83 protein-coding genes and 1 pseudogene are annotated in these 95,883 nt (G+C 67.8%); 40 read left to right on the forward strand and 44 right to left on the reverse strand.

Annotated elements, in window-relative coordinates; all coding sequences use genetic code 11:
* Positions 1-71 precede the first annotated feature (71 nt).
* Together VFQ64_RS00630 and VFQ64_RS00635 are read left to right on the forward strand one after the other, a co-directional pair.
* Entirely contained in the window at positions 72-731 is a 660-nt protein-coding gene (locus tag VFQ64_RS00630; protein ID WP_325101365.1) for a GNAT family N-acetyltransferase, read from the forward strand.
* A gap of 67 nt (positions 732-798) precedes the next feature.
* On the forward strand, positions 799-1,131 hold the full coding sequence (locus VFQ64_RS00635) for a hypothetical protein (RefSeq protein WP_325101366.1): 333 nt from the start codon (positions 799-801) through the stop codon (positions 1,129-1,131).
* On the opposite strand, the gene VFQ64_RS00640 is transcribed toward VFQ64_RS00635, so the two are convergent.
* Positions 1,128-1,853 (reverse strand): dienelactone hydrolase family protein, encoded by a 726-nt coding sequence (locus VFQ64_RS00640; RefSeq protein ID WP_325101367.1) that lies wholly within the window; start codon positions 1,851-1,853, stop codon positions 1,128-1,130. The two genes, VFQ64_RS00635 and VFQ64_RS00640, sit on opposite strands and share 4 nt — an antisense overlap.
* An 80-nt stretch (positions 1,854-1,933) precedes the next feature.
* On the opposite strand from VFQ64_RS00640, the gene gpmA reads away from it, so the two are divergent.
* Positions 1,934-2,623 carry a 2,3-diphosphoglycerate-dependent phosphoglycerate mutase gene (gene gpmA, locus VFQ64_RS00645; protein WP_325101368.1) on the forward strand — a complete coding sequence of 230 codons (690 nt, stop codon included), beginning with the start codon at positions 1,934-1,936 and terminating at the stop codon, positions 2,621-2,623.
* On the forward strand, positions 2,620-3,285 hold the full coding sequence (locus tag VFQ64_RS00650; protein ID WP_325101369.1) for a hypothetical protein: 666 nt from the start codon (positions 2,620-2,622) through the stop codon (positions 3,283-3,285). Before gpmA ends, VFQ64_RS00650 begins: the two co-directional genes overlap by 4 nt.
* A gap of 127 nt (positions 3,286-3,412) precedes the next feature.
* Here VFQ64_RS00650 and VFQ64_RS00655 read toward each other — a convergent pair whose 3' ends face one another.
* Positions 3,413-4,177 (reverse strand): tryptophan 2,3-dioxygenase, encoded by a 765-nt coding sequence (locus VFQ64_RS00655; RefSeq protein ID WP_325101370.1) that lies wholly within the window; start codon positions 4,175-4,177, stop codon positions 3,413-3,415.
* A 48-nt stretch (positions 4,178-4,225) separates the two neighbouring features.
* Here VFQ64_RS00655 and purE point away from each other — a divergent pair.
* From purE to VFQ64_RS00670, 3 genes and pseudogenes are all read left to right on the forward strand, one after another.
* Positions 4,226-4,702: pseudogene (gene purE / locus VFQ64_RS00660) on the forward strand (5-(carboxyamino)imidazole ribonucleotide mutase); the annotation flags it as partial.
* Between the two features lie 110 nt (positions 4,703-4,812).
* A complete protein-coding gene (locus tag VFQ64_RS00665) occupies positions 4,813-5,919 on the forward strand; it encodes a 5-(carboxyamino)imidazole ribonucleotide synthase (protein ID WP_325101438.1) in 1,107 nt (368 codons plus the stop codon).
* Entirely contained in the window at positions 5,916-6,200 is a 285-nt protein-coding gene (locus tag VFQ64_RS00670; protein ID WP_325101371.1) for a hypothetical protein, read from the forward strand. Before VFQ64_RS00665 ends, VFQ64_RS00670 begins: the two co-directional genes overlap by 4 nt.
* Positions 6,201-6,219: 19 nt before the next feature.
* On the opposite strand, the gene VFQ64_RS00675 is transcribed toward VFQ64_RS00670, so the two are convergent.
* The 4 genes from VFQ64_RS00675 to VFQ64_RS00690 all read right to left on the reverse strand — a co-directional run bounded on the left by VFQ64_RS00675 (position 6,220) and on the right by VFQ64_RS00690 (position 13,709).
* The gene (locus VFQ64_RS00675) at positions 6,220-8,025 is read right to left on the reverse strand and encodes a DUF885 domain-containing protein (RefSeq protein ID WP_325101372.1); all 1,806 of its coding nucleotides are present in this window, start codon (positions 8,023-8,025) and stop codon (positions 6,220-6,222) included.
* 294 nt (positions 8,026-8,319) lie between these two features.
* Positions 8,320-8,622, reverse strand: coding sequence for a hypothetical protein (locus VFQ64_RS00680; protein ID WP_325101373.1), 303 nt, complete (start codon positions 8,620-8,622; stop codon positions 8,320-8,322).
* A 15-nt stretch (positions 8,623-8,637) separates the two neighbouring features.
* Positions 8,638-11,475, reverse strand: a complete 2,838-nt coding sequence (locus VFQ64_RS00685) for a pitrilysin family protein (RefSeq protein WP_325101374.1) — start codon at positions 11,473-11,475, stop codon at positions 8,638-8,640.
* Between the two features lie 107 nt (positions 11,476-11,582).
* Complete coding sequence (locus VFQ64_RS00690; protein ID WP_414712845.1) at positions 11,583-13,709, reverse strand: penicillin acylase family protein; 2,127 nt, start codon at positions 13,707-13,709, stop codon at positions 11,583-11,585.
* Positions 13,710-13,920: 211 nt separating this feature from the next.
* Here VFQ64_RS00690 and clpB point away from each other — a divergent pair, with 211 nt between their 5' ends.
* Complete coding sequence (clpB, locus tag VFQ64_RS00695) at positions 13,921-16,497, forward strand: ATP-dependent chaperone ClpB (RefSeq protein WP_325101376.1); 2,577 nt, start codon at positions 13,921-13,923, stop codon at positions 16,495-16,497.
* Between the two features lie 3 nt (positions 16,498-16,500).
* On the opposite strand, the gene VFQ64_RS00700 is transcribed toward clpB, so the two are convergent.
* Entirely contained in the window at positions 16,501-16,761 is a 261-nt protein-coding gene (locus VFQ64_RS00700) for a hypothetical protein (protein ID WP_325101377.1), read from the reverse strand.
* 103 nt (positions 16,762-16,864) lie between these two features.
* Between VFQ64_RS00700 and VFQ64_RS00705 the strand changes: the two genes are divergently transcribed.
* The gene (locus VFQ64_RS00705; protein ID WP_325101378.1) at positions 16,865-18,316 is read left to right on the forward strand and encodes a sulfotransferase; all 1,452 of its coding nucleotides are present in this window, start codon (positions 16,865-16,867) and stop codon (positions 18,314-18,316) included.
* Here the strand turns inward: VFQ64_RS00705 and VFQ64_RS00710 are convergent.
* The gene (locus VFQ64_RS00710; protein ID WP_325101379.1) at positions 18,313-19,584 is read right to left on the reverse strand and encodes an aspartyl/asparaginyl beta-hydroxylase domain-containing protein; all 1,272 of its coding nucleotides are present in this window, start codon (positions 19,582-19,584) and stop codon (positions 18,313-18,315) included. The two genes, VFQ64_RS00705 and VFQ64_RS00710, sit on opposite strands and share 4 nt — an antisense overlap.
* An 83-nt stretch (positions 19,585-19,667) precedes the next feature.
* On the opposite strand from VFQ64_RS00710, the gene VFQ64_RS00715 reads away from it, so the two are divergent.
* Entirely contained in the window at positions 19,668-20,675 is a 1,008-nt protein-coding gene (locus VFQ64_RS00715; RefSeq protein ID WP_325101380.1) for a hypothetical protein, read from the forward strand.
* A 64-nt stretch (positions 20,676-20,739) separates the two neighbouring features.
* Here VFQ64_RS00715 and VFQ64_RS00720 read toward each other — a convergent pair whose 3' ends face one another.
* The 4 genes from VFQ64_RS00720 to xseA form a co-directional block, all read right to left on the reverse strand.
* Positions 20,740-23,751: a TonB-dependent receptor domain-containing protein gene (locus tag VFQ64_RS00720; RefSeq protein WP_325101381.1), complete on the reverse strand. Its 3,012-nt coding sequence runs from the start codon at positions 23,749-23,751 to the stop codon at positions 20,740-20,742.
* A 186-nt stretch (positions 23,752-23,937) separates the two neighbouring features.
* Positions 23,938-24,744: a M23 family metallopeptidase gene (locus VFQ64_RS00725; protein ID WP_414712847.1), complete on the reverse strand. Its 807-nt coding sequence runs from the start codon at positions 24,742-24,744 to the stop codon at positions 23,938-23,940.
* A 55-nt stretch (positions 24,745-24,799) separates the two neighbouring features.
* Entirely contained in the window at positions 24,800-25,000 is a 201-nt protein-coding gene (locus tag VFQ64_RS00730; protein WP_325101383.1) for a DUF2093 domain-containing protein, read from the reverse strand.
* Positions 25,001-25,011: 11 nt separating this feature from the next.
* Complete coding sequence (gene xseA / locus VFQ64_RS00735; RefSeq protein WP_349256029.1) at positions 25,012-26,388, reverse strand: exodeoxyribonuclease VII large subunit; 1,377 nt, start codon at positions 26,386-26,388, stop codon at positions 25,012-25,014.
* Positions 26,389-26,520: 132 nt separating this feature from the next.
* Between xseA and purD the strand changes: the two genes are divergently transcribed.
* From purD to VFQ64_RS00750, 3 genes are all read left to right on the forward strand, one after another.
* Entirely contained in the window at positions 26,521-27,774 is a 1,254-nt protein-coding gene (gene purD, locus VFQ64_RS00740) for a phosphoribosylamine--glycine ligase (protein WP_325101384.1), read from the forward strand.
* A 126-nt stretch (positions 27,775-27,900) separates the two neighbouring features.
* Entirely contained in the window at positions 27,901-29,667 is a 1,767-nt protein-coding gene (locus tag VFQ64_RS00745; protein WP_325101385.1) for a VWA domain-containing protein, read from the forward strand.
* 192 nt (positions 29,668-29,859) lie between these two features.
* The gene (locus VFQ64_RS00750; RefSeq protein WP_325101386.1) at positions 29,860-30,513 is read left to right on the forward strand and encodes a hypothetical protein; all 654 of its coding nucleotides are present in this window, start codon (positions 29,860-29,862) and stop codon (positions 30,511-30,513) included.
* 128 nt (positions 30,514-30,641) lie between these two features.
* On the opposite strand, the gene VFQ64_RS00755 is transcribed toward VFQ64_RS00750, so the two are convergent.
* The 4 genes from VFQ64_RS00755 to VFQ64_RS00770 form a co-directional block, all read right to left on the reverse strand.
* A complete protein-coding gene (locus VFQ64_RS00755) occupies positions 30,642-30,839 on the reverse strand; it encodes a hypothetical protein (RefSeq protein WP_325101387.1) in 198 nt (65 codons plus the stop codon).
* A 185-nt stretch (positions 30,840-31,024) separates the two neighbouring features.
* Positions 31,025-32,323, reverse strand: a complete 1,299-nt coding sequence (locus tag VFQ64_RS00760) for a hemolysin family protein (protein ID WP_325101388.1) — start codon at positions 32,321-32,323, stop codon at positions 31,025-31,027.
* A gap of 90 nt (positions 32,324-32,413) precedes the next feature.
* Entirely contained in the window at positions 32,414-32,842 is a 429-nt protein-coding gene (locus VFQ64_RS00765) for a nucleoside deaminase (RefSeq protein WP_325101440.1), read from the reverse strand.
* A gap of 58 nt (positions 32,843-32,900) precedes the next feature.
* A complete protein-coding gene (locus VFQ64_RS00770) occupies positions 32,901-33,116 on the reverse strand; it encodes a hypothetical protein (protein ID WP_325101389.1) in 216 nt (71 codons plus the stop codon).
* Positions 33,117-33,324: 208 nt separating this feature from the next.
* Here VFQ64_RS00770 and rpmB point away from each other — a divergent pair, with 208 nt between their 5' ends.
* Positions 33,325-33,624, forward strand: coding sequence for a 50S ribosomal protein L28 (gene rpmB, locus VFQ64_RS00775; protein ID WP_325101390.1), 300 nt, complete (start codon positions 33,325-33,327; stop codon positions 33,622-33,624).
* 111 nt (positions 33,625-33,735) lie between these two features.
* On the opposite strand, the gene VFQ64_RS00780 is transcribed toward rpmB, so the two are convergent.
* Positions 33,736-34,713, reverse strand: a complete 978-nt coding sequence (locus tag VFQ64_RS00780) for an esterase-like activity of phytase family protein (protein ID WP_325101391.1) — start codon at positions 34,711-34,713, stop codon at positions 33,736-33,738.
* Positions 34,714-34,867: 154 nt separating this feature from the next.
* On the opposite strand from VFQ64_RS00780, the gene VFQ64_RS00785 reads away from it, so the two are divergent.
* The gene (locus VFQ64_RS00785) at positions 34,868-35,215 is read left to right on the forward strand and encodes a glycine zipper 2TM domain-containing protein (protein ID WP_325101392.1); all 348 of its coding nucleotides are present in this window, start codon (positions 34,868-34,870) and stop codon (positions 35,213-35,215) included.
* Positions 35,216-35,458: 243 nt separating this feature from the next.
* Here VFQ64_RS00785 and VFQ64_RS00790 read toward each other — a convergent pair whose 3' ends face one another.
* From VFQ64_RS00790 to VFQ64_RS00825, 8 genes are all read right to left on the reverse strand, one after another.
* Positions 35,459-37,633, reverse strand: a complete 2,175-nt coding sequence (locus tag VFQ64_RS00790; RefSeq protein ID WP_325101393.1) for a family 1 glycosylhydrolase — start codon at positions 37,631-37,633, stop codon at positions 35,459-35,461.
* A 146-nt stretch (positions 37,634-37,779) separates the two neighbouring features.
* Entirely contained in the window at positions 37,780-38,655 is an 876-nt protein-coding gene (locus tag VFQ64_RS00795) for a YsnF/AvaK domain-containing protein (RefSeq protein WP_325101394.1), read from the reverse strand.
* A gap of 37 nt (positions 38,656-38,692) precedes the next feature.
* A complete protein-coding gene (locus tag VFQ64_RS00800) occupies positions 38,693-39,358 on the reverse strand; it encodes an OmpA family protein (RefSeq protein ID WP_325101395.1) in 666 nt (221 codons plus the stop codon).
* Complete coding sequence (locus tag VFQ64_RS00805; RefSeq protein WP_325101396.1) at positions 39,358-39,744, reverse strand: YsnF/AvaK domain-containing protein; 387 nt, start codon at positions 39,742-39,744, stop codon at positions 39,358-39,360. Before VFQ64_RS00805 ends, VFQ64_RS00800 begins: the two co-directional genes overlap by 1 nt.
* Before the next feature lie 253 nt (positions 39,745-39,997).
* Positions 39,998-40,720, reverse strand: coding sequence for an acetoacetyl-CoA reductase (gene phbB, locus VFQ64_RS00810; protein WP_325101397.1), 723 nt, complete (start codon positions 40,718-40,720; stop codon positions 39,998-40,000).
* Between the two features lie 173 nt (positions 40,721-40,893).
* Positions 40,894-41,901, reverse strand: coding sequence for a ferrochelatase (hemH, locus tag VFQ64_RS00815; protein ID WP_325101398.1), 1,008 nt, complete (start codon positions 41,899-41,901; stop codon positions 40,894-40,896).
* Positions 41,898-44,063 (reverse strand): xanthine dehydrogenase family protein molybdopterin-binding subunit, encoded by a 2,166-nt coding sequence (locus tag VFQ64_RS00820; protein ID WP_325101399.1) that lies wholly within the window; start codon positions 44,061-44,063, stop codon positions 41,898-41,900. Before VFQ64_RS00820 ends, hemH begins: the two co-directional genes overlap by 4 nt.
* Before the next feature lie 167 nt (positions 44,064-44,230).
* On the reverse strand, positions 44,231-45,922 hold the full coding sequence (locus VFQ64_RS00825; RefSeq protein WP_325101400.1) for a class I adenylate-forming enzyme family protein: 1,692 nt from the start codon (positions 45,920-45,922) through the stop codon (positions 44,231-44,233).
* 65 nt (positions 45,923-45,987) lie between these two features.
* On the opposite strand from VFQ64_RS00825, the gene lgt reads away from it, so the two are divergent.
* The 10 genes from lgt (at position 45,988) to VFQ64_RS00875 (ending at position 55,818) form a co-directional block, all read left to right on the forward strand.
* Entirely contained in the window at positions 45,988-46,893 is a 906-nt protein-coding gene (gene lgt / locus VFQ64_RS00830) for a prolipoprotein diacylglyceryl transferase (RefSeq protein WP_325101441.1), read from the forward strand.
* An 83-nt stretch (positions 46,894-46,976) separates the two neighbouring features.
* A complete protein-coding gene (locus tag VFQ64_RS00835) occupies positions 46,977-47,723 on the forward strand; it encodes a hypothetical protein (protein ID WP_325101401.1) in 747 nt (248 codons plus the stop codon).
* A 117-nt stretch (positions 47,724-47,840) separates the two neighbouring features.
* Positions 47,841-48,836, forward strand: a complete 996-nt coding sequence (locus tag VFQ64_RS00840) for a class I SAM-dependent methyltransferase (protein ID WP_325101442.1) — start codon at positions 47,841-47,843, stop codon at positions 48,834-48,836.
* A gap of 12 nt (positions 48,837-48,848) precedes the next feature.
* On the forward strand, positions 48,849-49,358 hold the full coding sequence (locus VFQ64_RS00845; RefSeq protein ID WP_325101402.1) for a GNAT family N-acetyltransferase: 510 nt from the start codon (positions 48,849-48,851) through the stop codon (positions 49,356-49,358).
* Between the two features lie 120 nt (positions 49,359-49,478).
* Positions 49,479-50,249: a peptidoglycan editing factor PgeF gene (gene pgeF / locus VFQ64_RS00850; RefSeq protein ID WP_325101403.1), complete on the forward strand. Its 771-nt coding sequence runs from the start codon at positions 49,479-49,481 to the stop codon at positions 50,247-50,249.
* Between the two features lie 249 nt (positions 50,250-50,498).
* Positions 50,499-51,842 carry a cystathionine gamma-synthase family protein gene (locus VFQ64_RS00855; RefSeq protein WP_325101404.1) on the forward strand — a complete coding sequence of 448 codons (1,344 nt, stop codon included), beginning with the start codon at positions 50,499-50,501 and terminating at the stop codon, positions 51,840-51,842.
* Between the two features lie 115 nt (positions 51,843-51,957).
* The gene (locus tag VFQ64_RS00860) at positions 51,958-53,742 is read left to right on the forward strand and encodes an autotransporter domain-containing protein (protein ID WP_325101405.1); all 1,785 of its coding nucleotides are present in this window, start codon (positions 51,958-51,960) and stop codon (positions 53,740-53,742) included.
* 155 nt (positions 53,743-53,897) lie between these two features.
* Positions 53,898-54,272: a hypothetical protein gene (locus tag VFQ64_RS00865; protein ID WP_325101406.1), complete on the forward strand. Its 375-nt coding sequence runs from the start codon at positions 53,898-53,900 to the stop codon at positions 54,270-54,272.
* A gap of 14 nt (positions 54,273-54,286) precedes the next feature.
* Positions 54,287-55,300 carry an adenosine deaminase gene (locus VFQ64_RS00870; RefSeq protein ID WP_325101443.1) on the forward strand — a complete coding sequence of 338 codons (1,014 nt, stop codon included), beginning with the start codon at positions 54,287-54,289 and terminating at the stop codon, positions 55,298-55,300.
* Positions 55,297-55,818, forward strand: a complete 522-nt coding sequence (locus VFQ64_RS00875; RefSeq protein ID WP_325101407.1) for a phosphoribosyltransferase — start codon at positions 55,297-55,299, stop codon at positions 55,816-55,818. Before VFQ64_RS00870 ends, VFQ64_RS00875 begins: the two co-directional genes overlap by 4 nt.
* Before the next feature lie 610 nt (positions 55,819-56,428).
* Here VFQ64_RS00875 and murA read toward each other — a convergent pair.
* Genes murA through pgi form a run of 3 tightly spaced genes read right to left on the reverse strand, consistent with a single transcriptional unit; the run spans position 56,429 to position 60,607 of the window.
* Complete coding sequence (gene murA / locus VFQ64_RS00880) at positions 56,429-57,712, reverse strand: UDP-N-acetylglucosamine 1-carboxyvinyltransferase (protein WP_325101408.1); 1,284 nt, start codon at positions 57,710-57,712, stop codon at positions 56,429-56,431.
* A gap of 52 nt (positions 57,713-57,764) precedes the next feature.
* Positions 57,765-59,108 carry a glutathione-disulfide reductase gene (gene gorA / locus VFQ64_RS00885; RefSeq protein ID WP_325101444.1) on the reverse strand — a complete coding sequence of 448 codons (1,344 nt, stop codon included), beginning with the start codon at positions 59,106-59,108 and terminating at the stop codon, positions 57,765-57,767.
* Positions 59,105-60,607, reverse strand: coding sequence for a glucose-6-phosphate isomerase (gene pgi / locus VFQ64_RS00890; RefSeq protein ID WP_325101409.1), 1,503 nt, complete (start codon positions 60,605-60,607; stop codon positions 59,105-59,107). The genes gorA and pgi overlap by 4 nt, the downstream gene beginning before the upstream one ends.
* A gap of 103 nt (positions 60,608-60,710) precedes the next feature.
* Between pgi and lepB the strand changes: the two genes are divergently transcribed.
* Genes lepB through era form a run of 3 tightly spaced genes read left to right on the forward strand, consistent with a single transcriptional unit; the run spans position 60,711 to position 63,162 of the window.
* The gene (gene lepB / locus VFQ64_RS00895) at positions 60,711-61,529 is read left to right on the forward strand and encodes a signal peptidase I (protein ID WP_325101445.1); all 819 of its coding nucleotides are present in this window, start codon (positions 60,711-60,713) and stop codon (positions 61,527-61,529) included.
* A gap of 17 nt (positions 61,530-61,546) precedes the next feature.
* Positions 61,547-62,272 carry a ribonuclease III gene (rnc, locus tag VFQ64_RS00900; RefSeq protein WP_325101410.1) on the forward strand — a complete coding sequence of 242 codons (726 nt, stop codon included), beginning with the start codon at positions 61,547-61,549 and terminating at the stop codon, positions 62,270-62,272.
* Positions 62,269-63,162, forward strand: a complete 894-nt coding sequence (era, locus tag VFQ64_RS00905) for a GTPase Era (RefSeq protein ID WP_325101411.1) — start codon at positions 62,269-62,271, stop codon at positions 63,160-63,162. The genes rnc and era overlap by 4 nt, the downstream gene beginning before the upstream one ends.
* Here era and VFQ64_RS00910 read toward each other — a convergent pair.
* The 4 genes from VFQ64_RS00910 to VFQ64_RS00925 all read right to left on the reverse strand — a co-directional run bounded on the left by VFQ64_RS00910 (position 63,159) and on the right by VFQ64_RS00925 (position 65,501).
* Positions 63,159-63,461 (reverse strand): type II toxin-antitoxin system RelE/ParE family toxin, encoded by a 303-nt coding sequence (locus VFQ64_RS00910; protein ID WP_325101412.1) that lies wholly within the window; start codon positions 63,459-63,461, stop codon positions 63,159-63,161. The genes era and VFQ64_RS00910 overlap by 4 nt on opposite strands.
* Positions 63,442-63,699 carry a ribbon-helix-helix domain-containing protein gene (locus tag VFQ64_RS00915; protein ID WP_325101413.1) on the reverse strand — a complete coding sequence of 86 codons (258 nt, stop codon included), beginning with the start codon at positions 63,697-63,699 and terminating at the stop codon, positions 63,442-63,444. The genes VFQ64_RS00910 and VFQ64_RS00915 overlap by 20 nt, the downstream gene beginning before the upstream one ends.
* 130 nt (positions 63,700-63,829) lie before the next feature.
* Positions 63,830-64,717, reverse strand: a complete 888-nt coding sequence (locus VFQ64_RS00920) for a manganese catalase family protein (RefSeq protein ID WP_325101414.1) — start codon at positions 64,715-64,717, stop codon at positions 63,830-63,832.
* Positions 64,718-64,811: 94 nt separating this feature from the next.
* Positions 64,812-65,501 carry an NAD-dependent deacylase gene (locus VFQ64_RS00925; protein ID WP_325101415.1) on the reverse strand — a complete coding sequence of 230 codons (690 nt, stop codon included), beginning with the start codon at positions 65,499-65,501 and terminating at the stop codon, positions 64,812-64,814.
* Positions 65,502-65,712: 211 nt separating this feature from the next.
* Here VFQ64_RS00925 and VFQ64_RS00930 point away from each other — a divergent pair, with 211 nt between their 5' ends.
* Together VFQ64_RS00930 and VFQ64_RS00935 are read left to right on the forward strand one after the other, a co-directional pair.
* Positions 65,713-66,558, forward strand: a complete 846-nt coding sequence (locus VFQ64_RS00930) for an oxygenase MpaB family protein (protein WP_325101416.1) — start codon at positions 65,713-65,715, stop codon at positions 66,556-66,558.
* On the forward strand, positions 66,555-66,806 hold the full coding sequence (locus tag VFQ64_RS00935; protein WP_325101417.1) for a hypothetical protein: 252 nt from the start codon (positions 66,555-66,557) through the stop codon (positions 66,804-66,806). The genes VFQ64_RS00930 and VFQ64_RS00935 overlap by 4 nt, the downstream gene beginning before the upstream one ends.
* 55 nt (positions 66,807-66,861) lie before the next feature.
* Here the strand turns inward: VFQ64_RS00935 and VFQ64_RS00940 are convergent, their stop codons facing one another.
* The 3 genes from VFQ64_RS00940 to VFQ64_RS00950 are packed head-to-tail and all read right to left on the reverse strand — an operon-like array spanning position 66,862 to position 69,598.
* Positions 66,862-67,383 (reverse strand): MucR family transcriptional regulator, encoded by a 522-nt coding sequence (locus VFQ64_RS00940; RefSeq protein ID WP_325101418.1) that lies wholly within the window; start codon positions 67,381-67,383, stop codon positions 66,862-66,864.
* Positions 67,384-67,431: 48 nt separating this feature from the next.
* The gene (locus VFQ64_RS00945; protein WP_325101419.1) at positions 67,432-67,890 is read right to left on the reverse strand and encodes a YaiI/YqxD family protein; all 459 of its coding nucleotides are present in this window, start codon (positions 67,888-67,890) and stop codon (positions 67,432-67,434) included.
* A 10-nt stretch (positions 67,891-67,900) separates the two neighbouring features.
* The gene (locus VFQ64_RS00950; RefSeq protein WP_325101420.1) at positions 67,901-69,598 is read right to left on the reverse strand and encodes a DEAD/DEAH box helicase; all 1,698 of its coding nucleotides are present in this window, start codon (positions 69,596-69,598) and stop codon (positions 67,901-67,903) included.
* A 434-nt stretch (positions 69,599-70,032) separates the two neighbouring features.
* Here VFQ64_RS00950 and VFQ64_RS00955 point away from each other — a divergent pair, with 434 nt between their 5' ends.
* Together VFQ64_RS00955 and VFQ64_RS00960 are read left to right on the forward strand one after the other, a co-directional pair.
* Complete coding sequence (locus VFQ64_RS00955) at positions 70,033-70,908, forward strand: hypothetical protein (protein ID WP_325101421.1); 876 nt, start codon at positions 70,033-70,035, stop codon at positions 70,906-70,908.
* Entirely contained in the window at positions 70,905-71,195 is a 291-nt protein-coding gene (locus VFQ64_RS00960) for a hypothetical protein (protein ID WP_325101422.1), read from the forward strand. Before VFQ64_RS00955 ends, VFQ64_RS00960 begins: the two co-directional genes overlap by 4 nt.
* 70 nt (positions 71,196-71,265) lie before the next feature.
* On the opposite strand, the gene VFQ64_RS00965 is transcribed toward VFQ64_RS00960, so the two are convergent.
* Positions 71,266-72,804: a hypothetical protein gene (locus VFQ64_RS00965; protein ID WP_325101423.1), complete on the reverse strand. Its 1,539-nt coding sequence runs from the start codon at positions 72,802-72,804 to the stop codon at positions 71,266-71,268.
* A 1-nt stretch (position 72,805) separates the two neighbouring features.
* Positions 72,806-75,370 (reverse strand): TonB-dependent receptor, encoded by a 2,565-nt coding sequence (locus tag VFQ64_RS00970; RefSeq protein ID WP_325101424.1) that lies wholly within the window; start codon positions 75,368-75,370, stop codon positions 72,806-72,808.
* Here VFQ64_RS00970 and VFQ64_RS00975 point away from each other — a divergent pair.
* The gene (locus tag VFQ64_RS00975) at positions 75,297-76,196 is read left to right on the forward strand and encodes a LysR family transcriptional regulator (RefSeq protein WP_325101425.1); all 900 of its coding nucleotides are present in this window, start codon (positions 75,297-75,299) and stop codon (positions 76,194-76,196) included. The two genes, VFQ64_RS00970 and VFQ64_RS00975, sit on opposite strands and share 74 nt — an antisense overlap.
* Positions 76,197-76,244: 48 nt before the next feature.
* On the opposite strand, the gene VFQ64_RS00980 is transcribed toward VFQ64_RS00975, so the two are convergent.
* The 3 genes from VFQ64_RS00980 to VFQ64_RS00990 are packed head-to-tail and all read right to left on the reverse strand — an operon-like array spanning position 76,245 to position 81,900.
* Positions 76,245-77,318, reverse strand: coding sequence for an efflux RND transporter periplasmic adaptor subunit (locus VFQ64_RS00980; RefSeq protein ID WP_325101426.1), 1,074 nt, complete (start codon positions 77,316-77,318; stop codon positions 76,245-76,247).
* Positions 77,318-78,811, reverse strand: coding sequence for a TolC family protein (locus VFQ64_RS00985; RefSeq protein ID WP_325101427.1), 1,494 nt, complete (start codon positions 78,809-78,811; stop codon positions 77,318-77,320). The genes VFQ64_RS00980 and VFQ64_RS00985 overlap by 1 nt, the downstream gene beginning before the upstream one ends.
* Positions 78,808-81,900, reverse strand: coding sequence for an efflux RND transporter permease subunit (locus tag VFQ64_RS00990; RefSeq protein ID WP_325101428.1), 3,093 nt, complete (start codon positions 81,898-81,900; stop codon positions 78,808-78,810). Before VFQ64_RS00990 ends, VFQ64_RS00985 begins: the two co-directional genes overlap by 4 nt.
* Positions 81,901-81,992: 92 nt before the next feature.
* Between VFQ64_RS00990 and VFQ64_RS00995 the strand changes: the two genes are divergently transcribed.
* The 7 genes from VFQ64_RS00995 (at position 81,993) to VFQ64_RS01020 (ending at position 89,524) form a co-directional block, all read left to right on the forward strand.
* A complete protein-coding gene (locus tag VFQ64_RS00995; protein WP_325101429.1) occupies positions 81,993-82,649 on the forward strand; it encodes a TetR/AcrR family transcriptional regulator in 657 nt (218 codons plus the stop codon).
* A gap of 213 nt (positions 82,650-82,862) precedes the next feature.
* On the forward strand, positions 82,863-83,279 hold the full coding sequence (locus tag VFQ64_RS01000; RefSeq protein ID WP_325101430.1) for a MarR family winged helix-turn-helix transcriptional regulator: 417 nt from the start codon (positions 82,863-82,865) through the stop codon (positions 83,277-83,279).
* Positions 83,276-84,820, forward strand: a complete 1,545-nt coding sequence (locus VFQ64_RS01005) for a TonB-dependent receptor (RefSeq protein WP_325101431.1) — start codon at positions 83,276-83,278, stop codon at positions 84,818-84,820. The genes VFQ64_RS01000 and VFQ64_RS01005 overlap by 4 nt, the downstream gene beginning before the upstream one ends.
* Complete coding sequence (locus tag VFQ64_RS01010) at positions 84,817-85,581, forward strand: TonB-dependent receptor (protein ID WP_325101432.1); 765 nt, start codon at positions 84,817-84,819, stop codon at positions 85,579-85,581. Before VFQ64_RS01005 ends, VFQ64_RS01010 begins: the two co-directional genes overlap by 4 nt.
* A 27-nt stretch (positions 85,582-85,608) precedes the next feature.
* A complete protein-coding gene (locus VFQ64_RS01015) occupies positions 85,609-86,937 on the forward strand; it encodes an MFS transporter (protein ID WP_325101433.1) in 1,329 nt (442 codons plus the stop codon).
* Between the two features lie 1,167 nt (positions 86,938-88,104).
* A complete protein-coding gene (locus tag VFQ64_RS15570; protein ID WP_414712848.1) occupies positions 88,105-88,284 on the forward strand; it encodes a helix-turn-helix domain-containing protein in 180 nt (59 codons plus the stop codon).
* A gap of 130 nt (positions 88,285-88,414) precedes the next feature.
* Positions 88,415-89,524, forward strand: a complete 1,110-nt coding sequence (locus tag VFQ64_RS01020) for a hypothetical protein (RefSeq protein ID WP_325101434.1) — start codon at positions 88,415-88,417, stop codon at positions 89,522-89,524.
* On the opposite strand, the gene VFQ64_RS15575 is transcribed toward VFQ64_RS01020, so the two are convergent.
* The 4 genes from VFQ64_RS15575 to VFQ64_RS01035 form a co-directional block, all read right to left on the reverse strand.
* Positions 89,521-89,853, reverse strand: a complete 333-nt coding sequence (locus VFQ64_RS15575) for a DNA translocase FtsK (protein WP_414712846.1) — start codon at positions 89,851-89,853, stop codon at positions 89,521-89,523. The genes VFQ64_RS01020 and VFQ64_RS15575 overlap by 4 nt on opposite strands.
* Positions 89,854-90,261: 408 nt before the next feature.
* On the reverse strand, positions 90,262-92,700 hold the full coding sequence (locus VFQ64_RS01025; RefSeq protein WP_325101435.1) for a PAS domain S-box protein: 2,439 nt from the start codon (positions 92,698-92,700) through the stop codon (positions 90,262-90,264).
* A 333-nt stretch (positions 92,701-93,033) separates the two neighbouring features.
* The gene (locus VFQ64_RS01030; protein WP_325101436.1) at positions 93,034-94,284 is read right to left on the reverse strand and encodes a hypothetical protein; all 1,251 of its coding nucleotides are present in this window, start codon (positions 94,282-94,284) and stop codon (positions 93,034-93,036) included.
* Positions 94,285-94,500: 216 nt separating this feature from the next.
* Entirely contained in the window at positions 94,501-95,484 is a 984-nt protein-coding gene (locus VFQ64_RS01035; RefSeq protein WP_325101437.1) for an NADP-dependent oxidoreductase, read from the reverse strand.
* Positions 95,485-95,883 lie beyond the last annotated feature (399 nt).

A 95,883-nucleotide genomic window follows, 5' to 3' on the forward strand; every position in this document is an offset into this window, starting at 1 on the left:
TATGTCATGGCTGCAGCCCGAGATTGTAGAGTGGGGTTGTCCTGACACCACTCCTCGAAAGGTGACCCGTGGTGACCAAGTCCGTCGCACCACCGCAAGCCGCCCATCCGGCCAATCAAGGCCTTGTCGACCTGCTCGCAAGTTGGGAGCCGATCGATGAAGAGGTCGGGCCGATCGAGGACTTGCCCCCAGAGCCAGTCACCTGCTTCGACGATTGGACGGATGACGACGATGTGATCGGCCTGGCCGAGCATCGCTCGTCGGCAGCTGAAGTGACGATCGCGCGCGACGACCCGACCCGCGCCGACGTCGCGGCGCTGATCGCGCTGCACACGCGCGAGGCGCAGGCGTCGTCGCCGCGGGAGAACGCCCACGCGCTCGACGCGGCGGCGCTGGCGGGCGCGCGCGTGTCCTTCTTCACCGCGCGCGACGCGGACGGCGCGCTCGCGGGCATGGCGGCGCTGGCGGAGGTCGCGCCGCGGCATGTGGAGGTGAAGTCGATGCGCACCGCGCCGGACCAGCTCCGCCGCGGCGTCGCCCGCGCGCTGCTCGCGCACCTGCTCGCCGAGGCGCGCGTACGAGGTGCAACGCGCGTCAGCCTGGAAACTGGTACCGCGCCGATGTTCGACGCCGCCAACCGGCTGTACGAGGCGGCGGGCTTCGTCGACGGACCGGCGTTCGGCGGCTATCCCGAGAGCGCGCACAACCGGTTCATGACGATGGCGCTCTGACCCGGGCTCGCTTGCGCGCCCCTTTTGCTCCGCCTAGCCTGCCCACGAAACGAAAGGACTCACGCCCATGTCGCTCCTGATCTTCGTTCTGACACTAGCAGTTCAGGGAGCGCCAGTGGCAGACGACCCGAAACTGCTTGCGCAGGCACAGGACCGCTGCATGACGACCTATGCCGTGCGGCAGGCGGGCAGCGGCAGGGCCGACGACGCCATCTACACGGAGGCAGAAGGCGGCTGCGCCTCGCTGAACGCGCAGCTCTTCGCCGCTCTCGCTGTCAAGCTGCCGCCGGCCGACGCTGCCGCGATCACGAAGGAGCTGCGGGACACGGCCAAGCCGCGCTTCGTGGCGCTGCTCGCGCGCATCCGCGCCGACCGCGCGGCGCGCGCCGCCCAGCCCTAGACGAACAGCTCGCGCAAGAACCCCTGCATCGCCGCCCAGCTGCGCCGGTCGGCGCGTTCCTCATAGCCGAAGCCCGGTCGGCCACTGTCCTTCGCGCTCTCGTCGGTGAAGGCGTGGCCGGCGTGGCCGTAGGCGTGGAGCTGCCAGTCGGCACCCGCTTCCGTCAGCTCCGCCGCCAGCGCGACCACCGCTTGCGGAGGCCCGAGCGGATCGTCCCAGCCGTGGGCGACGAGCAGCTTGGCGGCGATCGGCTCCACATTCGCGTAGTCGGGGCGACCGTAGACGCCGTGGAAGCTGACGCCGCCCAGGATCGCCTGGCCCGAGCGCGCGAGATCGAGGACGCACAGGCCGCCGAAGCAATAGCCGATCGCCGCGACCTTGGCGGGCGCGACGCGGCTCATGCCGGTCAGCACGCCGAGGCTGGCGGCGAGCCGATCGCGGAGCTGCGCGCGGTCGGCAAGCATCTCGTTCATGTAGCGCGCCATGTCGGCGTCCTCACGCCGCGCGCGCCGGCCCTGGCCGAACACGTCGCAGGCGAAGGCGACGTAGCCGAGCGCCGCTAGCTTCTCGGCCGTGACGTTGTCCGCCTCCTTCTGGCCGAGCACATTGGGGCAGATCAGCACGCCCGGCCGCGCGGTCTCGACCTCGTCGTCATAGGCGACCACGCCCTCGAACGGCCCGCCCGGCCCGTCATACACCAGTGTCTCGCGCACGATCGCCATGATTTCAGCTCCCAATTCCGAAACTTGCCGCTTGTCCCGCAATCGCTAGAGCGGCCAGCGATACCGAACAAGGAGCGCCGATGCCCACTCTCGTCCTGATCCGCCACGGCCAGTCCACCTGGAACCTGGAGAACCGCTTCACCGGCTGGTGGGACGTCGACGTGACGGAGAAGGGCGCGACCGAGGCGCGCGCGGCGGGCGAGCTGATGGCGGCGAAGGGGCTCGATTTCGACCTCACCTTCACGAGCCTGCAGCTGCGCGCGATCAAGACGCTCAACCTGGCGCTGGAGGCGATGGGGCGGCTGTGGCTGCCGACGGAAAAGCACTGGCGGCTGAACGAGCGGCATTATGGCGGGCTGACCGGGCTGGACAAGGCGGAGACCGCGGCCAAGCACGGCGATGCGCAGGTCAAGATATGGCGCCGCAGCTTCGACATTCCGCCGCCGCCGCAGGAGGCGGGTAGCGCCTATGACATGACGAACGACCGCCGGTACGCCGGCATCGCGGTGCCCGGCGCCGAGAGCCTGAAGGACACGATCGCCCGCGTCCTGCCCTATTGGGAGGGCCGCATCGCACCGGCGCTGAAGGACGGGCAGCGGGTGCTGATCTCCGCCCACGGCAATTCGCTGCGCGCGCTGGTCAAGCACCTGTCGAACATCCCCGACGACGAGATCACCCATTTGGAGATCCCGACCGGCCAGCCGATCGTCTACGAGCTGGACGACAATTTGGCTGCGCTCGACCGCTATTATCTGAGCGAACGTCGATGAAAGCATTTGCCGCCGCCGCGCTGCTGCTGGCCGGCCCCGCACTGGCCGATCCGCTGCAGGATCAGGTGCTTGCGGGCATGCGCCGGGTGGATACCAGCGATGTCGCGTTCACCGCCAGCACGCGCATCCAGCAGTCCGGCAAGCCGGCCAAGGAGGTCGTCACCCGCCACGACCCGCGTGCGCCGGCTGGCCGCCGCTGGAGCGTGGTGTCGGTCGACGGCAAGCCCGCCACGCCCAAGGAGGCAGCGCAGATCGTCAAGGCGGCAAACGGTGCGCCGCCGCCGAGCTACGCGCGCCTCGCCCGCTGGTTCGGCAGCCCGGCGACGCGGGTCGCGCAGGCGCCGGGCTCGGTCACCTACCGTTTCGCACGACTGCCGGCCGGGATCGCCAAGCTCGGCAACCGCGACATGTCCGCCGACACGATGGCGGAAGCGACCGTGGACACGAGCGGGCGGGTGCCGTTCGTGGAGCGCATCCGCTTCAGCTCGACCAAGGGTTTCCGCATGATGCTAGTGGCGAAGGTCGACCGCTATGTCGCCACCTCGACCTACGCGCCGCTGCCCGACGGCCGGATCTTCCCCGCCGCGACACAGGTCGAGATGGTCGGTTCGATGATGGGCAAGGGCGGGACGCTGACGACGGCGACGCGGTACGCGCAGTAATCGCCGGGCGGACCTCCCTACCTTCCCCGGCGCAAGCCGGGGCCCAGAAAGCGATTATCCGATATAGCTCGGTGCTTGTGTCCGGCACGGCCGACTGGGCCCCGGCGTCCGCCAGGGAGGGCAGAAGCTAAAGCCGCGTCCGCAGGCTCCACAGCTCCGGGAACGCCCGCTTGGGCACCGTCGCTTCCAGATACGCGACGCCCGCCGTGCCGCCGGTGCCGCGCTTGCCGCCGATGATGCGGCTGACGGTCAGGACGTGCTTGTGCCGCCAGGTCGCCATCGCGTCGTCGATGTCAACCAGCTTCTCGGCGAGCTGGTAGAGCGCCCACCAGCGGTCGGGATCGGCATAGACCTGCGCCCAGGCGAGCTCGACGCCCTCGCTGGGCCGGTACGGCTCGGCCCAGGCGCGGTGCAGCGCGGCGGCCGGCACCGGGAACCCCGCCGCCGCCAGCGCGGCATTGGCGTCGTCCCACAGGCTTGGCTCGGCCGCGAACCCCGCCGTCAACGCGCCGCCCGCCACCCCGCCGCGCAGGCCGAGCAGCACCTCCACCGCCCTGAACTGGTCCGACTGGAAGCCGGAACTGCCGCCCAGCACGTCGCGGAACTGCGTGTAATCGGCCGGTGTCATCGTCGCGAGCACGTCCCACGAGAGCGTCATCACCGCCTGGATGCGGCTCACCCGTGCCAGGTTCTTGTACGCCTCGGTCAGCCGCCCGGCGCGGATCAGCGCCTTGGCGGGCGTGAGCTCGGCGATGATCTGCTTGAGCCACAGCTCCTTGGTCTGGTGGATGATGATGAACAGCAGCTCGTCATGCCGCTCCGACAGCGGGTGCTGGGCATCGAGCAACCGGTCGAGCGCGAGATAGCTGCCATAGGTCATGGGTTCGGTCATGCCGCGAAGTGTAGCATTGCGCGGCGGCAAGCGTTACCCGTGCCCCGCATGGGGGACGCGCTGGTCGGCATCATCATGGGCTCACAGTCGGACTGGGGGACGATGCGCCATGCCGCCGACGTGCTGGCAACGCTCGACGTCCCGCACGAGACGCGGGTCGTGTCGGCGCATCGGACGCCCAAGCGGTTGTATGACTATGCCCAGAGCGCGGCCGGGCGTGGGCTGAAGGTGATCGTCGCGGGCGCGGGCGGCGCCGCGCACCTGCCCGGCATGGCGGCGGCGATAACGCACCTGCCGGTGCTGGGCGTACCGGTCGAGTCCAAGGCCTTGAGCGGCATGGATAGCCTGCTCTCGATCGTCCAGATGCCCGGCGGCATTCCCGTCGGCTGCCTGGCAATCGGCAAGCCCGGCGCGATCAACGCCGGCCTGCTCGCGGCAGCCATTCTCGCGACGGGAGACGCGGCGCTGGCGGAGAGGCTGCAGGCGTGGCGGGCGGCGCAGACGGACGGTGTGGCGGAGGAGCCGGTCACCGCTCCCCTCCCTGCAAGGGAGGGGTTGGGGGTGGGTGCTGAGTCTCACTCCGGGGCCGCCAGGATCCCACCCACCCCCGGCCCCTCCCTTGCAGGGAGGGGAGAATAGTCCCCCCCGGCGCCACCATCGGCATCCTCGGCGGCGGCCAGCTCGGGCGGATGCTCGGCCTCGCCGCGGCGCAGCTCGGATACCGCGTCCACGTTTTCGCGCCCGAAGCCAGCGGCCCCGCCACGGAGGTCGCGGCAGAATGGACGCAGGCGCGGTTCGAGGACGGCGACGCGATGCGCGCCTTCGCCGCCAGGATCGACGTCGCGACTTATGAGTTCGAGAATGTCGATCCGCACGCCGTCAGCTATCTGGCCGGCCGGGTGCAGGTGCATCCCTCCGCCCGGTCGCTCGACGTCTCGCGTTATCGCCCGCACGAAAAGGCGCTAGTGGCGGAGCTGGGCGGCCGCACCGCGGCCTGGGCACCGGTCGACGACCTCGACGCGCTCCACGCCGCTGCCGCGCAGGTCGGCACGCCGGCGATCCTGAAGACGACGCTGTTCGGTTACGATGGCAAGGGCCAGGCGCGGATCGACACGCCCGAGGACGCTGCGGCAGCCTGGGACGCGATCGGCCGCCCGCCCCGTCCTCCGGCAGGCCACGCCGCGATCCTGGAGGCACGGGTCGATTTCGCGGCGGAGTTCTCCGTGCTCCTCGCCCGCGGCGCCGACGGCACCACCGCGGTGTGGGACGTGCCGGAGAACGTCCATGTCGATGGCGTCCTCGCCACCTCCATTGTCCCCGCCTCACCGCTGGTGCGCGAACAGGCCGACGAGGCGATCGCGCTGGCGAAGCGCATCGCCGAGGCGCTCGGCCATGTCGGCGTGCTCGCCTGCGAGTTCTTCGCCACCGCCGATGGCCCGGTGTTCAACGAGATGGCGCCGCGCGTCCACAATAGCGGCCATTGGACGATCGAGGGCGCGGTCACCTCGCAGTTCGAGAACCACATCCGCGCGGTGTGCGGCCTGCCGCTCGGCGCGACGGCGCTGACCGGCGCGGGGGCGACGATGGAGAACCTGCTCGGCGAAGAGGCGGACCGCTGGCCCACGCTGCTCGCCGAGCCGGGTGCGCACCTGCACCTTTATGGCAAGACCATGCGCGAGGGCCGCAAGATGGGGCATGTGACCCGGGTGGGCGGCCCGGGCACCGCAGGAGCGATGCCGTGAACCTCACTCCGGGCGCGACGGCCCGCGCCTTCTGGATCGCATTTTGCCTCGACGTCGCGCTGATCTTGCTGATCGACCGGCTCGATCGCGCCCGCCCGTTCGCAACCGACAGCTACGCAATGGGTGCCGGCGCCTTGCTGCCCTATGCGATCGCGTTGCTGATGGTGCTGGCCGCGCTGCTGTTCGCATTCGTGCGCTGGCGGCCGTTGCGCCTTACGCTGCTCGTCGCCGCCGGAGCCGCGGCGGCATTCCTATTGTTGGCGGTCACCTGGTTCCTTTGAACATGCGGTAGGCCCGCGCTCAGGTGGCCATCCACCGGTTCCCCACCTCGCGCAGCACATCCAGCGGCAGCCGTCCGAAGCGCAGCACGGCCGAGTGGTACGCTTTCAGGTCGAACCCCGCGCCCATCTTGGCCCTGGCACGCTCGCGGATGTCGACGAACACCGAATGGCCGAGCTTGTACGAGCACGCCTGCCCGGGGTTGACGCAATAACGGTCGATCTCGCGCGCCGCGTCGCCCGGCGTGTCGCCCTGCGCGTCGATGAAGTATTGCACGGCGCGCTCGCGGGTCCAGCGATACTGATGCAGGCCGGTGTCAACCACGCAGCGGTTGGCGCGGAACAGCTGTGCCTTCAGATAGCCGATGCGGCCGAGCGGATCGTCTGCATACATGCCGATCTCGTCGGCGAGCTGCTCCGAATACAGCGCCCAACCCTCGCCATAGCCGGAGAAGCCCGCGATCTTGCGGATCAGCGGCAGCCGCGTGTTCGAGAGCGCGAGGCCACCCTCCATCTGATGGCCCGGCAGGCCCTCATGGAAGGTTGTGGTGGTGAGGTCGAACTTCGGCCAGTCGGCGGTGTCGCGCAGGTTGAAATAGACCAGCCCGGGCCGCTTGCCGTCAAGCGAGGGCGATTGCGCGAAGGCGCCGGCGGCGCCGGCCTCCGTCTGTGGCGGCACCCGGCGCACCTCGAAGCTGTAGGGCGGCATTCGCTCGAACACCGCCGGCAGCCGCGTGGTGATCGCCGCCTGTCGTTCGTTGCAATGCGCGATAGCGGCGAGCTTGCCCGCCTCGGTATTGGGGAACAGGTGCCTGGGATCGCGCGCCAGCGCCGCCAGCCGTGCGCCGACGCTGCCCTTCGTATAGCCCTGCGCCTTCAACAGCGCATCGAGCCGCGCATTCAGCGCCTTCGCCTGATCGAGCCCGAAGCGGTGCACCTCGGCCGCCGACAGGCTGAGCGTCGTGTTGCTTCGCAGCGACGCGGCATAGAACGCATCGCCCTGCGGCAGCCGCCAGATGCCCGCGTCATGCGTGGCCTGGCGCCGGTACTCCCGCATCAGTGCGAGCTGCCGTTGCAGCGCCGGCAGCACCTCGGCGGTGTAGATCGCCGCCGCCTGCTCGGCATGGCGGGGTCCGAGCCCCTTGGCCGCCGCGCGCGTCGCCAGCGATCGCACCACCAGCGCGTCCGCCGCGGGCACCGCCAGCTTCTCCATCTGCGTGATCGCGAGATCGGCGATGAAGTCGGGCGGCGTCACGCCCAGTCCTGCGTCGCGCCGCATCCGCTCCGTCTGGTCATCGAGTTGGCGCGCGAACGCCCGCAGGCGTTGCAGATAGGCGTCGGCGTCGCCGGCGCTGTCGATCTTGTGCTTGGTGTCGAGGAAGTCGGGGACGGACTGGTACGCGCCCGACTGCTGCGACACGACATAGGGGCTGGGGCCATAGGCGGAGCCGCCATAGGGCAGCGCCTGCACCGCCACCGCCGAGCGCCGCGTGTAGAGCACCGCCGCCAGATCGACGCGCTCTTCTTCGGAAAGCGTGCGTGGGTCGACCGCCTCGAGCCGCTTGAGCTCCGCCAGGGTCGCCGCCTTGTTGCGGCCGATGGCGGCGAGCGACTGGTCGGACAGCTTCGCGCGCAGATCGGCATTGGTGCCGGTGTCGAGGCCGAGGTTGGTCGCCGCTTCGGGCGAGCGGCGGAGCTGCGCCTGGACAAGGTCGTCGAACAGCGGGGTGAGCTTGCTCGGGGCTTGGGCGGGCGCTGCGGCGGGCAGCAGCGCCGTCACGCCGATGGCGGCCGTACCGCCGAGGAACTCACGCTTGGTCGTAATCATCGCCAAACTCCGTCATGCCGGCCCTGAGCCCGCATCCAACTGTCTACGAGCGCATCGCTCTCGTTCTCGAGCGAGCAGCCTGGCGCACGATGGACGCCGGCTCAAGCCTGTCCTGAGCGTCTGCCTTGCAGGCAGTCGAAGGGGCGGGGGTGGACGCTGAACGGAGAAACGGCCTGCTCCCTCGCAGAGAGCAGGCCGTCCTTATTCTCGGCAGCCGTCACGGGATTGAATCCCGTGACGTCGAACGGGTTCGCTAAAGCCACCCGCCGGCCGGCTTCGCGGGAGTCCGCGGCGCTACGCGCCCGTGCGGCTCCCGCTCAGCGGGAAGCTCCCGAACGCGCCCGCGCCCACGGTCCCCGTCAGCGTGTCGCCCTCGGCGGTCGCCTGGCAGTCGAGCGTCATCGGCATCGGCACCGTCATCTGCTGCTTCCAGCTGATCGTGTTGCCGTTCGCCTCGCCCGAGATGTCGCTGGCGCCCATCGCGCCCGAGACGTTGCCCGACCAGGTCGCGCCGTCGGTCTTGACCGTCACCGTCATCTTCTGGTCGCCGAGCGGCGACTTCACCGTGCAGTCCCAGCTGCCGTCCACATCCGCCATGTTTTCGCTCTCCGTTCAGTTGCCCGCCGTGGCCGGGGCACCGGCCGGGGCCCCCGCGACCGACGCCGCGCTGACGACCTCCACGGGCAGGCCCAGCGAGTCAAGCTGCGGCCGCACGGTCTTGGCGTCGCCGACCACCACCCACACCGTGTTCGCCGGGTTGAGCGCGCCGCCGATGGCGGAGCGCAGCTGCGGCAGCGTATAGCCGCGATACCGCTGCGTCAGCGTCGACTGATAGTCGTCGGGACGCTTGTACAGGTCGTTGCTCTGCATCGCCGCGAGCACCGCGTCCGAGGTCTCATAGGTGCCCGGCAGCGCGTTGACCGCGCCGTTGATCGCCCGGTCGAACTCAACCTGCGTCATCGGCTCCTTGGTGAAGAACGCGGCCACCACGTCGCGCGCAGCCGCCAAGGACGGGCCGGTCTTGTCCGCTTGCACCGGCGCGGTGATGACATAGGGCGCCGCTTCCGCTGCCGTCTGCAAGCGGCCGCTGGCACCATAGGACCAGCCGCGCTTCTCGCGCAGGTCCATGTTGATCCGCCCAAGGAAGCCGCCGCCCAGCGCGTCGTTCGCGGTCTGGATCGGCACCAGATCCTGCGTTCCGCGCAGGCCTGTCGGCATCGCGCCGACGATCACCGATTGCGGGCTGTCGGGCCGGTCGATCAGCACGATCTTGGGCTTGGCAGGCGTCGGGGCGGCAAAGGCCTTCACGCCTGCCGGCCCGGTTGCGGTCCAGTCGCCGAACTCCGCGTCCAGTGCTGCCTTGACCTCGCCCAGCGGCCGGTCGCTGACCACAAAGAACTTCGCCTTGTCGGGCCGCAGCCACGCCTGCTGGAAGGCGATCAGGTCGGCGCGGGTCAGCGATGCCACCGCGCGCGGATCGCCCGCCCCTTGCGCCTTGGCGTAGGGGTGGCTGGCGCCGAAGATCAGCTTGGGCGTGACCCGGCCGATCAGTCCCTGCGGGTTGGTCAGCTCCTGCGCGATGCCGGCGAGCTGCTGCTGCTTGACGCGGCTCAGCTCGGTCTCGTCGAACGCCGGCTCGCGCGCAACATCGGCGAACAGGTCGAGCGCGGGGCGCAGATTGGCGCTCGGCACGTCGAGCGACACGGTGGTGCGGTCGGAGCTGGAGCCGGTGCCGATCGACGCGCCCAGCCGCTCCTTGGCCTCGGCCAGCTGGATCGAGTTGAAGCGCTTGGTGCCCTCGTCGAGCATCGACAGCGTCAGCACCTGTGTCCCCAGCTTGTTGGGCACGTCGGCGGCAACGCCGGCGTCGAACGACAGCGCGACCTGCGTCACCGGCACCGCGTTACGCTGTGCGTAGACGAGCTCGATGCCGTTCCTCAGCCGGGTGCGCTGCACCGCCGGAAAGGTCAGGCCGGTGATCGCGCCGACCGGCGGCAGCGGCCCGCGCGTACCCTTGACCGGAGTCTCCGCGGCCGGCTTTACCGCGACCGCCGCAACGCCCTTGGCCTCCTCGTACTTGTCGCGCTCGCCACGCTCGACGGTGAGCTGATAGACCGGGCGCGTCAGCCACTTGTTGGCGGCCGCGCGCACCGTCGCCGGCGTCTGGGCGGCGAGCAGCGCCAGCCGCTTCTTGTAGAAGCTGGGGTCGTTGTAGAACAGCTCGCCCTGCGCCAGGGCCACCGCCTTGCCGCCGAAGCCGCCGACCGACTCCAGCCCCTGGATGGTGCCCGCCGCGCGCGTCGTGACGACGCGGTTGACCTCGTCCACGGTCGGGCCGTTCTTCAGGAAATCCGCCAGGATCGCGTCGATGCGCGCGTTCACGGCCGCCGCATCGGCACCGGGGCGGACCACCGCCTGGATGCGAAAGGTGCCGACCTGCGATCCGCCGCCGGCAAAGGCGGACACCTGCACCGCCAGCTTGTCCTGCTTGACCAACGCGTTGTCGAGGCGGCTGGAGGCGAGCCCGCCCAGCACCGAGGCGGCGACGTCGAGCGCGGTCGAATCGGCATCGGCGCTGCCGGGGATCGCCCAGTTGCGCGTGATCAGCGTCGCCGCGACGCGGTCCTTGATGACCTCCGCCTTGGGTGCCGCCAGCGTCGGCACCGGCGCGGGCCGGGTCACCGACCGCTTGCCGCGCGGAATCGCGCCGAAATACTGGGTCACGAGGCGACGCGCGGTCGGCAGGTCGACATCGCCCGCCAGCACCAGCACGGCGTTGTTGGGCCCGTAGTTATCGCGGAACCAGTTCTTGACCGTCTCCAGGCTGGCGGCGTCCAGGTCGGCCATCGAGCCGATGGTGGAGTGGCCATAGGGATGGTCGGGCGAAAACAGCCCTTCGGTAATCTTGTACTGGATCAGGCCATAGGGCTGGTTATCGCCCTGCCGCTTCTCGTTCTGGACGACGCCGCGCTGCTCGTCGAGCTTGCCTTGCGTGATCGCGCCGAGCAGATAGCCCATGCGGTCGCTTTCGAGGAACAGCGCGCGCTCGAGCGCCGCGGTCGGCACCGTTTCGAAATAATTGGTGCGGTCGAGGTTGGTGGTGCCGTTGAAATCGGTCGCGCCGACCTGCTTCAGCGGCTCGAAGAAGTCGTCGGGCGCGTTCTCGGAACCGTTGAACATCAGATGCTCGAACAGATGCGCGAAGCCGGTGGAGCCCTTGGGCTCGTGCTTGGCGCCGACATCGTACCAGACGCTGACCGCGACGATCGGCGCCTTGCGATCGGTGTGGACGATGACGCGCAGGCCGTTGGGCAGCGTGAACTGCTGATAAGGGATGTCGACCTGACGGACGAGCTGGGCCGCGGGAACGGGCTTTGCCGTCTGCGCGAAGGCCGGCGAGACCAGCACGAAGGTAGCCGCGCCGGCTAGCGCGAAACTCTTGAAAGTCATGATGTTGCGATCCCCAACGGTGCTTTGCCGCTGTATAGGGGTAAGGCGGCCTACCGCCAAGGGGCAAGCGGTCGATCATCGATCCTCCCTCGCTTCGGCGGGAGGATCTAAGGCCGGTACACCCGCTCCACATTCCCCCGCAGCGCGGCGGGCGAGAACCATACCGGCTTGGTCTGCTTGCGCACGAACAGCGCCGCCTGGTCGGCATAATGCGGCGACCCCGGCCGCGTCGTCGCCGCGCCGAAGGGCTGAATCGAGCGCGAGCGCACTCGCCCCTGTCGATCCCAGGCCATGAACATCAGAAAGCTGTCGCCATGCTTCACCGCCAGCCGCCCATCCTTGCCGACATCCCATAGCGGCATCGCGCGCAGCACGTCCGGCCCGCCGTCGAGCGGCAGGTCGACCTTGCCTTGCCGCAAGCGCAGCACGTCGCCCAAGGGCGGATCGATGCGCCCGAAATGCTTTTGGAGGTGTTCCATCGCGTCGCGCAGCGCCTCCACCGGCGGCGTGCGCGCTTGCCGGCGATAGTGCCAGGCGTTCCCCGTCCGCATCACCATCAACGCCAGCGCGTCGGCCGGTCCGCGTCCGTCGAAGTTCCAGTCCCACTGCCGCAGCAGCACCTGGCCCGGCGACGTGGTCTCATCGTGGCGTGCCGCTTCGATCTCCGCGAACCAGTCGCCCGCCCAGCTCGCCTTGGACACGGCGCTGTCGTACTTGATCGCCTCCAGCTCCGCCTGGCTGATCGACCGGTCCGCGCTCAACAACTCCACCGCCCGCGTGCCGCGATTGGTGGTATCGCGCTCGACGCCGAGCAGCGGCGGCTGCTCCGGCAGTTCCGAACCCGCCCCGGCGGCGAGGTAGGGTGAATTGTTGGCGTTCTGCAGAAAACCCGACGCAGGGTCGACATTCTTCGGCACCGCGTCCCAGGCTAGTGTCCCCGGCGAGAAGAACAGGCTCGAGTCGCCCGGCAGCACGCCCGCATAGTTCGCTCCCGTCCGCCGGTTCGGGAACATCGCGTTATAGACCAGCGCGATCCGCCCCGTCCGGTCGGCATAGACGAAGTTCGTCGCGGGGATGCCCTGCAGCTGCATCGCGCCGTCCCACTGTGCCCAGTCGCGTGCGCGCGTGAGCCGGTAATATTGCTCCACCATCCGCAGCTGATCGGCGCCAGCATAGCGGATCGCGAACGCACCCGCCTTGTTCTCGATCACCGGCCCCTGCATCGCCCGGGCGACCGTCCGCGGCACCGGCAGCACGAACGGTCCCCATATCCTGACCGGCAGCCACACGCGCCGCCGCTCGATCGTGCGCCACTGACCGTCATAGCGATACCGGTCGCCCCCATCTCCTTTGGCGGTGACGAGCTTGTAGAGGTCGATCAGGTCGGGCCGATTGACCGTGTTAGTCCACCCCAACGTCTCGTTATGCCCCAGCAGCGGATAAGGCGCGCCGGGAAAGGTCGCGCCCGCGAAATTCCAGCCGGTGCCCGAATGCACCACCAGCTCGTACCAGGCGACGCCGCCGCGCCATGGCTGATGCGAGTTGCTGACCAGCCGCGTCCAACCGTCCGCTGACCGCTTCGGCGCCACCGCAAACGCATTGGAGCCGTTCTCCCGCGCGTCCGGCCCGACCGGCGTCGTCGCGGGCGCCGCTCGCTCGACAGGCAGCGGCTTGTCGCCCACCAGGCTCGCGAGCACGCCGTCCAGCCCGAAGAAGAAGGGTGAGCGCACCACGAATCCGGTCGCCACATCCTGCCCGTTGACCGGGAACAGCTTCGCCAGCTTCACCTCGCCCGGATGCCGCCGCGCGTATGCGTTGAGCCCCGAGGCATAGCCGTCGAGCAACGCCCGTACGTCGGCGGGCTGTGCCATGTAGTCGCGGTCGATCGTCGCCCGTGCGCCCAGCAGATGGACGACGTAATCCGTTTTGGCCCCCTCCTGCCCGGATATCGCGCCAAGCCGCCCGCGCGTCATCGCCAGCACCTCCTGCAGCGTGTCGAAGTCGTCCTCAGCATGGGCATAGCCGATGCCGTATGCGGTGTCGGGATCCGTCCGCCCGAAGATGTGCGGCACGCCGAAGCGGTCGCGCGCGATGACGCTGTCGTACTTGCGCGCAGGCGGCGGCGCGGCACTCTCGGCCAGCAGCGGCTCCCAGGTCGCGAGCAAAACTGCGATCAGCGCCGCGAGTGCGAGCAGTCCGTACAGGCCCTTGCGCAGCATTATACCTCCCAGCATCTTTCACGCTGTCCTACATGAGCCCTGCGCGACTACCATCGTTGCCATGGTACCGAACGTCCCTTCCGTGTCGCGCGCAAGCCTGTGACGAGCAGCGGCTGATCGATGCGCTTCTGCAACAGACGCATCGTGAGGTTCGTGAACTTCCGGGCTTGTTGTTGCCGAAATACCACACCACATGACCGCTGAAGACGAACAACAGGGGACAGCCATGAACCTCGAGAAATTCACCGATCGCGCCAAGGGCTTCCTCCAGTCGGCGCAGACCGTCGCGATCCGCAACAACCATCAGCAGATCGCGCCGGAGCATATCCTGAAGGCGCTGCTCGAGGACCAGCAGGGCATGGCCGCGGGCCTGATCGCCGCGGCCGGCGGCGACGCCCGGCGCGCGACGGCGGAGGTCGACGCGGCACTGGCGAAGCTGCCGGCCGTCACCGGCTCGGGCGCGCAGAGCTCGCCGGGCCTTGCCAACGACACGGTGCGCGTGCTCGACCAGGCGGAGCAGGTCGCCACCAAGGCGGGCGACAGCTTCGTCACCGTCGAGCGCCTGCTGCTCGCGCTGGCGCTGTCGAACACCAACGCCGGCAAGGCCCTGAAGTCGGCAGGCCTCACCGCGGAAGGTCTCAACGCCGCTATCAACCAGCTCCGCCAGGGCCGCGCCGCCGACACCGCCGGCGCCGAGGACCGTTACGACGCGCTCAAGAAGTTCGCCCGCGACCTCACCCAAGCCGCGCGCGACGGCAAGCTCGACCCCGTGATCGGGCGCGACGAGGAGATCCGCCGCACCATCCAGGTGCTGGCGCGCCGCACCAAGAACAACCCCGTGCTGATCGGCGAGCCCGGCGTCGGCAAGACCGCGATCGCCGAGGGTCTCGCGCTGCGCATCGCCAATGGCGACGTGCCGGACACGCTCAAGGATCGCCGCCTGATGGCGCTCGACATGGGCGCGCTGATCGCCGGCGCCAAATATCGCGGCGAGTTCGAGGAGCGGCTCAAGGGCGTGATCGACGAGGTCAAGGCCGGCGAGGGCGACATCATCCTGTTCATCGACGAGATGCACCAGCTGATCGGCGCGGGCAAATCCGAAGGCGCGATGGACGCGGGCAACCTCTTGAAGCCGGCGCTCGCGCGCGGCGAGCTGCACTGCGTCGGCGCGACCACGCTCGACGAGTACCGCAAGCATGTCGAGAAGGACCCGGCGCTGCAGCGCCGCTTCCAGCCCGTCTTCGTCGGCGAGCCGACGGTGGAGGACACCGTCTCCATCCTGCGGGGGCTGAAGGAGAAGTACGAGCTGCACCATGGCGTGCGCATCACCGACGGCGCGCTGGTGGCCGCGGCGACGCTTTCCAACCGCTACATCACCGACCGCTTCCTGCCCGACAAGGCGATCGACCTGATGGACGAGGCCGCCAGCCGGCTGCGCATGGAGGTGGAGAGCAAGCCCGAGGAGATCGAGAGCCTCGACCGCCGCATCATCCAGCTCAAGATCGAACGCGAGGCGCTGAAGAAGGAGACCGATCGCGCCTCCAAGGACCGTCTGGTCACGCTCGAGAACGAATTGGCCCAACTGGACGAGCAATCCGCGGCACTGACGGTCCGCTGGCAGGCCGACAAGGAAAAGATCGCGGCCGGTGCCAAGCTGACCGAGCAGCTCGACGCCGCGCGGCTCCAGCTCGAACAGGCGCAACGCGGGGGCGATCTCGCCCGTGCGGGCGAGCTATCCTACGGCACCATCCCCTCGCTCGAAAAGCAGATCGCCGAAGCCGACGAGGCGCAGGCGGGCGCGATGCTGCGCGAGGAAGTGACGGCCGAGGACATCGCCGGCGTCGTCGCGCGCTGGACCGGCATCCCCGTCGAGCGGATGCTCGCCGGCGAGCGCGACAAGCTGCTGCGCATGGAGGAGACCATCGGCAAGCGCGTGATCGGCCAGGCCGACGCGGTGCGCGCGGTCGCCACCGCCGTCCGTCGCGCGCGCGCTGGGCTGCAGGATCCGAACCGACCGCTGGGCTCGTTCCTGTTCCTGGGGCCGACGGGTGTCGGCAAGACCGAGCTGACCAAGGCGCTCGCCGGTTTTCTGTTCGAAGACGATTCGGCAATGGTGCGGATCGACATGAGCGAGTTCATGGAGAAGCACGCCGTTGCGCGCCTGATCGGCGCGCCGCCGGGTTACGTCGGCTATGAGGAAGGCGGTGTGCTGACCGAAGCCGTCCGTCGCCGGCCCTACCAGGTCGTGCTCTTCGACGAGGTCGAGAAGGCCCATGGCGACGTGTTCAACGTGCTGTTGCAGGTACTCGACGACGGCCGCCTCACCGACGGCCAGGGCCGCACGGTGGATTTCTCGAACACGCTGATCATCCTCACCTCCAACCTGGGATCGCAGTATCTGGCGAACCTCGAGGAAGGGCAGGACGTGGAAAGCGTGGAACCACAGGTGATGGACATCGTCCGCGCGCACTTCCGCCCGGAGTTCCTCAACCGGCTGGACGAGATCATCCTCTTCCACCGGCTTGCGGCCGCGCACATGGCGCCGATCGTCGACATCCAGGTCGCGCGGCTCGGCAAGCTGCTCACCGACCGCAAGATCGCGTTGCACCTGACCGATGCCGCCCGCGCGTGGCTAGGCCGGGTCGGCTATGATCCTGTTTATGGCGCCCGCCCGCTCAAGCGCGCAGTGCAGCGCCACCTGCAAGACCCGCTCGCCGACCTGATCCTGCGCGGCGAGGTGACGGACGGCGCAACGGTGAACGTGGACGAAGGCGATGGCAAACTGGCGCTGGCGGTTGGGTAACGCTCAGCAGCCGCCCAGCACCTGCGCGGCGCATGATGTAATGGCGCCGTGGTCCTGCGCGGTCTCCGCGGATGCCCGGGCGGCCTCGCTTTCCGCGCGGAGTTGCGCCCGCGTCCTGCAAATGCGCCGGCCCTGGACAAGCGACCCGGTGACGGGCGGCCGGCGGCAGACGAGCGCATTGGGATCATCGCGACGCGACTTGGCCGCCGGCGGCGGATCGGCGGGCAGCGCGGCGGCGACCAGGACGAACAAGGCGAAAGACATGGTGGCGGCTCCTGCAGTGGAGCGCAGGAGGCTAAATGCCAGTGAGCCCGCGCGCAACGGACATCGACCGCACCCCTCGCGTTCACCGGCCAGGGCCTAGCCCGTGCCCGACTCCCGCGTCCCCGAGCTGCTGAGGCAAGCGGAGCAAGGGCTGCGCGACGGCCGCACGGCGGCCGCGGCGGCGGCGTACCGCAAAGCGCTGGCATTGGAGCCCGGCCTTGCCGACGCGTGGTTCAACCTCGCCTGGCTGCATCGCGCCGAGCGGGATTTTAGCGCCGCGCTGGACGCCTACGGTCATGCGATCGCCGCCGGGGTCGATCGCCCCGAGGACGCGCATGTCAACCGTGCGGCGATCCTGTCCGATCACCTCTATCGCTCCGACGAAGCTGAAGCCGAACTGCGTGCCGCGCTGGCGCTGAACGAATGCCATCTGCCCGCCTGGCTTGGCCTTGGCACCTTGTTCGAGGACCTGGGCCGTCGCGAAGACGCGCGGGCGGCCTATACGGCGGCGCTGCGATGGCACCCGGGCAATGGCCGCGCGCTGGCGCGGCTGGCGACGCTCGACACCTTGTCCGGGCACGCTGCGCTGGCGGCGGCGTCGCTGCACCGGGCGTTGCCGGGGGCTACGGCCGCGGAGGATCGGGCCGATCTGCTGTTTGCGCTCGGCGGCGCCCTGGACGCCGCCGCCGATTATGACACGGCATGGCAGGCGTATGAGGCGGCCAACCATTATGGCCGTTCGGTCGCGACGGTCCGTTACGACCGCGCGGCGCAACAGACGCTGGTCGATCGCCTGATCGCCACGCTACCCGAGCCCCGCAAGGGCGCGCCCGCGGCGGACGGCCCGACACCGATCTTCATCTGCGGCATGTTTCGCTCCGGCTCGACCTTGGCGGAACAGATCCTGGGCCGCCACCCCGCGATCGAGGCACACGGTGAGATCGAGGCGGTGCCCGCCATCGCCGCACGGCTCCAGCCTTACCCGGAGGCATTGCTTGCCCTCACACCTGCACGGTCGGCACTGCTGCGGGACGAGTATCTGGCCGAGCTCGGCCCGGTGGCCCCGACGGCCCACGCGTTCACCGACAAAAGGTGCGACAACGTCCTGCATGTCGGGCTGATCAAGGCATTGTTCCCGGACGCCCGCATCGTCGAGACCATTAGGGAGCCGCTCGACAATCTGCTGTCCGCCTGGTTTCTGCGCTTCGGCGACGCCGTCACCTATGCGCACGATCTCGGCGACCTGACGCACTACTATCTGCAGCAGCGGCGGCTGATGGCACATTGGCGCAGGCTGTACCCTGCGGAGATCCGCGCCTTTGACTATGACGCCGCAGTCCGCGACCCTCGGACCGAAGTGGGCGGATTGCTCGCCTGGCTGGGGCTGCCGTGGGACGAGGCGTGCCTCGCTCAGGGCGCGGCGGCCGGGGTGGTCCGTACCGCCAGCGCCTGGCAGGTCCGCCAGCCGCTGCATCCACGCTCGTCGGGACGCTGGCGCCACTACCGGGATCACCTCGTTCAGGTGAAAGCTGCGCTCGACGCCGCCGGTGTTTAGGCCTTTGCCGACACGATCCCGCGATCGGCGACCGCGAACACCTTGACCAGATTGTCCTGCTCGACCGCGCTCAGATGCGGGTTCCAGACGTCGAAGATGAGCACGATCCGCTGCTGATCGCTGGTGTTCCACGCCTCGTGCTCGATCGTGTCGTCAAATGCGAACGCCTCTCCCTCGCGCCATGCGCGCGTCTCGCCGCCCACCCGAAATCCACAGCCGTGGGGCACGACCAGCGGCAGGTGCACGATGGCGCGGGTATTGGTGACGCCGGTGTGCGGCGGAATGCGACCGCCGGGCCGCAGGATGGAAAAGAAGGCCGATGGCGCCTTGCCCGGAACACGGTTCTGGGGTGCCTCGGCCAGCGCGGCGACGGTCTCCGGGCAACGCGCGCATACCGCCGCGTTCGGCTCGCCATACTCCCACAGGAAACAGGCGCTCCATTCTAGCGACTGATCAAGCGGAGACCATTTGTTTTGCGGGGTGCCCGGCTCCAGCCGGACATAGGGACGGATCGCCTCGCCGCCTCCGGCCAACAGCGCCAGCGCCTCCGCGCGGATCGCGGCGGTCCGCGCCTCCAGCCGCTCGAACCAAGGGAAATGCGCGCGTTCGAAGAACTCGTCGGCGGGCAGGAACGGGTAGTAGATGCCGGCGCACTCATTGCGAAACACGCGCCGGCGGCCCAGCATGTGGTCGACGCAGGCGTTGAAGCGGCGCATCGACCCATCCCGCGGCACGTCGCCTAGTTCGCGCTGCAGCGACGCCGCGAAAATCGCGTTGTGCTCGGCCAGGAAACGCTGTCCGCGTGTCACCGCCTCCCGCACGGCAGGCGGCGCATCCGCGACGCCGGCGCCGAGCTGCACCACCGCACCCCAATGTTTCGCCGCCAGCGACATCTGCCCCTGCCGCTCCAGCAGCTCGGCCATCCGAAGCTGCGCCACGAATTGCAGCTGGTCGATGTCGAGCGCCTGTTGCAGACTGCGCCGCTCGCCTTGCGCGTCGCCTAGCGCGCGGAACGCCGTCGCCAGATTGATCCTCAGCGCGGGCTCGCCCGGATCGGCGTCCGCCGCGCGCGTGAAATGCTCCACCGCCGTCGCAAAGTCGCGGTCGGCGAGCGCCCGCATGCCGCGCGCGTTGTTCGCTTGCGGATCATATGGGTGCAGCGCAACGGCCCGGTCGAGCATGCTGAGTTCGTCGCCGGTGACGCCGCGCTGCCGCGCCTGCGCCGCATCTCGGAGCAATCGAGCGATCGGTTCTGGTGGCTGGGTCATGCATGAAAGGTAACCGCACGGGGGCAGCCCGCGCAAGGCGAGGTGCTTGATCGGCGCATCGGGCGGGCGCAGGGTTTGAGACGATGAACCAGCCCGCGCTCCCCGCCGAGTTCCTCGCGCACCGCTATGACCCCGGTCACGATGCCGTGCACTTTGTCAGCGCCCCGCGTGCATTGCGCCGCAGCGTACCCTTTCTGACCGACGAGAACTTGCCGTCCTCCGCGCAGCCAATCGTAATTCTTCGTGCCGACGCGCTCGCTAGCGCTGTCCCGCCGGTTCGGCTGAACTTCATTTTCCACTCAGCCTATTGCTGCTCGACCCTGCTCGCCAACGCCTATGACCGGCCGGGCGCCGCCTTCAGCCTGAAGGAGCCGGTGCTGCTGAACGACATGGTCGGCTGGCGGCATCGCGGCGCCGCGCCCACAGCGTTGAGCGCGGTTCTGGGCGATGCCTTGCGGCTTCTCGCTCGTCCGTTCGACCCCGGCGAGATCGGAGTGATCAAGCCCTCCAATGTGGTCAACGGGCTGATCCCAGCCATTGCGGCAGCGCGCCCGGAAGCCGGCATCTTGCTCCTGCACGCACCACTGAAGGTCTATCTGGGCTCAATCGCCAGCAAGGGACTGTGGGGACGTCGCTGGGTGCGCGACCTGCTCGCAAAGCAGCTGGCCGACGACATCGTTCAGCTCGGTTTCGACCAACCCGATTACTTCCTGCAAACGGATCTGCAGGTCGCGGCGATCGGGTGGCTCGCACAACATGCGCTGTTCGTCCAGATCGCGCGGCGCTGGCCAGACCGGGTGCGCACCTTGGACAGCGAGACGCTGCTCGCCGATCCACCTTCCGCGCTGGCGGCGCTCGACCAGCTGTTCGGCGCGGAGGCAACGCCGGCGATGCGCGAGGCGATCGTCGCGGAGGTGTTTCGCCGCCACGCCAAGTCCGGCTCGGATTTCTCCGTCGCCCATCGCGCGGCTGGGCAGGAGAGCGCTGCCGCGCTGCACGGCGAGGAAATCGATTTGGTGCTGCGCTGGATCCAAGCCGTCGCGGACGGCGCGGGCATCGGCATGGAACTTCCGGCGCCCCTGCTCGGCTAAGCTTGCTCAAATAGAAAGGGCGGCCTCGCGGCCGCCCTTTCGTATCGTCAGGACTGATCCTGCTTTAGAAGTTCAGGCGCACCGTCGCCGCGAACGTACGGCCCAACGGGTCATAGGTCGACGGGAAGGTGTTACCGCTGTTCGCCCCGGTCGAACCGGCCTGCGCACCCGTGATCGGCGGATCCTTGTCGAGCAGGTTGAGCACACCGAGCGTCAGCTGGAAGTTCCGCATAACCTCGAACTGAGCGGTCAGATCGAAATAGTGGTACACCGGGATGCGGTTGAAGTTCACGTTCCGCCCGGCGACGGTCGAATTGGCGCCCGCGGCGTTGGTGATAGTGCCGTTGAACAGGTTCCTGTTCGTTGCCAGGAACCCGCGCGCCGCGAAGTCTGGCGCCTGACCCTCATATTGCACCGAGTCGAGGAAGCGCCACAGCAGCGACAGGCTCGCTCCGCCGACTTCCACCGTGGTGCGCTGCTGGAACGAGAACTCCGGCTGAATCTGACCCAGGCTCGGCCCGCAATTGGCGCTGAAGTAGCCCACGCACTCGCGATCCACCGACGAAGGGGAAGCGCGGAAGCGAAGCTCGTTGGTCCAATTGCCGACGAAGTTGAAGTTGAAGCCCACGTCGCCGAACTGACGGTTGTAGTTGAACGTCACGTCGACACCGCTGGTCTTCAGTCGGCCGTTGTTGGTCAGCGGCGAAGGGAGACCAAAGGTGGTCGCCGAGGGGCCGCTGAGCCGTCCGTTAGCCGGGTTGCGACGGATGCCGGTGCAGGCCGCCGAGGTCGCCGACGCCGCCGTGATGCTGCCGAAGCAAGCGGCAATGATATCGCCCGGCGTGGCGTTGGTGATCGCATCGTTCACCGTGATATTATAGTAGTCGACCGACATCGTCAGACCCGAGATGAACGCACGGGGCGTGATCACAGCGCCGACGGTGAACGTATCCGCCTTTTCGGGCTGGATGTTGATGTTGCTGATGAACGTTGCGTTCGCCTGACCTGCAGACGGTGCCTGGATGGCCCCAATCGAAGCCGCCGGCGCACCCTGTGCGATACACACCGCGCGAAGAGCTGCATTGGTCGTCGGCGCCGCGCCGACGCACGGCTCGGTCTGCAGGTTGGTCAAAGCGGTCACCGTCGGCGAGAACAGCTCGCCGATGTTCGGCGCGCGAACCGCACGCTGATAATTGCCTCGGAAGCGCAAGCCGTCGAACACGTCGAAGGTCGCCCCGCCCTTATAAGTGAAGGTGTCAAACCCGGACGCCCCGTCGATCTTGTACGACGAGTAGCGCGCGCCACCCTCGACCGTCAGACCGGCGAAGATCGGCGCAATCACCTCGCCGAACGCCTCCTTGACGTTGTACCCGCCCGAGAACGGCGCAATTGCGCCGCCGGCTCCGCCGAGTTCGGACGGATCCTGAGCACGGGCGTCTGGGATGCGCTCGTAATCATACTTGCGGTACTCGCCGCCCAGCGCGAAGCCGACCGGCTCCGCTCCGTCGGAGAAGGCGAACCCGAGGTCGCCCGACAGAAGGCCGCGCACCTGGGTCAATTCCGTGTTGATCCGAATGCTGCTGCTGCCGTTGATAAAGGCGACCTGCGCAGGTGCGATGCTGCCTGCGGGACCGAACAGGTTCAACGGAACGCAACCGCCCGTGGTGACGGTGCAGCTGGTGGTATTGGTCGAATTGAGCGCCTGCTGGACGCGCGAATTGAGCACATAGCCCGACTGCGTCTGAGTCTGCTCGCTGCGGCCGTAGCTGCCCGCCAGGTCGAACTTGAGCGTCTCAGTCAGCCCGAGCCGAACGCCGGCGCGAACGTCGTACACGTTGTTCTCGTACTCGCTGATGCGCGGCCCGAGCTCGACGAGACGCCGATAAACGCCGGGCAACGGCAGCGCCGGGTTCGCGGTGCAAGCCGCGCTCGCCGGATCAATGCCCTGGTTCGAGCAGATCTGGTTGCGGATGCCAGGGGTAAGGAACGGGTTGTTTGACGGGATCGTCAGCGGCAGGCCGAAGATGCCCGATGGCGCGATAATTGAGCTGATCGTGTTCTGCGCAAATAGGCCGCGCGCATAGACCTCGATGTTGTCGGCGACCTCGTAGTTTGCCGAGCCGTAGATGCTCTTGCGCTCCAGCGGGGTCTGAAAGATGTTGAAGGGGTTGAAGTTGAAGCCCTGATACTGCGGGACGAGCGCAGTGCTTCCCGGGTTCAGCTGCAGGTCGGCCGCGTCGAACGAGATGGTGGTCGGCACGGACGTGAAAGACGAGCCTGAAGCGACGCCGTTTGCGCTGCCGATACCAAAAGCCGCGAAGTCGCGGATCTGATAGACTGGGTCGAGCTTGGTGTAGCCCAGGCTCAGCACCGCGTTGCCGCGATCGTCGGCGAAGTTGCCGCCGACCGTCAGATCGGCACGGAACGAAGCGCCATCACCACGCTCGGTGATGCGATAGCCGGCGCGCAGGTCGACACCGGAGAAGTCCGAACGCGTGATGAAGTTCACCACGCCGGACACCGCGTCGGCGCCATAGGTGGTCGAAGCGCCACCGGTCAGCACGTCGACGCGCTGGATCAGCGCGACCGGGATCAGGTTGAGGTCGGTCGCGCCGTTGGCGAGCGACGGCACGATGCGATTGCCGTCGAGCAGCACCAGGTTGCGCTGCTGACCCAAGCCGCGAAGGTCGACGGTGTTCGTGCCGGTGGAACCGTTGTTGGTCTGGGTACCGACGCCGGGAACGACACCGGGGAGGCTGCGCAGCAGCTCTTCGGCGTTGTTCGGGGCGCGCTTGATGATCTCGGCATCGTTGACGACGTTGACCGGCGAGGACGAGACCAGGTTCGGGTTGCGGATCAGCGTACCGGTGACGACGACCTCACCCTCGGCACTCTGCGCACCGCCCTGTGCGTCCTGCGGCTGAATGCCGGGATCGGTTGCACCCGCGCCGGCGGCCGGCGCGGTCGGATCGGATTGCGGGGGCCGCGCATCCTGCGCCATGGCCGGCGTGGTTAGCGCGGCCATGCCGACGAGGAGCGTGCTGGCGAGCAGCCGATTGCGGAAACGGTTCGTCATAACCCTGATCCCCTTTGGGTTTGTATTACCCCGTGGCGCCGGTGCTCCGCCGTGTTCGGCGCAGGCACGACATGCCACGAATGCGTCCTGCTAATCGCGGGGGGGCTGGTTCCACAATGGGGTAGGTACGCACGGAACACGATTGGGACCGGAGTGTCGCCCAACTGCAACATGCCGACACGACTCTCACCGCACTGGCATGGCTCCGGCCACCAGCAGCGGATCGAGCTTCGCGCCACGCCACTGGACGCCCCAATGGAGATGCGGGCCGGTAGCGCGACCGGTCGCTCCGACCGCGCCGATCCGCTGGCCTTGGCGCACCGCCTCGCCTTCGCGCACGTCGATGCGCGACAGGTGCAGGAACGCGCTCGACAGCCCGGCGCCGTGATCGAGCATCAACAGGCGGCCCTCGAGCGTGAACGGCGCCGCCGCCGCCAGCACCACCACGCCATCCGCCGGCGCGGTCACCGGCGCACCGGTGGGCAGCGCGACATCGGCGCCGCCATGATAGCCGCCCGGCTGGCCGCGATAGATGCGCTGCGCCCCAAACAGTCCCGACAGCCGTCCGGTGGCGGGCCAGCGGAACGCCTGCCGCCAGCCCTGCGCATCAGTGGCGACCGCGCGCGCGGCGGCGATCCGCTCCAGCTCCGCCGGCCGCCGCACGTCGAAGCCGGGCGGGCGGTACGCGGCGTCGACCTGCTCCAGCCGCCAGGCGCGCGGCGCGACGCGCAGCCGCCGCTCGTCGGTCATCGACAGCCCCGCGCGCGCCGATCTGACCTTGAGGATGGCGATCGCGGGCGCGTCGCGATCGAAGCCGAGCACGAAGCTGCCGTCCGCCGCCAGCGTCACTGGCTGGTCGTCGAGGATCAGCGCCGTCACCGGCGGCGAGGCGCGCCCACGCACGAGCGCGCCCTGGGTCGGCATACCGTCCAACCGCACTTCGGCCTGGAACGCCGGCGCGGGCTCCACCTGTCGCTGGGCGGCAAGCGTCATCCCGGCGACGCTCAGCGCCACCGCCGCCGCGAGGAGCGCCTTCACCCCAGAGTCCTCACTGCGGCGCCATCGCCTCGCTGGCGATCTGCGCCGTGGCATAGGCCTGCTGCCGCGCAACGTTCCAATAGCGCAAAGACTCGAGCGGAATGCGCGCATTCGATACGCCGCAGAGGACATGGTCTCCCGGGCTCAGCACCCGAAAGCCGTTGGCCGAATAATGGAGCCGCGCGGGGCGGTCGGTGTTGGACATCAGCATGGGCGTTTCCGTCAGAACAAGGTGGGTTGGCCGGGAGTCGGCGGCTTGGCCAGTTTGGGTCGCAGATAAGGCTGCGGCGCGGCTCCCTCAACCACCACGTCCACCGACTGCTTGTCGCGGAAGCGGACGGTAAGCGCCACCGCCGCCCGTGCCGCCTCCGCGTCCATCATGGTGCGACCGTCGCGTGTCTCGACCCGGGCGTAACCGCGTTGCAGCACCCGATCGGGATCGAGCGAGCCGAGCACCCGCTCCAAACCCTGCAATCGCTCCCGCCCGCGCGCGAGCTGGCGTTCCAGCATCGCCGGCCGCAGCACCGCGCCCGCCCGGTCAAGCTGCGTCCGCGCCCGCGCCGCCCGCCGCTCCAACGCCAGCCCGAGCCGTTGCGCCGCGTCATCGGCACGCTGACGCTGGGGGCCGAGCAGCTGGTCGCGCTTGGGGAGCAGCCGCGCGAGCCCTTCGGCACGCTCGCGTCCGCGTTCGACATAGCGCCGCGCGCACCGCTCGGTCCGCTGACCATGACTCTCGATCGTCAGCCGCAGCTCGGCGAGCACCGGCACCGCCAGCTCCGCCGCCGCGGTCGGCGTCGGCGCGCGCAGGTCGGCGGCGTGGTCGCACAGGCTGGTGTCCGTCTCGTGGCCCACCGCCGAGATGATCGGAATGCGGCATTCCGCCACCGCGCGCACCACGACCTCCTCGTTGAACGCCCACAGATCCTCGATCGAGCCGCCGCCGCGCGCGACGATCACCAGGTCGGGCCGGATTGCTTCGGGCATCGCATCGAAGCCGCGCACCGCCGCCGCCACCTCCTCCGCCGCGCCGTCTCCCTGCACCTTGACCGGCCAGACCAGGACGTGGGTCGGGCAGCGGTCCTCCAACCGGTGCAGGATGTCGCGGATCACCGCGCCGGTGGGCGAGGTGACGACGCCGATCGTGCGGGGCAGGAACGGCAGCCGCTGCTTGCGCGCCGGATTGAACAACCCTTCGGCGGCCAGCGCCGCCTTGCGCTTCTCCAGCAGCGCCATCAGCGCGCCGGCGCCCGCCAGCTCCATGCGATCGACGACGATCTGGTATTTGGAGCGGCCGGGATAGGTGGTCAGCCGCCCGGTCGCGATCACCTCCGCGCCGTCCTCCGGCCGGAAAGCGAGCGCGCCCGCAGCACCACGCCAGATCACCGCGTCGATCACCGCGTCCTCGTCCTTGAGGCACAGATAGCAATGGCCGGACGCGACGCGCTTGAACCCGGAAATCTCGCCACGCAGCCGGACATGGCCGAACTCACCCTCGACCATCCGCTTGAGCTTGCCCGACAGCTCGCTGACCGACAGCGCCAGCGCGTTGTCGCCGGGGATCGGCTCGGCTACCAGCTTGCCGGGTTCTATCGTGTTCACGAGGCAGGTGCCTCCTCTTCCGTTCGTGCTGAGGAGCCGCTGAGCGAAGTCGAAGCGGCGTCTCGAAGCACCATGCCCCTCGAGACGGCATTTCGACAAGCTCAATGCCTCCTCAGGGCGAACGGAGGGAAGATGAAAGTCCTGCTGATCGGCGGCGGCGGGCGCGAGCACGCTCTTGCGTGGAAGCTCGCTCAGTCTCCCGGCCTCGACAAGCTCTATGCCGCGCCGGGCAACCCCGGCATCGCGCGCCATGCTCGCTGCGTCGATCTGGCGCTGACCGATCACGCCGCGGTGATCGCCTTCGTGCGCGAGCATGCGGTCGGGCTGGTCGTGATCGGGCCGGAGGCGCCGCTGGTCGACGGACTCGGTGACTCGCTGAGAGCAGCCCACGTGCCGGTGTTCGGGCCATCGCGGGCGGCGGCACAGCTGGAGGGATCGAAGGGTTTCACCAAGGACCTGTGCGCCCGCGGCGGCATCCCCACCGCCGCTTACGCGCGTGTCCGTGGCCGCGCGGAGGCCGATACGGCCGTGGCAAGCTTCGGCCTGCCGGTCGTGCTCAAGGCGGACGGGCTCGCGGCGGGCAAGGGCGTGACGATCGCCACCACCCGCGCCGAGACCGATGCGGCACTCGACGCGCTGTTCGCGGATGGGGACGCGGAGGTGGTGATCGAAGCCTTCCTGTCCGGCGAGGAGGCGAGCCTGTTCGTCCTCACCGATGGCGAGACGCTGGTCCCGTTCGGCTCGGCGCAGGACCACAAGCGCGTGGGCGAGGGCGACACCGGCCCCAACACCGGCGGCATGGGCGCCTACAGCCCCGCCCCGGTCCTCACGCCTGAGCTGGAATGTCGCGCGCTCGACGAGATCGTCGCGCCGACGGTGAGGGCGATGGCGGACGCAGGCACTCCCTTCTCGGGTGTGCTCTATGCGGGCCTGATGCTGACCCCGACCGGGCCGCAGCTGATCGAGTATAATGCGCGGTTCGGCGATCCTGAATGCCAGGTGCTGATGGCGCGGTTCCGCGGCGATCTGCTGGAAACCTTGCTGGCAGTGGCGCAGGATCGGCTGGCGGAGTTGCCGCCGCCCGCCTTCTCCCCCGGCACCGCGCTGACCGTGGTGGTGGCAGCGCGCGGTTACCCAGGAACGCCGCGCGCCGGGGGGCAGATCGGCGGGATCGAGCCCGCGGAGGCGACCGGCGCGACCGTGTTCCAGGCGGGAACGCGGCTAGACGGCGACCGGCTGGTGGCGAGCGGCGGGCGCGTCCTCGCCGTCACCGCCACCGCTGCGGATGTGGGGACGGCACAGGCCGCCGCCTATCGCGCGGTCGACCGGATCGACTTCCCCGACGGCTTCTGTCGGCGCGACATCGGCTGGCGGGCGCTCTGCTGATTGCTCGCCCCTCCACCTGGCGGAGGGCCCGGATGCGGTCATCCTAAACGAGGTCCGACTTCAAGAATTCAGCTTCCATTCACCGGCCCATGTGACATCATCACGTCAATAAACGGGAGGATCATCATGCGTCGTGCCGTGTTCGCCGTCGTCGCCGTCGGACTGCTGACCTCCGCCACACCGCCCCCGCAACGGCTGTCGCGGGCACCTATCGTCCTGCCGCCGGCCACCTCGCCCGTACGATGCCGGGCCGGCGAGTCGAACCGCCCGACCTTCCGCTCAGCACCCGTGGTGGTCACTGGCGCCCGCGCGAACCAAGTGCCTCAGGCCGAGATGGCCTATGCACCGCCGCCTCCACCGCCTCCACCGCCGCTGGTCGCCCCTGCGGCGCGCGGCATCGTCGCCCAGTCTGCGCCCAAAAGCTTCCGGGCCGGGGGCGCCACACCGCCCTATGGCTCGCGATGGAACACCGAACGCTATGACGGTCGTGCGGTCGCCGCGATCCAGGACACCAGCGCGGCGCCCGTCTCCACCTTTTCGGTCGATGTCGACACCGGCGCCTACGCCAATGTCCGCCGCTTCCTCAACAGGGGCGCGCCCGTTCCCGCCGAGGCGGTGCGCACCGAGGAGATGATCAACTATTTCCGTTACCACTATCCCCGGCCGGCCTCTACCGCCGAGCCCTTCTCCATCACCACCGATGTCGCGCGGACGCCCTGGAACCCAAACACCCGCCTGCTCCGCATCGGCCTGCGCGCCTATGACGTGCAGACCGCGACACGACCGCGCGCCAATCTGGTCTTCCTGGTCGATACCTCCGGCTCGATGCAGCCCGAGGACCGCCTGCCGCTGGTCAAGCGCGCGCTGGAGGGGCTGGCCGATCAGCTCCGCCCCGACGACCGCGTCTCGATCGTCGCCTATGCGGGCAGCGCCGGCATCGTGCTCGAGCCCACCGCGAACAGGAACTATGTGAAGGCAGCACTCGCCTGCCTCGACGCCGGCGGTTCGACCGCCGGCGGCGCCGGCATCGAGCTCGCCTATGCAACGGCCCGCGCCGCATTCGTGCCCGGCGGCGTCAATCGCATTTTCCTCGCGACCGACGGCGACTTCAACGTCGGCATCAGCGACAAGGGCGCGCTTGAGGCACTGGTCAAGCGCAACCGCGACGACGGCATCACCTTGACCACGCTCGGCTTCGGCCAGGGCAATCTGAACGACGCGATGATGGAGCGCATCGCCGATGTCGGCAACGGCAACTACAGCTACATCGACAGTGCGTCCGAAGCGCGCAAGGTGCTGGAGGAGGAGCTGTCGGCGACGATGGTGACGGTCGCCAAGGACGTGAAGGTGCAGGTCGAGTTCAACCCTGCGCAGGTCACGCAATACCGGCTGATCGGCTATGAGAACCGCGCCCTCGCCGAGGAGGACTTCACCAACGACGGGGTCGATGCCGGTGACATGGGTGCAGGCCACCAGGTCACCGCCTTGTACGAGGTCGCGCCCGCCGGCGGCTTCGCCTGGACGCCGACGCGCCGCTATCCGGGCAACCGGCCACCTGCCGTCGTGCAACGCGGCGCCGAGCTTGCCTTTGTCAAACTGCGTTACAAGCTGCCCTACGGCGACACGTCGAGCGAGCTGTCGCGTCCCGTTCCGGCGGCAATGATGACCTCCGCGCGGGCGCCGCAGGGCGACATGGCCTTCGCGACCGCCGTGGCGGCGTTCGGGCAGAAGCTGCGTGGCGACAAATATCTCGGGAGCTATGGCTATGCCGACATCCGCGCGCTCGCGGGCGATCCGCGCGGGTTGTGGCGGCAGCAGTTCGTCGAGTTGACCCACCTCGCCGATCGCGGCGGCGGTGCGGCGGCCGGCGGGGCTCGGTCCGGGGTGCGCTGACCCACACCTTCCCCGGCGAGAGCCGGGGCCCAGATGCGGTAGTCCGACAACGCGCAGTTTTCGTGTCCGGCGCAGCCGACTGGACCCCGGCTTCCGCCGGGGCGGGTAGCGGCTAGGAGCCGGCAGCGCTTAATTATGCGTCGAAGTGTGCCTGACCCTTCCCGCCTCGCCAAACTGCGCTACGTTGCACCCATGTCCGCCGCACCCACCACCGCCTCGACACCGGGCGCCAGCCTGATCCCCGAGAGCACCGACCTGTTCACCGCCGGCAGCTTTGCGGTGATCGCGGTGCTGGCGCTGCTGGCGATTCTCGGCATCATCTACGGCGCCCGCCAGCGCCGCCGCCGCCGCGAGGGCGAGCGCGAAATCGCGGCCCACAATGCGGAGATCCTCAAACAGGCCGCGCCGCCACCGGTCGAGCGCGAAGCCGCGCCCCGCTACGTTCCGCCTGCCGCGCCCGTGCCGCCGCCGCTGGACGATGGGCTGGTGGTCGACACACCCGCGCGCGAGCCGCTGCAGGACGAGTCGATCGCCGCCGCGACGCCCGCGCTCGCCGAGAACCCCGCCGCCGCCGCCGCTCCGCTCGCGCCCAGCGGGCCCTCGCCGGCCGACGGCCCGATCACCCAGCTCAAGGGCCTCGGCCCCAAGGTGGCGGCGCTGCTCGCCCAGCACGGCATCACCACCGTCGGCCAGATGGCCGCGCTAACAGACGACGAAGCGCAGTCGCTCGACGCCCATTTGGGGCCGTTCACGGGGCGAATGGGCCGCGATCGGTGGCAGGAGCAGGCCCGGTTCCTGGCGGCAGGCGACCGGGCAGGGTTCGAGGCGGTGTTCGGACGACTGTAGGGGCGGCCACGCCGCGCCGGTGCCGGCGAGCGCAGCAAGCCGGCAACAGCCGGCCCGGCCGGCGGCGCCCAGCGCCGTCCCACGACGCGGGATTTACTCCCGCGTCGGGCCACATCCGGTGGTGGTGGTTAGCTGCCCTTCCGTGGCCTGCGCAGGGAGGCATACATCTCGGGTGTCGCTTGTGAGTGGTAGCGCCCTCCCGGCCGGTAGGGTGGCAGGAGGTCAACCAGCCAAAACAGCGCCCGGCTTACCAAGCGATAGAGAAGGAAGTCTGCTACGAGCAGCGCGAGGAGAACGGCTGCGCCAATCACGATCTCGACCGTCATGCTCAACACTGCTCTCCCGGTAGGAGCCCCAATATGCCGTCAGATGGTAAGGTCCGCAATCGGATCTCACCGCGCCGACGGCAAAGCCGTCGTCACGTCGAACGGGTTCGCTGACGCGACCCGCCGGCCGGTTCGGCCGTGAGACGGCAGCTTTGCCGTCCCATCGGCGCGGGCATGGCCGCGCCTCAGACCGAACTCACCAACAATTTATCGATCCGCCGTCCGTCCAGATCGACCACCTCGAACCGCCACCCCTGTTCGACGAAGCTCTCCCCCTCGCCCGGCAGGTGCTTGAAGATCGCCAGCGCCAGTCCGGCGACCGTCGCGTAATCGCGGTCCTCCGGCAGGTCCATGCCGAGCCGGTCCGCGAGCGAATCGGCCGCCATCGTCCCCGCCACCAGCAGCGAGCCGTCCTCGCGCTCCACCAGCGAGGGCGCCTCGTCCGGGTCGGCGTCCGAGGCGAATTCGCCCGCGATCGCGGCGAGCAGGTCGGCGGGCGTGACGATGCCTTCGAAATGGCCGTATTCGTCGTGGATCAGCGCCATCGGCACCTCCGCGCCGCGCAAGGCGGTGAGCGCGTCCATCGCGTCGATCTGGTCGATCACCACCGGCGCCTTGCGCATCAGGCGGCGCAGCTCGAGCGGCTCGTGGCGGAACAGCGCGCCGGCGATGTCGCGCGCCTGCACGACGCCGATCACCGCGTCTATCGAGCCCTCCGCGACCAGCAGCCGCGAATGCTGCGTACCGAGCAGCGCGTCGCGGATGCCGTCGGCGTCGAGGTCGGCGTCGACCCAGTCGAGGTCGGTGCGCGGCGTCATCACCTCGCGCACCGGGCGATCGGCGAGGCGGACGACGCCCGAGATGATCGAACGCTCGTGCTCCTCGATCACGCCCGACTTGCTCGCCTCCGCGACGATCAGGTGCAGCTCCTCGGCCGTCACATTGTCCTCGCTCTCGCGATCGAGGCGCAGCAGGTGGAAGATCAGCGCGCTGGTCTTGTCGAGCAGCCACACCAGCGGGGCGGTGAGGATCGCCAGCCAGCGCATCGGCGCCGCGATCACCACCGCGATCCCCTCGGGCTTGCGCAATGCGAATTGCTTGGGAACGAGCTCGCCGACGATCAGCGAGGCATAGGTGGTCAGCCCGATGACCAGCACCAGCGCCACCGTCCGCGCCGTCTCCGGCGACAGGCCCAGCCCCTGCAGTCGCATCGCGACGGGTGTGCCCAGGCTTGACCCCGAATAGGCGCCCGCGACGATGCCGATCAGCGTGATGCCGATCTGGACGGTGGAGAGGAACTTGCTGGGGTCGCTCTGCAGCACCAGCGCCGCGCGCGCGCCATGCTTGCCGCTGCGCGCCATCGCCTCCAGCCGCGCCTTGCGCGCGGACACGATCGCCAGCTCGCTCATCGCGAACACGCCGTTGAGCGCGATCAGCGCCAGGATGATGAAGACATCCAGCCAAGGGAAGGAGGGGAGCGCCATCGGCTTGACCGGCTATGTGGCGGATTGCGGAGTGTGGGACAAGCGAGATCACCTGCTGCTCCACCGCAACGCGGGAAGGAGCACGAGAAGTTACCGCCGCTCCGCGAAAAACCCCCGCAGCAACGCCGCCGCCTCCGCCTCCCCGATGCCGCCATAGACTTCCGGCCGGTGGTGGCAGGTCGGCTGCGCGAAGAAGCGGGGACCATGCTCCACCGCCCCGCCCTTGGGATCGGGGGCACCGTAATAGAGCCGCGCGATGCGGGCATGTGCGATCGCGCCCGCGCACATAGCGCAGGGCTCCAGCGTCACCCACAGGTCGCAATCCTCCAGCCGGTCGCGTCCCAGCCGCCGTGCGCCGTCACGGATCACCCGCATCTCGGCATGCGCGGTGGGGTCGTGGAGCGTGCGCGGCGCATTCGCCGCCAAGGCGATCACCGCGCCGTCACGGACCAGCGCGGCGCCGACCGGCACCTCACCCTCGGCACCGGCGGTCCGCGCCGCGGCGAGCGCCTGGAGCATCGGTTGCGGCAGCGGGAACATGCCCCCGCCTGCCGCCCCGGTTGCGTCCGGTCCAGCCCTATTGCGCGTTGGCAGGCCGCTCGACCTCGAGCGTCGGCACCGTTACCGTCCGGTTCTCCGTACCGACACCGACCCGGCCGACATCGGCCTCGAACTTCGGCGCCTGCACTTGAACAGAACCGGAGCGGGTCTGCTCGATTTGGATCAGCCCGAAATACAGCAGCGCCGCCGCCACCAGCGCGGCGAGGGCGAGAAGAACGAGGAGCGCGCGCATGGAAGCCCTTTCGAGAAAACGGTTCGTTCCCGTAACAACGGTGTGAGCGGCCTGTGGTTGCGTAGCAAGCACAGGACTCGCTGCGGCGGGCAGCGAGGGCGGCGTAGCCGTCCTCGTCTGACGGCGCAGCGCCGGCGCGGTTGACGCCCGGCCCTCACCTCGTTAAGCGCCCGGCCTTTCCGAGCTTCGGCAATCAGGACTTTAGATCATGTCGCGCATCTGCGAGCTGACCGGCAAGGGCCGGCAGGTGGGGAACAACGTTTCCCACGCCAACAACAAGACCAAGCGCACCTTTCTGCCCAATCTGCAGAATGTGACGCTGCTTTCCGATTCGCTGGAGCGTTCGGTGCGCCTGCGCGTCTCGACGCACGGCCTGCGCTCGGTCGAGCATAATGGCGGGCTGGACAACTGGCTGGTCAAGGCCGGCGACGACCAGCTGTCGCTGCGCTGCCGCCGCCTCAAGCGCGACATCAAGAAGAAGCTGACCGCGACCGACGCCGTCGCGTAAGCGACGCTCGCGCGGAGCCGATGGGCCTGCCGTCCGGGTGACGGCGGGCCTTTCTGCGTTGCGTCGCCCCCGCCTTGAACCCAGGGCGACGAGAAGGTCAGGCTGCCGGTCTCAATCCAACCGGAACTTCAACAACAGCGTCCGCTCGAACCGCGTCTGGTTGTCGTCGCTGACCAGCCACACGACCGTGCGGCCCTGCTCGACGCTGACCGCGACGCCCTCGAAATTGTCGTGGATCAGCGGCGCCGCGAGGCGGGCGATCTCGCGCCCGCGCACCGTCGCGCCGGGGCGGATCGCATCGCGCTCGACCACCGAGAGGATGCTCGCGAAGCGCAGCGGCACACCGAACCAGCGTTGCAGCACCAGCAACCTGCCGTCGGGCAGCTCGACCGCGTCCGCCGGATCGTACCCGGCTGGCGGCTGGTAGCGGAACGCGAAGGCGGCGCGCGGTGCCACGGTCGGGTCGCGCCGCCACACCAGCCCCTCGCGCCACCGCCGCCGACCCGGCCGCTCTTCCTCGATCGCGAGAAAACTGCCGTCGCGCCGCCGTACCAGAGTCTCTGCGCCACCGTTGCTGGCCCAGCGCCGCATCGCGGGCGGTCGGGCGAATGCCTCCGAGCGCGTCAGGTCCGGGCTGTAGCGCCAGACCTCGTTCGCCCGCTCGAACCCCACCCACATCGTGCCATGCGCCGGATCCACCGCCAGCGCCTCGCTGTCGCGGTCGCGCTTGCGCCAGCCCGTGCCCGGCCCACCCGGCAGCGCCGCGAACTGCGCTTCGCTCACACGGCCGTCCGCATGCAGCCGGAACCGCATCAGATTGCCGCCGTCGTTGAGCAACGTCACCCGGTCGCCCGCGACCGCAAGCGCGGAGAAGCCGCCGAACGCCGGGTCCGTCCCGGTCAGGTGGACGCCGCCCATGAAGGTCAGCCGCCCCAGCCGCCGGCGCGCCGGGTCGCGCGGGTCGAGCGCGACGCGGGTCGAGCCGACAGCGGGCCGGTCCCCCCACAGCTCCAGCCGCGTGTCTCCCGTCCATCCCGGCACCGCGACGCACATCGCTAGGATCACGAACAGGAGGGTGCGCAGGCGCATTGCGCGGGGCTGTAGAGCACCGGCGGCGCCGCGCCCAACCCTGAACGGCGGCTAACGGGCACATTCAGGGACGGCTCAATGCGAATCGGCGATAAGTCCTTGCATCGGGAAGGCAATCGCTTCCCCGCAAACGAGTTCAAGAGGAGTAGCAGCGATGATCAAGAAGCTTAGCCTCGTCGGTGCGACCGTGGCGATGACCGCGTCGGCGCTCCTGCCGGCCACCGCCGCCGACGCCCAGCGCAACCGCCGCTACTATGACGACCGCGGTGCCTATGCCCGCGAGTATCGTGGCGACGACAATTACAACCGCTACCGAGCGCGCCAGAAGTGCAAGGACGGCGACGGCGGCACCATCATCGGCGCGATCGCCGGTGGTCTGCTGGGCAACACCATCGCCGGTCGCGGCGACAGGACGGTCGGCGCGATCCTGGGTGCCGCCGGTGGCGCGCTCGCGGGCCGGGCGATCGATCGCTCGGATCGGCCGAACTACTGCCGCCGCTGAGGTAAGGGTCCGGGGCGCCCGGCGCCCGGGACTACCGGTTCAAGTTTCAGTTTCGCGTAGCGTATCGAGTTCCCCGCGTAGCGTACCGGGGGCGTGGGGGTCGGCTGTCGAAAGGCGGCCGACCCCCTAGTTTTGCGCAGGCGCCGAGCGGCGACGCCGCGCCGCAGCGCCAGGCACGGGCGGCGGATGCGCCAGCAGTCCGTCCGACGGCGGCTTCGCCCCCGGCGCCGCTAGTCCCCAAATTCAAGCCGCCCGCTGCGCCAACCCCCGTGTCGCGAAATCCGCCAGCCGCACATCGGCATGGCGGCGGATGGCGTCGTCCAGCGTCGGCAACAGCTGCCCCCGCTCGCTCGCCAGCGCCGCCGATGCTGGCCGCGCCGCCCGCCACCCCAGCTCGCCCTGCTCCGCCTCGACCACCAACGCCGGATCGAGGTCCAGCGCCGCCGCGATCCGCCGCGCGAAGCCCGCCCAGCTCACCGGCTCGCCATTCGCCAGATGCCAGATGCCACCTTCGCCATCGATGATGAGATCGAGACAGGACGCGACCAGGTCGGGGACGAAGGTCGGCGTGACCACGGTGTCCGACGCCAGGAAGCGTCGTCCGTCGCGCAACGTCCGCTCCACCGCCATCGCGAAATTATGCACGTCGTGCGGTGCGAAGAACGCCGCCGTGCGCACCACCAGTGTCGCTGGCCAGTTCGCCAGCACCTCCAGTTCCATCACCGCCTTGCTGCGGCCATAGGCGTTGAGCGGCGATGGCGGGTCGCTCTCGACATAGCCTGCGCCCTTGCGCCCGTCGAACACCAGGTCCGACGAGAACAGGGTGCAGTGGATGGCGCGGTCGGCGCAGGCGCCGGCCAGGTTGATCGCGCCTTGGGCATTCGCCTCCAGGCACGCCGCCTCTTCGACTTCCGCATCGTCGACCCGCACCCAACCGGCGGCGTTGATCACCGCCCAGGGCTGCAGCCGGTCGAGCACCGCCGCGATCGCGTCGGGATCGTCGAGCGGCAGCTCGGCACGGGTCAGCAGCCGATGCTCCAGCCCGCGCAGTCGGCACGCACTCGCGATCGCCTGCCCCAGCGTTCCCGTCGCGCCCGCGATCAGCAGCGGTCGCGCCTGCTCGCGCACCGCGCCGATCACCGGCACCGGATCGCCCCAGGCAAAGGCGGAATGTTCAAAGCGCACCTCGCGGCGCCACCAGCCGCTGCCCGCCACCACCGGATGGCTCGGCCGCTCGCCTGCCGCCAGCTGGCGCAGCAGACCCGCCAGCGCGGTCGGCCGCGGCTCGGGTCCACGCACATCGAACACGCCCTGCTCGTAATGGTTGCGCTCCTCGGCCAGCAGGCAGCTCCAGTCGACATTGCCGAGCAGCGCCCAGGCGGTCAGCGCGCGCAGGTCGACCCCCTCATCCCGCAACGCCTCGCAATCCTGCCAGGACTGCTGCACCCAGCGCATCTGCTCTTCGCGGGTGCAGCCCAGATGCGACTCCGTCACCGCCAACGGCAGGCCGTATCGCACCCAGGTCTGTCGCAGCGCATGGGTGAGCCCCGGCGGCGGCGGATCCAGCACCCGCGCCGCGGTCAGGTCGTGGAAGCCATCGGCGGGCGCCGGCAGCGCATAATTGCCGACCCGGTGATCCAGGAAGCGGTCGCTGGTCACATAATGATTGAGCCCGATCACGTCGGGCGGGCAAGGATCATCGGCGATCGCGCGCACCCGGTCCGCCAGCCCGAACCGCTCCCAATCAGGCCACAGGGGATGGTCGGGTCCGACCTGCCCGGTCAGCAGATCCCAGGTCGCCCAGCGACGGTGATTGTTATAGTCGGCGATCGGCGCCATCGCGTCGGTCGCATAATGATGCCCCAGGTCCTCCGTCTGGATCAGACGCGCGGCCGGGTTCACCGCCCGGATCGCGTGCATCGCCAGGCGCACCCCGTCGACCTGGTTGAATAGCGCGCGCCAGAACAGCGCATCGTCGCGCGCATGGGGGTACCAGACGCCATAGAGCGCGCTGAAGCGGGCGGTGGTCAGCGGCTCGTTGACCGGCGTCCATTCCTCGATCCAGGGATAGCGCGCTGCCGCCGCACCCGCGAATTGCGCGAGCAACGTCGGGAAATCATCGTCGACCAGGCTGGTATGGGCGGGACCGCTGCCGTGATGGACCAGCCCCGCGATCGGCCGCATTCCCAGCCGCCGGATCTCCGCCAGCCGTTCGTCCGTCCAGCGCCAATCCGGTTCGCCGCTCCGATCGGGGGCGATCCGCTCCCACAGCACGGGATAGCGCAGCGCGGTGATGCCGAGCTCGGCAAACCGGGCGAGATCCTCGATCCGATCGTGGTGGCCGGTTTCGACCGTCTGGTCGCGGAAGCGGTCGCCGACGCGGTTGACCGTGCACTCCACGCCTCCCCACAGTTCCAAGTCCGTTCTCCTGTCGTTTCACCCCGTCAACGCCGGGAACGGTCGTACGGCTCGTGCCTGGCAACCTGAATTAACACGAAAGCGGCGGCGCAGGCCGAAGCCGCGCCGCCGCCATGTCTCGTCCGATCCCTCGCGGGATCAGGCGATCAGTACTTGCCGCTCGTGCCGCCCATCCCGTCGCGATCGGTGTAGCCGGTCGTGCCGGTGGTCGTCGCGTTGTCGCGATCGATCTCGACCTCGGTGTGGCGGACCGTGTCGGAGACGTCCTCGGTCCGCTCGCCGACCGTCTTGGAGACCACGACCTCCTCGACCACGCGCGCGTTCTTGGCGACCACCGCCTCCTCGCCGGTGGCGGTCACGTCTATGGTGCGCTCCTGGAAGGCGTCACCGTCGGCGGCCGACAGCGGCTGATCGACGCGACGGCGCTGGACGTCGATATTCTCCTCGCGCAGGCGGACCTGCTCGTGGACCGGCGTCTCCGTGACATAGGAGCGGACACGCGCGCCGCCGCGGCTGACTTCGCGCTTGCCGACGACCAGCTGCTCCTCAACGATCGGGATCACCTCCTCGCGGTCGCTGCCGGTGGTGGTGTCACGGTCGCGGGCGCCGAACAGGCCGGCTGCAGTGGTGGCGCCGCCGACACTGGTGCCGGCGCCGGCGTAATCCCAGCCCGACTGGCGCCACTGTTGCGAACGATCGTCGATGTCGACCGAATTGGCCTCTTCCAGGATGCGCACCGCGTCATCGACCTTGTCGTCATGGACGTCGGCGGTCAGCAGCGCGCCGCCGCGGCGGATGCCCTCTTCATAGGTGTGGCGGTCCTCGTCGGGCAGGAAGGCGTTCTTGATCGAACCCCAGACGCCGCGATCCTGATGGGTCGAATAGGCGTCCTGCCTGAAGCCCTGGCTCGACTGGTCGTGGACATGGACGTTGTCGGTGTCGAAGCTCGCGCTCTCCAGCCGCGCCTTGGCGGCTTCGGCCTCGGCGCGGGTATCGAACAATGCGGTAATGGTACTGGACATGGGAAAGGTCCTTTCTTGGGGGCAAGTGGGGAGGGAGTTAACGCGACGTCACCACCAACTCGGTGCGACGGTTCTCGAAGCGGCCGCCGGCGGTGGCGTTGCTGTCGACCGGGTCGGTCTCGCCGCCCGTGGTGGTCTCGATACGGCCGCCGTCGATGCCCTTGGCGACCAGGGCGGCCTTGACGCTGTCCGCGCGAGCCTGGCCGAGCTGGGCATTGGCCGGATCGGAGCCGCGCGCGTCGGCATAGCCGGCGATGCGGATGCGGGCATTGCCATACTGCTTCAACACGGTCGCGACCTCATCGACCTCGGCGGCGTCGGCGGCGCGGATGTCGCTCTTGCCGGAGTCGAAGTTCAGCTTCTCGAAGGTGAAGGTCGCAGGCACGGCGCCGGTCCCACCCAGATAGGTGCCGAGACCCGACACGCCCGCAGCAGCGGCGCCCGTGCCGGCCGCGCCAAGCGCGTCGGCCGTGCCGGCGTTCGGCGTGGTTGCGACCACTTCGTTGCTCATCGCGGTATCGTTCGCAACCGGGACCGCGGCGACCTCGTCGCGATTGCAGCGACTGAGCGCGAGCAGCAGCGCCAACAAGCCCAAGCCGAGCAGCAGCCAGGGCAGCCAATTGAAGCCCTTCTTGTGCTCGTCCTTCTCGATGTGGATGTGCCGCGGCGCGCCGTCGCGGTGGGGATCGTTGGGATCAGCCATCAAATTGTCTCCTGTTGGGATGGTTCGTCGCGATCGATGTCGACGCGGGTGCGTCGCAGCACCTCGCTGATCTCGACATGCTCGAGCGCGGTCTCGCGGGTCAGGTGCAGCTCTTCGACCAGGAACAGCCGCTTCTCGATCACCAGCCGCTCCTCGACGATCGGCACGATCGTGACCTCGCCCTCGGTGCGGATCGGCGGTGCTTCCGTCACCTCGCGGTCGATCGGCACTCGCGACGTCACGACGTGACCGCGGAACAGCTGTTCGCGAATGGTGACGGGGTGCTCCTCAGCACCCGTCCGCACCGTCACGCGATCGGTCACCGCCGCACGTTTGAAGACGTGCGCCGTCTCTTCGACGATGGGGATGCGGAATTCTTCGGACATGGTCTGCCTGATGGTTCGGGCGGCTCAACATCCATGTGGCGAGAATGTGTCCCGTCGTTGCGACGTCGCAACGAAATTTCCTTGGTAGACCTTGGTAGAAGCGTACTAGCGTGGATGAACTGATTGGTGCAGCGTCAGGACTGGTAGTCCGGGACGGGAGTACTTGCCGGTTATTGCGTCATCGTCCGCGCGCGCCGTCGCCTGGGAGGCCGGGGCACGGTGGCTGGAGGAGGACAGCGCGCCCAAGGCGGCCTCAATACATATGCTGCCCGCCGTTGATGCTCAGCGTCGAGCCGGTGACGAACCCCGCCGCCTCCGAGCACAGGAACGCGACGCCGCGCGCGATCTCGTGCGCCTGGCCGAGCCGGCCGACCGGAATGCGCGCGACGATCTTCTCCAGCACGTCCGCCGGCACCGCCGCGACCATGTCGGTGTCGATATAGCCCGGCGCGATTGCGTTCACCGTCAGGCCAAACCGCGCGCCCTCCTGCGCCAGCGCCTTGGTGAAGCCGTGGATGCCGCTTTTTGCCGCCGCATAGTTGACCTGGCCGTACTGCCCCGCCTGGCCGTTGATTGAGCCGATGTTGACGATCCGCCCCCATTTGCGCTCGCGCATCCCCGGCACGGTTGCCTTGGCCATGTTGAAGCAGCCGCCCAGATTGGTGTCGATGACCTCCTTCCACTGCTGGTAGGTCATCTTGAGGATGGTGGTGTCGCGCGTGATGCCGGCGTTGTTGACGACCACGTCGACCGGCCCCAGTTCGCTCGCGACCTGCGCGCAGCCCTCTTGGCACGCGTCATAGTCCGACACGTCCCAGGCATAGGAGCGGATGCCGGTGCGCTGCGTGAATTCGGCCGCGCGCGCGGTGTTGCCGGCGAAGTTCGCAGCCACCGTCATGCCCTCGTCGCGCAGCATGACGCTGATCGCCTCGCCGATCCCGCGCGTCCCGCCCGTCACGATCGCTACTCTCGCCATATCGCCTCTCCTTGTATGTTGCCCCTCCCGGTTCGTGCTGAGGAGGACTGAGCGGAGCGTAGCGGAGGCGAAGGCCCGTCTCGAAGGAGACGACTGCTTCGAGACGCCGCTTCGACTTGGCTCAACAGCTCCTCAGCACGAACGGGAAAGGGCTTTGCATTTCCGGTGTCAGGCTAGGGAGCGCCGGTCCAGCCCGCAAGTTCCCTGCCGATCACGTCATGGAGCATGTCGATGCCGGGTGCGCTGTCGTTGAGACACGGCAGATAGGCGAATTCGGTGCCGCCGGCGGCGAGGAAATCCTCGCGCCCGCGGATCGCCAGCTCCTCCAGCGTTTCCAGGCAATCCGCCGAGAACCCGGGCGCGAACACCGCGACCTTGCGCGTGCCCTCGCCCGCGAGCCGCACCAGTTCCTCGTCGGTCGCGGGGCCCAGCCATTTGGCGGGTCCGAAGCGCGACTGGAAGGCGACATGGAGCTCACGGCCCATCGCCTCGGACAGGAGCCGCGCCGTTTTCTGACAGTGGCAATGATAGGGATCGCCCATCTGCAGCGTGCGCCTGGGCATGCCGTGAAAGCTCGCCACCACCGCATCCGGCACGAAGGGCAGCGCCGCGATCTCCGCCTCGACCACCGTCTTCAGCGCGTCGATATAGGCCGGATCGTCGTGATAGGGCGGCAGGGTTCGGATCGCCGGCTGCCAGCGCATCCCTGCCAGTGCCTCGAACGCCTTGTCGTTCGCGGTCGCCGTCGTCGCCGCGCAATATTGCGGATAGAGCGGCGCCAGCAGGATGCGCTCGCACCCCGCCGCTTTCAGCGCCGCCAGCCGGTCCGCGATGGCGGGATTGCCATAACGCATCGCCCAGTCGACCAGCACGTCCGGACCCCACGCCCCCTGCAGCGCCGCCGACTGCCGCTTGGTGATCGCCGCCAACGGCGAGCCGGCCTCCGTCCACACCTGCTCATAGGCATGCGCCGACTTCTTCGGCCGGGTAACGAGCACCACGCCGCGCAGGATCGGCTGCCAGATCAGCAGCGGAATCTCGACCACGCGCCTGTCCGACAGGAACTCCGCCAGATAACGCCGCACGGCGCGCACATCGGGCGCGTCGGGTGTGCCCAGGTTGATGAGCAGCACCCCCACCTTGCGGGGCGGGATGGCGGGGTGATCGGCGGGGGGGATCATGCGAGGGGTAACGTGCGATACCGCCGTCCGGTCGCGGACGCCAGCGCGTTGGCGATCGCGGGCGCGACCGGCGGCACCGCCAGCTCGCTGACCCCGCCCGGCGCCGCCTCGCTGGCGATCAGCTCCACCGTGATGTCGGGCGCATCGGCGAGGCGCGGCAGGTTCAGATCGCCCATGTTGGTCGCGCTCGCGACGCCGCGCGCGTAACCGGTCGCCGCGCCCGTCGCCTGGGCAAGACCGAAGATCAGCCCGCCCTCGATCTGCTGACGCACCAGGTCGGGGTTGATGACCCGCCCGCAGTCGACCGCCGCCACCAGCCGCGCCACTCGCACGCGGCCGCCCTCGAACGACGCCTCCGCCAACACCGCGACATGGCTGCCGCGCATCGAATGCAGCGCGATCCCCTGCCCGCTCCCTGCCACGCCACCGTCCCAGCCGCCCAGCGCCGCCGCCGTCGACAGGCACCGCGCCGCGCGCGCGTCGCCGCCCAACATGCCGATACGATAGGAGACCGGCTCCTGGTTCGCGACCCGCACCACCTCGTCGAGGAAGCTTTCGGTGAAGAAGCAGGTCCAACTGTCACCGCCGCCGCGCAGGTGGCCGGTCGGCAGGCCCAGCTCCGCCTCGTGCCAGTCCACCGCCGAGGCAGGCAGTCGATAGGGCGTCGCCGCGCCCGAGACGGAATACGGATCGCCCTTCGCCAATCGCGACAGCGCGTCGCCGGTCAGCCCGGGCGTGAACCGCTCGCGCATCGTCGCGCCGGTGGCCGGCGAGGCGATCTGCGCCCGCCAGCCCGCGATGCCGCCGTTCGCCGCCAGCCGCGCGGTCATCACCGCCGCGACCGGCGGGCGCACCTGATCCTGCCGCGCCGCCTCGCCCCGGCTCCACCGGACGCTGACCGGCCGCCGCAGCTTGACCGCGAGCAGCGCCGCCTGCTCGGCGACCCGCGTATCCAGCGCCTCGCCGAACGACCCCCCGATCATCAGCGGGTGCACGGTCACCGCCGCCTCGCTCAGCCCCGCCGCGTGCCCCGCCGCCGCCCGCGCGACGCCTGGGGCCTGCGTCGCGAGCCATAGCTCCAGCCGGTCGTTGCGGAACGCCGCGGTCGCGCTCGGCGTCTCCATCGCGGCATGGAGCCCCGGGCGCACGTCGTAGCGGGCGGTCACCAATCCCGCACCCGTCAGCAGCGGGTCGACCTCGCCGACCGCCGACATGCGCACGCCGGGCCGCTTCAGCGCCGCCGCCAGCGCCCGCGCGATGCCCGCGTCGTCGACCACCGGACCGCGCGTCTCGAACCGCGGCTGCATCGCGTCGAGCGCGCGCTCCGCCGCCCAGCCGGTGGTCGCCGCTACCGCGACAAAATCCCCCGCTTCGATCACCGCCAGCACGCCGGGCACCCGGTCCGCCGCCGCCTTGTCGATCCGCACCAGGCGATTGGCGCCGACCGGTCCCTGGCGGACGGCGGCGTGCACCATGTCGGGCAGCCGGATGTCGCCCGCGAAATTGGCCGAGCCGTCGACCTTTGCGGGCGCGTCGAGCCGGGGCAGCGGCTTGCCCGTGAGGCGCCCGGCGCCGCTGGTCGCGAGCGGCAACGGCGCGGGCAACGTCTCCCCCACCGCCGCGGCGGCGAGATCGGCGAAGCGCAGCCGCTGCTTGCCGCGCGTCACGAAGCCATCGGCTACGTTCAGCTGCTCCCAATCGGCATCCCAGCGCCGCGCCGCCGCCTTGAGCAACAGGCACCGCGCCGCCGCGCCCGCCCGCCGGCACGGCTCCTCCCACCGTCGGATCGAGCTGGAGCCCCCGGTCAGCATCGGCGCCTCGACCAGCCGCCCCGGCGCCATGCCGGTCAGCGCCGCCAGCGCCAGCGGATTGCCGTAGAGGGGGTTGAGCGGCGCCGCCTCGACCCCGACCGTGCGCCAGTCCGCGCCGAGCTCGTCCGCGACGATCTGCGCGATGGCGGTGTAGACCCCCTGCCCATGCTCGACCTGCGGCACCGCCACCGTGACATGCCCGTCGCTGCCGATCTTCAGCCACGCGCCGAACACCGTCTCGCCCGGGGACGCGGTCAGGTTCGCCGGATAGTCGCGCGGCCACAACGCCCAGCCGACCACCAGACCGATTCCGGCGCCGCCACCGATCAGGAGTTGCCGCCGGGAGATCATGCGGCGGCGTTAGCGGGGGTCGGCCGCCCCGTCATCTCCCCTCCCGCCTGGGGAGCCCGCGAAGTATTACTTTGGCGGGAGCCCGCGGGAGGGGTTGGGGAAGGGCCTGTCCACAGCCCGCGCCCTCGACATCTCCTCCCCTGGCCCTTCCCGCAAGCGGGAGGGGATCAATGCTCCCCCGCCCACACTTCCCGGAACGTCTTCCGCAGCCCCACCTTGTCGATCTTCTCCGTCCCCAGCCGCGGCAGCGCCGTCGCGGACAGCCATATCCGCGCGGGCACCTTGAACGCCGCGATGTGCTCCGAGAGAAACGCCTGCAGCCCCGCCTCGTCGAGCACCGCGCCGTCGGCCGGATGCACCACCGCGCCGGGCACCTCGCCGAACTTCTCGTCCGCCAGTCCGAACACCGCCACCTCGGCCACGGCGGGATGCTGGTACAGCGCCGCCTCGACCTCCTGGCAGCTGATGTTCTCGCCGCCGCGGATGATGATGTCCTTCTTGCGGTCGACGATGAAGAGATAGCCGTCCTCGTCGACATAGCCGATGTCCCCGGTCAGGAAGTACCCGTCGGCCGTGAACGCCGCCGCCGTCGCCTCGGGCTTGCCCCAGTATTCGCTGAAGTTGGCAATGGTCCGCAGCCCGACCTCGCCCCGCGCCCCGGTCGCCACCGGCTTGCCCGCCTCGTCCAGGATCGCCAGATCGCTCAGCGGCTTCGACGGCAGCCCGGCGGAGTTGGGCTTCGCGAGGTAGTTCTCCCGCCAGTTGCCGGTGCCGACGCCGTTGGTCTCGGTCAGGCCATAGCCGATCAACGGCGCCCCACCGCCCATCTCGTCCTTGATCCGCTGCACATGCTCGGGTGGCCGCGGCGCGCCGCCGGCGGCGAAGTCGGTGACGGTGGAGAGGTCGTAGTCGCCGCGCCTGGGATGATTGAGGATCTCGTAGCTCATCAGCGGTACGCCGACGAAATAGCTGACCTGTTCCTGTTGGATCAGCCGCATCGCCTCCTCCGCATCCCATTTCGGCATCAGCACCAGCTTGCGCCCCATCGCGAAGCTTTGCAGGAACACCGGCACCTCGGCGGTGACGTGGAACAGCGGCACGTTGAGCAGCGTCGCGGGCTGCCCCTGCGGCGGATTGCCGTCCTGCGTCGCCAGCCCCATCATCATCATCGCCGAGGCGAGGAAGTTGAACACCCCCTGCACCACCGCGCGGTGGGTGGAGATCGCGCCCTTCGACAGCCCGGTCGAGCCGGAGGTGAACAGGATCGTCGCCCAGTCGTCGGACCCGATTTCGGGCAAAGCTACGTCCCGGTCCACGCACAGCGGCGCCATCGCCTGCGCCAACGGCCGCAGGTCGTCGATTTCGAACAGCGCCGGCAGGTGCGCGATCGCCGCCAGCCGCTTGCACCGGGGCCCGTCGGCCACGATCAGCGAGCATTCGACATCGTGGACCGCCGCAGCCATTTCCTCGGTCTGCCACCAGCCGTTGAGCAGCGTCGCCACCCCGCCGGCGATCACCACGCCCATGTACGTCGCGATCCAGCTCGGCGAGTTGCGCATCGCGATGCCGACGCGGTCGCCCTTCTTGACGCCATGCGCGACCAGGCCCTGCGCCACCCGCACCGCTACCGCGTACGTCTCGGCAAAGGTCAGCCGCTCCGGGCCCGCGACCAGGAAGGTCTTGTCGCCATGCTCGTGCGCGTAATGCGCCATGTAATGCGCCAGCGATGGCGGCGCGGCGGTGATCAGCGGCAGCGCCACCCCCCAGCGCGACGGCACCGTGGCGACCGGCAGCATGCCACCCGGCCCGGTCAGCGCCGCCATGGTCGCCGTCATCCGCTGGTCCAACTGGCTCGGCATGGCTCTCTCCGCTTTAGTTTCGTTCTTTGCGCCCTTATGCAGACGCCAATGCCGGGGGAAAAGCCTTGTTCCTGACCACGCTCGCCCAAGTCGCCACTACTGTCGGCGACCCGACGGGCCATGTCCGCTTCGCCGATCTCGGGCTGCATCCGGACGTGTTCAGCATCGGCTTCTTCACGCTGCGCTGGTACAGCCTCGCCTATATCGCCGGGATCGTCATCGGCTGGTGGTATCTCTTGAAGCTGATCGCGGAAGCAGGCGCCCCGATGGCGCGGCGCCACGCCGACGACCTCGTCTTCTACGCGACACTCGGCATCATCCTCGGCGGCCGGCTCGGCTATGTCCTGTTCTACGCGCCGGAGATGTTCGCCAATCCCGCCCGCGTCCTGCGCCTGTGGGACGGCGGCATGAGCTTCCACGGCGGCGTCATCGGCACCTCGCTCGGGCTGATCCTGTTCGCGCGCAAGCATGGGCTGAACTGGCTGCGCATCCACGACTACGTCGCGTGCACCGTGCCCTTCGGCCTGTTCTTCGGCCGCCTCGCCAATTTCGTGAACGGCGAGTTGTGGGGCAAGCCGACGAACGCGGCCTGGGGGATCGTCTTCGACCGCACGGTGCAGACCGGCGCGATCGAGCCCGCGCGCCACCCCAGCCAGCTCTACGAGGCGGGGCTTGAGGGCATCGTGCTGTTCGCGTTGCTGTGGTTCGCCTTCTGGCGCACCCAGTCCCGGTACGAGCCCGGCAAGCTCGTCGGGCTGTTCCTGGTCGGCTATGGCATCGCGCGCTTCATCGTCGAATTCTTCCGCGAACCGGACGCGCAGGAATGGACCCAGCGCGTCGCCGCCACCGGCCTGCACATGGGCCAGTGGCTGTGCGTACCGATGATCCTGGGCGGCGCCTATCTGATCTGGTCCGCGCCGGGCCGGCGCAACCGGGTCGAGTCGATCGCCGGCGGTGCGAGCGTCGCCTGATCCGGTAACCGCTTGATAAGATAAGCTTCGCCATGATGCGCCCCATCGGGGGGGCGCACATGTTCAAAAGTATCGCCGCAGTCTTGCTGCTCGTCTTCGCGGGCGGCTATTTCGTCGGCGCGTTCGGGCCGCAGGCCTATTCGCGCACCGTGTCGCGCCCGCCCGCGCAGGTGATGGCGGCGCTTGAGGACCTCGACCTCACCGCACAGCCGGGTGCGCCCGGCTCCACCGCCCAAGCGGCGGGCGGCGTCAAACCGCTGTTCCGCCTGCAGCGCGACGGCAACCGCATGACCTGGTGGGTGATGAGCGGCGACAAGGTCGCGACCGCGATGACCGCGACGTTCGAACCCGCCGACGACGGCCGCGCGACGCTGATCCGCACCAGCGTCGAGCGCGGCGACGCGCCCGATGATTTCGTATCGCCGGCGTTCCGGTCGAAGGGACTGACGATGGCGCTGTTCGCGATGGCGCTCGAAGGCGAGGTCAACAAGCTGGTGCAGCCAGCCGCCGCCAGCGCGGAGGATTGCCAGAAGCTGCTCGACGGCTTCACCGATCACAACCTCGCCGCGATTGGCGAGCGCCCCGAAGGCTTCCGCCAGGGCATGGCCGAGGGCGCCAAGAACATCATGCGGCTGCACGCGATGGAGGCGGAAATGCGCCGCAACGGCTGCGACACCAATCAGGACGGCGATTTCCAGCCGGTTCAACAGCAGATGGCGCCGGCCGACCCCGTGCTCGCCGGTGGGGGCGTGGGGACCATGTCCGACAACGATCCCGTCCGGGCGCCGGGGCCCGGCCAGCCGATGCTCGATCCCACACCCAGCCGCTGAAGGCCCAACTTCGGTCAGCTTGCCGACGGGGAAGCGCGCGGGCATGGCTGCGGCGTGACCGACCCGCCCGCCCTCCTCCCCGAACGCCTCGCCCGCGCCATCGCGCTCGCCGGGCCGATGCCACTGTCGCAGTTCATGGGCGCGGCGAACGCACACTATTACGCCACCCGCGACCCTTTCGGCGCGGGGGGCGACTTCGTCACCGCGCCCGAGATCAGCCAGATGTTCGGCGAGCTGGTCGGCCTGTGGTGCGCCGACCTGTGGCACCGCGCCGACCGGCCGGACGTCGCCTGGGTGGAGCTCGGTCCCGGCCGCGGCACGCTCGCCGCTGACGCGCTGCGGGCGATGGCCAAGACTGGGCTGGCCCCGCCCGCCCACTTCGTCGAGACCTCGCCGACCCTGCGCAGCCTGCAGGCGGAGCGGGTGCCGGGCGCGACCTGGCACGACGCGATCGACACCCTCCCGACCGACCGGCCGCTGCTGATCGTCGCCAACGAGTTCTTCGACGCCCTACCCATCCGCCAGCTCGTGCGCGGGGCGGAGGGCTGGCGCGAGCGGCTGGTCGCCTGCCAGGACACGCTGTTCCTCCCCATCGCCGGCCCGGCCGTCCCGGATACTGTGATCCCCGCCCGGTTGCGCGATGCCGTTCCGGGCTCCGTGTTGGAAGTTTCCCCCGCCGCCGTCGCGCTGATGCGCGCGCTCGCCCGACGGCTCGCGTCGCAGGGCGGCGCCGTCCTCGTCATCGACTACGGCCATGAGGGGCCGGCGCTCGGCGACACCTTCCAGGCGGTCCGCGCCCACACCCGCGCCAACCCGTACGAGGCACCCGGCGAGCGGGACCTGACCGCGCATGTCGACTTCACCACGCTCGCCGCCGCCGCGCAGGTCGAGGGCGCGACGGTGTTCGGTCCGCTCGAGCAGGCCGAGTGGCTGGTCCGCCTCGGCATCGACGCTCGCGCCGCCGCCCTCGGCCGCGCCGCGCCCGCGCAAGCCGAGGGGATCGCCGCCGCCCGCATGCGTCTCGTCAACGACATGGGCACACTGTTCAAGGCGTTGGCCGTGGTCGCGCCAGGCTGGCCCGAGCCAGCCGCCTTTAATCATCCGTCACCCTGATCGAAGGCCCGTATGAGTATCACCTACCGCGACGCCACAACGACCGACGCTTCAGCGCTCGCAGGCCTGTTCGCGGAAAGCTTCACCTCCACCTTCGGTCACCTCTACGCAGGCCGGGATCTCGCCGCGTTCCTGGCCGGCTTCACCCTCGATCGGTGGACCCAGGAGCTCGCCGACGCCGACTTCGCCTTCCGCATCGCGGCGATGGACGATGTCCCCGTCGGCTATGCCAAGCTGGGCCCGCCCGCGCTGCCGATCGAGCGCCGCGCGCCGGCGATCGAGCTCCGCCAGCTTTACCTGCTCGACGCCGCCAAGGGACTCGGAGTCGCGCAGGCGCTGATGGACTGGACCTTCGCGACCGCGCGGTCACGGGGTGCTGCCGAGCTGTGGCTATCGGTCTATCACGAGAACATCCGCGCCCGGCGTTTGTACGAGCGCTACGGCTTCGAGGATGTCGGTCCTTACGCCTTCATGGTTGGCTCCCACGCCGACCAGGACCGGCTGATGCGGTTGGTGCTCTAGCCGCTCCGCATCAGCACCTTCCCCGGCGAAAGCCAAAGCCCCGACGGGAAGGCTGGACTGGGCCCGACTTTGGCCCGGGAGGACGGGACAGGCGCCACGCAGCACGGTAAGCCGCACCTCATGACCGACCAGAGCATCGACCTCACCCGCGCCGCCACCCTCGCCACCACCCCGCACGGCTTCATCGGCCGACGTGGCGGGGTGTCGACCGGGATCATGGCGGGCCTCGACATGGGTCGACGCGGGCAGAACGCGATCGGCCCGGAATTGGCCGAGAACCGCCGCCGGGCAGTGGCCGCCGTGTTGCCGGCGGCGACGCTGCTGACCTGCTACCAAATCCATTCCGCCGAAGTGGCGACCGTGCGCGCGCCCTTCCCAGATACCGCCCGCCCGCGCGCCGACGCGCTGGTCACGGACCGCCCCGGTCTTCTGCTTGGCATCCTCACCGCCGATTGCGCCCCGGTCCTGTTCGCGGATGCGCAGGCAGGCGTGGTCGCCGCCGCCCATGCCGGCTGGAAGGGCGCGCTCGCCGGCATCACCGACGCGACTTTGGAAGCGATGGCAGCACTCGGCGCCGACCGCGCCCGCATCGCCGCCGCAATCGGCCCGTGCATCGCGCGCGCCAGCTACGAGGTCGACGACGCGTTCGCCCGCCGCTTCGAAGCCGCCGATCCGGCCAACGAACGGTTCTTCACCGCCGCACGGGCGGGTCACCACCGTTTCGACCTCGAAGCCTATGTCGCTCACCGCCTTGCCATCGCCGGCGTCACCCGGGTGGAGGCGCTGGGCCTCGACACCTATGCCGACGAGAAGCGCTTCTACAGCTTCCGCCGCGCCACCCACCGCGACGAGGCCGATTACGGCCGCCAGATCAGCCTGATCGGCCTCTGAGCGCGAGAAACCGCTGTCCTACATGCGCACCAGCGCGCAAATCCGCATTCGCTCTTTGACATGGCCGATCGATCTCCGACGCCTCGCCGTCTGCGACGCGTTCGAGCCTCAACTTCCCCTCAACTTCCGCGCCCGAGCCGCGTTGTTCATGCCTAAACTTTCCCTCAACTTCCGCCCGGATCGCTGGGTTTCGCAAGGGGTTCGCGACCGCCCCGGATGCCGGTAGAGGGTCCGCCAAGGAGACGTCCCATGCCCGATATCGAGAACGAGACCGAAGCCGACCTGTCCGGCACCGTACCCCGCCGCAAGGCCAAGGCTGACATCGGCGCGATCGGCGGCCGCAAGCTCAAGCCGTCCACCCTGATGATGGGCCACGGCTTCGATCCGGCATTGTCGGAGGGTTCGCTCAAGCCGCCGATCTTCCTCACCTCCACCTTCGTCTTCCCCAACGCGGCCGCGGGCAAGCGGCACTTCGAGGGCGTCACCGGCAAGCGCCCGGGCGGCGCCGAGGGCCTCGTCTATTCGCGCTTCAACGGCCCCAACCAGGAGATCCTGGAGGATCGCCTCGCCGTCTGGGAGGAGGCGGAGGACGCGCTCGCCTTTTCCTCCGGCATGTCGGCGATCGCGACGCTGTTCCTGTCGATGGTGAAGCCCGGCGACACCATCGTCCATTCCGGTCCACTCTACGCCGCCACCGAGACGCTGATCGCCCGCGTGCTCGGCCGCTTCGGCGTCCACTGGCTCGACTTTCCCGCCGGCGCGACCCGCGAGGAGATCGACGCGGTGCTGCAAAAGGCGGCGACCGGCCGCGTCGCGCTGATCTACCTCGAATCGCCTGCCAACCCGACCAACGTGCTGGTCGACGTCGAGGCGGTCGCCGCCAGCCGCGACGCGATCTGGGCGAACGCCGCGGAGAAGCCGCCGATCGCGATCGACAACACCTTTCTCGGGCCGCTGTGGCACCAGCCGCTCCGCCACGGCGCCGACCTGGTGGTCTACAGCCTCACCAAATATGCCGGCGGCCATTCCGACCTCGTCGCCGGCGGCCTGCTCGGCTCCAAGGAGCAGATCAACATCGTGCGGTCGATGCGCAACACGATCGGCACGATCACCGACCCGCACACCGCCTGGATGCTGCTCCGCTCGCTGGAGACGCTGGAGCTACGCATGAGCCGAGCCGGCGAAAACGCCGCCAAGGTCTGCGCCTATCTGCGCGATCACGAGAAGGTCGAGCATGTCGGCTATCTCGGTTTCCTCGAGGACGGCCCGCCCCAAGATCAGAATGGCGCGCGGCAAGCCGACATCTATCGCCGCCATTGCACCGGCGCCGGCTCGACCTTCTCGCTCTATCTGAAGGGCGGCGAGAAGGAGGCGTTCGCCTTTCTCGACGCGCTCAAGATCGCCAAGCTCGCGGTCTCGCTCGGCGGCACCGAGACGCTCGCCAGCCACCCCGCCGGCATGACCCACCTGTCGGTCGCCGACGCGCGCAAGCAGGCGCTGGGCATCACGGACAATCTCGTCCGCATCTCGATCGGCGTGGAGGACGCCGACGACCTGATCGCGGACTTCGAACAGGCGCTGGCGACGGTCTGACCCGCCGCGGCGGGATTGACCCAAGTCGTTGACTTGCCCGCCGGATCGTCCGAACGGGGCGAAACACAAGGGGACCGCGCGGTACAGCGCGGCTCTGCACAGGAGAGGACCGCCCATGACCCGTCTCGCCGCGCTCGCAGCACTGCCGCTGCTCGCCCTCGCCGCACCTGTCGTCGCGCAGACCAGCGCCACCGCGACGGCGGCGGGGGAGCCGGTCACCCGCGTGATCGTGTTCGGCGACAGTCTGGCCGATGGCGGCTTCTTCCTCCCGCTGCAGCCCGGCATCCCGCGCGAGGCGGGCAGCTTCACCACCAACCCCGATCCCGTGGCACCCGAGGTGTTCGCCGCCCGGCTCGGCATCGACCTGCAGCCGGTGTACGGGCGCGGCGGCACCAACTACGCGATCGGCGGCGCGCGCGTGGCGGCCGCGAATGGGGTCACCATCCCGATCACCAATCAGATCACCAACTTCATCGCGTCCGGCGGCACCTTTGGCGCGAACGACCTCGTCTACATTCAGGGCGGCGGCAACGACTTCTTCGCCTTTCAGGCCGGCGGCGGCACCAATAACGCGATCATCACCACCGCCGCGACCCAGCTCGCCGCGCAGGTCAGCCGCATCCAGGGGCTGGGCGCGCAGCGCATCGTCACCTTTGCGATCCAGGGCGCGAACGCCGGCGGGCTGCTGCTGTTCAACCAGACCTATGCCGCGGCACTCGCCGCCGCCAACGTCAACGCGCTCTATTTCGACACCAACAAGCTGTTCAACGAGATCGTCGCCAGCCCCGGCACATTCGGCATCACCAACACGACGGGCACCGCCTGCATCGGCTCGTCGCTGACCTGTACGCGGGCCTCGCTGGTCGCGCCGAATGCCAATGAGACCTATCTGCTGGCGGACTCGGTCCACCCCGCCGGCATCACGCAGCGCATCCAGGGCCAGGCGGTCGCCAGCCTGGTCGAGGCGCCCGAGCAGATCGCCGGCCTCAGCTATGCCGCACAGGCGCAGTTCCGCTCGCAGCGCGACCTCCTCGAGGCGCCGATGCGTGGTGGCGCGGCGCGCGAGGGCAGCAACCTCGCGCTGTTCGGCGCGGGCGCGTACCACTATTACAACGCTGACGGATCGGCCCAGCGGATCGGTGTCACCCAACGCGGCTTCTCGGGCGTGCTCGGGCTCGACCTGTCGCTCGGCGGCACGTCCGGGGTCGGGCTGGTCGGCGGCTATTATGACGGCTCGGGCAGTTTCGCGCGCGGCAATGGCGACTATGACGTGACCGGCTGGACCGCCAACGCCTATGCCCGCGCCGGTCTCGGCCCCGGCCGACTGCTCGCCGACGGCACCTATGGGCGCATCGACTACGACCGGATAAGCCGGCGCGTGCAGCTCGGGCCGACCAACCGCGAGAACCGTGGGCAGACCCACGGCGATTACGTCGCCGGCCGTCTCACCGCCGCGTTCGACCTGTTCTCCGCCGGCGGCGTCGGTTTCGGCCCGGACGTGTCGGCGCAATATGAGCGCGTGACGATCGACGGCTATGCGGAAGACGCGACGACCTCCACCAATGCCGCCTTCTCGCGCCAGCGGATCGAGAGCTGGTCCGGCCGCGCCGGGCTGGTCGTGCGCGCGCTACCTGGCTCCACCACCGGCTTCTTCGCGCGTGCGAGCTATGAGCGTGAGTTCGACGACGATCCTCGCACGATCACGCTGACCCCGGCCGGCGCACCGATCTCCTATACGACAGCGGTGGAACGCGCGGACCGCGACTACGCCAGCTTCGCGATGGGCGTCGACGGGCGTGTGCTTGGGCCGCTGTCGCTGCGCGCGGGCGTGTCGGGCCAGGTTCTGCGGCGGGATCGCGACAGCATAACCGCGTTCGCCGGGCTGTCGGCCGCTTTCTGACAGCCCGCGGCTGTGCGGTGAATGCTTACCCTCTTCTTCCCCGGCGAAGGCCGGGCCCAGGTTCGAGCTGACCGGTTGGTCGGAGATGACCTCTCCAATCGGCTCCGTGGCAACTGGACCCCGGCCTTTGCCGGAGAGAAAGTGAGGACGGCCAAATGACCACCGGCTGGAAGCTCGACCGCGCCGAGCGCGACGCGCTGCTTCGGCGATTCCCGCCGCGCTGGCCCGACGCCGATGCCGACCACGTCACGCTGTGGTCCAGCAAGTCGGAACACGCGGGCGTGCCGCCGGCGGACCCGCACACCGCCGAGATCGTCGGCCACGTCGACGATGGCATAGGGCTGGAGGCGATGGTCATCCGCCTCAACGGCACCACCGATCGGCCGGACGGCTCGACCTTCCACATCACCTGGAGCCTTGACGCGGCGGCGGCACGCGAGTCGGTGGAGAGCAACGCCGTGCTGCGCGCGCGGGGATGGACCGCGTTCGACCAACCCGTTCCGATTGCCTTGACCGGCGCCCGCTGGTGAGGCTCAAGGCGGGGATGGACGACCTTGCCACCTTCATCACCGGCCTGCCCAAGGCGGAGCTCCACCTCCACATCGAAGGCAGCCTGGAACCCGAGCTGATGTTCGCGCTGGCGCAGCGCAACGGCGTCGCCATTCCCTTCACCAGCGTCGAAGCGGTCCGCGCCGCCTATCGCTTCTCCAACCTGCAGGACTTCCTCGACATCTACTACCAGGGGGCCAACGTCCTGGTGACCGAGCAGGATTTCCACGATCTCGCCGCCGCCTATTTCGCCCGCGTCGCTGCAGACGGCGTGGTCCATGCCGAGATCATGTTCGATCCCCAGACCCATACCCATCGCGGCATCGCCTTCGACACCGTGATCCGCGGCCTGCTCTCCGCCTGCGACGAGGCCGCGCGCGACCATGGCATCACCAGCCGCCTGATCTGCTCCTTTCTGCGCCACCTGTCGGAGGAAGCGGCGTTCGCGACGCTCGAGCAGGCGACCCCATGGAAGGACCGGATCGAAGCGGTCGGACTCGACTCGTCGGAGGTCGGCAACCCGCCCGCCAAGTTCGCCCGCGTCTTCGCCGAAGCGCGCACACGCGGCTTCCGGCTGTGCGCGCACGCGGGCGAGGAAGGTCCGGCAGAGTATGTCCGCGAGACGCTGGACCTGCTCGGTGTCGACCGCATCGACCATGGCAACCGCAGCCTGGACGACCCGCTGCTCGTCGCCCGGCTGGCGCGGTCGGCGATGACGCTCACCGTCTGCCCGCTGTCCAACGTCGCGCTGCGCAACGTCGAGCGGCTGGAGGACCACCCGATCGACCGGATGCTCGCCGCGGGCTTGCGCGCCACCATCCACTCGGACGACCCCGCCTATTTCGGCGGCTACATCGCTGAGAACTACCGCGCGACCGCCGCCGCGCGTAGGCTGACCCGAGACCAGCTCGCGACGCTGGCGCGCAACAGCTTCCTCGGCTCATTCCTCTCCGACGCGGACGTGGCTAAGCACCTGGCCGCGATCGACGCCTATGTGGCGGCGGCATGACGCCGACCTTCGCGCCGATCACCCACGACCAGGTCGTCGCCGACGTCCTCGCCATCGCCGCAGCCGTTACGGCCGATAACGGCTGGCGCCCGACCTGCATCATCGGCGTCGGTCGCGGCGGGCTGGTTCCCGCAGTCTATCTCAGCCACGCCACCGGCCTGCCGACGCTCAGCTGCGACCTGTCGAGCCAGGTCAAGGACTTCGCCGACGATGTCCTCGTCCGTCTGGCGGGCCGCACACATGACGGCGAACGCCTGCTGTTCGTCGACGACATCAACGATTCCGGCCGCACCATCGGTCTTTTGCGCGAGCGCCTGACACAAGCCGGCGCGGTGGCCGGCAGCGTCCGCTTCGCCACCCTGCTCGACAACATCGCCTCGTCGCAACGGGTCGATTACCGCGCCCGCACGCTCGACCGCACCGTCGACAAGGACTGGTTCGTCTTCCCTTGGGAGGCGCTCGCTCCCGCCGAAGCCCTCGCCGCCGACGCCGCCGAGGTTCCCGAGCGCATCGCGTGATCGGCTGATCGGCGACCCCCGAAAAGGTGCTGTCCTACAAGACCGCGCTTGTGCTCCAGACCGGCCATGAGCACCGCACCAGATTTCGTCCCCGTACCCGTCCGCTCCCGCCGGGACGGCTGGACGCCTGCGATCCAGGCCGAATTCATCGCAGCCCTGGCGGACTGTCGCTGCGTTGCCACCGCCTGCCGCGCGGTCGGTCGAAGCTGGCAGACGGCGTACCGCCTGCGCGCTCGCGCCGATGCCATGAGCTTCGCCGACGCCTGGGACCGCGCGCTTGCCGCTCCCGATCGGCGCGACCTCGATTCGGGCCGCGCGACCAGCGGCGTTGCGACACCGATTTGTTACCGGGGTCGCCAGATCGGCGAGCGGCGGCGTTTCGACAACCGTCTCGCCATGTTCATCCTGAGCATCCGCCGGCCGGAACGCCATCGGCCGCCGCAGACCAGGCCTGCGCCTCGCGATCAGGCCGCTTGCAAGGCCGGCACGCTGGCGTTTGAGGCCGACGTCGCGAGCGGCGCTGCTCTCACGCCGGGACACGATTTCGCCGAGGACGTATCGCGCACTTCCTCACCTTCCGCGGCAGGTCTTCGGACGCGCCCCCCGCTCGTCAGCCGTCCCCGACCCGCTCGATATCGGCGCCGACGGCGGAAAGCTTCTCCTCCAGCCGCTCGTACCCCCGGTCGAGATGGTACACACGGCTCACCTGCGTCTCGCCCTCCGCCGCCAGCCCCGCGAGGATCAGGCTCATCGACGCGCGCAGGTCGGTCGCCATCACCGGCGCACCGACCAGATGCGCCCCGCCGCGCACCACGGCGGTACGGCCGCTGACCTGCACATCCGCGCCCATCCGCGCCAGTTCCGGCACATGCATGTAACGGTTCTCGAAGATCGTCTCGGTCAGCACGCTGGCCCCGTCCGCCTTCAGCAGCATCGCCATGAATTGCGCCTGCATGTCGGTCGCGAAGCCCGGAAACGGCGCAGTGGACAATGTGATCGGCTTCAACGCTTCGGGCGCGCTCACCTTGATCCCGTCCGCCAGCTCCGTCACCGACACGCCCGCCTCGACCAGCGCGTCGATGGTCGCGCGCATATCCTCCGCGCGCGCGCCGGCCAGCTCCAGCTCGCCACCGGTGATCGCGGCGGCGCAGGCATAGGAGCCCGCCTCGATCCGGTCGGGCATCACCGCATAGGTGGCACCATGCAGTCGGTCGCGGCCTTCGATCTCCAGCCGGTCGGTGCCGATCCCGTCGATGTTCACCCCCATCGCCACCAGCAGCCGGCACAGATCGACGATCTCCGGCTCGCGCGCGGCGTTCTCGATCAGCGAGATGCCGCGCGCCGTCGCCGCCGCCATCAGCACATTCTCGGTCGCGCCGACCGACACCACGGGAAAGCGATAGCGCCCGCCCGACAGCCGCCCACCGGGTGCGCGCGCCCGCACGAAGCCGGCCGCCGTCTCCAGCTCCGCCCCGATCGCCTCGAGCGCCTTCAGATGCAGGTCGATGGGCCGGTTGCCGATTGCGCAGCCGCCCGGCAGCGACACCGTCGCGACGCCACCGCGCCCGAGCAGCGGCCCCAGCACCAGGATCGACGCCCGCATCTTGCGCACGATGTCGTAGGGTGCTTCCGAGGAGGTGAGCTTGCCCGTCCGGATCGTCATCACCCGCCCGAACTCGTCCGGCCGAGTCCCCTCGATCGCGGTCGAGGCGCCGAGCTGGTTGAGCAGGTGCCCGAAGCTGTCGACATCGGCGAGCCGCGGCAGGTTGCGCAACGTCAGCGGTTCGTCGGTCAGCAACGCGCACGGCATCAGCGTCAGCGCGGAGTTCTTGGCTCCAGATATCGGCAGGCGGCCGGAGAGGCGATTACCGCCCCTGATGAGAATGCGATCCATCGAAGCCGCATAGAACGCGGGAGCGCCGGCGCAAAGCCGCTCGCTTGCGTCTTCAGCGCAGCAGCACCAGCTCCTCCGCCATGGTCGGATGCAGCGCCACGGTGGCGTCGAAATCCGCCTTGGTCAGCCCCGCCTTGACCGCCACGGCCGCGCCCTGGATGATCTCGGGCGCGTCGGGGCCGATCAGGTGGAGGCCGACGATGCGGTCGGTGTCGCCGTCGCACACCATCTTGTACAGCGCGCGCTCGTTGCGGCCGGCCAGCACGTTCTTCATCGGCCGGAAGTCGCTGGAATAGACCTTCACGCTGCCGAGCTTCTGGCGCGCCTCGCTCTCGGTCATACCGACCTGCGCGATCGGGGGGTGGCTGAACACCGCGCTGGGTACACAGCCATAATCGACGCGAGTGGGCTTGTTGCCATAGAAGCTGTCGGCAAACGCCTGCCCCTCCCGGATCGCGATCGGGGTGAGCTGGATGCGGTTGGTGACGTCGCCGATCGCGAAGATGCTCGGGCAGGTGGAACGGTTGTCCGCGTCGACCTTCACCGCGCCGTTGTCGAGCTCGACACCGGCGGCCTCCAGGCCGAGCCCCGTCGTGTTGGGGATACGGCCAGTGGCGAACATCACGCAGTCGACGGTAGCGGGCTCGTGATTGGTCATGTGGACGGTGAGGCAGTCCTCGTGCTTCTCGATGTGCTCGAACTTCGCGTCGAAGCGGAATTCCAGCCCCTTCATCAGCGAGATCTGGAGCAGCCGGTCACGCAACGCGATCTCATAACCCCGCAGGATCTCCTGCGTACGATTCATGATGATGACGTGGGCGCCGAACTGGTGGAAGATGCCCGCGAACTCGTTGGCGATATAGCCCGCGCCGGCGATCAGGATGCGCTTCGGGATGGCGGGAAGGTGAAACGCCTCGTTGGACGTGATGCCATGCTCGTTGCCGGGGAAATCGGGAATGGCGGGGTGGGCGCCGACCGCGACCAGGATGCGCTCGGCGGTGATCTCCTCGCCGGTGGACAGGCGGACCGAGTGCGGGCCGGTGACCTCGGCGCGCGCATGCAAGATCGTCACGCCATTGTTGTTCAGCGTATCGGTATAGGCGGCGTTGAGGCGGTCGACCTCGGCGAGCACGTTGGTCCTCAGCCGGTCCCAGTCGAAATGGAGGTCGTCCGGCACGTCCCAGCCGAACCGGCGCGCGTCCTTCAGATCCTCGGCGAAATGCGCGCCATAGACGAGCAGCTTCTTGGGCACGCAGCCACGGATGACGCAGGTGCCGCCGACGCGATACTCCTCCGCCACCGCAACGCGCGCGCCATGCGCCGCCGCGACGCGCGACGCCCGCGTGCCGCCGGAGCCTGCGCCGAGGACGAAGAGGTCGTAGTCATAGGGCATCAGGACAGGCCCGCCCGCCGGATCAGGTCCGTCGTCGACGGATCGAAGTCGCCGTCGCCCTGGCCCGCCGCCTTGGCCATCTCCTTGCCGAGCTCGACGCCGAACTGGTCGAAGCTGTTGATGCCCAGGAGTGTGCCGTTCACGAACACGCGGTGCTCGTAGAAAGCGATGAGCGCGCCCAGCGTGCGCGGCGTCAGGTCGTCGATGAGGATCGTGGAGCTGGGGCGATCGCCGGCATAGCTGCGCGCGGGGTCGTCGACCTGCTTGCCCTTCATCAGTGCAGCACCTTGTGCGAAGGCGTTGAGAAGCAGCTGGCGGTGGTGCTCCTCGGCCAGTGTGTCGCCGGGCTCGATCACCGCGACGAACTCGACGGGCACAAGGTGCGTCCCCTGGTGGAGCAACTGAAACACCGCATGCTGCGCGTCGGTGCCGACGCCGCCCCAGGTGATCGCCGCAGTCGGGCGGCCGACCGGCCGGCCGTCAACGGTCGTGGACTTGCCGTTCGACTCCATTTCCAGCTGCTGGAGATAGGAAGGGAGCAGCTTGAGGCGCTGGTCGTAGGCGAAGGGCGCACGGGTCTCGGCGCCGCGGACCTGGGTGTAATAAAGGTCGGCGAAGGCGGCGAGCGCGGGGGCATTCTGCTCCAGCGGCGACAGCCGGAAGTGGCGGTCCATCTCGGCCGCGCCCTCCAGCAGCTCCTCGAACGCGCCCCAGCCCAACGCGAGCGCGGCCGGGAAGCCGATCGAGGACCACAGCGAATAGCGGCCGCCCACGCCCGCGTCGAACGGCAGCACGCGGGTCTCGTCGACGCCCCATTCGACCGCCTTGTCGGGGGAGGCGGTGAGGGCGACGACGCGGCCGTACGGGTCCGCGACGTCGTGCTCGGTCATCCATTGCAGCGCGCTGGTGGCGTTGAGCATCGTCTCGGTAGTGGTGAAGGTCTTGGACGCGATCACCAGCAGCGTCGCGTGCGGATCGAACCGCGCGAAGGCATCCTCTAGCGCGACGCCGTCGACGTTGGAGACGATCGCGACGTCGTACCGCTTCTCCCCTCCGCCTTCTGGGCGGCCGAGCGCGTCGACGATCAGGTCGGGGCCGAGCGCGGAGCCGCCGATGCCGACGTGGAGGATGTGGCGGACCTCGCCCAGCGCGCCGCCCTCGATCGCGTCGATCAGCTGGCGCATGCGGGTGTGAAAGCGCCTGGCAGTGTCGACGGCGCCGACCTCGCCCTCGCCGCGCTCGGCGGTGTGGAGGACGGGGCGGTCCTCCGTCACGTTGACATGGGCGCCGCCGAACAGCGCGTCGCGACGGGCGGCAAGCCCCGTCTCTTCCGCCAAGGCTGCAAAGGCGGCGAGCGCGTCGGCGGTCAGGTGGGTCTTGGACCAATCGAAGTGCAGGCCACCCACATCGAGGCTGAGGCGGGACAGCCGGCCCGGGTCCTGGTCGAACAGGTCCATCAGCTTGGAGTCGGGCAGGGCTTCGATGCGGGACCAGTCGGCCATGGGAACTCCGATGCGGTGGTGCTCCCCCAACGCCCTAGTGCGGCAAGCGATGCAGGAACACCCCGGCTTGACGCCCCCGCGCCACGTCGCCAACGCGCTGACCATGGCGAAGGCGAAGCGCAAGCGCGGCGAGACCGAGGAGACGGTGCGGTTCCTCGCCACCGTGATGCTGGGCATCCTGATCCTGCGCTCGTTCATCGCCGCACCCTTCGTCATCCCTTCGGAATCGATGCTGCCGCGCCTGTTCGTGGGCGATTACCTGATCGTCGCGAAATGGCCCTACGGCTATTCGCGCTGGTCGCTGCCCTGGGGGTTGCCGCTGTTCCCGACCGTCAGGTGGAGCATGCCGGCGCGCGGAGACGTGGTCGTGTTCCGCTCGCCTGACGCGCCACCCGGCGACACCAACCCGGCGCACGACGATCACGACGTCATCAAGCGCGTCGTCGGCCTGCCCGGCGACACCATCCAGGTGCGGCGCGGGCAGGTGATCCTGAATGGGCAGGCAATCCCCAAGCAGCGTATCGCCGATTTCGTGCTGCCGATCACGCCCAACTTCACCCGCTGCCCCCCGGGTCATACCGAGGTGCTGGAGGGCAAGCCCGTGTGTCGGTACGAACGCTACCGCGAGACGCTGCCGGGCGGGCGCAGCTATGTCGTGCTCGACACCGTACCCAACGCCGATGGCGACAATACCGGCCTGTACAGCGTGCCTGCAAACAGCGTCTTCCTGATGGGCGACAATCGCGACAATTCCGCCGACAGCCGGTTTCCGTTCCCCACGGGCATGGGCTATATCCCGGCGGAGCGGGTCGAGGGCCGCGCGCTGGTGACTGCCTTTTCGACCGATGGCACGGCCTCCTATTGGAAGCCCTGGACGTGGTTCAGCGCCGCGCGGCCCGAGCGGATCGGGGAGGGGTTCTGAGCAATCTCGAGGTCTGGGTGACCGCCACCTTCGGCCATGCGCCCGCCGATCTCGCCTTGTGGACGCGTGCGCTGACGCACGGCAGCCGCGAGGACGAGGGGTCGTATGAGCGGCTGGAATTCCTGGGCGACCGCGTGCTCGGGCTGAGCATCGCGGAGTGGCTGTACCAGCTCTTTCCCGATGAGCCGGAGGGCAAGCTGACGCGACGGCTGAACCTTCTCGTCTCCGGCGCGATCTGTGCGGAGGTGGCGCGCGAGATCGGTGTTGGCGCGCATCTGCGCCTCAACAAGCAGGCCAGCGACGACGGGGTGCGCGAGAGCGACTATGTGTTGGGCGACGCGATCGAGTCGCTGCTCGGCGCGCTCTACCTGGAGGCGGGGCTGGAAGCGGCGGGCGGCTGGGTGCGCCAGGCCTGGGAGAGCCGCCTCAACCGCGAGGACGCGGCCCCCAAGCACCCCAAGGCGGAGCTGCAGGATTGGGCACTTGCCAAGAACCGCGGCCTGCCGGTCTATGCGATCGTCGAGCAGAGCGGTCCGGGCCATGCCCGGCAGCATACCGTCAGCGTGCGGGTGGGCGAGGCGGAGCAGACCGGCACCGGCTCCACCAAGCGCGAGGCTGAGACGCAGGCGGCACGGCGACTACTCCGGCAGCTAAAGGCGACGGCGCCAATCAGGAAGGCGAAGGCCATCTCCGCCAGGAACCCCAGCGTGCCCAGACGCGCGTCCAAGGAGATCGGCGTATGACCCCGCATTGTGGGCTGGTCGCAATCGTCGGCGCGCCCAATGCGGGCAAGTCGACGCTGGTCAACCAGCTGGTTGGGCAAAAGGTCGCGGCGGTCAGTCCCAAGGCGCAGACGACACGCGCCAAGTTGCTCGGCGTCGCCATCGAAGGCGAGGCGCAGCTGCTGCTGGTCGACACGCCCGGCATCTTCGAGCCGCAGCGACGGCTGGACCGGGCGATGGTCGCCGCCGCCTGGAGCGGCGCGGAGGGCGCGGACCTGTTGTGCCTGGTGGTGGACGGCAAGGGCGGCATCGGCCCCAGGGTGATGGCGGTGGTGGACGCGATCGCGCACCGATCCGAGCCGAAATGGCTGGTGCTCAACAAGGTCGATGTCGCGACCAAGGAGAAGCTGCTGGTCCATGCCGAGAAGCTGAACGCGGCGGTGCCGTTCGCCGAAACCTGGTTCGTCAGCGCCGAGACCGGCGACGGCGTCCCCGAGCTGAAGCGCGCGCTGGCGGCGCAAATGCCCGCAGGACCATGGCACTACCCCGAGGACCAGGTGTCGGACGCGAGCGAGCGCGCGCTGGCGACCGAGATCGTGCGCGAGCACCTGTTCCGCCAGCTCCACGCCGAGCTGCCCTATGCCAGCCTGGTCGATACCGAGGCGTTCGAGGAGCGCGCCGACGGCTCGGTCGAGATCCGGCAGCTGATCACCGTCGAGCGCCCGACGCAGCGCGCGATCGTGCTGGGCAAGGGCGGGCAGCAGCTGAAGCGAATCGGCGCGGCCGCGCGCACGGAACTGGCCGAGCTGTGGGGCCGGCCCGTCCACCTCTATCTGCACGTCAAGGTCAAGGCAGGTTGGGACGAGGACCGCGAGGCGTATCGGGGGATGGGGCTGGACTGGGTTGATTAGGCTTCGGGCGGCAGGTGGCGCTCGGGTAGCTGCTGGCCATGAAGGATGCGAACGACTTTGATGGCGTTTGCTTCGGCTCGGAAGTAGATCATGTGCGCGGCGAACCGCAGAACAAGGTACCTGTTGTCCCTCGCGAGATGACCGATTGGCGAGCCGTTCGCCAGGCCCACCATCGCCGCATTTAGTCGATTCGTATATTCGTCCGCTTGCCGGGGATCCCATTGCGCGGCGGTGAACGTCCAGATTTGGTCGAGGTCAGCGCGGGCACGCGCGCCGAGTTCAAGCCGCTTTGCGGGCATCGTGACGTTGGTGCATCTCGGCCTTGAACGCGTCGTAATCCCATTCGGCAAAGCCGCCGGTAGCCTCGCCTTCTTCGAGCAGGCGGGCAAGTCGGTCGTCGGCGCTCTCATGCGCCTCCAACAACCGCAACGCGCTCTCGACTGCGTCATCCACCGACGCGAAACGGCGGTTCTGCACCAGGCCTTGCAGATAGACGCGCCAGTGTTCGGCGAGCGCGACGGGGATGGTTTCCGACATGACGATCTCCTGACCGCTCCTTTATCGGACGGGAGAGGCGCCCGCCAGCACCTTCCGGGGCCGGCAAGGCTCTCCCTCGATCGTCAGCAGCCTGATTCCCCGGCTGCGGAGGATCAGCAACTCCGCGGCATCACGCGTAAGTCGGTGGTTCCAGGCCCTTGGCGGTCGAAATCTGCTCCGTCTGTGCGCCGCTGGTCGGCGGAGCGGGGCCGAGATCGGGCACCTCCCCCATCGCCTTGTGCTGGAACACCTGGAACTCGCCCTTGCCGTCGATCGACGGCCCCTGCGTCCAGCGTCCCTCCGGCACCGAGCCGTCGGCGGCGGTAGCGACGAACTGATACGAGAAGTCGCGGTCCTCCATCTCCTGCGGGAAGCTGTTGGGGATCGGGAAGGCACCGGTGTCGTCGCCGATCTCCTCCAGCACCGCTTTCCATTGGTTCTGGTGCATGGTGTCGCGCGCGATCAGGAAGCTGAGCATCTTCTTCATGCCCTCGTCATGCGCCATGTTGTACAGGCGCACCGCGAGCACGCGACCCGTGGCCTCGGCGGCGACGTTGCAGGTCATGTCGGCGGCGAGATTGCCCGACGCATAGATGTTGCTCATGTTGAACGGTACGCCGTCGGAATCGATCGGCATCGCGGCCATGCCCGAGGACAAGAGGTTCTTGTGGATCATGCCCTCGATCTTGGTGCGCGGACTTTCCCCGCCCATCACCGCGCCGACCAGCTTGTCCTTGACGCCTTCCTCCTGAAGGTGCGCCGGCGCCTTGTCGAGGTTGAGCGCCACCGCATGCGCGAGCATCTCGATATGACCGATCTCTTCCGTCGCGGTGTGGAGCAGCATGTCGCGATATTTGGAATTGGGCGCGCGATTGCCCCAGGCCTGGAAGAAATACTGCATGCAGACGCGGATCTCGCCCTCGACGCCGCCGATCGCTTGTTGCAGCGCGCGCGCGAAGGCGGGATCGGGCTCGGTGACGGTGACAGGGTATTGCAGGCGCTTGTCGTGGAAATACACGGCTGATCTCCGGCTGAGGATACCGGTGGAAAACCTGCGACGGCCGTGCAAAGTTTATTGCGCAGCCGGTCCGAGCCACTCGAAAGTGACTGATCTATTTTAGCATTTCATCGACCCATGTCGGTACCAGCGCCGTCGCCGGTCCCAGCCGGCTGTCGTCGAACCATCCGCTGCCGGCGGACGGCTCCAGGTTGAGTTCCAGAGTGCGGGCACCGGCATAGCGCGCGGCCTGGACAAAGCCGGCGGCGGGATAGACGGCGCCCGAGGTGCCGATCGAGACGAACAGGTCGCAGGCAGCGACCACGTCCTGCACTCGCTCTATCTGATAGGGCATCTCGCCGAAGAAGACGATGTCGGGGCGCAGCGTCGGCGCGGCGCAGGTCGGGCAGGAGGTGCCGGGCGGCAGATCGCCGCTCCAATGGCACCGCGCCTCGCAGGCGGCGCAGAGCGCGCTGTTGAGCTCGCCGTGGAGGTGGACGAGGCGCTCCGCCCCGGCACGCTCCTGCAGGTCGTCGACATTCTGCGTGACGACCAGCAGCTCGCCCGCCCATTCGCGGTCGAGCGTGGCCAGCGCCCGGTGCGCGGGGTTGGGCTCGACCCGCCGGAGACCTGCGCGGCGCTCGTCGTAGAAGCGATGCACCAGCGCCGGATCGCGCGCCAGCGCCTCGGGCGTACAGACGTCCTCCACCCGCTGCCCCTCCCACAGCCCGCCGGGGCCGCGGAAGGTCGCAAGGCCGGACTCGGCGGACAGGCCGGCGCCGGTGAGGATGACGAGCGAGCGCATGGGGCCGGCTTACCCTCGCTCGTCCGTGCAGGCATCGAATTCTTCCCGTGGGAGGGGAGTGGCGGCGTCAGCGGCTGACGGAGGGGGCGACCGCAAGGGCGTCGTTCGCCACCTGCCCCCCTCCACCACCGCGATGCGCGGCGGTTCCCCGTCCCGTGAACGGGGAGGAGTAGGTGCTAGCATCCGGCCTCGACGTCCCTACCTTACCTCCATGCCCCCCATCCGTGACACCATTCGGGACGAGATCCACCGCCTGGTCGGCGCGGGACAGATGAACCTGACGCGCGACGCCGATGATCCGGGGCTGTTCGGGCCGGGCTCCATCGCCTGGGCCGTCCATGGCGACTTCTCGTCGATGATGATCGGCGGAGTGGCGGCGCTGATGACGCAGATGCTGCATCCGGGTGCATTGGCCGGCGTATGGGACCATAGCGACTGGGAGAAGAACCCCGCCGGGCGCCTGCGCCGCACCGCGCAGTTCGTCGCCGGCACCACCTATGGTCCGACCGCGCTCGCCGAGGCGCAGATCGCGCGGGTGCGGCGCATCCACGATCACGTCACCGGGACGCTGCCCGACGGCACAGCTTATGGCGCCAACGATCCCGCGCTGCTGACCTGGGTCCATGTCGCCGAAGCCGACTGCTTCCTGCGTGCCTACATCGCCTATCGCGAGCCGGGGATGTCGGGGGCGCGGCAAGACCGATATCTGGCGGAGATGGCGGTGCTGGCGCGGATGATGGGCGCGACCGACGTGCCGGAAACGCGACGCGCGACGTCCCAGTATTTCCGCCGGGTGCGTCCCGCGCTGCGCTACGACGCCCGGACGAAGGCGGTGGCGGACGCGCTGATGAACCAGCCCGCGACCAATGGGGCTACGGCGCCGATCCAGGCGCTGCTGTTGCAGGCAGGCGTCGAGCTGATGCAGCCATGGGCGGCGGCGCTGCACCGGCGCGAGGTGGCGACGCTGCGCCGTCCCGCCATCCGGCTGGGGGCGAGCGCCACCGCGGGGGTGCTGCGCTGGGCGCTGAGCGCGCGGACAAAGGCGGCGCAGGCATGATCCTGCTGGCGCTGCTGGTGCAGGCGGCGCCCACCGATGTGGTCGTGATCGCCCGCAAGCGCCGCTGCGACGTGTCGGTCGCCGACCGCATCCTATCGAGCCGGGAATTCGACGCACGCGCCGCCGAATGGGCCGCCGGCGTTCCCGTCCGCGTTCACGCGCCGAGTTCGTCCAGCCGCAAATGCCTGACCCGGATCATGTTCAAGCTGGCGGACAGGGGTGTCCGGCTGGTTGAGTTCGTGGACTAGCCTCAAGGAGGCCCGCCGCCCGATCGAGGCGGCGGGACCAGCCTAGGGCCCGTACTTACTCGGCGCCTGCTTCGGGAGCCGTGGCCTTCTTGCGGCCACGACCGCCGCTTGCCGGCGTCGCCGCTGCGGCGGGAGCGGGCTCGCCCTTCTTCTGGCCGGGCTTGCGGCCAAGGCCGATCTGCTTCGCCATGGCCCGCCTGCTCTCCGAATAGTTCTCGGCCACCATCGGATAATCCGGCTTCAAGCCATAACGCTCGCGATACTGGTCAGGTGTCAGGCCGTTGGTCGCGAGGTGGCGACGCAGCGTCTTGTAAGGCTTGCCGTCGATCATCGAGATGATGTGATCCTTCGACGCGAGACTTTTGCGCGCCGTGACCTTGCCCTGATAGTCCTGCACCGGCTCGGCCGCGGCATCGGTCGTGTTGCTACCCATCAGCTGCTGGACGGTGTCGTGCATCCGGCCCATGAACGCGGGCACGTCGTCGGCATTGCTGCGGGTGTTCGGGTTGCCGAGCCAGGCGATGGTCAGTTCGACCGCAAGTTCGACGGCGTTGAGGTCGGTAGTGTCGTCAGCCATTGATACGCTCCTTTAACCGGAGCGTCCGTAACACTTGCCGTCTTCAGGTCAATATTTGGCGCGGGCGATCTGTACCAGCACGGTATCGAGCGCCTGGAGGAAACGCGAGCGGTCGGTCTTCGCGAACGGCGCCGGGCCGCCGAGCTGATCGCCCCCTGCCCGCAAGTCGGCCATGATGGCACGCGTCGCGATCTGGCTGCCGATCGAGGCGGCGGTGAAAGGCTTGCCGGTCGGCGAGAGCACGGTGGCCCCGGCCTTCAGACAGCGATCGGCGAGCAGGATGTCGGCGGTGACGACCACCGCGCCTATGTCCGCGCGTTCGGCGATCCAGTCGTCGGCCGCGTCGAAGCCGTCGCTCACCACCACCCGCTCGATCAAGGGATGCGCGGGGACGCGGAAGTGGCTGTTGCTGACGATCGTCACCGGCACCTCGTGGCGCCAGGCCACGCGGTAGATCTCATCCTTGACCGGACAGGCGTCGGCGTCGACCAGGATGCGCCTGTTCACGGCCGGGGCGTCACCGCTCGCGATTGCCGGGACCGTACGGCTTGGGCTGGTGGCGCGCCGGCTGTGGCCGGTTGGGGCCGCCACGCTGCGCACCGCCCGCCTTGGGCGGCTCGCCATGCGCCTGCTCGAAGCGCACGCCGCTCTCGTCCTCGCCATTCGGATCGGCGGTACGGGTCACGGCGGCCATGAACTTGGCGGCGAGCGGACGCGGGATTTGAAACCAGGTCTCGCCCGGACCGACGCGGATCGCGCCGATCTCCGCGCGGGTGAGGTGACCGCGACGGCAGATCAGCGGCAGGATCCAGCGCGGGTCGGCGTTCTGCCGACGGCCGACATCCATCCGGAACCAGACGGTGTCGTCGAAGCCCGCACGGTGACCATCCTGCCGCGGCGCGCTCGCCGATGCCTCGATCAGCTCCTCCGGTACCGGCATGCGCGCACGATGGACGCGGACCAGTGCCGCGGCGATGTCCTCCGGCGATCTCTCCGCAAGCAACCGTGTGGCCAGCGCGCGGTCCTCCTCCTCGACCTCGACCGGCGCCAGCAGCGTTGTCAGCAGCCGCTCGTGATCGGCGGCACGGATCGCGTCCGGTGTGGGCACGTCTACCCATTCGAAGGCGATCCGCGCGCCGCGCAGCATCATCTCGACGCGGCGGCGGCGCGGATAGGGGACGATCAGCACCGCCACACCCTTGTTGCCCGCCCGGCCGGTGCGGCCGGAACGGTGCTGTAGCGTCTCGGCATCGCGCGGCAGCTCGACATGGACAACGAGGCTGAGCGTCGGCAGATCGATGCCGCGTGAGGCGACGTCGGTCGCGACGCAGACGCGCGCTCTGCCGTCGCGCAGCGCGTGCATCGCCGCGTTGCGCTCGTTCTGCGAATGCTCGCCCGACAGCGCCACCGCCGCGAAGCCGCGCTCGAGCAGGCTGGCGTGGAGGTGACGGACGTTGTCGCGCGTGGCGCAGAACAGCATCGCGGTTTCCGCCTCATGCAGGCGCAGCAGGTTGATGACCGCGTGCTCGATGTCGGACGGCGACACGGCGACCGCCTGATAGGCGATGTCGCCATGGCCGCGATCCTCGCCCACCGTCGAGATGCGCAGCGCGTCGCGCTGATAACGCTTCGCCAGCGCGACAATCGGCTTGGGGATCGTCGCGGAAAACAGCAACGTCCGGCGCTCGGAGGCGGTCGCGTCGAGAATTTGCTCCAGATCCTCGCGGAATCCCATGTCGAGCATCTCGTCCGCCTCGTCGAGCACGGCCGCGCGTAAGGAGGAGAGGTCGAGGCTGCCGCGCTCCAGATGGTCGCGCAGGCGGCCCGGCGTACCGACCACGATGTGTGCGCCGTGCGCCAGCGAGCGGCGTTCCTTGGCGGCGTCCATCCCGCCGACACAGGTGGAGATGCGCCCGCCGGCGGGGCCGAACAGCCACAGCAGCTCGCGGCTGACCTGCAGCGCCAGCTCGCGCGTCGGCGCGACTACCAGCGCCAGGGGTGCTGCGGCGGGCGGCAGCTTGTCGTCGGTCAGGAGTTGGCCGGCGATGGCGATGCCGAACGCGACGGTCTTGCCGGAGCCGGTCTGCGCAGAGACGAGCAGGTCGCGGCCCTGCGCATCGGGCTGTAGCACCGCCGCCTGGACAGGGGTGGGTTCGGAATAGCCGCGCGCGGTCAGCGCCTCGGCCAAGGGCTGCGGAAGGGTGGTGAAGGGCATGGAGCGCTGTCAGATGGGGTGAGTCGCGGGAAATCTCAACCCACGGGTTGCGACGGCCCCTATGCTGCCGATCGCCCCGCTCGCAGATAAAGTCATCGACCGATTGCGGCGCATGCTGGCCGGTGCCCTGGCACACCGAGGCCTTGATGGTGGGTAAAGCTGATCGTGCGCGACAGTGCTCGCTTGCGCCCAGCACCCGGTTCGAGGAGGCCGAAGGCCACGACCGCCTGCGCGAGAAGATCGCCGACTTCAGCGGCACCGTGGGTGGGTGCGCGACACCCTGTCCGCATCCGGCTGCGTCAACTATCGCCCTGTGGCCGCGATGATCCAGCCCAAGTCCTCGGCGCGCGGCCGAATCGTGTTGCTCGGCGACACGGTGCACGCCACACCGCACACATCGCGTCGGGCATAGGCATGGCGGTGGAGTATCGAGGATGGCTAGGCTGGTGAAGATGGTGGTCGTCCCCCACGAGCCCACGCTGCCGGCGGCCGCGCGCGGCGAGGGGCCTCCCCCGGCCGAGACAACCAAGGCGGTGCTGGCCGAGTATGCCCGCGTGCGCCGGTCGTTGGCCGACGCGCGCCCCGACGTGATCGTGATCGTCGGTAACGATCATCTCTGCCAGTTCTTCATGAACAACATGCCGCCGTTCCTGATCGGCAAGGCGCGGACAATGACAGGGCCGCCATCGTACGAAATGGCCGATTGGGGCCTGCAGTCCTATCATGCGCCGATCGCCGGGGAATTGGCGCGGACGATCCTAACGCAAGGCTTCGAACACGATGTGGATTTCGCCTATTCGGACGAGTTCGTCGCCGATCATGCCTTCACGATCCCGCTCAACTTCCTACGGCCCGAAGGCGACCTGCCGATCGTTCCCATCTTCCTCAACGTGCTGGCGCCGCCGGTGCCGCCTGCGCGCAGGTACCTGAAGGTCGGGCAGGTGGTGCGCGAGATCATCGACGCCTATGATGACGACATCCGGGTAGCGGTGATCGCCACCGGGCACCTGACGAACGGCGTCGGCGGCCCGCACATGATGCGCCACATGCAGATGGCAGAAACCGCGTGGGACCGGGCGGTGCATGACCTGATCGTCCGCAACGACATCCCCGGCGTAATCGCGCGCAGCAGCTGGGAGGAGATGTACGAACAAGGCAACAACACGCCCGGCTTTCTTGCCTATGTCTTCGCCCTCGGGATCGCGAACGGCGCACCGATTAGCCGCGACCGGTATATTCCGTCCAACGCGCATCCCTTGTGCCTCTTCCTCGAATGGGACGAGGCACGGTTGAACGGAGAGCCGTCATGAGCCGCTATGCCGTGGACAAGGTATTGTGGCAGATCGCGCGCGACGATAGCGCCTGCGCGGCCTTTTGCGCGGACCGCCATGCATTTCTCGCCGAACGTGATCTGACTGACGAGGAACGCGCTGATCTGTTCGCGATGGACTATCGGGCCCTGTTCGAGGCCGGGGCCCACCCGTTCCTGCTTTACACGGCCCGCATACGCCTGTCGAACGGTTGGACCTTCCAGCTGATGATCGACCACATCACCGCGTTCGAGGGTGTGCCCCCGCCGCTCGACATCTCCACCTAGCCTCCCACGCGGAGAGGCGCCCATGGACGCCGGAACGGCCTCCCGTCAGTGACCGGTGGCGCCGGCGCGCTTACCGTGCCGCGGGGATCGGCGGCGGCGGCAAAGAGCCGGTGTAGCGCAACACGGTCAGGCCGCCGCCATTACCGTCCGTTACATAGATCAGGCCGGTGTCGGGATCCTGCGCGACTTCGCGCGTTTGCCGACCGGTGCGTTCATCCGCCTTGATCCCCGGCGCGATCTCATAGCCGCCGGGTGCGGTATAGGGCGGTGACAGATAATAGCCGATCTCGGTTGGAACGAAGGGATTGCTGATGTCGAAGGCGCGAAGGCCCTCATCATACCAGGTCACGTACAACAGGCTTGATGTACGCCCATCGAGCAGAGGCAGGTGGATGGAACTCGACCGCCCGCCGAACGGACCGCTGATCGGGCGCGGGCAGGCGAATTTGTCCGCCTTGCGCTCGTAATTATCCTGGACGTGGGGCGCGCGAATCGTCGACACAATCTGTAGGCTAGCCTCGCGCCGACCGGCAGTGACGTCGGCGTTCTTCATGTCCGACACGTCCAGGATGCGACCGAACCCGCTCGGGCAGTCGAAGATCTCGTCGACCAGCACCAGCAGGTCGGGCGGAGTGCCCGGTCGGGTGATCACCGGCAACGCGGTATGCGTCGCGCCCAGGAAACCGCCTGCGAACGGCGGCACATAGTCATAGGTCTGGATCAGCCGTGGACGGGTGCGATCCTTGACGTCGAAGATCTTCACGCCCGCGTCACGCCAGGCGGTGTAGAGCCGGTCATGGTCGTAGACGATCTCGTGGCATTGCAGGATTTGCGGCTTGCCATCGGGACCGGGGCGGTCAAGCGGGCCGGGGGTCTCACCCGCCAGCATGCCAGGCACATGCCAGGTCGCCACCTCGCGCGGCCGTCGGGGATCGGCATAGTCGATGATCTGCATCGCCTCGCGTTCCATCCCGGCGCGGACGCCGCCACAGCCATAGAGATAGCGCCCGTCTATCTCCATGCCATGGGTGGTGGCGCCGTCGGGCACCGCCACGAAGCCGACCCGGCGCGGACGGCGTGGGTTCGAAACATCGACAAAGGCCCAGCCCGCCTGTGCCTTTCCTCCCGGAGCCGCGGCCGGATTGGTGCGGTCGGGGTCATTGCCGTAGATCAGCAGTTTACGCCGACGATCGACGCGCAGATAAGGGCAGCGGGTGCCGGCATTGCACGGCACGAAGCCGAGAGGCTTCATGTTGGCGGGGTCGCGGATATCAACCATCAACACACCGAAGAGCGTGGGAGGATAGCTGTAGCCGGCGACATAGGCGACACCGTCGAATACCGCGACGCTGCTGGTGCCGGATCCGAGTTCCGGTCCGGTCCGCGCCTCGGCCTTGGCGAACGCTGTGCGCTGCGGAACCTTCAGATAGCTGTGCCCGACCACTTCGAAGTTGCGGGCGGCCGATTGTGTGCGGGTCTGGGCGAGGTCGAGCGCGAACACATCAGCCCCGGCGGGCAGCGGCGGGGTCTCCACCGGCTGCGCGACCTGGCCTTGCGCCGCGGAGGCCGCCAAGGCCGCGACGGCGGCGATCAGGGTGCGACGGCGCATCTCAAAACCGTGCGGTAGCGGTAACGCCATAGGTGCGAGGCGCCTGGATCCCCAATTGATAGCCCAGGCTGGGATTGAACAGCAGCAGATCGCCCACCGCCTCCCGCTCGATGTTCCGAACCCACGCGCCCACGCTGTAGGTGCGATCGGGGCCGTAATAGGTCAGCGACGCGTTCGTCCGAGTATAGGTATCCTGACGGCGCAAGCTCTCCGGATCGGTGGTCTCATAGCCCAGAAAATATGGTGAGCTGAAACTGCTCTGCACCGCCGCGACGATCGCTCGATCCCCCGTCAGGCGGAACGTCCGCTCGTAGCCGCCGGAGACCGACCATTTTGGCGAGAACGGCAGGTCCCGCCCGGTATACACCAGCGAGAAGCCGGTGGGACTGGCGGCGTTGGTCTGACAATCCGGAAAGAACCTGCACGGCACGAGGAAATTGAGCCCATACGGGATTTGGAAATCATCGTAGTTGCTGTAGAGGTAGCCGACGGAGGCGGTGATCCGGTCGTCCGTGGTAGCGCGGAAGTCCCCTTCCACCTCAAAGCCATAAAGTGTCGCCTCGCCTGCGTTGCGGACGATCGTCCCGAAGCTGCCGGACGTACCGACACCGAAGGTCGTCGCCTGGTAATCGCTGTAATCATAGTAGAAGGCTTCGGCGTTCAACTGCAGCCGGTTGTCGAGGAAGCGGTTCTTCGATCCAATCGCGTATGCGCGGACATTCTCTGGATCGAAGACATTGTCCGGCGGAAGGTTGGCGACGAAGAAGCCCCCGGCCTTGAAGCCCGTGGTGGCGTTGGCATAAAGGAGCGAGTTCGGTCCGAGATCGTAATCGACGCCGACCCGATAGTTCACTGCGTCCCAGCTGTTGGCGGAGTCCAGAGCCGATCCGCCCGCAATCCGGCGCACCGTCTGCTCCTTGCGATCCTTGGTATAGCGGATGCCAGCGGTGACGCGTAGCGCATCCAGGATCGAATAGGTCGCCTGCCCGAAAACCGCGGTCGATTCGGTCACATACCGGGGATAAGCAAAGCCGCCGATCTGCGGCGGATTGGCGAGATCGTCCAGGCGGCCTTCGAGCTGCCGGCTGAAGGAGCGACGGCGATCCTTCAGGTAGAACCCGCCGACGACCCATTTGAACGGTCCGGCATCGTTCGACAGGCGCACCTCGTGCGTCCACTGGCGGCTCGCGGCATCGTCTTCCTGTCGGTAATCACCCGAGCATAGCGGACTGTTCGGGCAGGCTCCCGGCCCCGGGCGGGGTCGCGACAGATCCTGGAACTCGAGCACGAGATCCTGATCCTGGCGGCTATAGGCCCCGAGGTAGGTCAGATCCGCAAACGCGAGGTCGAGCGTGACTTCCGCATTGAACGTCTTGCGCTCGACGCGATTGAAGGCGTCCGACCCGTCGAAGCTGCCGACATCCCACGGATCGCCGGTGAACGGTGCGTTGCGCTGGAACGTACCCCTGGGACTGGCTTTCAGGTAGTCGGCGGTCAGCAGAACGGACAGCCGGTCGGTCGGCTCGAACAAGAGGCGCAGACGTGCGGCGACGTCGTCGGCGTCCGCCAGCCCGTTGCTGAAGTACCCGTCGCGCCGCGAAGCCTGGAACGCGCCGCGCAGTGCCAGTTTGCCGCGGATCAAAGGCACGTTGAGCGCTCCGGACGCGCGCAGCAGGTCGTAATTGCCAACCTCCACACGCGTATCGCCGCCGAACTCGTAGCCGGGACGGCGGCTGATGACGTTGATCACGCCGCCGATCGCGTTGCGACCATACAACGTGCCCTGTGGCCCCCTCAGCACCTCCACCCGTTCGACGTCGTAGAAGCCGCCATCGCCGAAGGTCGGCCGCGCCAGAAACACGCCATCAATCGCCAGCGCCACGCCGGGACTGCCGTTGGTGGACAGATCGTTGTTGCCGACACCGCGCAGATAGATTTGCGGATAGTCGGGAGCGGCGTTGAACTTCAGCGCCGGCACCGCATCGGTCAGGCCGCTGACGGCGGTCACGCCGGCATTGGACAGGGCGTCGCCGGTGAAAGCGGTGATGGCGAGCGGCGTGTCCTGGAGGTTGGTGGAGCGCCGCTCCGCGGTAACGACGATATCGGCCAGACTGCCGTCGTCCGGCCGCTCTTCACCTTGGTTGGCGACAGGCGCTGTCGGCTGGGCCGTGGACGTGGTCTGTGCGCCCGCAGAGGCTCCCCATACAGCCAACAGACCTGCCATCGCGAACGACGTCGTGCCACGAACGCTCATGTCCCACTCCCCTCGTTCATCGTCCTGTGGCGGGGAAAGCCGGGCACGGTCTCGACCGATCCTCTCAGCTGGGCCGCTACTGTCGGCGATGTTGCCCGCTGTATGGAACGCGCTTGACCCCCGTGAGAAGTCGATTGTTCTTCTAGCAACATATCGATCGGCTCGATACGTTGCTGGATGGCTGGAGTGGCTGATGCGACTGCGTGGATTCGACCTGAACCTGCTCATCGCGCTCGACGTGCTGCTGGCGGAGCGCAGCGTCTCTGCGGCCAGCCGGCGCATGTACATGAGCCAATCGGCGATGAGCAGCATCCTGAAACGGTTGCGCGAGCATTTCGAGGATGACCTGCTGGTGCAGGTCGGCCGGCGCATGGTACCGACCGCGTTTGCCGAAGGGTTGGTCGAGCCGATCCGAGAGCTGCTGATCCAGGTGGAGTCCACGGCAGGACCGGGCGGCGCGTTCGACCCCGCGACCTCGCACCGGCACTTCACGATACAGGCGTCCGACTTCCTGATCGAACTCGTCCTTAGCCGCGTGATCCGTGAGGCGGCCCGGATCGCACCAGGGATCACGATCACGCTGATCCTCGCTCAACAGGGCGCCCCCGCCAGCAACCTAGAGCGCGGTGTCACCGACATGATCCTGATTCCGAACGAACACCGCGCGCACGATCATCCCGCCGAAACTTTATTGGAAGAGGATCACGTGCTGGTCGGATGGGCGGACAACGCGGCCATGCGCCACTCAGTAACGCTGGACGGCTTCCTTGCGTTTGGGCATATCGCGGTCAACTTCACCGAGGCGAGGGAAATCGGTTATGCCGAGCGCCACATGGAACAGTTCCGGGGCTCGCGGCGCATCGAGGTGATCGCCCCTGGATTCACAACCGTGCCGGGGCTGCTCGTCGGCACACAGCGCGTGGCGGTCATGCACCGCCGCCTCGCCGAACGCTATAGCGACATGTATCCGCTCCGACACGCCGAACTGCCGTTCCACATGCCCCCGTTGCGCGAACTGGTTCAAACCCATCGTGCCCGTGGACGCGACATCGGTCTCGGGTGGCTGAGGAACCTCGTCCGTAGCTGCGCGGACGATCTCGGGGGCGCGGGTGCTCGCGCGGCTCATCACACCGCATGATAACGTAGGGCCCGTGTTGGCCACGGCGGCGTCCGCCGGACGATAGCGCTACTTACCCGAGCGCACAGGACGCACCTGCTCTCCCTCGATGACGAAAGAGGCGGCACCAAGCGCGACGCGCGTGCCGATCGGCGGACCCTTCAGCACCGCGACATACCCACCGCCACGCGCGCCGGTGCGGACGGGAAGCTGGCGGGCGCGATTGTCCGGTCCGACTACCGTCAGTCGGGCGCCATCGGCGGTGAAGGCGACCGCCGATTCGGGCACAGCGGCCGTCGGTGTGGCGGAGACGCCGAAAAAGGCGGTGGCGTACCCTCCAACCCGCGCGTCCCGACGCACTGGCAGGCCCACATAGACCAGACCCAGACGCGTTTCGGGGGTCACCTGCGGGCTGACCATACGCACGGCACCCTGGAACTCGGTTCCGTCGGCGAGCCGTACGCGCGCCGGGGTGCCCGAACGAACGCTGAGCAAGGCTGCCTCGTTCAACTCCGCCTGAAGCTCGACCAGACCGTCGCGCGCGATGGTAAAGAAGGGAGCCGCGCCCCCGCCGGTCACGTCGCCGGGCCGGATCCCGCGCGACAGCACGATTCCGCTCACCGGCGCCGTGACGGTCAGGCGAGCGCGGCGGGTCAGCGTGTCCTGCAGCTGCGCCCGCGCCACGCGAACCGCGGCGGCGGCATTCGCGGCTTCCGACCTACGCTGGACGATCTGTTCGTCCGCCAGCACGCCGGTACCCTCGAGGCCGGCCACCCGCCGGGCTTGATCGGCCGCCTGGCGCTGCCGCGCGATCTGCTGATCCAGATTGGCGCGCTGCTGGGCGATCTGCGCCTCCAGCAGCGCAGGGTCGAGCCGCACCAGCGCTTCTCCGCGACGCACGAAATCGCCGACATCGGCCAACACCGAAAGAACACGATAGCCGGCGAGTTCCGCGTTCACGGCCGCCTCTTCACGTGGACGCAGCGTACCGGACGCCGCGACTACCTGCGCCAGCGGGCGTAGTTCGATCGTCGCCACCCGCACCGATCTGGGGGTCGGCGGGGTTGGCGCCTCGCGCCGATCCTCGCCCGAACAGGCGACCAGTGCCGCGGCCAGCGCAGCAATCGGTAATGTGGAGCGCATCAGTTCGGGTCCGTCCTGGGGTAGGTGGCAGAGGGTGCCGTCGGGGAGCTCCAGCCGCCGCCCAACGCCTTGAAGAGCTGCACCGATCGCGAAAGCGCGTCCAAGCTTGCCGTAACGGTTTGCGCCCGCGCGGCACGCCAGGTCGCCTCAGAGTCCAGCAGGCGCTGGAGGTCGATCAGCCCACGCCGATACTGGATCAGGACCGCCTCATAGGCGGCACGAGCCCGACCCTCACCCTGGGCGAGCACGGCGGCCCTGCGACGATCGGCCTCGAGTCGGCGAATGGCCTGGTCGGTTTCGGAGAACGCCGTCTGGACAGTCCGTTCGAACGCCAGCACCGCCTGCTCGGTGCGCACGTCCGCGATCCGGACCTCGTTCCGTACACGTCCCCGGTTGAGGAGCGGCGCCACTAATCCGGCCCCGATCGACCAGAAACCCGTCGTCGATTCGAACACGCCCCGCTGGGCGTTGAGTCCGATCCCTGGCGTCAGGGTCAAGCTGGGGAACTGAGCAAGCTCGGCGGTCCGCAGCTGTCCGAGCGTGCTCTCCAGCCGTGCGCGGGCCTCGCGGATGTCGGGGCGACGAACCAAGAGGTCGGCCGGCAGACCGGGTGGAACAGGCGGTGGTACCGCGAGCGTGGGTGTGGCCGGGACTGTGTCCACGCGATCTCCTGCGCGGCCGAGCAGCGCCAGCAACGTGCGACGGGCGGCGAACAGCTCCGCCTCCAGCCCAGCGAGCTGCGCGCGCGCCGTGGCGAGGTCCGTCTCGATCCGATCGGCGTCGGCGCGCGGTGCCAGGCCACGCCGGGCGCGGATGTCGACAATTCGGCGAAGCTCCTCGCGAATGCGTACCGTTTCCGCCGCGTCGGCGATCTGCACCGCCAGGCCGCGTGCCTGGAACAGCTGATCCGCGACGTCGGCGGCGAGCGTGGCGCGTGCTCCCTGATAGGCGAAGATCGACGCCTCCAGGTCCGCGTCCGCGGAGCGCCGCGCGGCCGAACGGCGCCCGAACAGGTCGAGCTCCCAGCTTACGGGCAGGCTCAAGGCATAGCTGTCGCTGCGGCCCGGAAACACGAAGCCGCCGGCGCCGCCGGCGAACCCGCCACCGGTGGCTGGACCAGTCCCGCCGCCGCCGGTGGCCGGAACGCCGGTGCCGTCACCCGGACCCAGATCATAGGTGCGCTGTCGCGACGCGTTCGCCTGGACGTCACCCTGGACGTCGAACCGGTTCAACGCGGTTCGTCGAACCAGCCGCGCCTCGTCGAGGCGGGCGAGTGCCTCGCGTGCCGAAAATCCGCGGGCGAGCGCCTCCTCCACCAACGCGGTCAGCTGCGCGTCTCCGTACAGGATCCACCAGCGATCCAGCTGGATCGTCGGGGCGATGCCGCCGCTCGCCTCGAAACTGCCGGGCAGAGTGGTAACCGGTGCGCGCGCGGTGCCGGTCGCGCAGGCGGTCGTGAGCAAGCCGGCGACCAGCGGTACAATGATCCTCATGCCACCACCTCCGTCGCCGCCTCGCGCGGGGTGACGAAGCGTGTCAGCTTGGGGCGAAGCCACGCCTCGAAATCATCGACGAACTCATAGATGACCGGAACCAGCACGAGCGACAGCGCGGTGGAAGTGATCAGGCCGCCGATCACCGCCACCGCCATCGGCTGGCGGAACTCGGCGCCCGCTCCGAGCCCGAGCGCGGTCGGAAGCATGCCGGCTGCCATCGCGAAAGTGGTCATGATGATCGGACGCGCGCGTTCACGACACGCTTCCAGCAAGGCCTCACGCTGGCTCATGCCCTCACGCTCCCGCTCGATCGCGTATTCGACGAGCAGGATCGAGTTCTTCGCCGCCAGCCCGAGCAGCATCAGGAAGCCGATCATCGCCGGCAGCGACAGGTCCAGCCCTGTGACCAGCAGCCCCAGCACCGCGCCCCCGATCGCAAGCGGCAGCGCCGAAAGGATGGTGACCGGCTTGAAGAAGCTGCCGAACAACAGGACCATGACGCCGTAGAGCATCAGCACGCCGGCGGCGATCACCAGCCCCATCGCGCTCAGCAGCTCGGACAACGCCTCGGCGTCACCCGTCTCGGCCTGCTTGATGCCCGGCGGCAGGTTCTTCATGATCGGCAGGTTGTTGACGGCCGCCACGGCACTGCCCAGCGCCACCCCCTCGCCCAGATTGGCTTCGATGGTCTGCTGTCGGCGCCGGTCGAACCGGTCGATCTGAGCCGGTCCCGCCTCGAAGCGGATGTCGGCCACGCTGCCCAAGGTGGTCGGTGCGCCGCTGGCGGTCGGGATCGGCAGAGCTGCGAGCGCACCCGCTTCGGTGCGCTGGCTTTCGGGCAGTCGGACCGTGATCGGGATGCGGCGCTCGCCCTGGGTTGCCTTGGCGACATTGGCGTTGATGTCGCCAATGGTGGCCAGCCGCGCCGCCGTCGCCAGCGTCTCCGAGCTGACGCCCAGCCGCGCCATCTCGGCGGGACGCGGCACGATCTGCACCTCAGGCGCGGCGGGAAGCGCGGCGGGACGCGGATCGCGCACCTCCGGCAATTGGCCCATCTCCCGGCGTAGCTGCTCGGTCGCCCGGGCGAGAACCGTACCGTCGTCGCCCGTGAGCGTGATCGGTAGTTCCGCCGTTCCCCAGTCGCCGAGGAAGCTCAGCCGGGCGCCGGTGACCGCGCGCAGGGACGGACGAACAGCATCGCGGAACTCCGTCGAGGAAAGATCGCGCTCGTGATGGAGCACGACGATGATCGTACCGGTGCGCAGGTCGCCGCCGGTCGCACCTTGACCAAACCCGCCGGACGCGCCCGAGCCGATGCTCGCGAACACATTGGCGACCTCAGGCCGGCGTTTAAGGACCGCGGTGGTGTCGCGCACGGCGCCTTCCATGTCCGCGCGGGTCGCGCCGGGCGCGCCCTGCACCGTCAGGTTGACATAGTCGAAATTCTGCGACGGCTGAAAGCTTGCGGGCAGCAGCCCCATCATCGCGACGGAGCCGATGAACAGCAGCGTTCCCAACAGGATCGACCGCTTGCGATGATCGAGCGCATAGGTCAGCACGCGTCGATACCATGGCCTGAGGTCTTCCGGCGCATGCGTCTTCGTGCCCGGCTTCAGCAGATAGGCGGCCATCAGCGGCGTCACGAAACGCGCGACCGCGAGACTGGCCAGCACCGCGACCGCGACGGTCAGCCCGAATTCCTTGAAGAACTGGCCGGCCATGCCGGGCATGGCGGAGACCGGAGCGAACACGACGACGATCGCCGCGGTGGTCGCGACGACGGCCAGGCCGATCGCGTCGGCGCCCTCCATCGCCGCTTGGTACGGACGCTGACCGCGCTCGATCCGCTTCTCGATATTCTCGATCTCGACGATCGCGTCGTCGACGAGGATGCCGATCACCAGCGTCAGTCCGAGCAGTGTCACCACATTGAGGCTGAAGCCGAACAACAGCATCGCCGCGAAGGTCGGAACCAGCGACAGCGGCATCGCCACCGCCGCGATCATCGTCGAGCGCCAGTCACGCAGGAACAAGAAGACCACGAGCGCGGCGAGCAGCATCCCCTCGATCAGCACATGAATCGTCGCCTCGAAGCTCGCGCGGGTCTCGTCGACGGTGGAAAGCACCTTAGTGAAGCGGATTTGCGGGTGCGCGCGTTCGAGGTCCGCGATCGCTATCCGCAGTCCGTCCTCGACCTCGACGTCACTGCCCTCCTTGGTCTTGAGCACCTGAAAGCCGACCACCGGTCGGCCATCGAGGCGAGCGAACTGGCGCGCCTCGGCGGCACCGGCGCCGATCTCGGCTACGTCCGCCAACCGGACGTAGCGGCCGCCGGGAAGCGAAATGCTAAGATCGCGGAGCCGCTGTTCGGTATCGGCCTGCCCCACGATCCGGACCGTTTGTTCGCGCCCGCCCACTTCGAGCCGTCCACCGGCGGCGTTGACGCTGACCTGCCGGATGGCGTCGTTCAGCTGCGGCACCGTCAGGCCGAAGCCCGCCAGTCGCTCCAGATCGACGATGACGTTGATCTCACGCTCCGCGCCGCCGACGCGGCTGACCTGGGCGACCCCCTCCTGCCCGAGCAGCGCGCGGCCGACTGTATCGTCGATGAACCAGCTGAGATCGGGCACGCTCATGCCGGGTGCCTCGACGGCGTAGGTGAGGATCGGCTGAGACTCGATGTCGACCCGTTCGATGATCGGTTCGTCGATCTCCCGCGGCAAGGTCGCGCGGATCTGGTCGATCGCGCTCTCGACCTCATCCTTCGCGCGTTGTTGGTCTTCGCCGATCTCGAAATTAATCGTGGTGACCGACGCGCCGAGCGAGATCGCGGATCGGATATCCTTAATGCCGCTGATGCCGGCGATAGCATCTTCGACGGGACGGGTGACCTGCGTCTCCAGCTCGGCCGGCGAGGCGCCGTTCTGAGTGACCGTGACGGATACGGCGGGGAAGCTGGCGTCCGGAAACTGCTTCACCGGCAGCATCAGATACGCGAAGATGCCGGCCAGCGTCAGCGCCGCGAACAGCACGACGACTGGAATCGGGTTCTGGATCGCCCAGGCAGAAACGCGGATCTGACGCATTCGTGGACCGTCCCGACTCGCCGGGTAATCCGGCTTGTCCGGCGCCGCTATCCTGCTAATAGATGGATGTCCATCCAATTAGGTGACCGACGATGATTGATCCGCCTGCTTTCCGACGGCGGCCGGCCGAACGCGGCGCGGAGATACTGGATGCAGCGATCACCCAGTTCGCCAGCCGTGGGTTCGAGAAGACCCGGATCGTCGACATCGCGCGTGAGGCGGGCGTTAGCCATGGCACGGTCGGGAGCTATTACCCGACCAAGGAAGCCCTGCTGCGCGCGTGCATCGAGCGATTGGCGCAACCCGAGATGGATCAGGTGGACGCGGCGATCAGCGGCTTCGAGGGCACGACACGCGAGCTGCTGGAGTGGCTGGGACTGTTCTGGGGGCAGCATTGCAAGGATGAGCAGGTGGCGGCGATCATCCGCGTCGTCGAAGGCGAACTCGGCAATTTCCCGGACTTGGCGGACACGTTTCGGACCCGTGTCTACGATCCGGTGATCGGGTTGTTCGTCCGCATCATCGCGCGCGGCGTGTCACGGGGCGAGTTCACCTGCGACGACCCGGAGCCTTATGCGGAGTTCTGTTTCGGCTCGCTGACCCATGCAATCGACTGGAACGAGGGACTGGGCCGTGTCCTCAATAGGCCGGTCGACGTAGAGCGCTACGTCCGCATCTGGGCGACGTCTGCCGCCTGTGGGCTCCGAGTCACGACAGGCGCCGAAGGCAAGCCAGCCGAGTGGCCCTGAGCGGTGCGCTGCGGCCCCAACCAGGGCAGGCCGGCAGGCGGCCCTTTCCACGCTTGACGATGCCGCCAACCGTATGTCAGACATACGGTTATGCCAAACAGCATATAAGCTGTCGGCGATGGGGGAGGACGGCGCGTGGCGCGCGAGGAAGACTAGGTCGGCCTGCTCGCGGTTCGGCTGGGGTATCAGCTGCGCCGCGTCGACCTGTTGTCGATGGAATGGCTGCATGACGCGCTGGCCGAGATCGGGCTGCAGCCGGCGCGCGCGACCGCGCTCATCCATGTCGAACGTCACCCGGGCTGCGACCAGGCGGCGCTCGGCCGCGTGCTGGGCATCAATCGGGCCAGCACAATGGCGATGGTCAATACACTTGTCGCCCTGAACGCGATCGCGCGCCATCCCGGTCGCGATCGCCGCAGCAACGCACTGCACCTCACCGATGATGGGCACCGGCTAGTGGCCGAGACGATCCAGATCACCGCGGATCACGATGCGCATGTGTTCGAGACGCTGACCGATGCCGAGCGGGCGGAGTTGTTTCGCCTGCTGGTGAAGGTCCGCGCCGCCAATAGCGCGACCGCTCCGCGCGCAGCCACAACCAGACGAGTGAACTTGAGGAGGGTGAAATGAGGGGTTTGCTGTTGACCGGCGCGGCCATGATCGCGCTGACGACTGCTCAAGTTGCGCGTTCGCAGGAGACGCAGGGGGCCGCTGCGCCGGCCGGAACGGACGCCGCGCAGGACGACGCCGTCACGGGTAACGATATCCTCGTGACTGCACGCCGCACTTCGGAACGTCTTCAAGACGTGCCGGTCGCCGTCACTGCCTTGACGGGTGCGGCGCTGACCGAGCGCAATGTCGCCACGCTCGACGAGATCGCGAAGTTTACACCAAAAATCCGCTTTGACGGCGCCGCGGCCCTGTCGGGTGGCAATTATAATGCGACCGTGTTCGTGCGCGGTGTCGGCCAGAACGACTTCGCCATCTTCAGCGATCCTGGCGTCGGCTTCTATGTCGACGACGTCTATTATGCGCGGTCGATCGGCGGCGTGCTCGACGCGGTCGACATCGAGAGTGTGCAGGTGCTGCGTGGACCCCAGGGCACGCTATTCGGCAAGAACACCATCGGCGGCGCGGTGCTGATCAACACCGGAACGCCCGATTTGAACACGGTGTCGGGACGGGTCGAGGGCACCTATGGCACCTTCGACCGGATCGACGTGAAGGGGGCGGTCAACATCCCGATCGCGCGCGGTGTCGCGGCCCTGCGCATCTCCGCCGCGACGCTCAACCGCGACGGCTACACCCGGCGGCTGGTCGACGGCGACACTCAGGGAGACCGCTCCGCGCAGGTGCTCCGCGCCAAGCTGCGCATCCAGCCGGAGGGAAGCGGCCTGACGATCGACATCGGTGGCGATTATACCCGTGCGCGTGAGACGTCGGCGCCGCTCGATCTGCTGGCGGTCGGCAATGTGCCGGGCATCACCGGCATTCCGTTTCTGGCGAACTATAACCGGTTCGTCGCCCCGAGCCGCGGGATCATCGCCCCCAACGGCCAGCCGACGCTCAATCCCAGCTTCATCACGGCCAGCCCGTTCGAGACCTATTCTACCGGACCGAACATCAACGACCTGGACCTGTGGGGCGTCCAAGCGGTCGTCGCGTATGATCTCAGCGGCGCCACGATAAAGTCGATCACCGCTTATCGTGACATGACGGCGTATTTCGCCCGCGACGGAGACAACTCGCCATTCCTGTTCCGCCAAACCACCAACGACGACAAGCAGTGGCAGTTCAGCCAGGAGTTGCAGCTGACGGGCAAGCTCCTGGACGGCAGGCTGAGCTATGTCGTCGGTGCGTTCTTTTTCAAGGAAAAGGCGTCCGACCTCGCGACGGCAGACATCGCGGTGGGCCTGCAACCCCCGCTCGCGACCGTCGGGCCGTTCACGCCGGCGGTGTTCGTCCAGAACTACACCGATAACAAAAGCCTGGCGGCCTATGGCCAGCTCGACTTCGAGATCCTTCCGCGGCTCAGCATCACGCTCGGCGCCCGCTATACGAGCGATCAGAAGAAATTCACCTCGATCAACGTGCGTCAGCGAGACCTGGTCGAGTTCGTCAACGTGACCAAGGAAGCCACTTTTGAAAGTTCACCCCGCGTTTCGGCGTGAACTACAAAGCCGCCGACGACGTTCTGCTCTATGCGTCATATTCCCAGGGCTTCAAGCAAGGCGGCTTCAACGGACGTCCGCTGGCGAACGCCGACGAGGTGACACAATACGCGCCGGAGGAGCTGACGACGTATGAAGCTGGCCTGAAGGCGCAATGGCTGGACAGAAGGCTGACCACCAACATCGCCGCGTTCCGTTCGACCTACAAGGACATCCAGCTGACGTTAAACCAGACGCCGACCAACTTCGTCGCCAATGCGGCATCAGGCGAGATCACCGGAGTCGAGTTGGAGATGGTGCTGCGCCCGGCCGCCTGGTTCACCTTCAACGCCGGGGTCGGGTACCTGGACGCGAAGTACACGTCCGTCGGCGAAGGGCTGGGACCGACGCAGATCCTGCCGATCACGCTGCGCAGCCGGTTCGTCAAGGCGCCCGAATGGACGGTGACCACGGGCCTTGACCTTACCCATGAATTCGCAAGCGGAGGCGAGGCGGCATTCCGCGCGGACTACACGATGTACAGCCGGATCTTCCAGGACGTCGCGAACACGCCGATCATCACCGAACCCGGCTATGGCCTGCTCAACGCGAGGATCAGCTATACCCTGCCCAACAAAGCGGTGAGCCTATCTGTATTCGGGACTAATTTGACAAAGTCGCTGTACCTGGTGTCCGGCAACATCTCCGGCGCGTTCGGCCTGGCGGAGGACAGCTATGGCCGCCCACGCGAGTTCGGGGTGAGCGCGAGCTATAGGTTTTGATGACGGAGCCGGGGTGTTGAACAAGCAATGAGCGCGGTCGACCCGCGGACGATCGTCGATGCCGCGCCGATGTCGCGTTTCCAGTGGCGTATCGTCGCAACGATGATCGGCCTCAACGCACTCGACGGTTTCGACGTCTTGTCGATCAGCTTCGCCTCGCCCGGCATCGCCGCAGCGTGGGGCATCGATCGCGCGGCACTCGGTTTCGTGCTGTCGATGGAGCTGATCGGCATGGCGATCGGCTCGCTGGTGCTCGGCGGCATTGCCGATCGCGTCGGACGCCGTGCCACGATCCTGGGATGCCTCGTGGTCATGGCGGGCGGCATGCTCGGCGCAGCTAGCGCCGGCGACGTGACCACGCTGTCGCTGTGGCGGGTCCTGACGGGTTTAGGCATTGGAGGCATGCTGGCGGCCACCAACGCCGCCGTCGCGGAGGCCGCCAATGCGCATCGCCGGGCGCTGTGCGTTGTCTTGATGGCGGGAGGCTATCCGGTGGGCAGCGTCATCGGCGGCTCCATCTCGTCACTGCTGCTGGCACACTATAATTGGCAGGCGGTCTTCGTGTTTGGCGGCGTGGCGACGCTCTGCTTCATTCCGCTGGTGCTATGGCAAGCCCCGGAATCGATCGAGTTCCTGATGCACCGGCGGCCGCCCGGCGCGCTCGCCCGCATCAACGCGATGATGGCGCGGATGGGGCATCCGGCTATCGCTACCCTGCCCGCGCCCGAGGCGAAGGCGGCCAAGGTGCCGTTGATCGAGTTGTTCTCGCCTACCCTGATCTGGACGACCGGCCTGCTGACGCTGGCCTATCTCACGCATATCATGACCTTCTACTTCATCCTGAAGTGGATCCCCAAGATCGTCGTCGATATGGGCTTTGCCGCCCCCCTCGCCGCTGGCGTACTCGTGTGGGCGAGTATCGGCGGCGCGACCGGATCGCTGGTGCTGGGCTTGCTCACCGCGCGGGTGCGGCTGCTGAGGCTGACGATCGCGGCGATGCTGTTGTCGACGGTGCTCGTGATCGCCTTCGGGCAGGAGCGCAGCGACCTTGCTGCCCTATCGCTGATCGCGGCATTGGCCGGTTTCGCCACCAACGCCGCCGTGGTGGGCCTGTACGCCCTCATCGCGCAGAGCTTTCCCACCAGCGTGCGCGCCACGGCGACGGGGTTCGTTATCGGCATCGGACGCGGCGGATCGGCGCTGGCGCCGGCGCTAGCGGGGTTGTTGTTCGCTGCCGGATACGGCCTGTCGACGGTAGCGGTGCTGATGGCGCTGGGCTCGGCGGTCGCGGCAGGCGCGCTGTTCGCGCTGGCCCGCCGGGGCTCCGCGATGGCTTCAGCCATGGGCGCGCCCTGAACTGCGCCGCCGAATGGGCGGCCTCTTCAAGGCTTGCGCTGGTCGGCGTTGTCACCCTTGCCGTGCAACTACCAGGGAGCGCGGCCTAACCGCCACCGCGGCACCACCGGGGGCCGCATTCTCGGCCAAACGACGCAGACAGACCGTTGGAGCTTGCCACATCCCCTCGAGACCTCTCGCGAACAGGGAAGTGGTGCCAGAAGAGCACCAGCAAGTTGCAGCTAAGCACTTAATATTAGTAAGGAAAATTGAGCCTCATCAATGGTGGCCCCAAGAATGGCCCCCAATCGGCAAACTCGTGAATGATTTGAGTGCGTTACGTAGCCCTATAGCCCCAAGGTTCTTCGAAAGGGGCTGTCTGAACACAAACTTTCTCTTAGCTGTCGTCTGTGTCTCACCACCGTTCATCCGCTCCGGCAGCTGCCGCCTTATCATCTTCAACCCCCTGTTGAGACCTGGGTCTTCTGCTCCCAGCGCCTCTATACCACGGCTCAAACTCCCGGCTGCGAAGCTTGCGAGTTAGCTCAGCCTCGCTCCCCTGCTGGTAGATGAAACCGACCAGGAGCTCAGGGGGGATATCGTGCCGATCAGCGTACATCATCTGGGCGGCGAAGCGCGACATGTCCTTGTCGGCTATCGAGTCGATTGATCCGTCGTTTCGAGCGGCATACAGCGCCCAGTAGAAAGGGTTCTGGCGAAAGGACACCTTCAGCGGCTCCCTTTCCAATGCACCGACGACGGCGCTCAGAATTCTGAGGCTACCCTCGCTGCGATATCGACGAACAAGCGCGTATATGTGCCGACGGACGCTGCCCGACCAATTATCCCAAGGTGCGTGACCACGACGCAGCTTAGGGCGCGTGGTCAGAGCGGAACTGAGCTGTTCCATCTCGCGAGTCCAATCCTCAAGCCAGTCCGCGTCTACCTGAGGCGAGCGACGGCGGCGTTTGCTGGTTCGAGCCGCGGGCCGTTGAAGAGACGAAGTCACAGCGCTGCGTATGACGTTTAGAAGTCCAATGCAATTCCTGCTGACGGCGGTGTCAGGACTCCCGATGCCAAGGATGGCCAGTTTCCAAGGGTGCGCTCAACGCGGTGATGCTGTTCCCTGCAGGTCACTCAGCGCTGCTGTAAATTGGCGACGCCACATCGACGGGGACAGCCATGCTGATGAGTATTCGAGAGGTATGTGAGTACGTCTCAATCCAAAGAACCACGTGTTACAAACTGCTTGGAAGCGGAGAACTCGAAGCCGTGAAAATCGGTTCGAGGACGCTCGTTACAAAGCGCAGCGTTGAAGAGCTGATTGCGAGGGGTGCTGCCGCAGCCAGCGCGCTCAGGAAGAGCTGAACCCGAGTGGCCGGGCTATGGGAGCAAGCGCACCACTATGGACGTGCGTGTATGTTACCCCATTCAGGCCCGCCAAACTCCCCCATCCAGAGCTGTAAACGTCAGCCGAGGTGCTTGAGAGGGCATATTCATGAGCCGCGGTTTTTCCAATTTGAACGTGCCAGAGTACCTCTCCGGCATCGATCCGAGCCCTCGATCCGCAAAGACCTACCTGAGTGGAACGCTGGAGCAACACCTGCGGCTGCACAAGCGGAGCACCGAGTGGTGGCACCTTCGGCCGCAAGATCAACGTATCGAAGACGCTATCCTGGGTCGGCCCGGGAAGGCTCCGGCCAACGCGCTGGCGTCTAACTCGAGCGCGCGGTACGCGGTCGGCCAATTCGGCATCGATCTTTTTGATCAGCACCGTCGTGAGTGGCCTCAGCGGCGGTATGCCCTTGCTACCCTTTTCAGCGATCGTTGGTTGTCGTTCGATCGCGATCTGTGGGTCCTGCTCGGCGGTATCAAGGAAGCGTCTCGGCAAGTGATCCGCCTAGGGCAGTTTGATGGCTGGTTGGCGGTCGTGGAGTTCCAAACGCTTGTGAACACGCTTGGCGGGCTAGGCAGGCTCATCTTGCCGAACGTCCATGCTGTGGCCTGGAGCGATGATCCGTCGTTCTCGTTCGAGGCTGCGGAGGATAGGATGCTAAGGTCAGGGCGATTGTTTAGCCATGCCTCAGCAAAAACGGCTGACGTGCGGCGGACCGCTGATACGTCCCCAACCAACCTAATCGCGTACATGCTGAAGGCCGCAGCCGTCGGGAAGCACCGCATTCCTAGCACTAGCAGTCGTTGGGGCTTCGTGCTGGACGACTGCGCACTGCCGCCTCGCGCTGCTGCAAGGCAGACCGAGCTTCTGTCGTCGTTATATCTCGATGAACTCATTATGGCAGGCGGCGCGGGCAGTCCGCTGCGCACGGCGCTTGTCGGTCATCTGAATGCCAACGTCGTGCGAAGCCGGAACACGGAACTGTCCGTTGAGGGCGCTACCCGATTCTGGAACGGCGTTCGGCCACGAGCCTCCGCTCGGTACAGCCCGGTGTCGGTACACCGTGAGCGCCGGCAGCTTCCCCACGATGCTCCACTTTCGCTAGACCCTATGCGGTCAATTCGCGAGATGAGCTGGTTGCATCGGCGGGAGCTGGTTGAGTCCTTATTAAGAGAGCATGCACAAGGCGCTGTCCTGCGCCGAGGCCGCTAAGTTTGCTGCGAGAGAAGGACCCGGCGCCCAACGTGGTCCGGGGCCGATACGAGCCCGTCCCTCTGCATTTGTTCAACATGGCCGGCTGCTCGATTGTAGCTTCCGCCAATCTGCCGGTGCAGCCATGCCGGAGACGTTTTGCCGTGCGCGACGACAAGTCTGCAGGCTTCGGCATAGGCAGCAGTTCCAGCCCGGGCTACTGACGCAAGCGACTGATCACAGGCGCCGCGCGCTGCTGCGGCCGAGTTTACAGGATCATCGTGCACGGCAATTCTCCAAAGATTGACCTCTAGAGGGTCATTGTTCCGCCGACCGGCAAATGCACTCATGACAGAATGGCTACTTTGTCGCCAGTGAGGGTGGGGAGGGCGGCCGCTGAACCCTCTTCTCGACTAAGCTAGGCAGCGATTGTCTCGTTGCTGCCGGGCGTGCGGACGGCGAAAGTTGGTGGAGAGCCGCCTGACCGCTTCGGGGAGGACGGAGGCGGTAAGTTGACCTTCGTTCATGTGCCGCGGCAAGGTGCCGGAGCGTTAGTTGATGAGAGGGAAAGCGACCTGTCCGCTTTTGGTGTGGAGAACAGTTTGTCTCGGCCGCTCATTCACCAATCAAGAGCAGCAGCTAAGCGCCAATTTTGGACTTCAGCTGAATGCACAGTACGACATTCGCAAGCTATGACAAGGACGACCGGTATGGACTCGCGGAGACGTTTCCGGCGGCACGGGCGAGTTCATTGGACATCACGCAGCAAGATTGGACCACTGATCGACCACTTGTTTTAACTTGGCAATTGCGATCGGTTTAGAAGCATGGTCATTCATCCCGGCATCTCTACAAGCTCGAACCTCGTCAGCGAAGGCGCTGGCGCTTAGACCGATAATAGGGATCGTCTTCGCCCTTCCACCGAGCGTCCGGATTTGCTGAGTTGCAGTTAAGCCGTCCATGACGGGCATCTGAACATCCATAAGAATGAGATCCCATCTGTTAGGTTCGTCGGCTAGACGTGCCGCCAAAGCCAGCGCTACTGCTCCATTCTCCGCCACTTCCACCTGGTGCCCCATGCGGGCTAACATGGTGGTCACCAACACGCGGTTGATGTCGACATCCTCCACCAGCAGGATCGATGCGCCACGCTGCGCCGCCGAGAGCGCAGCGTTTTGCGAAACGAATGGTGACAACGCTTGCGTCCGCTCAGTCGGTTCCGCGTCATTTAACGGCAGCATAAGTGTGGCGATCGTCCCGCCTCCGGGGCGGCGTTGCAGGCTGATGCTACCTCCCATTAGATTTGCCAAGCGCCGCGAAATGCTAAGTCCAAGGCCCGAACCACCAAACGTCCGGGAGATTGATGCATCGGCCTGGACGAATGCTCCAAATACAGCATCAAGACGGTCTTGCTCGATGCCAACCCCCGTATCGGATATGGTGACGGAGAATGCCGCGCACGCTCCTGACGGTGGAGCTTGCCGTAGCGCCACTGAGACCGATCCGGTGGCTGTGAACTTTACTGCATTTCCCAACAGATTGAGGAGGATTTGACGGAGACGCAGTCCGTCGGTCAGGACAACTTGCGGCAGATCAGGCGCAACTTCGAAGTTCAGCGATATGCCCTTCTGCTCGGCCATCGGCGACATTAACTGGACGCACTGATTGACGCCGTGAGCGAGCATGAACGGTTCTGCGACCACCTCCAACTGGCCTGCATCCATTTTCGACACGTCCAATATGTCATTGAGGAGCTTGAGCAGCGCTTGCGCCGATCCGTGTATCAAGCCCACGTGGCGCCGTTGTTCGCCAGTTAGTGGAGTGTCGAGCAGTAACTCAGCAAACCCCATAACGCCATTCATCGGCGTCCGGATCTCATGGCTCATATTGGCTAGGAAAGCTGCTTTGGCAGCCGTGGCAGCTTCGGCATCACGCCTCGCCTGCTCAAGTTCAGTTACCTCAGCTTCCAGCTGCTCCGCCATCTGCCTCAATTCGGCAGTCCGAGCTTCGACTCGCTTCTCAAGATTAACGTTGATCGCTTTGACTTCGGCCTCGGCATGGCGCTGATCAGTAACATCGGTATGAACACCAACCCATTCGATTACGCTGTCGCCGTTAAGATCAAGCAGCGGTACAGCACGGATTGCGAAGAGCCGCCAAACACCATCATTTCGCCTGACCCTGTGTTCGAAGATGAATGTTCGACGTTCGGCAACGGTTTGGTTCCAGGCCGCAACCGTAGCCTGCGCATCGTCCGGGTGGACAGCGTTGGCCCATCCGTATCCTTGGTAATCAGCAAACGCCTGGCCGGTGAGCTCCGCCCAAGCAGGCTGCTCGCCTACCATGCGACCAGAGGCATCGTTGGTCCAAAGCACACCTTGCACCGCATGGACGGCCGCACGGAAGCGGTCCTGCTCGTGTTGCACTGCGCTCAGTTGCTTCGCGCTTGTGATGTCCCAGTTGGTGCCAATCATGCGCATCGCCGCTCCCGATGCATCGCGAACGACTGTCGACAGCGCGCGGATATGGCGCACCTCGCGTGATGGGGTCTCGATGAGAAATTCGGTGTTATATTCGCTCGTGCCCTTAACAGCTTCCGCTAGTTCCTGTGCTACGCGGTCGCGATGATCGCGACTGACGGCCGATAGAAAGACTTCGTAACAAGGGGCCACGGTAGCACGGTCGAGGCCATAAAGCTCGAACATGTGCTCATTCCAGATTAGTCCATTCGTTGCCAAATCCCACTCCCACACGCCGACCCCGCCGGCGCGTGTAGCGAGTGCCAAGCGCTCAATCAGCAAGGCGCGTTCGGCCTCGTCGGCCTTGCGCTCGCTGATGTCTTGAATTGTCGAAATGAAATAGTCTGGTTCGCTGTCGACATCTCGCACGAGCGACACCGTCAGAAGACACCACAATGGCAAACCATCCTTGCGGAGATAACGTTTCTCCATCTGGTAAGCTGCCGTTTTGCCGTCGAGCAACTGCTTCAAGTGTTCTAGGTCTGACGTAAGATCATCGGGATACGTAATCGCATGGAAGCTCATCTCTTCCAGTTCAGTTGCCTTATAGCCCAGTAGCGAACGCAACGCGATGTTTGTCCACAACCATCCTCCATCGAGAGCCACCAACGCCGTTCCAATCGGCGAGTGTTCCATAGCGGCAACGAATTGTTCGCCGCTAAGATGGGAGTCCGGCATGCCACGTTCTCCCTAGAGCCCCTTTGCTCTCCAAAACAAAGGCTATGGGATCACAGTTAACAAAACAATAATGTTCAAAGTTCAGGTGACACCTGCCTTCAGAACAGGCTCGGGCGCTTACGGCCCTCCGAGCCACCCCTCGCACATGAACGAAGACGATTGCTGAGAGCGGCTGATCGGGCCCAATGTCTGAAGTTGGGTCTAAACTGTCAGCACAGAGCTGAGATCGGGGGAAGCGGCGGTGCGAGCTGCAATCCACCCCGGTATCGGGCTTGGCTCCGGCTGGTAAATCCTCTGCGTATGATGCTGGTGACGGGTCGAGCCAAGAGGTGCCTAGTGCCAATCCGCGTCGGCTCGTGGCTTCAGCTCTCCGGCTGCCCGGAGCACGTCATTCAGATCGACAGCGGTGTCGAACGGATCTGCGTCCAGCACCTCGGGCCTGTTGAGTCGTCGCTGCCAGCTGTGCAGTGCTTCGACATAGGGAGCAAACGGGACCCGCATCAGGTCACCGCTGGGTTGTAGAACTAGATCGGCGATGCCGTTGTTCAGCCACTTGCCGGTATGCCAGTCTGGCATGTCGACGGCCGGGAACATGCAGATGCCGTGCAACTCCACGCCCCGGTTAACCGCCGCTAGAGCCTCGGCTACGACATCATTGAGCCAGTCGTCACGACCACCTTCCATCCCCGATGTCTCAGCCACGATTACCGGCCGTCCGTACCGACGATAACCTTGCTCGATGAGGTCGCACAGCGGACGGATGCGCGGATCGCCCGCCTCTAACGCGGCGTGCGGGCCACCTTCGCGATACTCCATCTGGCCGAAGCTGTAATTGTTGAAACCGGCGACATCGAGCGTCTCGGGCGAGCCCCCAAGTTCAGGGTGCTGCTGTCCAGATATGACGTCGAACGCCAGGAACGCGTCGTCCCAGGACTCCACACGCGCGGCTTCCGTAAGGTCTGGCCGGCCGGCGGGGGCGACCACGTGGATCAACGGATCGATGTGCACCATCCGCGCGTCCGGGATCACGTTCCGAATGGCTTTCACGGCGGCGATGTCCGCGCTGCACATAGCTAGCGTTAGGGCACGCCTTTTCGCTTTGTCCTTTCCGAAAGGTGCGGCCCAACCCCACTCTCCCGCCATGTACCCGAAGAAGGTTATCTCGTTCATGGGGGTAAAGAAGTAGGGGCCTGGCAGGGCAGCGCTGACATGCTCGGCCACAGCGCCTGCGTAGCGGGCGAAGCGCTCCGCAAAATCTGGAGCGAACGGATCGGCGCCTTCAGGGTAGCCATAGTGGCAGAGGTCCCAGATCGGCATGATCTTGTGGCACCGCATCGCGTCGATGAAGGGAGCGATGAAGCTGAAGTCGTAACTGGACCCGCCACGATCGACCATCGGCCACGGAACGCCCTCGCGAGCCACGGCAATCCCAAGCGGGGGCAGCATAGCGTAATCTGCGTCTGCATGCTGGCGATGCTGCGTTTCCTCGCACAAGTCTCGCCGGCCACGATCCTTCCAGTCGAACGTCGAGCATTCGAAGCCGCTCAGAAAGAATGTGGGGAAGATGCCCGGGTTCGCGTCCATCAGCGATATACGCTCGGCGCGGCTTGATGGCGCCAAGCTCGGCATCGACGGGGGGGCGGCCCCTGACCTGGAAGAAGACGGATTACTGAGCCGAACCGATCCCACAGGTGAAGCTGAGTAAGCCACGGGAGCGGCCGGGTTTACGGTGAGCACCGCTGTGAAGCTGCCGGACGAAATAGGTGTGACCGCTGCAAACGTAATGGTTTCGGGGCGTTCCTAATCGGCGACTCGGATCAGCATCTTGCCCGTGTTTCGCCCCTCAAAGAGGCCGATCAGGCCCTCCGGGGCGCGTTCGAAGCCTTCGAGAACGGTTTCCTGGTACTTGACTCGTCCGTCCTTAAGCCAGCCAGTCATGTCCCGCATAAAGGCGCCGTTTAGCGGCGCGAAGTCCGTCGCAACGAACCCTTCCATTCTTACCCGCTTATAGATCAGGTTGAAGATCCCATACACGGCTTGCGGAGATCCATTGTACGAGGAGATTGTACCGCACACCGGCACCCGCCCTCGAACATTCATGCGTGGCAGCGCTGCATCCAAGTGTGCGCCGCCGACGTTCTCGAAATAGACATCGATTCCACGCGGCGTCGCTGCGGCGAGTGACTCCGCCAGGGGCTCGGCTTTGTAGTTGATTACCGCGTCCAGTCCGACCTCGTCGCGCAGCCAGGCTGCCTTCTCATCGGAGCCGGTTGATCCGACGACGTAGCATTGCTTGATCTTGGCAATCTGCGCCGCAACCGAACCCACCGCGCCAGCTGCTGTAGAGACGAACACCTGTTCCCCCTCCTTCAGCGCGCCGGTCTCGAGCAGGCCGCCATAGGCCGTCAGCCCGGTCCCGCCGAGCGCGTGCATGTACACCGTGAGCGGCAGTTCCGGGTCGGGACTGAGTTTCGTCAGGCCCCTCCCGTCGGAGCAAAATCGCTCTTGAAACCCGCTGCCGTGCCGAACCAGATCGCCCACTGCGTAGGCACGATGACGCGACTGGACGATGCGACCAATGCCGCCGCCGATGAGCGGCGTCTCGAGCGCCTGATCGGCATCCAGCCGTGGCCGCATGTACGGATCGACAGACATGACTAGTCCCTGGACAAGAACCTCCCCCTCAGCCGCGTCGCCGAGCGGCACTTCGACGACGGCAAAGTCCTCGCGCACGGGAATGCCGCGCGGGCGGCGCGCGAGGTGGATCTGGCGCGAATGGGACATGATGGCTCCTTGGCGACCTCGCTCGGCTGCAAGGTCGCACAAGCGGACAGTGCGGGCAACACTCGCCCGATGCCACGGCAACTGACGCCTGACCTCGTAGCTCGTTGCTGTTAGGGAGTCCGCGCCGGCATGAACCTGAATGAACGTCTGGCGTTGGCGCGCGCTAGAGCCGCTGTGAACGTCCGCTTCTGGGTCCTGTCAGACTTGGGTGCGCTCTGCTGCCTCGAGAGCCTCCTCCGCAGCAACCCATAGTAAGCTGCGGAAAAACAAATCGCCTGCGCGACCACCGGTTGATCGAGTGCGGCTACGAGATTGGCCCGAGTTCGTGAACCGCCGCGATAACCGCTCGCTCTGTAAAGGGCTTGGGCACGATCGCTCCGGGTGGATTGCACGGCTTGC

Origin of the sequence: Sphingomonas sp. (assembly GCF_035714405.1) — a bacterium.
Taxonomy (GTDB): Bacteria; Pseudomonadota; Alphaproteobacteria; order Sphingomonadales; family Sphingomonadaceae; genus Sphingomonas.

Bases quoted from the DNA above. Each gene is read 5' to 3' on its own strand.
- pgeF (WP_325101403.1), top strand. From the start codon at position 49,479: ATGACCGACCAGAGCATCGACCTCACCCGCGCCGCCACCCTCGCCACC.
- VFQ64_RS00760 (WP_325101388.1), bottom strand. From the start codon at position 32,323: ATGGCGCTCCCCTCCTTCCCTTGGCTGGATGTCTTCATCATCCTGGCG.
- VFQ64_RS00655 (WP_325101370.1), bottom strand. From the start codon at position 4,177: ATGACCGAACCCATGACCTATGGCAGCTATCTCGCGCTCGACCGGTTG.
- VFQ64_RS00865 (WP_325101406.1), top strand. From the start codon at position 53,898: ATGACCACCGGCTGGAAGCTCGACCGCGCCGAGCGCGACGCGCTGCTT.
- VFQ64_RS00640 (WP_325101367.1), bottom strand. From the start codon at position 1,853: ATGGCGATCGTGCGCGAGACACTGGTGTATGACGGGCCGGGCGGGCCG.
- VFQ64_RS00780 (WP_325101391.1), bottom strand. From the start codon at position 34,713: ATGCGCCTGCGCACCCTCCTGTTCGTGATCCTAGCGATGTGCGTCGCG.
- VFQ64_RS00820 (WP_325101399.1), bottom strand. From the start codon at position 44,063: ATGATCTCCCGGCGGCAACTCCTGATCGGTGGCGGCGCCGGAATCGGT.
- VFQ64_RS00800 (WP_325101395.1), bottom strand. From the start codon at position 39,358: ATGGCTGATCCCAACGATCCCCACCGCGACGGCGCGCCGCGGCACATC.
- VFQ64_RS01035 (WP_325101437.1), bottom strand. From the start codon at position 95,484: ATGTCCCATTCGCGCCAGATCCACCTCGCGCGCCGCCCGCGCGGCATT.
- VFQ64_RS15575 (WP_414712846.1), bottom strand. From the start codon at position 89,853: ATGAGTGCATTTGCCGGTCGGCGGAACAATGACCCTCTAGAGGTCAAT.
- VFQ64_RS00650 (WP_325101369.1), top strand. From the start codon at position 2,620: ATGAAAGCATTTGCCGCCGCCGCGCTGCTGCTGGCCGGCCCCGCACTG.
- VFQ64_RS00805 (WP_325101396.1), bottom strand. From the start codon at position 39,744: ATGTCCGAAGAATTCCGCATCCCCATCGTCGAAGAGACGGCGCACGTC.
- VFQ64_RS01025 (WP_325101435.1), bottom strand. From the start codon at position 92,700: ATGCCGGACTCCCATCTTAGCGGCGAACAATTCGTTGCCGCTATGGAA.
- VFQ64_RS00675 (WP_325101372.1), bottom strand. From the start codon at position 8,025: ATGATTACGACCAAGCGTGAGTTCCTCGGCGGTACGGCCGCCATCGGC.
- VFQ64_RS00965 (WP_325101423.1), bottom strand. From the start codon at position 72,804: ATGCGCCGTCGCACCCTGATCGCCGCCGTCGCGGCCTTGGCGGCCTCC.
- VFQ64_RS00990 (WP_325101428.1), bottom strand. From the start codon at position 81,900: ATGCGTCAGATCCGCGTTTCTGCCTGGGCGATCCAGAACCCGATTCCA.
- VFQ64_RS01005 (WP_325101431.1), top strand. From the start codon at position 83,276: ATGAGGGGTTTGCTGTTGACCGGCGCGGCCATGATCGCGCTGACGACT.
- VFQ64_RS00935 (WP_325101417.1), top strand. From the start codon at position 66,555: ATGATCCTGCTGGCGCTGCTGGTGCAGGCGGCGCCCACCGATGTGGTC.
- VFQ64_RS00940 (WP_325101418.1), bottom strand. From the start codon at position 67,383: ATGGCTGACGACACTACCGACCTCAACGCCGTCGAACTTGCGGTCGAA.
- VFQ64_RS00855 (WP_325101404.1), top strand. From the start codon at position 50,499: ATGCCCGATATCGAGAACGAGACCGAAGCCGACCTGTCCGGCACCGTA.
- VFQ64_RS00710 (WP_325101379.1), bottom strand. From the start codon at position 19,584: ATGACCCAGCCACCAGAACCGATCGCTCGATTGCTCCGAGATGCGGCG.
- pgi (WP_325101409.1), bottom strand. From the start codon at position 60,607: ATGGCCGACTGGTCCCGCATCGAAGCCCTGCCCGACTCCAAGCTGATG.
- VFQ64_RS00700 (WP_325101377.1), bottom strand. From the start codon at position 16,761: ATGTCTTTCGCCTTGTTCGTCCTGGTCGCCGCCGCGCTGCCCGCCGAT.
- VFQ64_RS00910 (WP_325101412.1), bottom strand. From the start codon at position 63,461: ATGCCCGCAAAGCGGCTTGAACTCGGCGCGCGTGCCCGCGCTGACCTC.
- murA (WP_325101408.1), bottom strand. From the start codon at position 57,712: ATGGATCGCATTCTCATCAGGGGCGGTAATCGCCTCTCCGGCCGCCTG.
- VFQ64_RS00985 (WP_325101427.1), bottom strand. From the start codon at position 78,811: ATGAGGATCATTGTACCGCTGGTCGCCGGCTTGCTCACGACCGCCTGC.
- VFQ64_RS01030 (WP_325101436.1), bottom strand. From the start codon at position 94,284: ATGGACGCGAACCCGGGCATCTTCCCCACATTCTTTCTGAGCGGCTTC.
- rpmB (WP_325101390.1), top strand. From the start codon at position 33,325: ATGTCGCGCATCTGCGAGCTGACCGGCAAGGGCCGGCAGGTGGGGAAC.
- VFQ64_RS00685 (WP_325101374.1), bottom strand. From the start codon at position 11,475: ATGACTTTCAAGAGTTTCGCGCTAGCCGGCGCGGCTACCTTCGTGCTG.
- clpB (WP_325101376.1), top strand. From the start codon at position 13,921: ATGAACCTCGAGAAATTCACCGATCGCGCCAAGGGCTTCCTCCAGTCG.
- VFQ64_RS00750 (WP_325101386.1), top strand. From the start codon at position 29,860: ATGTCCGCCGCACCCACCACCGCCTCGACACCGGGCGCCAGCCTGATC.
- VFQ64_RS00875 (WP_325101407.1), top strand. From the start codon at position 55,297: ATGACGCCGACCTTCGCGCCGATCACCCACGACCAGGTCGTCGCCGAC.
- VFQ64_RS00765 (WP_325101440.1), bottom strand. From the start codon at position 32,842: ATGCTCCAGGCGCTCGCCGCGGCGCGGACCGCCGGTGCCGAGGGTGAG.
- purD (WP_325101384.1), top strand. From the start codon at position 26,521: ATGAAAGTCCTGCTGATCGGCGGCGGCGGGCGCGAGCACGCTCTTGCG.
- VFQ64_RS00860 (WP_325101405.1), top strand. From the start codon at position 51,958: ATGACCCGTCTCGCCGCGCTCGCAGCACTGCCGCTGCTCGCCCTCGCC.
- VFQ64_RS00955 (WP_325101421.1), top strand. From the start codon at position 70,033: ATGGCTAGGCTGGTGAAGATGGTGGTCGTCCCCCACGAGCCCACGCTG.
- VFQ64_RS01020 (WP_325101434.1), top strand. From the start codon at position 88,415: ATGAGCCGCGGTTTTTCCAATTTGAACGTGCCAGAGTACCTCTCCGGC.
- VFQ64_RS00925 (WP_325101415.1), bottom strand. From the start codon at position 65,501: ATGCGCTCGCTCGTCATCCTCACCGGCGCCGGCCTGTCCGCCGAGTCC.
- VFQ64_RS00795 (WP_325101394.1), bottom strand. From the start codon at position 38,655: ATGTCCAGTACCATTACCGCATTGTTCGATACCCGCGCCGAGGCCGAA.
- VFQ64_RS15570 (WP_414712848.1), top strand. From the start codon at position 88,105: ATGAGTATTCGAGAGGTATGTGAGTACGTCTCAATCCAAAGAACCACG.
- VFQ64_RS01000 (WP_325101430.1), top strand. From the start codon at position 82,863: ATGGAATGGCTGCATGACGCGCTGGCCGAGATCGGGCTGCAGCCGGCG.
- VFQ64_RS00770 (WP_325101389.1), bottom strand. From the start codon at position 33,116: ATGCGCGCGCTCCTCGTTCTTCTCGCCCTCGCCGCGCTGGTGGCGGCG.
- era (WP_325101411.1), top strand. From the start codon at position 62,269: ATGACCCCGCATTGTGGGCTGGTCGCAATCGTCGGCGCGCCCAATGCG.
- VFQ64_RS00725 (WP_414712847.1), bottom strand. From the start codon at position 24,744: ATGACGCTTGCCGCCCAGCGACAGGTGGAGCCCGCGCCGGCGTTCCAG.
- VFQ64_RS00970 (WP_325101424.1), bottom strand. From the start codon at position 75,370: ATGCTGCTCATCGCCGATTGGCTCATGTACATGCGCCGGCTGGCCGCA.
- VFQ64_RS00845 (WP_325101402.1), top strand. From the start codon at position 48,849: ATGAGTATCACCTACCGCGACGCCACAACGACCGACGCTTCAGCGCTC.
- lepB (WP_325101445.1), top strand. From the start codon at position 60,711: ATGGCGAAGGCGAAGCGCAAGCGCGGCGAGACCGAGGAGACGGTGCGG.
- VFQ64_RS00960 (WP_325101422.1), top strand. From the start codon at position 70,905: ATGAGCCGCTATGCCGTGGACAAGGTATTGTGGCAGATCGCGCGCGAC.
- VFQ64_RS00755 (WP_325101387.1), bottom strand. From the start codon at position 30,839: ATGACGGTCGAGATCGTGATTGGCGCAGCCGTTCTCCTCGCGCTGCTC.
- VFQ64_RS00840 (WP_325101442.1), top strand. From the start codon at position 47,841: ATGCCACTGTCGCAGTTCATGGGCGCGGCGAACGCACACTATTACGCC.
- gpmA (WP_325101368.1), top strand. From the start codon at position 1,934: ATGCCCACTCTCGTCCTGATCCGCCACGGCCAGTCCACCTGGAACCTG.
- VFQ64_RS00915 (WP_325101413.1), bottom strand. From the start codon at position 63,699: ATGTCGGAAACCATCCCCGTCGCGCTCGCCGAACACTGGCGCGTCTAT.
- VFQ64_RS00745 (WP_325101385.1), top strand. From the start codon at position 27,901: ATGCGTCGTGCCGTGTTCGCCGTCGTCGCCGTCGGACTGCTGACCTCC.
- VFQ64_RS00950 (WP_325101420.1), bottom strand. From the start codon at position 69,598: ATGCCCTTCACCACCCTTCCGCAGCCCTTGGCCGAGGCGCTGACCGCG.
- VFQ64_RS00785 (WP_325101392.1), top strand. From the start codon at position 34,868: ATGATCAAGAAGCTTAGCCTCGTCGGTGCGACCGTGGCGATGACCGCG.
- VFQ64_RS00680 (WP_325101373.1), bottom strand. From the start codon at position 8,622: ATGGCGGATGTGGACGGCAGCTGGGACTGCACGGTGAAGTCGCCGCTC.
- phbB (WP_325101397.1), bottom strand. From the start codon at position 40,720: ATGGCGAGAGTAGCGATCGTGACGGGCGGGACGCGCGGGATCGGCGAG.
- VFQ64_RS00825 (WP_325101400.1), bottom strand. From the start codon at position 45,922: ATGCCGAGCCAGTTGGACCAGCGGATGACGGCGACCATGGCGGCGCTG.
- VFQ64_RS00980 (WP_325101426.1), bottom strand. From the start codon at position 77,318: ATGCGCTCCACATTACCGATTGCTGCGCTGGCCGCGGCACTGGTCGCC.
- VFQ64_RS00635 (WP_325101366.1), top strand. From the start codon at position 799: ATGTCGCTCCTGATCTTCGTTCTGACACTAGCAGTTCAGGGAGCGCCA.
- VFQ64_RS00720 (WP_325101381.1), bottom strand. From the start codon at position 23,751: ATGACGAACCGTTTCCGCAATCGGCTGCTCGCCAGCACGCTCCTCGTC.
- VFQ64_RS00870 (WP_325101443.1), top strand. From the start codon at position 54,287: ATGGACGACCTTGCCACCTTCATCACCGGCCTGCCCAAGGCGGAGCTC.
- VFQ64_RS00690 (WP_414712845.1), bottom strand. From the start codon at position 13,709: ATGCTGGGAGGTATAATGCTGCGCAAGGGCCTGTACGGACTGCTCGCA.
- VFQ64_RS00995 (WP_325101429.1), top strand. From the start codon at position 81,993: ATGATTGATCCGCCTGCTTTCCGACGGCGGCCGGCCGAACGCGGCGCG.
- hemH (WP_325101398.1), bottom strand. From the start codon at position 41,901: ATGATCCCCCCCGCCGATCACCCCGCCATCCCGCCCCGCAAGGTGGGG.
- VFQ64_RS01015 (WP_325101433.1), top strand. From the start codon at position 85,609: ATGAGCGCGGTCGACCCGCGGACGATCGTCGATGCCGCGCCGATGTCG.
- VFQ64_RS00730 (WP_325101383.1), bottom strand. From the start codon at position 25,000: ATGCTGATGTCCAACACCGACCGCCCCGCGCGGCTCCATTATTCGGCC.
- VFQ64_RS00715 (WP_325101380.1), top strand. From the start codon at position 19,668: ATGAACCAGCCCGCGCTCCCCGCCGAGTTCCTCGCGCACCGCTATGAC.
- VFQ64_RS00930 (WP_325101416.1), top strand. From the start codon at position 65,713: ATGCCCCCCATCCGTGACACCATTCGGGACGAGATCCACCGCCTGGTC.